Raw genomic sequence first — 114,163 nt, 5'->3', positions numbered from 1 at the left:
TTTGCTTCGCATTCCTATTTATCTGACGATTTGCACTAGCGACCTGCGACTGATGGAACCTGAACGCGCCGGAATTGGCCCCTGCTGTGCTCCGGGCGGCCGGTTTCTTCGTGCATGGGTCAGAGTTTGACAGGATGATAAGTATTACTACTCATTCAGCGGAATCGCAGTTCAATTCATGACCACATTTCAGGGGCGCGGTGCCGGGCAGGCTCGCGTCGCGGACTTTGGCGTTTGAGCGTAGTGGAACGGAAAACCTGGTTAAGCGTAAGTGTTCGCTGCAGGGCAACAGGATTCGCGCGACTGACTTGCCGCGAGCTCGGCAATTGGACAATGAAGCACGACGTTGCCGTGTACAGTGGCCGAGGAGATAGCGACTTACCGGTTCGAATGACGGTGGTCGACCCAGAGTGTGTGGAAACGCATTGATCGCCTAAACTGAATCAACGCACTGAGACCGGGTGACTCATGAAGCGATTTGTTGAAGGCGATGACCGCAAGCAGGTCGCACTACTTCCCGAATGTATCGATGACTACATCGGACAGGACGGTTCTGGTGCAAATAGGAAAGCAGGTTGAGAAGTTGCCTATAGGAAGGGTAACTTATCGAGTGGACAGGACCGTATTCCATACGGCGGGCGCAGTAGCCTCCTTGAGGCCGAGCTCCGTGAGGTCGAACTGGCCCTTGCGAATGCGATGTGTCAATTCGATACCTGAAATTGTGGTCGCGGCGCTCCTGAACCGCTTGAATCCAAGCATTACGTACGTTCTGGACTTGATGTGGCGATGGTCCTGTTCGATCACGTTGTTCAGATATTTTGAGGACCGGACCTTCGTGTCTTCAGGCACCAAACCATCGGCCTTCATCTCGCGCACCGCGCGGTGCGAGGCCGCGTAGCCATCGAGCGTGATGGTCTCAGGCGACTGGCCCTGATGCCTGATAGCCTTGCTGAAAAAGGCTTTGGCCGCAACCACGTCGCGCCTCGCCCTGAGCGTGAAGTCCACCGTCTGGCCAGCCCGATCCACCGCCCGGTACAGGTAGACCCACCTGCCGCGAATCTTCAGATAGGTCTCGTCGACACGCCACGAGCGACCCGCAGGCGTAGCAAAACGGTTCCAGCGTTTGACGAATTCGGGCGTATAACGCCTCACCCAGCGCAGGATTGTCGTGTGAGCGAGCGACAAACCCCGTTCGGCCATCATCTCGACCAGATCGCGTAGGCTGAGCTTGTAGCGCAGGTACCACCGAACACACAGAATGATGATCTCCCGATCAAAATGACGTCCATCGAACAACTCCTTCAGGCTCTTCAGTTTGGTCATCACCGGTTATCAGTTCGTTTTGCTCCAACAACTCTAACCGATTCGCCGATCCTATTTGCACCAGAACCGCATTGGGCACGGGGTGCGGCGCGTGGATCGGCGGCTTGATGCTGAGCAGTTCGCCGACGGGACAGATCGAGGGATATGGGACCGTGGGATGGGTGGCGGTCGCCGTCGCGTTGATCGGGGTGCTTTGGGTTTCCCGGGTTCGGGGGGCGCAAAGTACAGTGCCGCCACCAGGTGTATTCAGGGGCGACACAGTAGGAGAAGGTTGACGTTCACGCACGCCGACGCAGCCTGAAACACCGCGTCGGCGCGCGCTGCCTTCAAGCTTCCTCAACCCCCAACCCAACCAGCGGATGCGTTTCCCGCTTCCACGGTGAGCTCAGAAAATGGCGGACGCGTTCCGAGCGCACTTCCGCAAGCGTCGCCGGCGCCCAGCGGCTCTTGCGATCCTTGTCGATCAACTGAGCCCGCACGCCTTCGCAGAAATCGCCTTCCTCGATCACCCGTTTGACGATGCCCAGCTCCATCCGGAAGCACTCCGCCAAGGTCATCTGCCGGCCGCGCAGGAGCGCCTCGCGTGTGACAAACAGCATCGTGGGCGAGTGTCCAACCATCGCCTCATAAGCAGACTGCAGCCACTGTTTCACCTCACGCGCTGGCTCGCGCTCCAGATCGTGGCGCAATGTCGCGACGATCCGCTCGATGCTCGACCGCCGGTCGAAATGCCGCAGGATCAACTGCGTAAACGGCCCCAATGCAGCATGCGGGATGATGTTGCACGGCGGCTCGAACACGCCGCGCAATGCAGCCATCAAGTCTCCCTCGTGCGACACGCGCTGCAGGCGCTCTTCGAAGGTGCCAAGCCACTCGGCCGGCACGCACAGATCCGCCAGTTGCAGGCGCAACGCATCGGCGCCGGACAACGTTACGCCGGTGAGCCCGACGTACAACGCGACCTCCGCCGGCATCACGCTCAGAAAACGCGTCGCACCGACGTCAGGCAGGAAGCCGATGCGCGTCTCCGGCATCGCGATCTTGCTGCGCTCCGTGACGATACGCAGCCGCGCCGCCTGACCGAGCCCCATGCCGCCGCCCATCGAGATACCGTCGAGCAAGGCGACCACCGGCTTCGGAAAATTGTGCAGCGCGTAGTCGAGCCGGTATTCGTCGACGAAGAACGCAAGCCAGCGGCTGTCGCCATTCTTCGCGAGCCGGTGCACCTCGCGCACGTCGCCGCCGGCGCAAAAGCCCTTGGTGCCCGCACCTTTCAGCACGAGAGCAACGATGCCGTCGTCGGTACGGCAATGTTCGACCAGTACGGCAAGCTCGCGCACCATCGCGTGCGATAACGCATTGAGCGCGGCCGGCCGGTTCAGCGTGATGATCGCCACGCGGTTGACGACGCGAAACAGAATATCGCGCTCCGCTTCGACGCCCGTATCGACCGCGACGCTCTGCAAGGCGCTCATCGATGCGTCTCCTGCCCGGCGTTGGCGGCCGTCTCAGCCTGCGTCACCTGCCAGCGCGGAGCGCGCTTCTCGAGAAACGCATTGACGCCTTCGCGCTGATCGGCGCCGTCGAACAGATCGACAAAGCGTTCCCGCTCCACCGCGAGAGCCGCCGCACGCGGCACGCCATTGCGGCCCTGGTGAATCAGCGTCTTGCTGAAGCTGACCGCTTGCGGGCTGAGGCTCGCGACACGCGCTGCCATCGTCAACGCGGCCTCGCGCGCGGCGCCCTTTTCCACCACTTCTTCGACGAGGCCGATACGCAATGCGGTCGCTGCGTCGACGCGTTCGCCGGTCAGGATCATCCGCTTGGCCCAGCCTTCGCCGACCAGCCACGGCAGTGTCTGCGTGCCGCAGCCGCATGGCAATAGACCCACCGCCGTTTCGGGCAACGCCAGCAACGCGTGTTGCTCGGCGATGCGGATATCGCAGGCCAGCGCACATTCGAGCCCACCGCCCATCGCGTAACCGTTGATTGCTGCGATCACCACTGGCCGTGCGTTCTGCAGGGTCTCGAACGCCGCGCCAAAGCGCGTCGCCGCCGTGCGCGCGACTTCGCGATTGCCATCGGCGAACGTGTTCAGATCGGCGCCCGCGCTGAAGAACTTCGGGCCGTCGCCCGTGATCACAATGGCGCGCACGCGCGCTTCGCCGTTCAGACGCTCCACCGTCTGCTGCAATTGCAGCAAACCGTCCGGTGTGAACGCGTTCGCGGGCGGCCGCTTGAGCGTCAGCAGCGCAACGGTGCCGTCGTGTGCATAGTCGAGTTCGATCATTACGCGTCTCCGTCCTTGCTGTCCTTGCCGTCCTTGCGATAGAGCTTGATCACCGCCGAGAAGTCCAGACGTCCTGCGCCCTTCGTGCTCATCGTCTGATAAAGCTGTTGAGCCAGAGCGCCGAGATAAACCGGTTGACGAGCGAATTTTGCGGCGTCGGTGGCGAGCCCCAGGTCCTTAAGCATCAGATCGGTGCCGAAGCCGCCGGTGTAACCGCGCGTGGACGGCGCGGTTTCGATCACGCCGGGCATCGGGTTATACGTGTCCGAACTCCAGCAGCGGCCCGTCGAGGTATTGATGATGCCACCCAGCACTTTCGGGTCGATGCCGAGCGCCTCGCCCAATGACATCGCCTCGGCCACGCCCGCCATCGTGATGCCAAGCACGAGGTTGTTGCAGATCTTCGCCACCTGACCGGTGCCGGTGTCGCCGCAATGCACGATGTTCTTGCCCATCGCCGACAACACCGGCTTGACCTGCTCATACGTATCCGCGCTGCCGCCGACCATGAAGGTCAAGGTGCCCGCCGCCGCGCCCCCGGTGCCGCCCGAGACGGGCGCGTCGACGAAGGTATTACCGCGTTGCTCGGCAAGTTCGGCAAACGCCTTCACACTCGCCGGATCGATGGTGCTCGAATCGATGATCGTCACGCCTTCCGCGATGCCGGCGAAAACACCGTCATCCGCTATCAGCACGCTGCGCACGTGAGTGGCAGCGGGCAGCATCGTCACCACACATTCGACGTCTGTCACCGCGGCTTTCGGCGAACTTGCGGCTTTGGCACCCGCATCGACGAGTGTCTGCACCGCTTGCGCGTTGAGGTCGAATACATTGACCGCGTGCCCCGCCTTCAGCAGGTTGAGCGCCATCGGTGCGCCCATGTTGCCGAGTCCGATAAAGCCTATTTTCATGATGTCATTTCCCATGCAAAACAATGGACCTTAGGCCTCAGCGCAGGCTGATGGTCGTGTTGACACCGTCGTTGACGGTATCGTCGTCGAACCACCGGGCGGTAACCGTCTTGGTCTGCGTGTAGAACTGCACGACCTGTTTGCCGTACGGCCCGAGGTCGCCGAGTTTCGAGCCGCGCGAGCCGGTAAAACTGAAGAACGGCACGGGCACCGGAATCGGAATATTGATGCCGACCTGGCCGATATCGATCTCGCTCTGGAATTTGCGCGCCGCCGCGCCGCTTTGCGTGAAAAGACCCACGCCGTTGCCGAACGGATTGCTGTTGACGAGCGCGATCGCGTCATCGAGCGTGGCGGCATTCAGTACCACCAGAACCGGGCCGAAGATTTCCTGACGATAGATCTCCATCTCCGTGGTGACGTCCGCGAACACCGTCGGGCCGATGAAGTTGCCTTGCTCGTAGCCCGGCACCTTCACATCGCGGCCGTCGAGCGCCAGCGTTGCGCCCTCTTTTACGCCCGTTTCGATCAGGCCGAGAATGCGCTGCTTCGCGGCGCGTGAGACGACCGGGCCGACGTCCGTACCCGGCTCACTACCCGCGTTGACCTTCAGCGTCTTTGCCTTCGCGACCAGCTCGGGCAGCCATTGCTGCGCCGCGCCGACCAGCACGACCACCGAGGTCGCCATGCAACGCTGTCCCGCTGCGCCGAACCCTGCACCAGCGAGAGCATTCAAGGTCTGCTCGCGATTCGCATCGGGCAGCACCACCGCGTGATTCTTTGCGCCCATCATCGATTGCACGCGCTTGCCGTGTTCGCTGCCGAGGCGATAAACGTGCGTGCCCACCGCGGTCGAGCCGACGAAGGAAATCGCCTTCACCAGATCGTGCGTGCAGAGCGCGTCGACCACGTCCTTGCCGCCGTGGACGACATTCAGCACGCCCTTCGGCACACCGGCTTCGAGCGCCAGTTCAACCAGTTGCATCGTCGACAGCGGATCCTGCTCGGAAGGCTTCAGCACGAACGTATTGCCGCAGACGATCGCCATCGGGAACATCCACAATGGGATCATCGCTGGGAAATTGAACGGCGTGATACCGGCGCATACGCCGATCGGCTGACGCAACGTGTAAGTGTCCACGCCGCCCGCCACGTTCTCGGCGAATTCACCTTGCTGCAAGGTGCCGATCGAGCAGGCGTGCTCGACCACTTCGAGCCCGCGGAAGATATCGCCTTCCGCGTCGGGAATCGTCTTGCCCTGCTCGGCGCTAAGGGTCTTGGCAATGCGCGGCGAATGCTCGCGAATCAGCGCCTGGAACTTCAGCATGATGCGCATGCGCGCGCCGATCGGCGTGTCCTTCCACGTCTTGAACGCGGCGTGCGCGGAGCGGATCGCTTCGTTCACTTCATCGGCGGTGGCGAACGGTACGCGTGCGAGCACCTCTTGCGTAGCCGGGTTGACGATGTCGCGCCATTCGGTGGTTTTGGATTCGACGAACTCGCCGTTGATCAGCAGTTTGACGGTGGCGGCCTTGTTCGATGCAATTGCGCTCATGCTGGAACTCCTGTGCAGTGGCCGCGTGGCGGCCGGACAGTGATGTGGAATAAAAAGAATCAACGCAGAATCAACGCAGATCCGGGAAGTCCTCTTCCCAGTACTCGCCCGGCAGGCGCGCGGGTTCGGCTTCGCGTTCCATTTCGCGGCGCCGCAATTCGACGCGGCGGATCTTGCCGGAGATGGTTTTCGGCAGCTCGCTGAATTGCAGGCGGCGAATCCGCTTGTACGGTGCGAGTTTTTCGCGCGAGAACGCGAAGACCGCGCGCGCGAGTTCGGGGCTGGCTTCATAGCCCTGGCGCACGGTGACGAACGCTTTGGGCACCGCCAGGCGCAATGCATCGGCGCTCGGCACCACAGCGGCTTCGCCGATCGCTTCGTGTTCGATCAGCACGCTTTCGAGTTCGAAGGGGCTCAGCCGGTAATCGGACGATTTGAAAACGTCATCGGCGCGGCCGACGTAGACGTAGTAGCCGTCATCACGGCGCAACGCGACGTCGGAGGTGTGGTAGAACCCGTTGCGCATGGCTTGCGCCGTGGCGTTGGCGTTGTTCGCGTAGCCGGTCATCAAACCGAGCGGACGTTCGGCCAGAGGCAGCGATATTTCGCCTTCGGTGACGGGTTGATCGTCGGCGTCGAGGAGCTCGATTTTGTAGCCCGGCAGCGGACGGCCCATCGAACCCGGCACAACCGGTTGCCCCGGCGGGTTGCCGATCTGGCAGGTCGTTTCGGTCTGACCGAAACCGTCGCGTATCGTGATACCCCACGCATGCTTGACGCGCTCAATGATCTCCGGATTCAACGGCTCGCCCGCGCCGACGATCTCGCGCAGCTTCACCGGATAGTCGGTGAGATGCTCCTGCACGAGCATGCGCCAGACGGTCGGCGGTGCACACAGCGTGGTGACGTTGAAACGCACCAGCACGTCAAGGGTGTCTTTCGGCACGAAGCGCGGAAAGTTGAAAACGAACACGCAGGCCTGCGCATTCCACGGCGCGTAGAAGCAGCTCCACGCGTGCTTGGCCCAGCCCGGCGAGCTGATGTTCCAATGGATGTCATTCGGTTGCAGGCCGATCCAGTACATGGTCGACAGATGGCCGATCGGGTAACTCTGATGCGTATGCTCGACCAGCTTCGGCTTCGAGGTCGTGCCCGAAGTGAAGTACAGCAGCATCGGATCGGTGGCGTGCGTGACGCCGTCGGGCGTGAATTGCGGCGATGCGTCATAGGCCGCGGCCAGATCGATCCAGCCGTCGCGCGGCGTGCCGACCGAGATGCGCGTGAGCGGCACGTCGAGTGCATCGAACTTGGCGAGCTCCGCGCTGTCGACCACCACGAACTGCGCGCCGCCAATCTGCACACGGTCGCGCACGTCGTCGGCGGAAAGCTGGGTGGTGGCCGGCAGCACGATCGCGCCGAGCTTCATGGCGGCGAGCATCACGTCCCAGAGTTCGACGCGGTTCGGCAGCATCAGCAGCAAGCGGTCGCCGCGCCCCACGCCGAGGCCGCGCAGGAAGTTCGCCATGCGCGACGAGCGATCCGACATCTGCGCGTAGGAGAGGCGCAGGCCATCGCTGGCCGGATCGTCGACGATCCACAGCGCCGGGTTGTCGTTGTCTCGCGCGATCACGTCGAAGTAGTCGAGCGCCCAGTTGAACTGGCCCGGCGTCGGCCACGCGAATTCGCGGTAGGCGCGCTCGTAGTCGGTTCGATGGCGCAATAACAGGTCGCGCGCTTCGAGAAAGCCCTTCGCTGCAGTCATCGTCGTCTCCAATCCCATGCTGTTGGCGCGGTATGCGCTCTGTTTTTTACCTGTGCATTTGCCTTGCCGGCAGGCTATTTTGCGCTCAAACGCCATCTAACCTGCGTTCAAACATGTCGCGCGATAACCATCCGCTGCACTTCGCTGGTTCCTTCGTAAATCTGCGTGATGCGGGCGTCGCGATAGTGGCGTTCCACCGCGTAGTCCTCGAGATAGCCGTAGCCGCCGTGAATCTGGATCGCATTCGAACAGATCTCTTCGGCGAGTTCCGACGCAAACAGCTTGGCCTGTGACGCCTCAGACAAACACGGCTTGCCCTCCGTGCGAAGACGCGCAGCGTGATGCACGAGCAGACGCGCGGCGTTCAGGCGGGTCGCCATGTCGGCGAGCATATTGGCGATGGTCTGGTGGTCCTTCAGCGCCTTGCCGAACTGCACGCGTTCGTTCGCATAGAGGCGCGCGGCATCGAATGCAGCCCGCGCGATGCCGACCGCCTGTGCCGCAATACCGATGCGCCCGCCCTCGAGATTCGACAACGCAATGCGCAGGCCTTCGCCCGGTTCGCCGAGCAGATTGGCCTCGGGCACCGCGCAATCGTCGAACGAGATCGGGCAGGTGTCCGAGGCGCGAATGCCGAGCTTGTGCTCGGGCTTGCCGACGTTGAAGCCCGGCGTATCGGTCGGCACGATGAAGGCTGACAGGCCGCGCTTGCCGCGGTCGGGATCGGTGACGGCAAACACGATCGCGATGTCGGCGCGCGCCCCGTTGGTCACGAACTGCTTGTTGCCGTTGAGAATCCATTTGCCGTCGCGCAGCACCGCACGGGTGCGCAGATTGTTCGCCTCAGAGCCGGCTTGCGGCTCGGTCAGGCAGAACGCGCCGATGCGGCGGCCCGTGGCGAGGTCTTGCAGATAGCGGTCCTTTTGCGCGTCCGTGCCGAAGTTCAGGATCGGCCCGCAGCCGACCGAGTTATGCACGCTCATCAGCGTGGCGCAGGCGGCGCAGCCCGCCGCGATCTCCTCGAGCGCGAGCGCGTAGGCCACGTAGTCCGTATAGGAACCACCCCACTCGGACGGCACGATCATCCCGAGAAAGCCCAACTCACCCATTTGCGTCACGACTTCGGAGGGCAGTTTCGCGTCGCGATCCCACTGTCCGGCGTACGGCGCGAGACGTTCGGTGGCGAAGTCGCGGGCGGCGTCGCGGATCATCCGCTGTTCGTCGGTGTAGAAGCTATCCATGGCTCGATCCTGTTGTATGCATCGCGTCGCGGCGACGAGGCGCTGCTCGTCATTTGCGACTCATCGCGGGGGGATGACCGGCCTCCCCGTGGTGTCTCCGGGGCGAGGCGTCCCGCGATGGGTTCAGGCCAAGTGTAGGGAAGCTACTGGACAGGTTCGATGCTCAGCCCGATCATTCTGATTGAGCGCATTTGCCATACCGGTATCATGCAAACCCGATTCCAACCGCATTTTCAAAGGCTTAGCGAATCGCCCCAAGGAAAATGTTGAGCGCATTTGCCAGAGAACCATGAAAAACATGAAAAACGCCAAGGACGACAAGGGCACGATTTCCGTCAGTCTCGTCGAGGAGACCCTGACGCTCGCGCGAGCGCGCGGGTTCGAGGCGCTGCCGCTCGCCGAAGCCGCCGGCATCGCGGCAACGATGCTGGCGTCGCCGAAAAGCCGGGTCTCGTCGACGCAGTACGGCGCGCTGTGGGCCGGCATCGCCCGCGCGCTGGACGACGAGTTCTTCGGCCAGGACTCGCACCGCATGAAAAGCGGCAGCTTCATCGCAATGACCCAGACGGCGCTGAGCGCGCGTAACGGCGCGCAAGCGCTCGCGCGGGCGGTCGGTTTCATGCGGCTCGTACTCGACGATCTTGGCGCAGAGATCGAAACGGATGCGCAGCGCGTGCGCTTGCGGTTTGTCGAACGCGAAGGTGCGACGCCGCCCGCCATGTTCGCTTACGCGACCTACTTCATCGTTGTTTACGGCCTTCTGTGCTGGCTGGTCGGGCGGCGCATTCCGCTGATCGAGGCGCGCTTTCGCTGCGCCGAACCGCCTGCCGCGCATGAATACCGTCTGATGTTCTGCGACGACATGGCGTTCGATCAAACCGAGTCGTACGTCGACCTGTCGCCGGCGTTTCTCGAACTGCCGGTGATCCAGACCACGAAGTCGGTCAAGCCGTTCCTGCGCGATGCACCCGGCAGCTTCATCGTCAAATACCGCAATCCCGGCTCGCTTGCCGCGCGCGTGCGCAAGATGCTGCGCGCACTGCCGATGGCCGGCTGGCCGGCCGCCGACCAGATGGCGCTGCGCCTGCACGTCGCCGAAGCGACGATGCGGCGGCGTTTGAAACAGGAAGGCTATACCTATCAGTCGATCAAGGACGACTTGCGGCGTGACATCGCAATTGGCGAACTGCAGGACACCGATCGCACGATCGCCGACATCGCCACCGCTGTGGGTTTTGCCGAACCGAGCGCGTTTCATCGCGCGTTCCGCAAATGGACCGGGATGCGGCCGACCGACTACCGGCCGGCACGCGCGGATTTCACGCGCCGCGCGGAATCGGACTAAGCTGTAAGGAGCAGGCCAGCCTTTTTTGGGGTATCGGCCCGCGCCGGTCGATACCCGTCGGCATGGCGCGGCAGCCGTCAGCGATGAGCACGTATCCGCGCCTCCCGTTCCGGCAGTCTGGTCCGCGCTTTGCGCTTATCCGTGGCGGAGTCGTGGGCCGGTTGATGCGCGGCATGACCGCGTTCGGCGTACTGTTGGCGCTCGGGTTTGCATTGTGCGAAAACGCGCCGCGGGTTGGAGTCGCCGAAGCCGCCGGCGCGCCGAATAGCGTTGTCGTGATCCCGGTGAACGGCGCGATCAGTCCGGCCAGCGCCGACTTCATCGTGCGCAGCCTGCAGCGCGCCGCTGACGAACACGCGCAACTCGCCGTGCTGCAACTCGATACGCCCGGCGGACTGGATACGTCGATGCGGCAGATCATCAAGGCGATTCTGGGCTCGCCGGTGCCGGTCGCCACCTTTATCGCCCCGAGTGGCGCGCGAGCGGCGAGCGCCGGCACCTATATCATCTACGCCAGCCATATTGCGGCGATGGCGCCAGGCACCAATCTGGGCGCGGCGACGCCGATTCAGATGGGTATCGGCGGTGCGGAACCGCCTGCGGGCGGCGGCGGTATGCCCGGATTACCCGGCACGGGAGCCGGCGGCGGCGCGCCAAAGAACGGGCCCGGAACGCCTGCCTCGGGGGATTCGGCGAGCCCAGCGGCGCCAGCGAATTCTGCCAACTCAGCCAGCTCAGCGACCCCGGCGAGCGCCGGCAACGCCGCCAGCGCCGCCCTTCCGCTCGACACCCAATCCACCGAACTGCGCAAGCAGGTCCACGACGCGGCCGCCTACATCCGCGGCCTCGCGCAAATGCGCGGACGCAACGCCGACTGGGCCGAGCGCGCCGTGCGCGAAGCCGTCAGCCTGTCGGCCAGCGAGGCGCTCGCGCAGCACGTGGTCGATCTGAACGCGCGCGACATTCCCGACCTGCTGCGCCAGGTGGACGGCCGCACCATCAACACGAGCCAAGGCGACGTCAAACTCAGCACCGCCAACGCATCGGTAGTCACGCTCGAAGCCGACTGGCGCAGCCAGTTCCTCGCGGTGATCACCGATCCGAACGTCGCGCTGGTTCTTCTGATGATCGGCATGTACGGCCTCTTCTTCGAGTTCGCCAATCCCGGCTTCGTGCTGCCGGGCGTGGTCGGCGCCATCAGTCTGCTGATGGGTCTCTTCGCGATGCAGATGCTGCCGGTCAACTACGTCGGACTCGGCCTGATCTTTCTCGGCATCGCATTCCTGATCGGCGAGGCGTTTCTGCCGACCTTCGGCTCGCTCGGCTTCGGCGGCATAGTCGCGTTCGTGATCGGCTCGTTGATGCTGATCGATACCGACGTGCCCGGTTATGGCATTCCGCTGCCCCTGATCGCGGCCGTGACCGTGTTCAGCGTCGTGTTTGTGTTCGGCGTGTCGAGACTCGCCCTGCGGGCGCGCAGCCGGCCCGTGGTGACGGGCTCGGAAGGGCTGATCGGCAGTCTCGGCGTCGTGCTCGACGGCGGCCTGTCGCCGGACGGTGGTCCGCTGCAGGGGGACGCCACAGCAGACGCAGCAGCGGGCGGCGGCACGCTGGCCGGCTGGGCGCAGGTGCATGGTGAACGCTGGCGGGTGTCCAGCACGGCCCCGGTCGCGGCCGGTCACACGGTGCGCGTCACCGCGCGCCGCGGACTGACGCTGACCGTGGTGCCCGCGGAAGCACAACTACAAGGAGAACGCTCATGATCGGTTTCACATTCGGCTTCAGCAGCATTCTGATTCTGCTGGTGGCCGCACTGATTGCTTCATCGATACGGATTTTTCGCGAGTACGAACGCGGCGTGGTGTTCATGCTCGGGCGCTTCTGGAAGGTCAAGGGACCGGGTCTCGTACTGATCATCCCGATCGTGCAGCAGGTGGTGCGCATGGATCTGCGCACCGTCGTGTTCGACGTGCCGCCGCAAGACGTGATTACGCGCGACAACGTGTCGGTGAAGGTCAACGCGGTGGTGTATTTCCGCGTCGTCGATCCGGAAAAGGCGGTGATCCAGGTGGCGCGTTATTTCGAGGCGACCAGCCAGTTATCGCAAACCACACTGCGCGCGGTGCTCGGCAAGCACGAACTCGATGACCTGCTGGCGGCTCGCGAGCAACTGAACGCCGATATCCAGAAGGTGCTCGATGCACAAACCGACGCGTGGGGCATCAAGGTGGCGATCGTCGAGATCAAGCATGTGGACATCAACGAAACGATGATCCGCGCGATCGCCCGTCAGGCCGAAGCCGAGCGCGAACGGCGCGCCAAGGTGATTCATGCGGAAGGCGAATTGCAGGCCTCGCAGCATCTGCTGGAGGCGGCGCAGACGCTGTCGAAACAACCGCAGGCCATGCAGTTGCGTTACCTGCAAACCCTCACGACGATCGCCGCCGACAAGAATTCGACGATCGTTTTCCCACTGCCGATCGATCTGCTGAGCGCGGTGCTGGATCGCCTCAGCAAGCCATCGGCCTCCTGAACCGGGGGGCGCGCCGCTTCACTTTAGCCCGCTTTGGATCACGGGGTGAAATGGTGCATTGCCTGCAATCGACTTACTCGGAATGACCATGAAATTTAAAATTTAGGGGTCGTTTTTAACCGCTCCATAGGAGCCAATCATGAAAATCGCTTCTCTAGTTGGACTCGGCGCGCTGTTAGCCGCCATGAGTGTAAGCAGCGCGTTTGCACAGACTTCGCGACCTTACGACCCGTCGGCGCCGCTAACGCGCGCCCAGGTGAAAGCCGATCTGGCCGCCTGGCGCGCCGCCGGCTACGATCCGCTCGACTGGATCGACTATCCGGACAACGCGCAACGCGCGGGCCGCATCGTCGCCGCGCGGCGGGCGCAGCAGATGAATGGGAGCACGGCGCAGTAATCAGTCTCATCCTGGCCTTGAAGCGGCAGGCCGGACTGCTCGCGACTGCAAAGGTCGCAGGCGGCGCCGGCCTTGGATACCCTGCACGTCCACGCATGAATCGCCTGCCGCGCTCTTTTCCCCTCCTGCGCCTTCTACCTGCATTTTTACGGCTGGCTTCTGGCCGAATCGTTTCAATTCACGCCGCCCCGCCAGGCTCCGCCTGTCCCCACGCCCCCGCAAGCCCGCAAGCCCGCCGTTTCCCGCCGCAACATCGTAAATTCGCTTGCCGCGCCGCCCCGCGCGCTGGCAAGGTATCATCTCGCCCCTTCGGCACAGCCCACAGTCACGCAAACCGGTGCGCCACCGCCAATCATGACTACAATCCGCCCGTAGGCTTCGCCGCGTGGTGCATCGGTGCCGTGTCGGACGGCAGAGTCGCCCGCTTATTCGCGACGCATTGCCCGTATCAACCACAAGAAACGCTTTTGAACAACAAGAGACCCGCCTCATGGACTCCATAAAACGATACTTCGGCTTCGAAGCCGCCGGCACCAACCTGCGCACCGAAGTGCTCGCCGGGCTGACCACCTTCCTGACGATGGCCTACATCATCTTCGTCAACCCGGCGATTCTCGGCGACGCCGGCATGCCGAAGGACGCGGTGTTCGTCGCGACCTGCATCGTGGCCGCGCTGGCCTCGCTGATCATGGGTCTCTACGCCAACTACCCGATCGCGCTCGCACCCGGCATGGGTCTGAATGCGTACTTCGCGTACACCGTCGTGAAAGGCATGGGCTTCACGTGGCAAGCCGCGCTCGGCGCGGTGTTCATCTCCGGCTGCCTGTTCCTGATCGTCACGCTGTTTCGCGTGCGAGAGGTGATCGTCAACGGGATTCCGCATTCCATACGCATTGCCATCACCGGCGGTATCGGCCTCTTTCTCGCGATCATTTCGCTGAAGTCGGCCGGTGTGGTGGTCGGCAATCCGGCCACGCTCGTCACGCTCGGCGATCTGCACAACGCGCACGTGATCCTCGCGGTGATTGGCTTCTTCGCGATCGTCACACTCGACTATCTGCGGGTGCGCGGTTCGATCCTGATCGGCATTGTCGGCGTGACGGTGCTGAGCTTTTTCTTCGGCGGCAATCAGTTTCACGGCATCGTATCCGCGCCGCCGTCGATTGCACCGACGCTGTTCCAGCTCGACATTCGCGGCGCGCTCTCCGGCGGCGTGCTGAACGTGATTCTGGTGTTCTTCCTCGTCGAACTGTTCGACGCGACGGGCACGCTGATGGGCGTGGCCAATCGCGCCGGGCTGCTGGTCGAGGGCAAGATGTTCAGGCTGAACCGCGCTCTGCTCGCCGACAGCACGGCGATTCTGGCCGGCTCGATGCTGGGCACCTCGTCGACCACGGCGTATATCGAAAGCGCATCAGGCGTGCAGGCTGGCGGCCGCACGGGTGTGACGGCGATCACCGTCGCCGTGCTGTTTCTCGCAGCGCTGTTTTTTGCGCCGCTGGCGGGCGTGGTGCCCGGCTACGCGACGGCGCCGGCCCTGTTGTACGTATCGTGCCTGATGCTGCGCGAAATGCTCGATCTGCCGTGGGACGACGCCACCGAAGTCGTGCCGGCCGCCCTGACCGCACTGTTGATGCCGTTCACCTACTCGATCGCCAATGGCGTCGCGTTCGGCTTCATCTCGTATGCCGGTCTGAAACTGCTGACCGGCCAGGCGCGCAAAGTGAAACTGGTGGTGTGGATCATCGCGGCGATTTTCCTGTTCCGCTATTTCTACCTCGGCAGCGAATAAGCTGCGGCGGCAATTAACGTGAAGGCACGGGAGTGAAAGCGCAGGACAACACGTGACATGCCGTGGCATGACATTGCGAAGCGATGCGCGATGCTGCAACGCGCAACGCGCATCGCTTCGCAGCCTGACTGAAAGCACTGAGGCATCGTCGCTGCGTCCGGTCACGGTTCAGTCTGGATCAACAATCATTTGATTGAGGGTGCCCGTTCTGGTTGGGCACCCTTTATCATCTGATGATTGATAAAAAACAACCAACCGGTCACGGGAGTTCCCTGCATGTCCTACAGCCACAGCCGCACCACGGACCGTTATACGTCGCCCGCCATCTTCTTCCACTGGGCGATCTTTCTGCTGATCGCGCTCGCTTATCTGGCAATCGAAATCCGCGGACCGAAAGGCTCGGACAGCAGGGTCTTCTGGAGCAACGTGCATTTCTGCGCCGGTACCCTCGTGCTGGGACTGGCGGTCCTGCGCGTGCTATGGCGTCTGTGGGCCGGCGCGCCTGCGGAAGTCGAAGGTAATCGCCTGCTCGCCTTCCTGGCGCGCGCCGCGCATCTCGCCCTGTACATCTTTATCTTCGCGCAGCCGCTGCTGGGCATGCTGTTGGTCAATACCGGCGGGCATCCGGTCACGCTGGCCTGGATCAACTTCAGCTTCACGCTGGTCGGCGCGGATCCGCTTGCGCGGCCATTGCTCAAGACAGCACATGAGTGGCTCGGCAATGCGTTTTACTGGGTGATCGGATTACACGCGCTCGCGGCGATTGCGCATCACGTGGTGTTCAAGGATCGGACGCTGCGGCGGATGGTGTGATCGGCTTCCAGTCTCCGGCGCATGCGGCATTGGCGCGTGCGTTCGCGATATCTGGAACTTACAGCCGCGCGAGTGCAGACCTGGGCGGCGCGAACGGCCGCGGCCAGTTGTGGACCCGTTGAGGTGCGGACGCCGCGCCTGGGTTTGCGTCTCGTGTTGCTCTTGCGCGGCTGGTTCTGCTTTTCTGCTGTGCCCGCTCGTTGGGCTTACGTTTGGGCTGACTTCGTGGCCTGTTTTCGGGCTGACACCCGGCAGGCGCGGATTCGCTCAGTTGCGCCAGTTCGCTTCATAGAAGCGCACGTAGCCGCTCCTCAGCACCAGACATTGCGCCCGCGTTTCCGATAGCAGACGCCTCGTAGCCGCTTCGATGCGGGCCCGGTGCGCGTCGAATGCGCCGACCATGTCCTCCAGACGTGGCGATGCGGCGCCAAAGTGATCTTCCAGCGCCTCAGCGGTGATCATGCACTCCACCCTTTGCCCATCAACCATCGCCGGGAACGCCAAGGTAAGTTCGCGACCTGAATATTCAGGAGTTTCGTTCGGGAATAGTATCTGCATGGGTGTTCACCTTAAAGGTTGGGTGCTGCGCATGGGTCGATTGGTACTGCGCACGCTGGTTAACACTGGTCGCACCTGCAGCGCTTTTTCCTCCTTGTCGAATGCTGGTGGCGCGGGTCCGTCACCCCATAGTTTCGCGAGCGCCGTACTTCGCGCCCCGCGGAGGTGATTTGATTCACTGTAGACGAGTTCGGCCGCTGCGCAAGTTTTCCTTTTTGTTTGCTTGATTTTGGTGCCTGACGTGGTCTTTTGAGGCGCTTTTTCTCTCTCGCGCGACCCGGTTTTATTCGTGCTGCGCGGCTTTCGCCAGGGGCCGGTTTCGTCCTGTAATATCGGTGTTCGGCCGCAGACCCGTATGTTGCACTGCGGAACGCAACGGCGGGCAACGCACCCGTCGGATCCGATAACCGGAGACATGCATTGGTCCATCGTTCTGCCACGCCACCCATCATCGGTCGGCCAGATGTCATCGCGCAAGCTCATGCCCGCTCGCTCGAAGTCGGCCTGCGAGCGTCGGAAACGCCGGACTTTCATCCGCTGCACCGCCCCGCCCTGCGTGAACTCGTCGAACGCAACCAGTCGCTCTATACCCACGCGCTCCCTGTCATGGAGACGCTGCACGCGCAGATCGTCGACACGCAAAGCATGGTGCTGCTCACCGACAATCACGGCGTGATTCTCCACAGTCTCGGTGACAGCGACTTTGTCGAAAAAGCCAATCGCGTCGCGTTGTGCCCGGGCGTGTCATGGGCCGAAGCGGATCGCGGCACCAACGCGATCGGCACCGCCCTGATCGACGGGCAGCCGACCGTCGTGCATGCCGGCGAGCACTTCCTGCACGCGAACCGGATTCTCACCTGTTCGTGCGCGCCCATTGCCGATCCGTTCGGGCGCACCATCGGCGCACTCGACGTCAGTGGGGACACGCGCGGCTTCCACAAGCACACGCTTGCGCTCGTGCGGATGTCGGCGCAGATGATCGAAAATCATCTGTTCTCCAATCAATTCGTCGACGCCATTCGCATTCACTTTCACGCGCGCGCGGAATTTATCGGCACGCTGTATGAAGGGCTCGCGGCGTTCGCGCCGGACGGCACATTCCTGTCCGCGAATCGCAGCGCACTGTTTCAATTCGGGCAGCCGCTTGGCGAGCTGTTACGGCAACCGTTCGACGCACTGTTCGGGGTCACCTTTGCCAGAGTGTTGCAGCAGGTCGCCCGCGCGCCAGGCGAAAGTATCGAGCTGACGCTGCCGAGCGGCGTGCGCGTGGTCGCACGCGGCGAATTTGCTGCGCCACGTTATGTCGGTTCATCAGAAGGCTTTGCTGACGCAGCGCGTACGGCCACGTCCAACGGCGCGCGTGCTGCGGCCCAGCCCTGCGAGATGGCACCGCTCGCCACTCTCGAAACGCTCGATACCGGCGATGCAACGGTCGCGGCGATCCTGCGAAGAGTCGCCAAGCTGCGCGGACGCGATATTCCCATTCTCGTGCTCGGCAAAACCGGCACCGGCAAGGAATGGCTCGCCCGCGCCATCCATCACGATTCGCCGCGGCGGGCCGCGCCCTTCGTCGCGCTGAATTGCGCATCGTTGCCCGACACGCTGATCGAGGCGGAGTTGTTCGGCTACGAAGACGGCGCGTTCACCGGCGCAAAGAAACGCGGCAGCGTCGGCAAGATCGTGCAGGCCGATGGCGGTACGCTTTTTCTCGACGAAATCGGCGACATGCCGCTCGCCCAGCAAGTGCGCCTGATGCGCGTGTTGCAGGAGCGCACCGTCGTGCCGCTCGGCGGCACGCGGGCGATTCCGGTCGATCTGCGCATTGTCTGCGCAACTCACCGCAACCTGCGCGCGATGATCGAAGCCGGCACCTTCCGCGAAGACCTGTATTACCGGATCAACGGCCTCGTCGTCACCTTGCCGGCGCTGCGCGAGCGCAGCGATCTGGCGGCGCTCGTCGAGCGCATGCTGGCATTGCAGCCGGATGGCGAGCGGTTACCGCGTCGCGTGTCCGATGAGGTGCTGGAGCGCTTTGCGCAATGCCGCTGGCCAGGCAATCTGCGGCAATTGGCTAACGTGCTGCGCACCGCCAGCATCATGGCCGAAGGCGCGCAGCAGATCGAACTCGAGGATTTGCCGGACGATTTTCTGCAGGATTGTGGGGATGCGGCGGTCGACGAAAGCGCCCAACCTCCAGTGGCGCTTTCGAGCAACGGCGATGGCTGTGGCGAGCGCGAAAAACCGGCCGCGCCTACGAATGCGTCGCCCGCGCGGATGGAAGATTGGCAGACTACGTTGATTGCACAAACGCTCGCTCGACTCGACGGTAACGTGTCCGCAGCGGCACGCGAGTTGGGGCTTGCGCGAAATACGGTGTATCGGTATCTGCGGCGTGGGAACACGACGCATTGAAACGGCGAAGATGCTTGCGAGTTCAGTGGCGTGCTGTGAGCACTCTGTGCAGCGTGTAAAGTGTGGCGCAATCCGTCACCGATTCACACGATGTCCGACTCCACCCGCCCACCCCTCGTTCGCGTCGAGCCACTTGGCCAAAGCTTCGAAGCGCCCGATTCGCTGACGATCCTCGAGGCCGCCGGCTTTGCGAATCTGCGTCTGCCACGCTCGTGTCGCAACGGCACATGCCGCACCTGCCTATGCAAAATGACGGCGGGACGCGTGCGCTACACGATCGAATGGCCGGGTCTCAGCCGGGAAGAAAAAGCGGAAGGCTACATCCTGCCGTGTGTGGCGATCGCGGAAACCGACGTGGTGATCGAGGCTCCGGACGCGGTCGAAATATAGCAGCGCGAGGACTGCGCCTCGCGCTGCCCGCATTGCATTCAGCCTTACCGACCGTTGCCCATCGCCCGGGCGATTTTCTTGTCGGTGTTGTACTGACTCAGTGCATACACCGACCAGATCGCAGCCGGAATCCAGCCGATCAGTGTGATCTGCAGAATCAGGCAGATGATTCCGGCAAAAGGCCGGCCGATCGTGAAGAACTGAAACCACGGCAGAATGATGGCAAGCAAAAGACGCATTCAGATTTCCTGTTTGTATTGACCTGGCGGCACACGTTCTTCGAGTGCAATCGTGATGACGATAACGACTGCCTGAACGAGGCAGCCTAGTTGATCGGTGCGAAGCGCGGCACCTTGATACCTTCGACTTCGACCAGCTCGAAAAACACCGAAGCCGGACGGGTCCAGATCGTACCATTGCTGGCTTTGTAGACGATCATCGTGATCGTCGGATCGGACTCCAGCGTGGCCTCGCAAACCAGCTCGTAAATGCCGCCTTTGTAGTGTCGATAACGCACCATTCAACTACTCCTGTCCCGATCAACGGAATCTTTTATAAACGGGCCGACGTCCTCCGAAGCAGAGCACGTGGTTTTATTGCGGCTGTCATTGTAAACCTGTGCTGGACCCCGAAAGATCACTGATGCAGGCTTACGCTATCGCCAACACTTGCAGAGAAACCTTCGCCCGCGCATTTCGCCGCGTGCCCAGCCAGTGGCATGGGCATGCGCTCAATCTTTTGACGTGACACCAATGAGGACAATGATGACTCTCGCGATCGCAACCGCCACCTCGGACGCAGATTCACCCAACTATGTCGTCAAAATCGATGCGGGCACACACAGCCTGCTCGGTGATGAAGGGCCGCGCGAAGGGGGACAGGATAGCGGCCCGGCCCCCTTCGAATTCGTCCTCTCGGGTCTCGCGGCATGCACCGCAGCAACGCTCAGGATGTACATGCAGAAGAAAGCATGGCCGGGCGGCCGGATCAAGGTCGACACGCAATTGCACGTCGAGCGCGACGGCGGTCAATATATTCGGCGCACTGTATCCGTCGATGGGCCTCTCGACGATAGCCAGCGCAAGCGCCTTGGCGAAATCTGCGAGAAGACGCCGGTCACCCTGTTCATCAAACGGGGAACACGAATCGACACGACGATGCAGTGGTGAGGCGGCCCACGATCTTTTCGTTTTTTTTGAAAATGATTCAAAAGACACGCCAATTATCAAAAAACGCTCCAGCTCGCACAATGCGTCACGTCCTCAGAACAGTCCGGCGTTCAGCATCGAGTCGATGCTGTTGACCGGCGACCTGAGATGACGCACGCAACGCAAATGCAGGCTCACCCCGCAGCAAGGAGCAGAACATGTTTGTCTATCGCGGCTCGACCGCCCTGATTACCGGAGCCTCAAAAGGACTTGGCAAGGTCTTTGCGGAGACGCTGGCCGCACGCGGCATGAACCTTGTGCTGGTCGCCCGCTCTGCTGACACATTGCAGGCTCTGGCGGAAGGACTTTCCGCCAGACACGGCGTGCAAACCGTTGCGCTGAATATCGACTTGAGCCATCCCGACGCCGCCCTCCAGATCGGCGAGGAACTCGAGCGCCGCGGCATTCAGGTCGATCTGCTCGTCAACAATGCCGGGCTAGGTCTGACCGGTAGTTTCCTCTCGCACGATCCGACGAAAGAGCAGTCGCAGATTCAGGTCAACGTTCAGGCGCTCGTCGCTCTCAGTCATCGGTTTGGCAGCGGCATGGCGAAACGCGGCAGGGGCGGCATCATCAACCTCGCGTCCAACGCGAGCTTTCAGCCCCTCCCGCATATGGCCACTTACGCGGCGACCAAGGCTTTCGTCCTTTTCTTCAGCGAGGCGCTGCAATTCGAACTCGTCGGCACGGGCGTGCATGTGATGGCGGCCTGTCCGGGACCTACGGCAACGAGCTTCTTCGACGGGGTGTCGACCAATGTGTCGCCGAAAGACATGGACAGCTCGGAGTCCGTCGTTCAGGAAACGCTCAAGGCCTTCGACAAAAGAAAGGCGGTTGCGTATCCGGGGCGGACCAGTGTGCGAGCCGCGACCTTGCTGTCACGCTTGCTTCCCAGGGGGCTCGTGGTCCGTGTCGCCGCCATGGCGAGCAGCAAAATGGGACTGCATAGCTGAACGCAGTGATTCTTCCAGCGGTGCGGCCACAATCTCCCGGGCGCATCGGCACACTGATCAGCTTGATCATCGGCTCACTGCCGGGTCCGGCGCTGGGCAGCGCCAGCCCACTGCGATCTGAAGAACCGTCAGCCGCCCTCTTTCATCTGCTTCAGAATCTTATAGACGGTGGCGCGCCCCATCGTCAACACAGCGGCCACATAGTTCGCCGAACTGCGGCCGCGAAACGCGCCCTGCGCATGCAGCGCCTCGACGATTTCCCGCTTGTGTTCGCGCGTGAGTGCATTGATGCCGATTTGCCGCTCGCGCAGCCAGGTGTGCAGGAACGTGTTGATGCGGTCCTGCCAGTCATCCCGGAACAGCTCTTCCGCGGGCGCGTCTGTCAGATTGCCGCCTTTGATGAACAGATCTAGCGTGGAGCGCACATCTTCGAACACCGCGATGTTGAAGTTGACGCACAGCATGCCGGCCGGCTTGCCCTCGTCGTCGAACAGGATGTTGCTCACGCAGCGCATGCGACGGCCGTCCCAGTTGAGCTTCTCGTACGGCCCGATCGTCCGGCCGCGCGCCGCGTAGTGGACTTCATCGAGTACCGAAGGGCCACCGACTTCGAGCTTCGACAGGTTGTTCACGAGATACGCGATGGTCTGATCACGCAGGTCGTGAATCACGACTTCGGCACACGGATAGAACAAGGCCGCAATGCCGTCTGCGATGGGTGCGTAGCGGTCCAGCAGCAGGTCTTTCACAGGAGAGACGGTTGTCTTGCGCATTGAGAAATCGCAGTGTTCCAGGGAGGCGGCGCCGCTTTAGCCTGATTGAGCAAAAAGGGACGCCGAGGTTATGGCCGGCAGCCGAGGCAAGCACAACAATGCCGGACAGCCGCGCGCTGCAACTCGCCATTGTAACGACCCCAATCGCCAGCGACGACCGCGACGGCACGGCGCCCGCGCAGCGGCTTTTTTATTGCGGGGCCGCATCGCGCGCGGGGCCTTGATGGGCGCTCGACGACATGCAGCTGCCTTGTTCCGGTTGTTGCATCCGCACCCGCCGATTTTTGTTCGCTTGGCGGGCGATTTTTTTTCGTGCGATAAAAGAACCAACTATTTCACGGAGCAACAGATGGCTACGCTCGAAGCGTTTCGCGCCGTGCTCGATGACGAAGGCACGCCCGAAATCATCCGCAATCACATCATCGATTCCCTGCAATACACGCTGCGCAATCACGGGCAGATTTTTACCTCGAAGGAAGTCGAATGGCTCGCCGGCTGGGATGATGCGCGCATCCCGCTCGCCGCTTCACGCGAGCTGCAAAAGCGCGTCGCCGAAACCACCCGCTGAAGCTCGCCCGCCTTCGCCCTCAAGGCGCGACCTCACACCCGGCGCGCCGCTCATGCCTCGGGGCGCCGTTCGCGGCAGCCCTTTTTCGCCCAAAGCCCCGCCGGCTGGGCGGTTTGCCCGCGCGCGGAACTTTTTGCTATCCAATTAGCCCCATTTAGTGCATCATATTGGAACAGCTGTATTCCGCATCCGCACTATCGGGAATGCAGCGCGGGAATACAAGCGGCAGTACCAAGCACAGTATCAATCGGCGTCTCCGCACCACCCCCGACTGTTCGACCGCTGCCTGTCAGCGATCCCGTCACTCCGGCAATGCGCCGCCTGCATTCGCCGTCGCGAGTTGTGCAGCTGAGTGGTTCATTTACGCCCCCGATGTCTGCGCGACATCAGCGTGTTTCTTCTCCATCGAATCCGCGATTTTGCGCGGCCGCGCTCATGCCCTTGCCATCGGGCCTGTGCCAACCTTTTTCCATGGCGGCGCGCCCCAAGGTGCTGCGCTGCCGGGTCTGTCGTGCCGCGCGTAACACGCGTGACACGGCGGCCACGTAATACAGGACACGTGCTTCATGAATTCAGTTGTCAAGACGTACAAGGGTTACGAAATTCACCCGCTCGTCTATCCGCGCCGCCCGGCGGACGGTCAGACGGGCCGCAATCCGGACGCAGGTTACGACGCGTCGGTGCGCATCTGCCGCGTGGGCGCCAATCCGGCAGCCGACGGGCGTGTGTTCCGTCTGCAGTATCTGTTTCCGTTCGACGGCACGGGCAAGGCGCGCATTGCGTGCATGGCCCACGCCGAGCAATTGATCGACGGCCGTGTAGACGGCCAGTCCGTCGCCGATCTTTGAGCGGTACTATCAGCGAATCTGCTGGTGCCGCAGCAGTTGGCCTGAAAGCCAACTGTCAACCGTATCAGATGTTGCGCCAGGCTTAACCGCGCGGCCAACACCCACTTATCCCATCGACCAGGAGTTATGCATGGCGAAAGAAGAACTGCTTGAACTTGACGGTATCGTCGACGAAGTACTTCCGGACAGTCGTTACCGCGTGACGCTCGACAACGGCGTCGTGGTTGGCGCTTACGCGTCCGGCCGCATGCGCAAGAATCACATCCGTATTCTCGCGGGCGACCGCGTCACGCTGGAACTGTCGGTTTACGATCTGACCAAAGGCCGGATCAATTTCCGTCACAAAGACGAACGCGCCACCGGTGGCGGCGGCGCACGCAATACCCAATTCCGTCGCCGTTAAGGCTGGCGGCACGCTGACCACTTCCTGAGTTGTTTCATGACCGGTCCGGGCGTGGTCAATTGTTGCTATCTGGTTGTTCGCGAAGCCTTTCGCGCGCCTTCTCCGGCTTGATTCGTTGGCTCGAGCCTGAGCGGCGCGCCGCGGCGTCGCATGGGTTACGCGCTTTGCAGCACGCCTGGCGCCTCGACCCGTCCTGCCGCAGTCGGGTGTCTCACACCCTTGCGCAATTTCCGTTGCTTCCTTTTCATACCCCGAACACCGCACCGAGATCCTCTCCGGCGGCGCTTTTGCGCACCTGTTCGACCACCCGCTCCTCCAGCTCCGACAGATGCTCGCGCATCGCCGCCAAGGCGGCATGCAGGTCGCCCGCATCGAGCGCTTCGATGATCTGCATATGCTCGTCCGCGGAGCAGGCCGAACCCTTCGACGGGTCGAACAAGGCCTTGTATAACTCGGTCTTTGCGACGAGTTGCCCAACCAGTCCGAGCAATTCCGTCCCGCCCGCCAGTTCCGTCAACAGCACATGAAACTGGCCTGCGAGCCGCACGGATTCTTCGACTGCGCCGGCGTGTGACACCTTCTCTTCGCTGCGCACATGGGCGCGCAGGCGGCGCTTGTGAGCCGCACTCAAATTCCCGCATAAAGCCGCAACGATACCCGCCTCGACAATCTGCCGGGCGCGATACACCTGACGAATGTCTTCCTCCGATGGCGACGGCACGAACGCGCCGCGATTCGCCTCGAGCACCAGCTTGCCTTCGAAACCCAGCCGCGCGAGCACCTTGCGCAACGCACCGCGCGTACAACCGAACGCCGCGGCGAGATCGCGCTCGACCAGTTGCGCGCCCGGCCGCAGACGACCCTGTAGCAATGCCGCGGTGATCGACGCGTAAATGCGCTCTTCGACGCTGATCGAGTCGTCTTCAGGCGCGCTGCGGATGGGTGTGCCGGTGCTGACGGACGGCGTACGCGAGGAACGGGAGACCATGAGTTCAGTAATGGAGAACGGAGCGATATCGCCCGGCATTGTAGCGACGCGGGGTGGCAGGCGCCATCCGCGGGCGCTTGGGCTTATACCGGGCATCAGAAAAATGGTTAACCATCTCATGATATTATGGTCAACCAAAATAGTCGTGCACGGTCTTGTTCACCCTGTTCGCGGCTCGTCATCCGCCTTGCCGCCAGCGGTCGCGCAGCGCCCCGCAGCGTCCTCTTCCCGCTTGCAAGGTGTCGCCCACTCTCGCATTCAGGTCCATTGTGAACTCGCACTCCAGCGCCAGCCCGACCCCAGCCCATGCCAACGACGCATCCCACGCGCTCACGTGGCGCGACGCGCTATGGCTGGGCGCGATTGTCGTGATCGGCATCAATCTGCGGCCCCTGCTGACGTCGATCAGCCCCTTGATGATGACGATCCGCGACGCAACCGGGTTGAGCTTTTACGGCGCGTCCTTGCTGACCAGCCTGCCGGTCGTCGCGATGGGCATCGGCGCATTCGGCGCGGGTGCGCTAACCCGGTCGATCGGCGAAACGCGTGGCGTTGCGCTCGGTTTGCTGGCGATCGCGCTTGCCTGCGGCGCCCGCTGGTCGACCGCCGGCGGCGCTGCGCTCCTTGCGACGGCAGCGCTCGCGGGCGTCGGTGTCGCGGCGATTCAGGCGCTGCTGCCCGCCGTCCTGAAGCAGCTTTTCCCTGCACGCGTGCCGCTGGCGATGGGGGTTTTCTCGGCGTCGATCATGGGCGGCGGTGGCCTCGGGGCACGCCTGAGTCCGTGGGTAAGCGCCGCGATGGGGTCGTGGCATGCGGGGCTCGCGGTATGGGCGATTCCCGCTCTCGTGGCCTTGCTGTGCTGGCTGGGGTTGAACCGCGGACCTTCGCACGGCCCTGCGGCACAGCCCGCTCCGGCAGATGCGATCGCTTCTTCGCTCTGGCGCAAGCGACGCGCGTGGACGCTTGGCTTGTACTTCGGGATCGTTAACGGTGGGTATACGACGCTCGTCGCGTGGTTGCCGGCGTTCTATCAACAGCATGGCGCGAGTGTCGCGGAGAGCGGTTCGCTCCTTGCCGGCATGACGGTGTTTCAGGCCGCGGCGGCCTTATTGCTGCCTCTTGCTGCCGCACCGTTCCGGGATCGGCGCCCGTGGTTGATCCTCGGATTGTCGGCGCAACTGGTCGGCCTGCTTGGCTTGATCTTCTGGCCCGATGCCGCGCCGCTGGTGTGGGTTGGCATTGCCGGCGCCGGGCTTGGCGGCACATTCTCGCTGACGCTCGTTACCGCTATGGATCATTCGGCACACCACAGCGTGGCCGGAAAGCTTGTCGCGTTTACGCAAGGTGTCGGCTTCGTTGTAGCGGCTATTACGCCCGTTTTTGCCGGCATGGTCCGGGGCTGGACTGGCGGGTTCGGCGCCACCTGGTTCATGCTGGCCGTTAGCGTTGCCGCCATGATCGTCGTGAGTGTCTTCTTTTCGCCCCGTAGTTACGCGAAATGGAACTGATGCGTTGGCATGCTGCCTGGACGCGCGTCGATGGCCTTACACGGCCGGTAAATTTTCTGACCGAAAAATAGAAAGCCCTGATTGTTTATATTAATCAGGCTATTTATTCTCTTCATCAAGCTATCTATAGCGTTCAAACATAAGAACCTGACCGGCTGACTAACAGCCGCAGAAGGTCGCGTACCAGGCAGCCGTCACCAACGGTCATTAGTTAGGAATCTTAACTCGGTACAAAAAAACAACCTGTGCCGGCTGGCCAAATGACAACCTATGGCTTTGGCACCGCTGATGACCGCAGTACGACTACTTCACAAAAACAGGGGCAATCATTTCTGTATGTCGTACCGGGAATAAAACCGTGGATCAAAAGAAAGATGAGAGCGTGCGGAACGACTCTCGTAGAACAACCGCCTCCATTAGCGCGCTGCGGTCCAAAGCCGGAGCGCGCTATGCGTTGGCATGCGCTGCCTGTATTTCGCTTTCGCTGGTACTCGTAGCATGTGGCGGAAGCAACGCCAGCGACGCGACTTCCGAAGCTAAGGAGCCAGTCGCTGCTGCGGCAAACACCGCCAGCTCAAACACCGTTCCACTGCAAACAGCGCTGAAGATGAATACGACCAGCCTGTCGCCAGATGTATCCAGCGACCGCTTCCTCATCAAGTACAAAACCGGCACCGCCGAGCGCGGAGCAGCATCGGCGGTGCAATCAAAACTTAACCGGCTGGCGAATGCTTTCCCGTCGAAGGCGCGCCACATGCGCCGCATGGGCATCGGCGCTGACGTGGTGACAACGGAGCGCAAGCTGACGGCGAAGGAGGCGAAAGCATTCATGCGCGCCATCGCATCGGACCCTAACGTCGAATTTGTCGAACCGGATACGGAAATGTCGACAACCATGGTTCCGAACGATCCGGAGTATTTCAGGCAGTGGAGTTTGGCCTCGAACCTGAAGCCCGCTACCCCCTACCCGGGAATACGGGCCGAGGGCGCGTGGGATATTGCTAGCGGTTCGGGGGCCGTGATCGCGATGGTGGATAACGGCGTAACGAGTCATAGCGACCTGGATGCCAATATCCTGCCTGGGTACGATTTCACCGCGTATAACCGGGGCGGCAATGGCAGCAATCCGGGAATCACAACAGAGACGTGCTCGGTCCAGTGGCACGGCACGCATGTCGCGGGCATCATGGCCGCGCCCGCCGATAACGGCCTGGGTATCGCCGGCATTGCTTCTGCTGCAAAGGTCGTCCCGGTCCGGGTGCTGAACGGGTGCGGCAAAGGCTATACGTCCGATATCGCCGACGGCATCGTATGGGCCGCTGGCGGGAGTGTTCCGGGCGTCCCCGCCAACGCCCACCCGGCCAGGATCATCAATGTGAGCCTCGGCGGTAGCGGATTCTGCGAAACGACATTTCAGAACGCGATCGACTATGCAGTCAGTCAGGGGGCTGTGGTCGCCGCGGCGGCGGGCAACGATCAGGCCAGCGCAACAAATTTTGAGCCCGCTAACTGCCGCAACGTCATCAATGTCGGCGGTAGCAATCGCTATGGTGCGAGGTGGATCGGTTCAAACTTCGGCGCAGGGGTCGATATCGCTGCGCCGGCCGACTCGATCTGGTCCACCTACAACAGCGGAACAACTGCGCCGGGGGCCGAAGCGTATGCCTTCATGAACGGCACTTCGATGGCGACACCGATGGTAAGCGCTGTGATCGCGCTCGCCCAGTCAGCCGCTCCCTCGCCCCTAAGCGCCGCTGAAATGCGAACCCTGCTCTCGCAGAATGCACAGCCCTTTCCCACCGGTCAGCCAGATCGACCGCTCGGGCAGGGCATTCTGGATGCGAACGCAACCGTCGTTGCAGCCAGGTCCGGAAAGATTCCAGCCGCGGCGGATTTCAAATGCTCTGAGCATACAGCGGTGATGCAGGTGTCATGTACCGACCTCTCTACTGCGAGGGGTGTGCCCATCAAGTCATGGTCCTGGAATTTCGGTGCCGGCGCCCCTGATTTCACGCGTACGCAATCAGTCAATCCGACCGTGAACTATGACTATCCTGGCATTTACGAAATCACACTGACCGTGACGGATAACACCGGGGCCATTAGCCGGCTGACGCGCCCTTTCCAGGTCTTGCCACCGGCTATTACGGATATCAGCCCCAATATTCCGACGACGTTTTCGGCGAACCCTGGCGATATGCGGTATTTCGCACTGGACGTTCCAGCGGGCGTAAAGAGCCTCACTTTTAGCCTGTCACCCGGCGCCAACGGCGAAACCGGAACGCTGTATCTCAGGGCCGGCACGCCTTCCTTGCTCCGTCCTGACTGCGGGAACGCCTGGACCAAAGGTGCGAATGCAATTTGCACGCTCTCCAACCCGGCGCCCGGGACTTACTACGGCATAGTGAGTGTCCCTAACTTAACCGTCAGGGGTGCTTCCATTCTGGCAACTTATACACAATAAGCCTCTGCCAACGGAATGACACTGTCCCCCTGCTGCGGATCGCAGGGGCGACTTCCCGCGCGCGACAAACTTGCCCCAGGACCTCCTGTCGATGTTCAGAATCCCCCGTTTCAATAACGATGACCCAGACGTCGACGCGCTCATCGCACGTGCAGACGTGCATTTTTCCGCGCGACGGATGACAGAGGCGATCGTCGCTTACCGGCAGGTGCTAAGCGTGCGTCCACGCGACGCTCACGCGCTGCACCGCATGGGACTCGCTTGCGTTCATACGAACGACATGGAGCGAGCCCACGGCTACCTCGAGCAGGCACTGCACGCCGCCCCTGACCGGGCCGAACTATGGGAGCACGCGGGCCTGCTTGCAGCGTTGGCAGGCAAGCACGAATCGGCTGAAGCGTTCTATCGTCGCGCAATCATCCTGGCTGGCAGTACGGCCAGTCTCCACAGAAACCTCGGCGACTGCCTGCGGCTATCCGGCCAACTCACGGAGGCGATAACTCACTACGAGAAGTCGATTGAAATCGAACCGGGGCTGCATCACGCGATTCGCGCCCTGGCCCGCATCCATGCGCAACTCGGGCAACTTGATAGCGCGGCGCATTACTGGCGCCGCGCATGGACACTCGAACCGGCCAGCCTGAACGATGGACTCGGCCTGATCGCCGTACTCGCAAAATCCGGCCGTATGCACGAGCTTGCCAATGCGATCACGCAGATAAGAATCCGCTTTGCCGGCGATGCCAACGCTCTAAAAGCGTTGGCCTTCGTACTGAACACAAGCGATCGCTTCAATGACGCGCTCAGTGTCGCCCGACAAGGTCTCGCCATCGATCCGCACCATCCGCTCCTGCATCACAACGCGGCACGCGCACTCAGCATATGCGGAAAAATCGCCGAAAGTCGGCCGCATAGTATGGAAGCAGCACGGCTTCTGCCGGATAACCCCCACATGCAATTCCATCTTGCGGGCGTGCTGCTTGGGCTCGGGGAATTCGAAGAAGGCTGGAAGCGGTACAGATGGTTCTACGATCTGCCGGACAGGCAAAACGAACAAGTCCGGCCCATCTTCCGCGAATGGAACGGGGAACCCGTTGCGGGTTGCCGGTTCCTGCTCGTTGGTGAACAGGGGCTCGGCGACGAAATACAGTTCATCAGATTTGCCGAATGGCTGCATCGCCAGGAGGCAACGGTCGATGTGCTGGTAAGCGGGCCGATAGCGGAATTGGCGATCAGCATGACGGGCGTGCATGCCGTATTCACAACGATGCCGTCCGGACCTTACGACTACTGGTGCCACATGCTAAGGATGCCGGAGCATATGAAACTCGATATATCGATGCTCCCCGTCGCTATGCCGTATCTGACGGCGCCACCCGATAAGCCGCGCCAATGGCGGGCTCGTATCGATGCTATTTCATCGGGCAGAAGACATTCCAATAACAGACGCGTCGGCGTCGTTTGGGCAGGTAGCCCGAACCATGTTCTTGACCGTTACAGGTCAATCCGGCTCGATGCGCTAAGGCCCCTGTTTGGGCTTGCCGGGGTGACCTGGTATTCAGTGCAAAAAGGCAACCGCGAGCGTGAAAGCGAAAGCCTGGCGCATGAATACGACCTGCACACGTTGGGCCCTTCAATCAACGGTTTCACTGACACCCTGGCAATACTGCAAACGCTCGATCTTCTGATTACCGTCGACACGTCGGTCGCGCATCTTGCCGGTGCGGCCGGACTTCCCGTTTGGCTGCTGGTACCCGCCTACTCCGAGTGGCGATGGTTGACCAACAGAACCGATAGCCCATGGTATCCGTCAATGCGTCTATTCCGGCAGCAGGAACTGGGCAAGTGGGATCCCGTTGTCAATGAAGTGCGGGCCGCGTTGCAAGTGTGGCGTGACGCCCCGGCAGGCCGCCTTTGCGTTCATTAAAACAATGTTCATACCTCATGCGCCGCTTCGGTGCATGCCTTGTGCATGCACCGTACGGGTGCAGCTCCTGTGGCTTACACTGTTTGTAAGCCCATGATCGCGTTGCCTTCATCGTAATCGTCCCGCACTGGCATACACGTTGCTTTAACAGTAGCCAGCCGTCGACAAACCACACCCCATGCTGCGTGTTCTCCTCGTAACCGATACCGACAAGCCGATAGGCGATCTGCGCGATGCCCTCGCACGACTCGGCTACGAGATGCTGGCCAATACGGCGACGCCGCAGGCACTGCATCGCGTGGTCCAGAGCGAGCGGCCCGACGTCATCATCATCGATACGGAATCGCCGTCGCGCGACACGCTCGAACAACTCGCGGTCATGAACGCCACCGCGCCACGTCCGGTGCTGATGTTCAGTCACGACGCGAATCAGCAATTGATCCGCGACGCGGTCGGCGCCGGGGTCACGGCCTACCTCGTCGAAGGGCTCGCCACGGAACGACTGGCGCCGATCCTCGAAGTCGCACTTGCACGATTCGCACAGGAATCGGAGTTGCGCGAACGCCTCGCGCAAGTCGAAAACGAACTCGCCGAACGCAAGCTGATCGATCGCGCCAAACGTCTGCTGATGGATCAACTGAAGATCACGGAACACGCCGCCTACGCCAACCTGCGCAAGCGCGCAATGAACCAGGGCGTCAAACTCGCCGAAGTCGCGCGCGCCGTCGTCGCGGCGGCCGACTCGCTCAAATGAAGCGCCGCACATGAACTCTTCCAGCTCCCTCGCCCCATCGTCCGCGCCTGTGCCGCTCGAGAAAACCCATTTGCGGCTCGGGTTCGTCGCACTAGCCGATGTCGCACCGCTCGTCGCCGCAAAGCTGCTCGAATTCGGCCACGCCCACGGACTGACGCTGGAGCTGTGCCGCCAGCCGTCATGGGCCGCCGTGCGCGACAAACTACTGTCGGGCGATCTCGATGCGGCGCATGTGCTCTACGGTCTCGTGTACGGCGTGCAACTCGGGCTCGGCGGCCCGCAAACGGATATGGCCGTGCTGATGGTGCTCAATCGCAACGGCCAGGCGATCACGCTCTCGAATCGTCTCGCCGATGCATTAGCGGAACACGGCACCTTGCCCAAGGCTTTGGCGACGCTCGGACGCAAGCCGGTGTTCGCGCAGACCTTCCCCACCGGCACGCACGCAATGTGGCTGTACTACTGGCTCGCGTCGCAAGGCGTGCATCCGTTACGCGATATCGAGAGCGTCGCGATTCCGCCGCCACAAATGGTCGCCGCGCTCGCGGAAGAAAGGCTCGATGGCTTCTGTGTCGGCGAGCCGTGGAATGCGATGGCAGAAGCGGAAGGCGTCGGCAGAACGGTCTCTTACACGAGCGAAGTGTGGCCCGATCATCCTGAGAAAGTGCTGGCGTGCCGGCGCGATTTTGTCAGCGCGAATCCGAATACGGCGCGAGCGCTGGTGCAGACCATGCTCGAAGCGTGCCGCTGGCTCGACGGCGCGGGGCATCGCGAGGAGATTGCACGCTGGCTCGCGCGACCCGAATTTATCGGTATCGATCAAGCGTTGATTGCAGCGCGGCTCGGCTACGAGATCGCGGCCTCGGCGCCGCGGGGCCTGCCCATGCGGTTCTTCGACAACGGCACAGTGAACTATCCGCGAGCAACCGACGGTGCCTGGTTCCTCACGCAGTTCGAACGCTGGGGCATGATCGACCCACGCGCGGATTATGCGGAAATCGCGGCGCACATCAATCAGACGGAGTTGTTTCGTGAGGCGGCAGCACGCGTCGGCGTCGTGGTGCCGGGTGATGAGCGCTCTCAAGTGCTGATCGACGGTAAGGTGTGGGGTAGCGACACGGAATCCAAGGCTTACGCGCGAAGCTTCGCGATCCGCGCTTAGCGGTTGCGGTTGCGGTTGCGGTTGCGGTTGCGGTTGCGGTTGCCGCGTGATCGTCACGCGGACTTTAACGCCGGAAACAGCACGCTAACCACCAGCCCACCGCCGGGTGCATCGCTCAACGCAATCACCGCGCCATGCACGCGTGCGATTTCCCGCACGATCGACAACCCCAGCCCGCTGCCCTCGACCGTCTGCGTCGCTTCACTGCGATAGAACCGCTCGAACACCGCATCGCGTTCGCCGACGGCAATCCCCGGCCCGTTATCGATCACCTGCAGCAACGGTTGCTCACCTTCGCATGCAACGCGTACGGTAATCACCGCCCCATCGCCCGAATAACGAATCGCGTTGTCGATCAGATTGCCGACCAGTTCCGCCAGCAGATCGGTCTGGCCCATCACGTCGATACGCACGTCCTGTTCAAAACCGAGATCGATGCCACGCGAGCGCGCCACCGGCGACCAGTCGAGCGTCACGCTGCGCGCCACTTTATGCAACGGCACGGCGGCATGCTTGACCGTATAACCGCTGTCCGCATCGAGCCGCGAAAGCGACAGCAATTGCTGTACGATACGCACCGCCTGCTGCACCGCGCGATTCAGCCGCCGCAAATGCACGCCTTGCCGGCCATTACCGTTCGAGGGCTCATCACCACCATCGATATCACGCAACGCCAGCTCCGACTCCGCCTGAATGACCGCGAGCGGTGTCTTCAACTGATGCGCGGCGTCGTTAAAGAATCGCCTGCGCGACAATTGCATCAACCGCGTGCGGCCGATGTACTGATTGATCGAATCGACCAGCGGCGCAACTTCACTCGGCAGGCCCACCGTATCGAGCGGCGTAGGATCGTCCTCGGCACGCGCGGCGACTTTCGCCGACAGGCGGTTCAGCGGCCGCAAGCCGCGCGCCACCCCCAGCCACACGATGCCTAGCGCGAGCACCACCAGCAGGAATTCCTGTTGCAGTGAGCCGATCAGAATCTCGCGCGCCAACGCCTGGCGCTGCTCGATCGTTTCGCCGACCCGCACCAGCACCACACGCGTCTGCGCTGACGGCACGTCGTGGACCGGCAATCTCAGCATCGCGATACGCAACGGCCGTCCGCGAAACACGTCGTCATAAAACTGCACACTGTAGGGCTCGGCAAGCGCCTTCGTGCCTGACGGCAGATCCGGATAACCGGTCACTACCCGGCCGCCCTCCTCGCGGATCTGATAGTAGATGTTGCCGCCGCCGTTGGATTCGAACATCTCCAGCGCGAGATACGGCAGATCGACTTCGATCTGAGCGTCGCGCAAACGGATGCCGTCGCGTATCGAACGCAGCGAAAACTCCAGCGTGCGATCGAAGGCCGCGTGCGCCGCGTTCATTGCACGTTGATACGTGAGCCATGCATCGAAGGCAAGCAGCAGAAGCAGCGGCAGCAATAACCACAGCGCGACGCGAACGCGCAGATTCGGCCGTGTCATGCGTCTTTCGCTTCCAGCAGATAGCCAAGCCCGCGCAGCGTCACGATGCCGACCGAACTGCGCTCGAGCTTCTTGCGCAAGCGGTGCACGTAGATTTCGATGGCATCGGCATTCACCGATTCATCGAGCCCGAAGATTTTCTCGGAGAGCGTGTCTTTGTTGATCGCGCGGCCGTTGCGCAGGATCAGCACTTCGAGCACCGAACGTTCGCGTGGCGTCAATGCGAGCGGCTCGCCGTCGAGCGTGAAGCCGCGGTCGACGCTGTCGTAAAGCAGCGTGCCGCATTGCGCATGCAGCGGTTCCTGGCCGTGACTGCGGCGCAGCAGCGCCCTCGCACGCGCTTCGAGTTCGGTGAGCGCAAAGGGCTTGGCGAGGTAATCGTCGGCGCCGAGATCGAGCCCGCGCACGCGCTCTTCCACCGAACCATGCGCGGTCAGCATCAACACCGGCACCGCGTTACGCCGAGCGCGCAAACGGCGCAGCACTTCGAGGCCGTCGAGCTTCGGCAAACCGATATCGAGAATCACCAGCGCGTAGTCCTGCGTGCGCAAAACATGGTCGGCAGACTCGCCGTCATGCATGCAATCGACGGTGAGTTTCGCGCTGGTCAGCGCATCGGTTAGCGAGCGGGAAAGAATCGGATTGTCTTCGACGAGCAGCACACGCATAAACAGAATCCCAGGGAAATCCATGAGGCGAATTCGACCATTGTGACGCATTTTCCTCGAAAACTGAAAGCATTCAGAAAGCAAGCGTCTCTTACCATTCGCCTACACAAAACAAACACAATGTTTTCTGGAGGAAGACGTGCAAATCTCTTTGAACTATCTCGCCGTAGCCGTTGCATTCGCCGCAAACTCAGCATGGGCGGCCTTTCCGGCCGGTTATCCCAGCGACTATCAGGCCACCGTCGACGGGGCAAAGAAGGAAGGCAAGCTGATCGTGTATTCGGTCACGGACACCGCTCTCGTGCGCCCGCTCATCAAGGATTTTGAAAGCCTGTACGGCATCAAGGTCGAGTACAACGACATGAACAGCACCGAGCTGTACAACCGCTACATCAGCGAAAACGCGGCCAGCAGCACCAGCGCCGACGTGCTGTGGAGCTCGGCGATGGACCTGCAGGTCAAGCTCGTCAACGACGGTCTGATGGCCAGTTACGAATCGCCTGAAGCGAAGCAGTTGCCGCAATGGGCGCAGTACCAGAAGCAGGCGTATGGCACCACGTACGAGCCCCTTGCGATCGTCTACAACAAGCGCCTTCTGGCCGCCGGCGAAGTGCCGCAAACCCGCGCCGATCTGATCAAGCTGTTGCAAAGCAAGCCGGATCAGTTCAAAGGCAAGGTCACGACTTACGATATCGAAAAATCCGGCGTCGGCTTCAACTATCTGACGCAAGACGCGCGCGTCAATCCGCAAGTCACATGGGACCTCGTGAAAGCGATGGGCGCCACCGGCCCGAAACTGCAATCGAGTACCGGCGCGATGATGGAGCGTATTTCTTCGGGTGAAAACCTGATCGGCTACAACATCCTCGGTTCGTACGCCCTCACCAAAGCGAAGAAAGACCCGTCGATCGGCTACGTCTATCCCAAAGACTACACGCTGGTGGTGAGCCGCCTCGTGACGATTTCGAAGAAGGCGCAAAGCCCGAACGCCGCGAAGCTCTGGGTCGATTACCTGCTGTCGCAACGCGGTCAGACCTTGCTCGCGAACCAGGCGAGCCTGTTCTCGATTCGCGCGGACGTCGACGGTGAAACGTCGATGGCGGGACTCACGAAACAACTCGGCGACTCGCTCAAGCCGATCCCGATCGGCTCCGGCCTGCTGGTGTATCTCGACCAGTCCAAGCGGCTTGAATTCCTCAAGCAATGGCAGCAGTCGATCAAGCGCTAAGCCTCGGCTGACCTGACGGCGTCCACGCTGAAACGCGCGGACGCCACGCCTTCCTTCATTACCTGTCGATATGCGGCTTTCACGCTGCAGGGGGACACTCATGCTTTCCACTAGCGCAACCGGACACCGCGATGCCCCACCTTTCGCGGCCGACGGCGGCACGATAGGCGCACTGCCGCGCGGCGGTCTGCAGCCGTTTGCGGGGCTGCTGCGCTGGCTCGTCATCGCGGTGCTGACCGTCGCGGTGGCGCTGCCGCTCGGCTTCATTCTGTTCCAGAGCGTGCTGAACGCGCCGTTCTTCGACGCCAAACGCACGCTCGGTCTTGCCGGCTTCGAATTCATTTTCAGCGACCCCGACTTCTGGTCCGCGCTGAAGAACTCTTTCATCATCGCGGCCGGGATGCTGTTCATCTCGATCCCGCTCGGCGGCATTCTTGCGTTCCTGATGGTACGCACGGACCTGCCCGGCCGCCGCTGGCTCGAACCGCTGCTGCTCACCCCCGTATTCGTTTCGCCGATGGTGCTCGCATTCGGCTATGTCGTCGCGGCCGGTCCGGTCGGCTTCTATTCAGTCTGGTGGAAGGAACTGTTCGGCACCGCCGAGGCGCCATGGAGCGTGTACTCGATTCTCGCCATTACGGTGATCGTTGGACTCACACACGTGCCGCACGTGTACCTGTATTCGTCGGCGGCACTGCGCAATCTCGGCTCGGATGTCGAAGAAGCAGCGCGCGTCGCCGGTGCGCGACCGTTCCGTGTCGCGCTCGACGTCAGTCTGCCGATGACGCTGCCAGCATTGTTATTCGCCGGCGTGCTGGTGTTCTTCCTCGGCTTCGAAGTGTTCGGCCTGCCACTCGTACTCGGCGACCCCGAAGGACACCTCGTGCTGGCGACGTATCTGTACAAGCTCACCAACAAGCTCGGCGTGCCCTCGTATCACCTGATGGCCGCCGTCGCCGTGTGCATCGTCGCGATCACGTTCCCGCTCGTGCTGCTGCAACGACGCTTGCTGAAGAGCGCGAACCGCTTTGTCACGGTCAAGGGTAAGGCGGGGCGTCAGACCGTGCTGCCGCTCGGCGCATGGCGTTGGGTTGCGCTGGCGATCGTCGCGCTGTGGCTACTGCTCACGGTGTTCGTGCCGCTCTCCGGCATCACGCTGCGCGCGTTCGTCACCAACTGGGGCGAAGGCGTGAACCTCGCCGAAGTGCTGACGCTCGCCAACTTCACCGAACTGTTCGAACAGGACAACCTGGTCCGCGCAATTCTCAATACGCTGGGCATCGGTGTGATCGGTGGCGCGCTTGCAGTGGGCTTCTATTCGCTGGTCGCATTTGCCGGCCATCGCCGCAACGACTGGGCCACGCGCCTGCTCGACTACCTCGTGCTGCTGCCGCGCGCCGTGCCCGGCCTGCTCGCCGGTCTCGCGTTCCTGTGGATCTTCCTCTTCGTGCCCGGCCTGAAGGAACTGAAGAACTCCATGTGGAGCATCTGGATCGCGTACACGGTCGTGTGGCTCGCGTACGGCATGCGCCTGATTCAAAGCGCGCTGCTGCAAGTCGGCCCCGAACTCGAAGAAGCGGGACGCAGCGTCGGCGGCACGCGGGCACGCGTCAGTCTCGATGTGACGCTGCCGCTTGTGCGTTTCGGTTTGCTCGCGGCATGGCTCCTGATCTTCATGATCTTCGAGCGCGAATACTCGACCGCGGTCTATCTGCTCTCGCCCGGCACGGAAGTGATCGGCGCGCTACTGGTATCGCTGTGGGCGACCGGCGCGGTCGATCAGGTCGCGGCGCTTTCTGTCATCAACATCGCGATGGTCGGCGTCGGACTCGGCGTCGCCCTGCGCTTCGGAGTGAAATTGCATGGATAAGCTCTCGGTCGACAACCTGTTTCTCAGCTATGGCGACAACCCGATCCTGAAAGGCGTGTCGTTCGAACTTAACCCCGGCGAAGTGGTGTGCCTACTGGGCGCATCGGGCAGCGGCAAGACCACCCTGCTGCGCGCGGTCGCGGGGCTGGAGCAGCCCTCCTCGGGCCGTATCGAACTGGACGGCAAGGTGTTTTTCGACGGTGCTTCCAAAGTCGATCTGCCGGTCGAACAACGCTCACTTGGGCTGGTGTTTCAGTCGTACGCGCTGTGGCCGCATCGCACGGTGGCGGACAACGTCGGCTATGGATTGAAGTTGCGGCGCGTATCGAGCGCTGAGCAAAAAAAACGCGTGCAGGCTGCACTCGATCAACTCGGCCTCGGCCACCTCGCCGCGCGTTATCCGTACCAGCTTTCCGGCGGCCAGCAACAGCGTGTGGCGATTGCGCGGGCGCTGGTCTACAACCCACCCGTCATTCTGCTCGACGAACCGCTGTCGAATCTCGACGCCAAGCTGCGCGAAGAAGCGCGCGCCTGGCTGCGCGAGCTGATCGTATCGCTCGGCCTGTCCGCATTGTGCGTCACGCACGACCAGACCGAAGCGATGGCAATGTCGGACCGCATCCTGCTATTGCGCAACGGCCGCATCGAACAGGAAGGCACGCCCGCCGAACTCTATGGCGCGCCCCGCTCGCTCTATACCGCCGAATTCATGGGCAGCAATAACCGCATCGACGCGCGCGTTGCCGCGGTCGACGGCGAACGCGTGACGCTGACCGGCGACGGCTGGCAATTGCAAGCCCAGGCGCGCGAAGCGCTCACCACCGGGCAAAACGCGCAGGCCGTGATTCGCCTCGAACGCGTGCAGGTTGCCGATGGCCCAGGTGCAAACCGCCTCGAAGCGGAACTCATCACGTCGATGTATCTCGGCGACCGCTGGGAATACCTGTTCCATTGCGGCGATCTGCGCCTGCGCGCCTTCGGCCATGTGCCGCGCGCGGCCGGGCGTCACTGGATCGAATTCCCCGCCAACGACTGCTGGGCGTTCGCACAGGCGAGCTGAAGCGAGTTCAAACGTGCTGATGGACCCAGCCGCACCGTATCCCCAACCGAAGTGAATAAACCAAGCACAGGAGACTGTTGATGAAGTGGAGCATGACAAAGGCAACCCTCGGCGTGACGTGCGCCGGCCTCGCCGGATGGGCAGCAACGGCCCATGCGCAATCGAGCGTGACCTTGTACGGGATCGTCGATGCGGGCGTCGAATACGTGAATCACGCGAGCAAGGACGGCGGCGCCGCGCGCCTCGTCTCGGGCGGCAAGAACACCTCGCGCTGGGGTCTGCGTGGTGTCGAAGATCTTGGCGGTGGACTGAAAGCGGTCTTCCAGTTGGAGAGCGGCATCAACGTCGCGAACGGCCAGTTCGACGACGGCCCCGGCGCAATCTTCGACCGCCGCGCCACGATCGGCCTGAAAAATCGCTTCGGGCAAATCACGCTCGGCCGCAATTTCACGACCACCTACGACTACATGCTGCAGTTCGACCCGATGGGTTACGCGCCGAACTACTCATGGGCGACGTCATCCACCGCTACCGGTGGTCGTAAGGACGGTTTGTTCTCGCGTTCGGCCAACGCCGTGCGCTATGACGGCACGTACGCCGGGTTCAAGTTCGGCGCCATGTACGGCTTCGGCAACGTGCCGGGCAGCATGAAGTCGAGTTCCAAGTACGACTTCGGTCTCGGCTATGAGAACGGTCCGTTTGCCGTCGTCGCCACCTTCGACCGGCAGAACGGCGCGAACGACAGCGTGACGCCCGCGGATACCACCAACTACATTCAAGGCATCCACGCCGGCTTGAGCTACGACTTCGGCACGGTGAAGGCGATGGCCGGCTATCGCAACTATCGGCGCACCTTCCACACCGCCGCGCCGACCTTACGCAGCGATATGTACTGGGTCGGCGGTCAATACGATGTGACGCCGTTCTTCTCGCTGTTTGCCGCGGTCTACCATCAGGACATCAAGGACGCGAGCGACGCCGATCCGACACTGTTCTCTCTGCGGGCGCAGTACGCATTGTCGAAGCGGACAGTGCTGTATATGGCGGGCGGTTATGCGATGGCCAAGCATGACAACGCGGTCAGCCTGTCGCGTGATCTGACTGGCGCGGCGGATACGCAAGCGGGTGTCACGGCGGGGATTCAGCACCGGTTCTGACGCATCAGGATGCGGATAACGCATCCTGGCGTGCAGGCATCCAAAGCAGAGCGAGGCGCGGCGAAGGTCAATCCTTCGGCGCGCCTCGCTCGTTTGCTTTTAGATGGATTCGGGCAGTCCATTCGCCTAGAATGAATCAGGCAAATAGAGCACTAGCTGACAGGAGCCATGCCATGTCACAGGTAAGCCGTGATACCCGTAAGACGCCTCGCCACGGCCTGCTGTGGTTCGTTGCATTGTGGCTGCTTGGCGTCGGCGGAACGGCACTACTCGTGCTCCCGTTTCATCTTCTAGTCGCTGCCGCCATGCATCACTAGCATCGGCACCTTCCCCGGCGCTTATGCGTCCGTCCTCGCGCAACTCAAGATTGCTCAAGCGTTGGTGGTAACTGTCCAAGTTGCCGGAACACCGATAGCCAGTCTTCGAGATGCCACGTCTTCGCAATCAAATTTCCGCGCATCTGATGGAAAGAGTGAATTGCGAAACTGATGTGTTTGGAACTGGCCGCAATGCCCAGTAGTGTCCCGGTTTGCGTGCCCGTGATCTCTGCGCGAACGCCCACCCGGTCCCCATGAATCAACACGTCGAGAATGGTGATTTTCATATCCGGCAGTGCTGTGGCGATGTTCGCGAATATTTGAACCATCTGGTCAGGTCCCGGCGCCACCCCGACGGGCTCGGGAATATATTCCCAATCAGGGGTAACGACCTTTCGTAACAACGCGACGCTTTTCTGCTCGAAGGCGCGATAGAGCCCTTCAATCGCTTCACGGGTGATAGCTTCGTCGGTAGATACGGCCATGTCCGGTTACTCCTGAAGAATGCACCCGGTCAGGCAAGTGGTTTGCGCAAAACGCTCCCGCCATAACCGAGCACGATATTGTCGACTTCAAACGGTGACGCCTCCTGCGCCTCGAGGATGAATGCCACGTGGCCAGGGGTCAGTTTGCCGGATATCGATGCGACCAGATCGTCGTCGAACGTGTCCTTGATCGCGTGCTCGGCCAGTCCACCGCTTGCCCCTATCGTGAAGCCAAGTAGCGCCCCTGCCGGTCCGCCAAGCATCCCGATCAAACCGCCCGTCAGCGCACCGATCACTGTGCCCCAAAACGGCCGGGTTTGCTTGTCGAGCAGGATCAGCTTACCCGTGGCGTCCTTTTGAACCAGCACGCCGCTCTCGATTTTGAAACCAAGGTCTTTTTCCTCAAAATTCCTGAAATCCCGACCGGCTCTTTCGGCGACGTCCACACTGTCGAAAACCGCGACGATCAACTGTTGTGCCATTTGATAGCTCCTTGACTCGCCAACGTTGTCTATCAAAGATAGTGACTTTCGCATCGCGTGCCATTTGTTTGTTTCCGATTCATGGTATCGGTCGGACTGGGCCTTGACCTCAGCGCGCGCTCTACCGAGGATTTCCGGCGTGCAATGGTTTAGCATCGTCACAATCAGTTGTACCCGCATGGGTATCTGGCGTTGTGTCTGACTCAGGAGATTCAGTTCGAATGGCGGCACGTCGAAAGCCGGCAGGATTCGGACCAGCTTGCCCGCTGCGAGCGCATCGACGCACGCCGGCTCTTCCAGCACTCCGATGCCGGCACCCGAAAGGATCATTTCATACATGGGCCGCCAATGACTGGTCTTGATTGCGGTACGAATCGACGCGCTCTCCACAACGGTCGCCACGTGCCTGAGCGGCAACTGGTCGGTGCCGAACATGCCCTGGACCCGAATGAACGGGTGCTTGACCAGCTCAGACGGCTCGGTGATCGGACCGTGCTGGCTGAGATAGCCTGGCGCCGCAACAAGAACGCGCCCAACCTGACCCAATCGACGGGCAATGAATGCCCCTTCTCCAAGTTGCCCAAGACGAAACGAAATATCGACGCCCTCCGTCACGAGGTCGACGATCCGGTCGTTCAGGACCAGTTCCAGATCCAGCTGTGGATAGCTTGCCCGCACCAGCGTCAACGCTTCTGGCACGATCGTCTCGCCAAAGCAGTGGGGCGCCGCGATGCGAATCGTTCCCTTGAGACCCTGCTCGTCGCTCGACACTTCAGCGACCGCCTGTTCCACGGCGTGCAGAATCCTCTTGCTACAGTCGTAGAAGGTGACGCCTTCGGGCGTGCGATTGAAAGCGCGTGCACTACGGAGCAGGAGCCGGCAGCCAAGGTACTTCTCCAGCCGCTCGATGCGTTCGCTTGCGGCCGGCTGCCCGATATTGAGGTCCCGAGCCGCGCCGGAGATACTCCCACGCTCAACCACCCTGACGTAGATGCGCATGGCTTCGAACAGATTCACCGCACGCTACCTCCATTCGCAATGCGAATTATTTGGCGCCGCCTTTCTTGCTGCGAAAGACAGGCCTGAACGGATGGTAACGATATGACAGGAGAATAGAAGACCGTCAGGTCCGATATGAAGTATCGAATGAGAAGCAGAGATTTGCGACAAAACAATGTCGAACATTATCGGCACATGATCTCACCTGACGCCGCTTGACACGTTGCCGGCCGGCGAGCATGCAAAACGCAATCGGGTCGCCCGTCTGGCCTCGGGATGCCGCATTCGGACTCACCCAGATCCTTTGCACTGTTTCCATAATGTGCCTGGGCGGTATAACATCTCTGGACGCATAGTTGAACATCGACAATGTCACGTATATCTGCGCACCTCCTGATGACGAAGCAACTCTTCACGTGTGCTTGCAGCGGCTGTAACAGCACACATGCTTCAATCATCCGCACGAAAAATTTGCGCGCGCCTTAGACAGATGATCACAAAGGCGGAAAGACATTCGCTCCATTCCCGGAATCAATAACGGTTCATCAATATTCAATCCGATGCCCAAAGACACCCCAGAATCGCAAGCCGTCTGTAATGACATCACACGTAGCGCGATCTTCATCGTCGCGACCCTCGCGCCAGGCCAGGAGCCCGCTGAACAGGTGCGCGCGTGGTGCGGGGACGTTGCCGCCCTGGTACGCTCGGTCGGCAAGCGCGTCCCCTCCGGCAACCTGTCGTGCGTTGTCGGCTTTGGCTCCGACGTGTGGGACACGTTGTTCGGCGCCCCGCGCCCAGCGTGCCTGCATCAGTTCCGCGAATTCGGCGCAGGCGAACGTCGCGCCGTGAGTACGCCGGGGGATATCCTGCTGCACATCCGCGCAGATCAGATGGATCTCTGCTTCGAGCTCGCCACGCAACTGACAGGACGGCTCGGCGCGGCGGTCTCAGTCATTGACGAAGTACACGGTTTTCGCAACTTCGATCTGCGCAGCATGGTGGGCTTCGTCGACGGCACCGAGAATCCGGCGGGTCGTGAGGCCGTCGATTTCACCCGCATCGGTGACGAGGACCCGGAGTTCGAGGCCGGCAGTTATGTCATCGTGCAGAAGTACCTGCACGACATGACCGGCTGGAACGCGCTTTCCGTTGAGACCCAGGAGCGCATTATCGGCCGCACGAAACTGGCCGACATCGAACTCGACGAAGCGGTCAAACCGTCGTGTTCACACAGCTCGCTCACCACGATCACCGAGAACGGCGAGGAAGTGAAAATCCTCCGCGACAACATGCCATTCGGCCGCCCCGGCATGGGAGAGTTCGGCACCTACTTTATCGGCTATGCCCGTTCGCCCGAGCCTATCGAGCAGATGATGGAGAACATGTTCGTCGGGCGGCCGCCGGGCAACTACGACCGGCTGCTCGACTACAGCCGCGCGGTCACGGGCAGCCTCTTCTTCATCCCGTCGGCCACCTTGCTCGAGGCGCTCGCAGATCGCGATCCGCAAGCGGCTGCCGGCGCAGTCGAGCAACGACCCGAACCGTCTTCATCCGCCGAGCCGCGTCACGACGGCTCGCTGAATATTGGCTCTCTCAAGGGAATCTCTCAACATGAATAATCTGCATCGCGAGCTTGCCCCCATCTCCCGTGCCGCCTGGTCGCAGCTCGAAGACGAAGTGGCTCGCACGTTCAAGCGCAGCGTCGCCGGCCGTCGTGTGGTCGACGTCAAGGGTCCCGGCGGAACCGAACTGTCCGGCGTCGGCACGGGGCATCAGGTCGCGATCGCCGCGCCGCAGCAGGGCGTCTTGGCGAAACTGGCTGAGGTAAAGAGCCTCGTGCAGTTGACCGTGCCGTTCGAGCTGCAGCGCGAAGCGATCGACAGCGTCGTGCGCGGCGCGAAAGATGCCGACTGGCAGCCCGCGAAGGAAGCAGCCAAGCAGCTCGCCTATGCCGAAGACCGTGCGATTTTCGATGGATATAAGGCTGCGGGCATAGGTGGCCTTCGCGAAGGCTCGTCGAATCCGGCGCTCGCGCTGCCGGCCGACATCAGCGATTATCCGAACACGATCAGCAACGCGCTCGAAGAGCTGCGGCTTGCGGGCGTCGACGGACCCTATTCCGTATTGCTCGGCGCCGACGCATATACAGCGCTCGGCGAGGCGCGCGATCAGGGCTATCCGGTGATCGAGCACATCAAGCGGATCGTGAATGGCGACATCATCTGGGCGCCCGCGCTTGCCGGCGGCAGCGTGCTATCCACGCGCGGTGGCGACTTCGAGTTACATCTTGGCGAAGAGCTGTCGATCGGATACGTGAGCCATACCGACACCGTAGTGCGCCTCTATCTGTGCGAGACGCTGACATTCCTGATGCTGACCAGCGAAGCGTCGGTGTCGTTGACGCAGGCAGAGTAAGCGCCTTCCGATTCCTGCTATCGGTTGCTGGGGGTTGCCAGATCTCCCAGCCTCAGCCATCGTTGCGTGTTCAGGCCCGCAACGATGGTGTTAGAAGTGCAGACACATCATCGTCGGGAAGTACTTCAAAGCGACTCGTCACTTCGCCGCAGTCGACCTGCACCCTCTCCAGGATTTCCGACGTGCACTTTCTCAACATCGTCACCATCATCCGTACCCGTGGCGGCACCGGACGTTGCGCCTGAATCAGTACATTCAGATCGAAGGGCAGCACCTCGAATTCCGGCAGTATGCGCACGAGCCTGCCCTCTGCAAGCGCGTCGACGCATGCCGGCTCTTCCAGCACTCCGATGCCTGCACCCGAAAGGATCATTTCATACATGGGCCGCCAATGACTGGTCTTGATTGCGGTACGGATCGGCGCGCTCTCCACAACAGTCGCCATGTGCCTGAGCGGCAACTGTTCCGTGCCGAACATACCTTGGACCCGGATGAACGGATGCTTTACCAGTTCAGACGGCTCGGTGATCGGACCGTGCTGGCTCAGGTAGCCTGGCGCGGCGACGAGAACACGCCCAACCTGCCCCAGTTGACGGGCAATGAATGCCCCTTCCCCAAGTTGCCCAAGACGAAACGAAATATCGACGCCCTCCGTCACGAGGTCGACGATCCTGTCGTTCAGGACCAGTTCCAGATCCAGTTGCGGATAGGCTGCGCGCACCAGGGTCAACGCTTGCGGCACGACCGTCTCGCCAAAGCAATGAGGCGCCGCGATGCGAATCGTTCCCTTGAGATCCTGCTGGTCGTTCGACACTTCAGCGACCGCCTGCTCCACGGCGAGCAGAATCGCTTTGCTACGCTCGTAGAACGTGACGCCTTCGGGCGTGCAGTTGAAAGCGCGTGCGCTACGGAGCAGGAGCCGGCAGCCGAGGTATTTCTCCAGCCGCTCGATGCGTTCGCTTGTGGCCGGCTGCCCGATATTGAGGTCCCGTGCCGCGCCGGAAATACTCTCGCGCTCAACCACCCTGACGTAAATCCGCATGGCTTCTAGCAGATTCATAGTGCCCAACCTCCCTTTGTACCTATCTCGCGTGATTCGAACCAGTTTTTACGCATCGGAAGGCCCCTGCGGGGCGGCCTGGCAATGCGCATTCGATGGAGAACAGGTTAAGGCTGGGCTATCGGTCGCTGAGTGCACACATCGGGCCGACTCGGGTCAGTACAGTTCTGCTACGCTCCTTGCACCGGGCGGCCGCATGGCGAGGCGAGCGCGTGCCAGCCGGGGGAGAGGTCGATACAACGTGCCGCTGCGGAACGCTAAGGGAATCGTCCGATGAATCTCTACGAGAAGCTGGCAGATGACATCGAGAAGCTGATCCGGCAAGGCGTGTACGGGCATGGCGAACGCCTCCCATCGGTACGGCAGACCAGCCAGCAGCATCGGCTCAGCGTGACGACTGTCATCCGCGCCTATTTGCTGCTCGAAAGCCGCGGTTTGCTGACGGCGAGGCCTCAGTCGGGCTATTTCGTCAATTTCAGGGGCGAAGGGGGCGAACGGAAAACGCTCGAACTCAGGCCATCGAAGCCGATTCCGATCTCGTCGCCGGTCGACGTCAGCCGGCTGGTGCTGTCCACCTTGCGCTCGATCGGTGTCGACGATGCCGTGCCGCTCGGTTCGCCCTACCCCGACCCTGGCCTCTTTCCCTTCGAAAGGCTCAACCGCTACGCTTACGACGCGGGACGCGGCAAGACGCGCTGGGGCGTGACCGACGCGCTGCCACCCGGCAATGCGGCCCTTGTGCGCCAGATCGCGCGACGCTACCTCGAGAACGGCATGGCCGTCGATCCGAACGAGATCATCATCACGGTCGGCGCAACTGAGGCGATCAATCTGTGCCTGCAGACGGTCGCGAAGCCCGGCGACGTGATCGCGGTCGAGTCACCGACGTTCTACGCGATGCTCCACGCGATCGAACGGATGGGCATGAAAGCGATCGAGGTGTCGACGCATCCGGAGCACGGCATCGATATTGAAGCGCTCGCCGCCATCGTGGAGTCGCAGACCATCACGGCCTGCATGGTCATGCCGAACTTCCAGAATCCGCTGGGTTTTCTGATGCCCGACGAACGCAAGCGCGAACTCGTGGAATTCCTGACGAAGCGGGACATTCCGATCATCGAGAATGGGGTCTACAACGAGCTTCACTATGACAACACGCATCCCAGCACGTTGAAGTCCTTCGACACGAAGGGGCTGGTGCTGCACTGCGGGTCGTTCTCGAAGACCCTCACGGCAGCCTACCGGATTGGTTGGGCGCTGCCGGGCCGATATCGCGATCAGGTCGAGAAACTCAAGTTCCTGAATACGCTGACCTCTCCGTCGATTCCGCAAATGGCGATTGCGGAATTCCTCGAGCGCGATGGCTATGAGCATCACCTGCGAAGGGTTCGCAGAGCGTATGCGCAGCAGGCCAATCTGATGAAGGCGACCGTCTCGCGTTTCTTTCCTGAAGGCACCCGCATGTCCAATCCCGCGGGCGGATACGTGCTGTGGATCGAACTGCCGCCCAAGGTCGACGCCATGCGGCTGTATAACCTCGCGCTCGATCAAGGTATCACCATCGGACCGGGCTACATGTTCTCGGTCTCGGAGACGACCTATCGGAACTTCATCCGCCTCAATTACAGCAGCCCCTGGTCAAGCGAGATCGAACAGGCGGTGATTACTGTGGGCAAGCTCGTCGCGATGTGCGCCCGGTAGCGGCACGCTGATACGCTGGCCACGACCTTAGCGCGTGTGGGGCACGGGTGAACTCCGAGCGGCCCGATCTGGATCTTGAGGGGGGGAGCCTCAGCCCCCCGTGACCGGCGGAAAGAACGCGATTTCGCTGTCCTCGCGCACGACAAACGTGTCGGCGACCATCTCGTGATTGACGGCTGTGCGGAGCGGCCGGCCCGCGCGCAGTGCCTCGGCCATCCGCTCGTCTCTCGACGCGAGTCTGACCCGCAGGCAGTCAACGGGGAGTTCGGGCGCGTCAATGTGCACAATCTCCTGCGAGATGCCGAGTTGTTCACGAACGCTAGCAAAATATCTGATAGTGAGTTTCATTCGTCTGTTCCTGTTGCCAGCACGATGTGGGCGCACGTTGTGAGCGAATCGCGCATCACCCCCACCGCAGCATCGACTGTTCGTCGCGCGTCTTGGCCTCGACCCATCTGACCTCGCCGTCACGGCGGATTTCCTTCTTCCACAGCGGTGCATGGGCTTTCAGGAAGTCCATCAGGAATTCGCACGCGTCGAATGCCGCCCTGCGATGCGGCGCGGCGACCACGACGAGCACCACCGCCTCGCCAAGCGCGACGCGGCCCACCCGATGCACGATCTTCACCGCCTCCAGGTGCCATCGTGCGATAGCTTCTTCGACGATGCTGCTGAACGACTGCTCGGTCATCCCCGGATAGTGCTCGATCTCGAGTGCGACTAAGTCGTCGAAATCACCGCAATGACGCACCACGCCGAGGAAGTTCACGATGGCGCCCACGTTGGGATTGCGCGTGACCGGCATGATTTCCGACTGGATATCGATCGGCTGAAACTGGACCCGTACTTCGAAGCCCGACGCGATGGTGGCCTGCACAAGCGCTGGATCGATTGCACGCTTGCCGGCATGCGCCGCGTCAGGCTGTGTGCGATCGCTGGGCGACGGTGTTGTCATGGCAGAACTCCGGTCTCTGTCTGCTTCGCAAGGACTCGCCAGGCGTCAACCGCCGACCAGCGACATGCGGACGGTGGGATAGGCTTTCCCCGATCCTGGCCTGCGCGGTGTCGAGCGAAGCTCGGAGTAGCGATCGTCGCGCTGGATCCACCGGCTGCGGACGACCCCAGCCAGCTGCTCGACTGAAGCGGCCTCAGTGAGCCAGGGCCTGAGGTCCGTGCCATGTGTGGCGAAAAGACATGAATAAAGTTGACCATCGGCCGATACGCGAGCGCGCGAACACGACCCGCAGAACGGTTGGGACACGCTCGCGATGAAGCCGACTTCGCCTGTGCCGTCGGCATGGCGATAGTTGACCGCGGTGCCCGTCTGTTCGCGAACGACGACGGGGACGAGAGGAAACGCCGATTCGACGATGTTGCGCGTCTCGCGAGCCGTGATCACCTTCGTGTTCGACCAGCCGCCCGCGCCGCCAACGTCCATAAATTCGATGAAGCGCACCGCCACGCCGGTGCCCTTGAACAGCCGCACGAGCGGCAGGATCTGGCTGTCGTTGGCGCCTCGCTCGATCACGGCGTTGACCTTGACCGGGTCGAGTCCCACCGCACGCGCGGCCTCGATCCCGTCCAGGATTCGCGACACAGGCATGTCGACGTCACTCATCCGGCGGAATACGGCTTCGTCCACGGCATCGAGGCTCACCGTCACGCGACCGAGGCCGGCGTCGCGCAACGAACGCGCCTTTGCGGCAAGCAGGGAGCCGTTTGTCGTCAGCGCGAGCTCCAGCGGTTTACCGCTGGGTGTGGTCAGTTTCGCGAGTTGCTCGATCAGGGATTCGAGTCCACGCCGCAGGAGCGGCTCGCCGCCCGTGATGCGGATCTTCTCCACCCCGAGCAGCGCGAATGCTTTCGCGAGCTTGAGCATCTGTTCGAACGACAGGCGTTCCGAAGACGGCAGGAACCGGTAGTCTGCGCCGAAGGTCTCCCGCGGCATGCAGTACGTACAGCGGAAATTGCATTGATCGATGACGGACAGACGTAGATCCCGCAGCGGACGATCGAGCGTGTCGAGCGTGGTCGTGACAGCGCCGGCGGATACGCCATGGCGCGATGCTGTGTCGGCGAGTATGGGTTGGTGGACGATGTTCACGATCTATCCGAAGGTGGGCGGCGGGATGTGGCGTTGCCGGCAGTCGATCTGTCTGACCGGGACAGCCGCCGGTCCGTCAATGACCTGCTGGCAGGATAGTGCGTCGGCCCTGCCTGCGGGACGCACAGTCTGTGCCGAATTTCAGGAGTACAGTTCGTGCGCCGTATCGGGTACGACGGCGAGGCTGACGCGCGTCCTGCCGGGCAGGCTGACCGGATGCGTCGAAGAACGCGCTCTAAGTCAGTTGGTACGCGCGCACCGGTACCACCTCCTCGGGAAGTTCACAGCCACACAGTTCAAGAATCGATCGTTCGATGTTGCGGGTCATGGCGTCAAGCGCCAGCGCATTCGGCGCGACTGTAAAAGGCTCGGCGACTTCGCTAGCGATCGCTTCAAGCGCAATGAGCGTATAGGAAATGAAAACGCAAAGAAGCGGTGTGAAGAACTCCGTCGAATCGACCAGACCGAACGGCAGCAAAACGCAATAGGCGTAGACGGTGCGGTGCAGCAACACACTGTAGGCAAATGGAATCGGCGTGGAGGCGATCCGTTCGCAGCCCCCCACGGTTCTTCCCAATTCGTTGATCTGCGCGTCCAACATCCAGAGCTGGGTATCCGACATCAAGGCCCGACTTTGCAGATCGGCAAAGTCGCGGCGAAGCTCATTGAGCAACGCGGTCGGTTTGTAGCAGGTGTGCTGCAATGCCTCGGTTCGCGTGCGTCCGAGAAAGCGAACGAGATCCGAAGTCGGGTCGGTCCCACGCAGTTGATGCTTCAACGCGTACACACTCGCAATCAGCGTATGAGCCATTTGAACGTGGTGATCGCTCCGCGGGACATAACACAGCATCTGCGAAGTCAGCGCCCGCGCCGAGATCAGGATGCTGCCCCAGAGATGGCGCGCCTCATTGAACCGCTCGTAACTTGCGTTGTTGCGGAACGCCAGGAAGATCGCAAGGGCCAGGCCAAACAATGTGAACGGCGCCGTATTGAGCGGGATCTTTTCGCCGAAAATGCGCCCTTGCGTCATCACAGCGAGACTACTGACGGCCGCCATAAAAACCAACTGCGGAATAATCGACTGCAACACGGAACCGTTCCAGACAAACAGCAGCCGGAACCAGTTCTGCCCTGGCCTCACAATCATAATGTGCTCTTTTAATGGTCTGACTTCGCCGTCACCCTCAGTGGTAACCGGCATCCCCTTCCCGCACCTTGCCCCGGAACACGCGATACTGCATGACGTTGTAGACGAGGATGATCGGCAGTACGATCACCGTGCCGACCAGCGCGAACAGTTGGCTCGAGTGGCTCGACGAGGCTTCCCAGATCGTCAGCGACGGCGGAACGATGTTCGGCCAGATACTGATGAGCAAGCCGCTATAGCCGAGAAAGCACAGCGCGAGCGTGAGCAGGAACGGCGTCGCCTCGTGCTTCTGGCGAAGCGAACGGAAGACGCCCCACACACAGGCGACAACAAGAATCGGCACCGGCAGGAACCAGCCGAGATTGCCGCTTCCAAACCAGCGATGTGCAACCGCCGGCAAGCCGATTACCGTCCATAGACTCACGACGACCATCACCCCGAGCAGGATGCTCACGAGCGGCCGCATCACCTCGCGCATCTTGCGCTGCAATTCTCCATCGGTCTTCAGGACAAGCCAGCCGCAACCGAGCGTCGCATACGTAGTGAGCACGCCGATTCCACAGAACAGGCTGAACGGCGAGAGCCAGTCGAACGGCCCACCGGCGAAGCGGCCATCGACGATCTTGATGCCCTGCAGCAGCGACCCCAGCACGATGCCCTGGCAAAGCCCCGCGAGCGCGGAACCGCCAATGAAGGCGAGATCCCACGCGTGCTGGGTCCTGACGGCCTTGGCACGCAGTTCGAAGGCCGCCCCGCGGAAGATCAGGCCGATGACCATCAGGATCAGCGGGAGATAGTTCGCCGGCAGCAGCGTCGAATAGACCACCGGGAACGCCCCGTAAAGCCCGGCGCCGCCGAGCACGAGGAATGTCTCGTTGCCGTCCCAGACGGGCGCGATGGTATTGAGCATCACTTGCCGGTCGCCCTTCTCTTCGAAAAACGGAAACAGCAGGCCGATGCCCAGATCGAAGCCGTCCAGCATCACGTAGATGAAAACGCCGAGTCCGATGATCGCGGCCCACACAACAGGAAGATCGATTTGCATGGTGTCACTCCCCTTCCAGTGCGTCCAACGGGCGATTACGCAGGACCGGATGCCGGCGGGACTCGCGGCGCTCGACGTGCTCCTCCGGTCCGCGTTTCATCATCTTCATCATGTAGTAGAAACCCATGCCGAACACCAGGAAATACACCAGCACAAAGATCAGCAGGGAAACGCCGACTTGCTGGGAACTGACCGGCGAGACGGAGTCCGCTGTACGCAGGACACCGTAGACCGTCCAGGGTTGACGGCCGACCTCCGTCGTTATCCACCCCGCCAATAGCGCCACGATTCCAGAAGGTCCCATGCACAGGACGAAACCCTGATACCAGCGCGTCTCGTAGAGACGGCCACGCAGTCTGAGCAGTAAGCCAAGCAGCGCCGTCAACAGCATCAGCATGCCGAGACCCGCCATGACCCGGAAAGTCCAGAACACGATCGGCGAATACGGACGGTCCTCCGGCGGAAACTCTTTCAGGCCGCGAATCTCGCCATCCCAACTGTGAGTCAGGATCAGGCTGCCCAGATGCGGTATCTGGATCGTATATCGCGTCACTTCCGCATTCATGTCGGGCAGGCCGACCAGGTTGAGCGCGGTGCCCCCGTGCTCGGTTTCCCACAGGCCTTCGATTGCCGCGATTTTGGCCGGCTGATATTTGCGCGTGTTGAGTCCGTGCGCATCGCCAACGAAAATCTGTATCGGTGTCAGGAAAAGCAGGATCCACAGCGCCATCGAAAAACTACGCGTGACGGGTTTGTCGCGCCGGCCGTGCAACAGATGCCACGCACCGCACGCAGCAACAATGAAGCCCGCGACGATGAACGCGGCAATGGTCATATGCGCGAGGCGATACGGAAACGACGGATTGAAAATCACCTTCATCCAGTCGACAGGCACGATCCGACCATGCTCGATGGCGAATCCTTGCGGCGTCTGCATAAAGCTATTCGACGCGAGAATCCAGAACGTGGAAATGAGCGTGCCCACCGCAACCATTAGCGTGGCGAAGAAGTGCGCGCGTGGGCTGACGCGTTGCCAGCCAAACAGCATGACGCCGAGAAAGCCGGCCTCGAGAAAGAACGCCGTCAGCACCTCATAGGTCAGGAGCGGCCCCGTGACGTTGCCGGCCACGCTGGAAAATCCACTCCAGTTGGTGCCGAACTCGTAGGCCATCACCACGCCCGAGACCACCCCCATTCCGAAGCCGACCGCGAAGATCTTCGACCAGAACTGGAACATGTCCTTGTAGGCCACGTCGCCGGTGAGCAGCCAGCGCCATTCCAGCACGGCGAGGAAACTCGCCATGCCGATACTGATCGCGGGAAAAATAATGTGAAATGAAACGGTGAACGCAAACTGCAGCCTGGCAAGGTGGAATGCATCGAAGATTTCCATAATTGGTCAATGACTCCAGGTGATAACAGCATTTGCGTAAAACGGCGTTCACGCCCGCTATCCTGCAGGTCGATCAACCGGACGCGCACGTAAGGTTGATCGACCCGTCAAGCTTGCTTCAAGTCAGGCTTCTGCCGAACGCACGACATGAACTGGAACAGATTTGTACGACGGCGTGCCGCTCTCTTTGTCAATGAAGTCGAGTGGCACCAGCACGTTGGCTTCCGGATAGTAGGCCGCCACCGAACCCGGCGCGATGTTGTAGGCGATTGCGGTGATCTTCTTCAAGCTACGCTGCCTGCCCGCTGAAATCGTTTCAATGTCGACCAGATCGCCATGCTCGAGTCCACGTGCGGCAAGATCGTCTTCGTTCATAAACAGCACGTCACGCCGGCCGAACACACCACGGTAACGATCGTCCATGGCATAGATGGTGGTGTTGTACTGGTCGTGGCTGCGGATCGTGATGAGACGCAGCACATTTTCAGCGCCGAAAACGTCTGCATCTTCCTTCACCCCGCCGTACACCGAGAACATCGCCTTGCCTGACGGCGTGGGCCACACGCGTTCCGTCGGAGGAAGCGGCATACGGAATCCTCCGGGCACCCTGATTCGGGCATTGAATGCCTCGAATCCCGGCACGGTTTGCTCGATCAGGTCTCGAATCTTGTCGTAGTCGGCAACCAGTTCCGACCATGCCACCTTGCTGTTCGGCAACGCAGCTCGCGCAATACCGGCGACGATCGCCGGCTCGGATAGCAGGTGTTCGGAAGCAGGCTTCAGCTTGCCTGAAGAAGCGTGGACCATCGACATGGAATCCTCGACCGTAATGGATTGCCGGCCGGTCGCCTGGATATCCAGTTCCGTGCGCCCCACCACAGGCAGCACGTACGTTTCTTTTGCCACCAGCAGGTGCGAACGATTGAGCTTGGTACCGAGATGAACGCTCAAATCGAGCTTACCCATTGCCGGAAAGCACTGCTCGGAATCGGGTAACGCGACTGCGAAGTTTCCACCCAGGCAAATCAGGGCCTTGGCCGTACCGTCGATCATCGCCTGCATCGCCTGGACGGCATCGTGTCCGTGCGCGGCGGGCGGCTTGAAGCCGAATACATCTTCGATCTGCTTGAGGAAGGTGGCAGACGGTTTTTCGGTGATACCGACAGTGCGGTTCCCCTGCACGTTGGAATGCCCGCGCAAAGGACAGATGCCCGCGCCAGGTTTGCCGATGTTGCCGCGCAATAACAACAGATCCGCAATCAGACGGACATTGGCGGTGCCCTTGTTATGCTGGGTAACGCCCATGCCATACGTGACAATCGTCGCATTGGATTTTGCATAGGCAATCGCAACCTCGTCGATATCCTCACGCGTGAGTCCACTGGCCTTTTCGATATCGTCCCATGACGTCGCTTCCAGATCGGCCGCAAACGCGTCGAACCCTTGAGTATGCGTTGCAATGAACTCGTGGTCCAGGACAGTGTTGCCCTGTTCCGCGTCCATCTGCAGGAGCGCCTTCATGATGCCTTTGAGCGCGGCGGCGTCTCCGCCGGCGTCGAGCTGAAAATAGGTCGACGCGATTCGGGTCGACGCAAAGGTCGCCATTTCGAAAACGCTCTGCGGATCGGCGAAGCGCTCCAGCGCGCGCTCGCGCAGCGGATTGAACACGATGATCGGCACGTTGCGCCGCGAGCATTCGTGGAGCGTCCCCATCATGCGCGGGTGATTCGTGCCGGGGTTGTGGCCGATCGAGAGGATCAGTTCGGTCTTGTCGAAATCATCCAGCGATACCGTGCCTTTGCCGATCCCGATCGACTGGGGCAAGCCAACGCTGGTCGGCTCGTGGCACATGTTCGAACAATCCGGGAAATTGTTGGTGCCATATTCCCGCGCGAACAACTGAAAGAGGTAGGCGGCCTCGTTCGACGCTCTGCCTGAGGTATAGAACTCGGCTTCGTTGGGCGAGGACAATCCCCGCAGCACTTCACCAATGCGAGCAAATGCGTCCTCCCATTCGACCGCCCGGAATTTGTCCGTGGCGCGGTCGTAGACGAGCGGATGCGTCAGCCGGCCAAGATCCTCCAGTTCGTAATCCGTCCGTTGCAGCAGCGACGACACCGTGTTGTTCTCGAAAAACTCCGGCGTCACGCGCTTGGTCGTCGCTTCCCATGTGACCGCTTTGGCGCCGTTCTCGCAGAACTGGAACGTGGACTTGTGCTCCTTGTCAGGCCACGCGCAACCCGGACAATCGAAACCGTCGGGCTGATTGGTCCGCATCAACGTGATCGGCGCCTCGATGCTTTCCATTTGGGTTCGGACCGCTTGAGCTGTCGCCCGGAGCGCCCCCCAACCGCCAGCGGGTCCGTCATATGGTCGGATTCCAGGAACTTCTCGTCGTGTGGTCATTTGATGCTCCATGGCCTTTATTAGGATGCCTGATGGCTATCCAGATTGAGGGTACGTCGCCTCACGGCATAAAGCGTGAATACGGAATCAGTCTAGCTGGGTTGATACGCTGCGAAAGGTACAGATCGGCCCGTGGCGAGCGTGCACAGTACACACAGTACATGTGCGGTCACAGCGCCTGTATCGCCCAGACTGGGAGTGCGCACGCCGCCGGCGATGACGTAGCGGCGTCTCCCAGAGGGTTACGCACCTCATCCCTTCGAATGGGCGCCTACCGTTGCCTCGGCGCTGCTGACCTCTTTGGACGGCTTCTTCTTCACACGTCCGTTGCTACCCTTCGCGCCCGTCGCCTTAGGCGTAGGCGGCGCCTCGCTCTTGCTGAACTTCACTTCGCCGCTGTCCTTGTCGTAACTGACCTCGACGCTGTCGCCGGACTTCAAGGCGTCGCTGAGAATCTCCTTCGCAAGCCGCGTTTCCAGTTCCTGACGAATCTGGCGCTTCAACTCGCGTGCACCGAACTCCGGCCGGTAACCGGCATCGGCGAGGTGATCGACAACCGATTCGTCTATCTTGAGGGTAATGTCCTGCGCGGCGGCGGTGCGCACGACCCGTTCGAGCTGGATCTGCACGATCGAGCGGATGTTGTCGCGCGAGAGCCCGTGGAAGACGATGATCTCGTCGATCCGGTTCAGGAACTCGGGCCGGAAATGCCCCTTGAGCACCCCCATCAATTCCTCGCGGATTGCTTTCTCGGCCTGGCGATCCCCCTCGGGTTTTTCGAGGTTGTCCATGATGATCGACGCGCCGAGGTTGCTCGTCGCTATGATGATCGTGTTGCTGAAGTCCACCACACGGCCCTTGCCGTCGGTCAGCCGCCCGTCGTCGAACACCTGCAGCAGCACGTTGTACACGTCGGGATGCGCCTTCTCGATCTCGTCAAGCAGGATCACGCAGTAAGGGCGCCGCCGGACGCGCTCGGTCAGTTGCCCGCCCTCGTCGTAACCGACGTAGCCCGGAGGAGCGCCGATCAACCGTGCAACCGCGTGACGCTCCATGTACTCGGACATGTCGATACGAACAACCGCCTGCTCGTCGCCGAACACGGTTTCTGCCAGCGCCTTCGCGAGTTCGGTCTTGCCGACGCCCGTGGGTCCGAGGAACAGGAACGTCGCGATCGGCCGGTTCGTCTGGCCGAGTCCGGCACGTGACAGGCGTACAGCATCGCTCACGGCAATCACCGCGTCGTCCTGGCCTACCACGCGTTCGCGCAGCTTCTTCTCCATATCCAGCAGCTTCTGGCGCTCTTCCTGCGTGAGTTCCGTGACGGGAATGCCGGTAAGACGCGACACCACTTCGGCGATTGACTGCACGGTCACTTCGAGCGTCTCCGAACCGGTCTTGCGCTGCCATGCTTCCATCTGCTCGTCGAGCTTCGCCTGCTTTTCGCCGATAGTTGCCTCGAAAGCCTTCGCTTCATCGAATCGCTTGCGCGAGGACGCATAATCCTGCTCACGCTTCATCTGGGCGATTTCGGCTTCGAGCTCCTGGATGGCCGCGGGACGCGAGGTCGCGCCGATGCGCACGCGTGCCGCCGCCTGGTCAATCAGGTCGATGGCCTTGTCAGGCAAAAAGCGCGATGTAATGTAGCGATCCGACAGTTCGGCCGCCGCAACGAACGCATCGTCGGCGAAAGTCACCTGGTGGTGTGCCTCGAGCTTGTCGCGAAGGCCGCGCAGGATGACGATGGTCTGGTCGACCGTCGGTTCCGGCACCAACACCGGCTGGAAGCGCCGCTCAAGCGCTGCGTCCTTTTCGATGTACTTCTGATACTCGTTGAGTGTCGTTGCGCCGATCAGACTGAGCTCGCCGCGCGCAAGCGCGGGCTTGAGCACGTTCGCGATGTCGAGGCCGCCTTCTCCCCCGCCTTGTCCCGCGCCCACGATCGTGTGCAGTTCATCGATGAACAGGATCAGTTCGTCCTTCTTGGCCGTGACCTCATCGATCAACTGCTTGGCGCGCTCCTCGAATTCGCCGCGATACTTCGCGCCTGCCACCATCGAGTTGATGTTGACTTCGACGAGCCGCTTGCCGCGCAGCACTTCAGGCACGTCGCCGTTGATGATGCGTTGCGCCAGGCCCTCGACGATCGCCGTCTTGCCGACACCCGGCTCGCCGATCAGCACGGGGTTGTTCTTCTTGCGCCGCGCGAGCACCTCGATCGTGCTTTCGATTTCCTGCGCGCGGCCGAGCACCGGGTCGAGTTTGCCCTGACGTGCCATCGCCGTGAGGTCGCGCCCGAACTTGTCAAGGTTGGGCGTGCCGGTTGGCGCGTCGACGCGACCGTCCTCCGCCCCCTTACCGACGACTTTCACGACTTTCTGCCGCAACGCTTCCGGCGTCACGCCATATTTCTTCAGCAATGTGCCCGCGATACTGTCCGGCACGGCAGCAAGCCCAATGAGCAGATGTTCCGGGCCAACGTATGAATGCCCCAGATCGCGCGACGCCTGGAACGCATATTGGAACGCCTTTTTCAAACGAGGCGACACGGTCATCTTGTCGACTGGCGAGTCAGGATCGCCCTTTCCCTTCTGCGCATGCTGATCGATGTAAGCCTTGATATCCTGCGGCGAGAGCTTGAGTTCCTTCAGCAACGCCGCGCACACATCCGTGTCCGCGAGCACGTACAGCAGGTGTTCGGTGTCGAGTTCGTTACGGCCAAGTTCGTGTGCCTTTTCCGCGGCGCGCTGCAACAATTCGAGCGTCTGCTCGCTGAAAGCATCCGTGGCATCGACCGATTCACGCGGCACTTCGGCGTATCCAGCGTCATCGTCCTCGGCCCCATCCTCCATGCCGCCGAAGAAGCGCGACAGGCCGCCGCCCCCCAGCAATGAATCGAACGGATTCTGCATGCTTTGATGCCGCATTAGTTGCCGGTAGTCGTAGTCGCAGATCGATAAGGATTTCCGCTCCCCGTTTTGCACAACGGTTACACGGGCGACAGCGGGTCGGGCATTACAGATTTCGCAGAGGGCTGGCATCGGGAGTCACCTTTTCGGTTAAGGCATCCGGCTACGTAAAAGGTTATGGGGCGCGGTCATATGAGTTGCGAAGGCTTGGCGGGCTTCGCCAACAGGTCAGCTGAGTTTCTGTTCATGGTCCGTTTGTCTGGCTCAATAACCGGGGACCCGTGATAGTGATAGCTCATCGAGCGCGGTTTAAGCATCGGCGCGGAGCAGGTGTTCGTGCTCGACGAGCACTGTCTGAACAATACGGATCGGTTACAACGTCGATATCAACATGATTAGCATAACGAAACCCCAAATCCGCCCTTGGATTCTATGAGGGGTTTGTGAATAATGGAACATTGGTTTTTCCGATGATAGGCATTGGCGCAATCTGCCACCGGGGCCTCATGGAACAGGATTTCGCGGCCCGGCTTCAGGACCGCATCACGGCCATTCCCGACATCACAGCAGCGTTGGACGCCATCATTTGCCGGTCTCGCGACGGCTCTGCTCTTCAACGGTGAGGATCGCTTCCGGGGCGACTTCGAGCCGGGCTTTCGGTATCGGGTCACCACTCGCATCGGAGAGACCGTAGGTCCCCTCGTCGATCTTCTGCAGCGCCCGCTCGATGTCGTTGATGCGCTGGTCGTTCACGTCGTGCAGCGCCTGGTTGACCTCGTTCTGCGCCATGCCTTGCGCCTCGTCCTCGAACTCGTGCGCTTCGTCGCCGTGCTGCTCCTCGGCTGTTCGCTCGTTCGCGATCGTATTCTCCTCTCCACCCAACAGTTCCTGGCGTAGCGCGAGGAGGCGCTTGCGCTGCTGCGCGATGAACTCGTCACTCAACGTGCCCTGCTGCTCCGACATGGTTCTCTCCCTCGCCCTATATCAGGCGACAGCGCACTTTCAGCCAGCCTAAGGCAAGAATAGTACTAATTTGTAGAGATCAAAGTGCTATCTCGACCGTTTCGGAACGGCGTGCTCTACTCACCGATTCACCGTGGTATGGACGATCACGCACCCAGTTCCTGAAACGCATGGCCGTTCGCCTCGAGCCCATTCAGAATGTCTGGCGCCAGCTCGCTTTGCCACACGTGTCCATTGAGTTGCCAGTCACTTGTGTCGACGAGGTCGGGGAGGCCCGCTCCCGTGCGCACATAGAGGCCCAGTGTCGGCTTCTTCAGGTTGATGTAGAAATCGAATTCCTGCTGCATGGCAATACCTCATGCGAGATACCGAGAATCAACTATCGTCGACGTTGTCCGCATAGTGGTCGATAGCGACCTTGCACTCGTCCACAACGACCTGAAGGAAAGCGGGCTCATTTCTTTCGACCCATCGTTCCACATGGAGAAAGCGGGCCGTTCCCAGATCGGCGATGCGTTCCTGATCCGAGGTTGTGACATCGACCGTGACGATCCCCCGGTTACCCTGCAGCGGTGAGATCGTTGCGGCGATCTGGAACCGCCGATACGAAAGTTCATTCTGTGCCATGAAACCTCCCGTCAACCGAAAAGTGTGAGCCTCACGATTCTTTTGTACTCGAAGTCTATGAGCAAGTCATGTTCATATGAACATGGGTTTCTCCGATGCTAGATATTGGTGAAATACGCCTACCGGTTTGTCACTGAACCTCAATAATCCGCGTGTCGGACTGCTGGAGTTACGGCATGATGGCGCTAGAAGAGAGGCCCGCACGCTGCGTTGCGGGCGGATATCGATCATGACCGCTGCAAAGGAGAAAACGATGCCAACACGCACTGTTTCTTACGGCGAATACGAAATCGCCGTGCGCCCTGAGCGCAACAAGCTCGGCGCCTGGATCGCAAGTGTCAGTGTGAGTCACGGCACCCGAACAGTCGTCGATATTCGTCCCATGACCGTTCAACCCGAGTGGCTAACCGAAGAGGAGGCGGCAAGAGACGGGGTCGAATGGGGATGCCGGTTCATCGATCGCGAGTTCAACACGCCGCCGTCTCGCTCATGGGTTGCCGAGCGGTCTCATGCGGAAACCTGGTTCCGTGATGCCGAGGAATCGGGTAGCTCGGAAACCAGCGCGTAGATAACACGTCAACACAGAAACCCTGCGAGGCCACGATCCGTGGCCAGGTCGGGTTGACTGTGTGAAGGCCGATCAGTGTCGCCGCAGGTGCGCCTCAATTTGCCGGGCATTGAGCGTCGACAGATCCTCGCTGGTTTGCTCGAATATCAATCGACGGGTTTCCTCGCTGAGATCCGCTTTGACCATGCCGAGAAACTTCGGCTCGATGGCAAGTCTTAGCCGATTGTAGAGTTGATGGAGCCGCCCTGCCTCCAGATACGCGGCAACGCGCTTCGCGAATTTCTCGCGGTCCTTTTCCGTCAGCATCGTGCCGGTATATTCAGTGTTGATGAGACTTTCTTTTTCATGCAAGTCGAGCGTGAGTCCCGGCGTCTGGAAAACACGCGCACGGCCTCCGTCAGCCACAACAAGCCACGTCATTCCGATCATCATGCACCTCTAAGCAGGGATTTATCTGCGTGTACGGCATCCGTTCTGACTGCTCGCCTCCGTCCTCGCCGAAAACCGCGACCGCCAACTGCTGCGTCAATGATCATCCGTGGTCCGAACGGCGCTCACTCAAGATAGCAGTTCGGACCCGCTACGCCCACGGTCGATTTACCGATTCATAGTATAGGTCTTAAAGTTCACGCCAACGCCTCCCGCGCATATCCGCAGCGGCTCCCGGTTGGCCCGGCCGGCACGCATATCCCGTACCCGAATTGCGGCGCCCCGCTCGCTGCCTAGAAATTGAAGTTGTCGATATTGCTCGCGTCGAACGTGGTCGGCGGTCCGAGAATGATTTCGCCTTGCGGGCCGATCGTGCGCTTGCCGAGCTTGCCGGCATCAAACGATTCGCCTTCCTTGCCGGCAATCGTCCCCGAGGACAGCGCCGCTGCCGCATAAGCCGCCAGATAGCCGAACTGATTCGGATCCCACAACTGGAACGCCTTGACGGTCCCGTTCTTCACGAACGCACGCATCTGATTCGGGGTGCCCAAGCCGGTCACCTGTACCTTGCCCTTGCTCGACGAGGACGAGATATAACGTGCCGCCGCTGCAATGCCCACCGTGGTGGGCGCAACAATCGCCTTCAGATTCGGATACGCCTGCAACAAGCCCTGCGTTTCGACGAACGACTTCTGGTCGTCGTCGTTGCCATACGCGATCTTCACGAGCTTGATCTTCGAGTACTCGGGCTTTTTCAACTCCTCCTGCATCCACTTGATCCACGTATTCTGATTCGTCGCGTTAGGCGTGGCCGACAGCACGGCAAACTCACCCTCGCCGCCCATCAGTTTCGCGACCAGTTGGATCTGTCCCCGCCCGATACCCTCCGCGTTCGCCTGGTTGACGAAAAGCTGACGGCCTTCAGGCGCCGTGTCGGAGTCGAAGGTCACGACCTTGATGCCTTGCGACATCGCTTTCTTCAGATACGGCACGACCGCGTTCGCGTCGTTGGCCGCGATCACGATCGCGTCCTGCCGCTGCGTGATCAGCGTGTTGATGTATTGCACTTGCGACGAGGCGCCCGCATCCGACGGTCCCACGACCTTGCCCACCCCGCTGAACTCCTTGATCGCGGCCATGCCGCCGTCGTCCGCAATCACTTCATAGGGGTTGTTGATCTGCTTCGGCACGAAGGCAATCTTCAGGCCGCTTTTCAGGCCCGCCGCGGACGCGGCACAACTGATCGCGACTAGCGCAATGCAAAGCGCGGTCTTGCCGGTGTGACGTAGAGGATTGAACATGAGCTGTCTCCTGCTTTGTTGTTGGACGACATGCTGTCCGGGTTGTCGGTATTTGGTATTGGGTATTTCTTGTGGAGCCGGTTTTAAGAGAACGTTATAAAGAAGAAGCGGACTTCGCGATGAAACGCCGGTCACGCGCCGCACGCCAGCGCGCAACCAGATTGGGAATCAGCACCGATGCCAGCAGCAGCACGCCAGTGACGATCGTCAGCGTTTCGCTCGACACATCGTCGAGCGTCAGCGCGTTTTTCAGCACGCCGATAATCAGCAGCGAGAGCAGGACGCCGAACACCGAGCCGCGTCCGCCGAAAATACTCACGCCGCCGAACAGCACTGCCGCGATCACGGACAATTCGAAGCCTTCGCCGTTATCGCCGCGTGCACTGGTGAAGCGCAGCGTGTAGACGATGCCCGCCAGCGCGCTCATCGCGCCGGACAGCACGAATAGACGCAGCCGGATCTTCGCGACTTCGATACCGGAAAAAGCCGCCGCGGTCGGATTCGCACCGATTGCGTAGAGGCTGCGGCCAAACGCCGTAGACTGCAGCAGCACGGTAAACAGCACCGCGCCGACGATCACGATCGCAAAAGGCAATGGAATGAAAGTCGAGCCGACCGTGTCCATGCCGAACGCTGTATAAGCTGCGGGAAAATCCGCGACCGCCTGATCGCCGAGCAGCACATACGCGAGGCCGCGAAACAGCGCCAGCGTGCCGATGGTGACCGCGAGCGAAGGCAGATTGAGCTTGACGATCACGAGGCCGTTCAGCAGACCCGCCAGCGCGCCGGCAATCAATACCAGCACGATCACGACCGGCATCGGCAGGCCCATGTGCCACAGCACGCCCATCAGCGCACTGGACGCGCCCAACACCGACGCCACCGAAAGGTCGATTTCCGCGGCGACGATAATCAGCGTCATGGGCAGCGCCATCAGCGCGATCTCGGTCAGATCGGCGAGGATGTTGCTGACATTCGCACTGGTGAGAAACACCGGCGACAACAAGCGCCCGAGCACGAGCGACAGGGCCAGTACGATGACCAGCAACACTTCCCATTGCAACGGCGTTTCGCGTTTGCGCGTGAGCAGCGCGGAATCGGGTTTAGCCATGATCGCGTTTCCTCATCATGCGTTTGGCGACGGAGCGGGCCAGCAAGGTGTCGGCGGTAATGGCGGCGACGATCAGCGCGCCCTGAATCGCCTGCTCCCAGAATGGCGAGACGTGCAGCACGACGAGCACGATGCTGATCACACCCAGCACGAGCGCACCGAGCGTGGCGCCGAGGATGGTGCCCACACCACCGGTGATCGCCACGCTACCCACCACGGCGGCGGCAACGACCTGCAACTCGATGCCCTTCGCAGTGCTTGCATCGACGGTGCCGAAGCGCGCGAGCCACAATGCGCCCGCGAAACCGGCAATCGCGCCGGACAGCAGAAAACCCGCCATGACGCGACGTTCGACGTTCACGCCGGCAAGCCGCGCCGCCTCCGGATTCGAGCCGATTGCATAGTGTTCGCGTCCGCCGCGAAACTGCTTCAGATAGACAGCCAGCCCGGCCAGCACGACGATCGCGATCAACGCGAGCGTCGGTATGCCGAAGAAAGTGCCGGTAGCGAGACGGGAAAACGCGTCAGGCAAACTGGTCGCGTTGATCTGGCCGCCGTGTACCCACGCATAGTCCGCGCCGCGGAAGATGTAGAGCGTGGAGAGTGTTGCTACCAGCGATGGCACGCGCCCCACGGCAACGAGCAATGCATTGATACTGCCCGCCACCAAACCGATTGCCAGTCCGGCCAGCAACGCGACAATCACCGGCATATGCGGAAACGCAACGTACAGGCTGCCGACCGCATACGCGCTGATGCCGACCGTCGACCCCACCGACAGATCGATATGCCGCATCAGGATGACCACGGTCATGCCGGCCGTCAGCAAGCTGATGATCGACACGTTGAGCAACACGTCGCGCAGATTCTGCAGATTCAGAAACTGCGGTTTTGCGAGCCCCGTACCCACGATCAGCAGAATCAGCACGACGAAGAGCGTCGTTTCGCGGCTCTTCGCAATGCCCGCGATGAAGCCGCCCGGCGCGCTGCCGGTGCGCTTGGGGGCTGACGCCTGAACCGGCGCGGGATGGGTCGTCGAATGGCGCATCATGCCGCGTTCCCCAACGGTGGAACCGGTTGGCCGAGCGCCGCGCCCATGATGCGTTCTTCGTCGGCTTCGGCGCGCGCGATGTCCGCGCTGATACGTCCCTCGTGCATGACCAGTACGCGATCGGCCATGCCGAGTACTTCCGGCAATTCGCTCGAAATCATCAACACGGCCATGCCATCGCGCACCAGTTCCGCCAGCGCGCCATACACCTCGGCCTTGGCGCCGACGTCGATGCCGCGCGTGGGTTCGTCGATGATCAGGACCTTTGGATTCGTGGCGAGCCACTTGCCCAGCACGACCTTCTGCTGATTGCCGCCGGACAGCGTGCCGACCGGCGCATTCGGGTCACCCGCTTTGAGGCGCAAACGCGTGCCCCACTGATTGGCCAACTGCGTTTCGCTTCGCGTGGAAATCAGCCCATGTTTGACGAGACGTCCAAGCACCGTCATCGAGGCATTGCGCGCGACACTCAACTCCAGTGCCAGCCCTTGCTGACGACGGTCCTCCGGGACCAGCGCGAGGCCGGCACGCACCGCGGCGGCCGGACTGCCTGCGGTGAGACGTTTACCGCCAATCGAAATTTCACCCGAATCGAGGGGATCGATGCCGAAGATCGCGCGTGCCACTTCGCTGCGCCCCGCGCCGACGAGGCCGGCCAGCGCGACGATCTCGCCTGCGCGGACGTCGAAGGAAATATCCTTGAAGACGCCGATGCGCGTGAGTCCACGCACTGACAATCGCACTTCGCCCGGTGGCCGGTCGGCCTTGGGATAGAAGGTTTCCAGATCACGGCCCACCATCTTCGCGACGATGGATTCGGTGGTGAGATCGGCGGTGAGCCCATCGAATACCTTCGCGCCGTCGCGCATGATCGTCACGCGTTGCGTCAACGTGAACACTTCATCGAGTCGGTGCGTGATGAACAGAATCGCCACATCACGCTCACGCAGCTTGCGCACGATCGCAAAGAGCCGCTCCACTTCCGGCAGCGACAAGGCGGCGGTTGGCTCGTCCATGATCAGCACGTTCGCGTTCAACGACAACGCCTTCGCAATTTCGATCACCTGTTGATCGGCAATCGAGAGCCCACGCACCAGTTGATCCGCACGCAGATCGACCCCGAGCGAGGCCAGCAAACCATCCACTTCGCGGCGCATGGCGTCGTACTGAATGCGGCCGATCCGGTCGACCGGCTGCCGCCCCATGAAGATGTTCTCCGCGATCGAGAGATCGAAGAACAGCGTCGGCTCCTGATAGATCACCGCGAGACCCGCGTCGCGTGCTTCCGCCGGCGTTGCAAATCGGCGCGCCACGCCGTCGACCAGCAGTTCACCGGTATCCGGCTGATGCACACCCGCGAGAATCTTCACGACCGTCGATTTGCCCGCGCCATTCTCGCCGAGCAATGCATGCACTTCGCCCGGCCACAACGCGAGATCGCCGTCGGATAACGCACGGACCCGGCCGAATGATTTGCTCGCGTGCCGTAGTTCGAGCCTGGGCACAGCGGATGGGGATTGCTGCACTACGTGTCTCCTTCTTTTTTGCTTTCGGGAATGCGTCAGACGCGGCAGGTACGTCAGATACGATAAAAACGCTCCGCGTTACGGCAAAACAGCGCCTCTCTTTCAGCATCGCTCGCGCCGTCGACGATCGACGCGTACGCGTGCCACAAATCCTGGTAAGAGCCGAACAGCCGATCGACCGGAAAGTTCGACGCGAACATCGCGCGCTCGACGCCGAACGTATCGATCGTCTCAAGCACATAAGGCCGCAGGCTTTCGATGGTCCACAGATGATCGAACATGGCGAGTCCGCTGATCTTCACCGCGACATTCCTGCAACTCGCAAGCGTCCGCATACCTTCACGCCACGCGCGATAGCCGGCAACGCTGCTGCGGTCCACGAACATCCCCGCATGATTGACGATAAAAACCGTATCCCCATGCGCGCGCGCCAACCCAGCCGCCTCCTCCATCTGCGACGGATACAGTTGCAGATCGAACGACATGTCGTAACGGCGCAGCAACGCAAAATGTTCGCGCCACTGCGGCTCGCGCATGAAATGACGGCCTACGTAATCGAACAGCTTGTTCTCGTGCACATTCAGGATCTGCCTGATGCCACGGGTATTGGCGAACGACGCATGCGCTTCGAGCAGTTCGGGTGCGTTCGCCGCGGACAGATCCACGGCGGCGACAATCGCATCCGGCATGCCACGCGAGGCCGGACGATCCGCAATGGACTGCAACCAGCGGGTTTCCTCGACCGGATCGGCAGGATCGTGATTCGCCTCTACGTGCACCAGTTTCAGCACCTCGATATCGCCCGCCTCGCCGAGCAGATCATCGAGCAGATAGTCGTGCTTCAGATCGCGCGCGTCACCCACGAACGACACGCCCGGGTTTTCCAGCCACGGATAGCGATGCGTCCTCAGATCCCACAGATGGATATGCGAATCGACAACCTGCATGCGACATCCTCCGCCCTTCAGGCCAGGCACAGTCAGCTACGTTAGCTAAGCGAATTCAGATGAAAGACCGGCTCCAGCGGTTGTTGAAGCGGCGTATGGTCAGGGGCCGTCTGCATGATGTCGGCCATGTAATCCCACCATTTGCGCATCACGTCGAGTTGCGGCAGCGCGTTCATGGTGTGATTCGTGCTGCGCGTCAGAATGGCGAAAAGGTAATCCGAGTCTGCGTCGAAGAAGATCCGATAGTCGCGCACACCGGCGTTGTGCAATGCATCAACCAGTTCAGGCCAGATTTGCGCATGACGTCGTTCGTATTCCTCGCGCATGCCGGGGTTGAGCACCATCCGGAAAGCGATTGTTTCCATTGCGGCCTGTCTCCCGTCGTATCCGGGCGCTTTCCCTGAGAAGCGTAGAAGCGTCTGGTACGACTATAATTCCTGCGTCGATAGCATCTCAATCCGTTGTTGGGATTGGGCGATCCACAAACCGAATCGCACCCGGAACCATGAGCCAACACTCAGCCGCCATCGCACTCGTCAATCGGCTCAAGTTCAAGCATCTGGCGCTGCTCGTCGCGCTCGATGACGCGCGCAATCTTCACCAGGCCGCCGAGGCCATCAACGTCGCGCAACCCAGCGCGAGCCGCATGCTCGGCGATATCGAGGAAGCGTTCGGCTTCCTGCTGTTCGAGCGCAACGCGCGCGGCATGACGCCCACGCCGCTCGGCGTGGTCACGCTGGCGTATGCGCGGCGCGCGCTCGCCGAATTGACCCGTTTCGCCGAAGACCTCGACGTCAAACGCCGCGGCGGGCATGGACAGTTGACCGTCGGCGCGATCATGGGCGCCGCGCCCGATCTGCTGGCCATGGCGGTCGCCGCCCTGAAAACCGAAAGCCCTCTGCTGAACGTGCGCATTCTTGGCGAAACCAGCGACCAGGTCGTGCAATTGCTGCATCGCCGCGAAGTCGATCTGGCGCTTGGACGGCTGACCAGTCCGTTGCAACACAACGATTTCAGTTTCGAACCGCTCGCGCGCGAGACGTTGCTGCTGGTGGTGCGTTCGGTGCATCCGCTGGCGCAGCGCTCGCGCATCACGTTGCGGGAGCTGATCGACTGGCCGTGGGTGGCGCAACCGGTCACCAGTCCAGCGCGCGTGCTGTTCGAAGAGGAACTCGCGCGTGCGGGTCTTGCGACACCCGTCAACCTGACCGAGTGCGCGTCGATCTTCGCCACGCTGCAATTGCTCGAGAACTACGACGCCGTGGCCATGCTGCCCGAGTCCGTGGTGCGCGATCATGTGCGTGGCAAGCTGCTGGTTGCGCTGCCGCTCGAGATCGGCAAGAGCCTCGCCGGCTTCGGCATTCTCACGCGCAAGGAAGAAGCGCTCGCCGAACCCGCGTTGCGCTTTATCGATTTGCTGCGCGGTTTCTCGCGCAAGCTCGCACGCGACGATCCCACCGCGACCGCGACTGAGCCTGTGATCGTATCCGCACCGGCTAGTTGATGTCACCATCGTGAAGTCGCCATCGCCCGTTACTGCAAGTTGACAAACAGGCCGCCGTCCACCAGCAGCGCGGCGCCTGTTACATAACGCGCGCGGTCGGAGGCAAGGAATACCACGCAATCGGCGACGTCCTCCGGGCGGCCCAGTCTGCCCAGCGGAATACGCTTTTCGAAGTAGGCTCTTTTAGCTTCGTCGGCGAGATCTTCCGCGTTCAGGTCGGTCGCGATCGTGCCGGGCATCACCGAATTGCAGCGAATGCCGTACGGCCCCAACGCCACCGCGCATGACTGCATCAGCGAATGCACACCGGCTTTGGTCGGCGTGTAGTGGGTTTGCATGCCGCCGCCCACCAGCGCGCTGATCGAACTCGTCGCCACGATCGCACCACCCGTGCCCTGGGCTTTCATCTGCTGCGCGGCGGCTTGCGTAACGTAGAACGCCCCGTTCAGATTCACTGCCACCGTCGACTCCAATACCTCGGGCGGCATGTCGAGAAAGGCGTGAAACGGACAGATGCCGGCGTTGCTCGCGAGCACATCGACTTTGCCGAAGGCTTCGACAGTGCGGCGAACAAGTTCCTGACCGGTTTCGCGTAAGGCGACATTCCCTTCGATCGCGATCACGCGCCGCCCCAAGGCTTCAATTTCGCCGACCACTTCCGCGACGGCCGAACGTCGCCCATACGATGCGTCGTTATCGCCCCAGTAGTTGATCGCCACGTCCGCACCTTCGGTTGCGCACGCAACTGCTATCGCGCGGCCGATGCCACGCGAGCCGCCGGTAACGATCACGACCTTGTCCTTGAGCAACACGTCATTCTCCTGTTGGCTGGATCGATAAGATGTCTTGCGGGTTGAAATCTAGTCCAACCCACCTTCAATAAGCATTCAGCGTGGATAAGGCCGCACCAGCGCGCACTCCGGATTGAGCCGCACACCGAAGCCCGGCGTGTCGGGCACTTTCATCCGTCCATTCACGGGGACCGGTTCATCGAGCAGCAGCGGCGTGAACATCGGCACGACTTCATCCGCCTTCGGCGCCATCATCAGAAACTCGGCGAACGGTGAGTTGTGCCGCGTGACGACGAAGTGATAGCTATACACCGACGAACCGTGCGGCACCACCATCACATTGTGGGCATCGGCGAGCGCGGAGATCTTGATGAGTTCGGTGATGCCGCCGCACCAGCCCACATCCGGCTGAATCAGATCGCAGCACTGCATCTCCAGCAGCATGCGAAAACCCCAACGCGTCGCTTCGTGCTCGCCGGTCGACACCATCATGCCGCGCGGCACGTTGCGGCGCAGTTCGGCGTAACCCCAGTAGTCGTCCGGCGGCAGGCACTCTTCGATCCATTTCAGACCGTACTCGTGCGCGGCCTGCGCGAGCCGCGTTGCATACGGTACGTCGAGGCTCATCCAGCAGTCGTACATCAGCCAGAAGTCATCACCTACACGGCTACGCATCTCGGCGAGCTTCTCCAGATTCTTCTTGAGACCCGCCTCGCCTTCAGCAGGACCATGCTGCAACGGCAATTTGCCGCCGATGAATCCCATCTCCTTAGCCAAGTCCGGACGCGCACCAGTCGCGTAGAACACGAGTTCGTCGCGCACCGGGCCACCCAATAGTTGGTACACCGGCTCCTTGCGCACTTTCGCAAGCAAATCCCACAACGCGAGATCGACGCCCGAGATCGTATTCAGCACCACGCCTTTGCGGCCGTAGTACAGCGTCGAGAAATACATCTGATCCCAAATCTTCTCGATGTCGGTGACGAGCTGGCCTTCCAGAAAACGTGCGAGATGTTTTTCAACGATGAACGCGCCGATCTCACCACCCGTCGTCACCGCAAAACCAACCGTGCCGTCGCTCGCTTCGATCTCGACCACCAACGTGCCGAGCACATTGATGCCGAATGACTGCCGGCTCTCGCGATACTCCGGATAACGCGCCATCGGCGTGGCAATGTGGTCGTCGATCCAGTGTCCATCGGGTTGATCGTGATAGTCCGCGCCGCCACCGCGGACGATGAAGGCACGCACGTGCCGGATAGTAGGCATGGCCATGAAAAGGGCTCCGTTATGGGTGCGTCGAACGTGCAGCCAAAAAATGCGCCTAGCGGGCGCGGTGCAGTAATTGTTGGAAAGACCCGCTTGATTGGACGCCGTCACGACGTAACAGCGTGCCGATCATGAGCGCCGCCAGCAGACTCGACACGCCCAATACGATCAGCCCCGCCGAGGTCGACGAAAACGCCCGTTCCGCCGCAGTGCGCAGGCTCGGCGCAATAAATCCACCGAGGCCGCCGAGCGAATTGATCAGCGCGATTCCGCCCGCCGCTGCGGCACCCGTGAGGTAGCGCGTCGGGAATGTCCAGAACAGCGGTTGCGCCGCGATGAAGCCGCTGGCCGCACAGCACAGCGCGATCAGGCCGATCGACGGGTTATGCGCGAGCCCCGAGGCGCCGATGCCGAGACCCGCGAGCACCAGCAGCGCAACCGCCCAGCGCCGGTGTGCACCCGTACGATCCGCTCGACGCGGCACGTACCACGTGACAGCCAACGCACACAGCCATGGCAGCGCGCCGACGAGGCCAACGCGCAAACCGACCGTCGTGCCGAGCAAAGCCGCCACCTGCTGCGGCAAATAGAAGATCACGCCGTAGACGCTCATCTGAATCAGCAGATAGATCGCCGAAAGCAGCAACACACGGCGGTCCACCAGCGCAGCGAGAATATGACGCGGCCCATGCGCCGATGCGGCGAGCGCATCGTCATCAAGCGCGCGGCGCAAGGTGGTGCGCTCCTGCGCGTCGAGCCACTGGGCGTCTTCAGGACGGTTGTCGAGATACCAGAACGCCCACACGCCGACCAACGATGCCAGCGTCCCCTCGATCAGAAACAGCCACTGCCAGCCGGCCAAACCCATCGCGCCATGCAGTTCGAGCAAGGAACCCGACAACGGACTGCCGAAGATGAACGCCAGCGGCGCACCGAAATAAAACACGCCCACCGCACGCGCTCGCGCCGCTTGCGGAAACCAATGCGTCAGGTAATAGATCACGCCGGGGAAGAAACCGGCTTCGGCGACACCAAGCAGAAAACGCAGCGAGTAGAAAGCAGTCGGCGTATGCGCAAGACACATCGCCGCCGAGACGAGCCCCCAGGTCACCATGATCCGGCACATCCACGCGCGCGCACCGACCTTGTGCAGCAGAAGATTGCTCGGTACTTCGAACAATGCATAACCGACAAAGAACACGCCCGCGCCGAAGGCAAAAGCCGCATTGGACAAGCCCGTGTCGTGCTGCAACGCTTTCTGCGCGAAGCCGATATTGGCGCGATCGAGAAACGCCAGCACGTACATCAGCAAGAGAAACGGCAACAGCCGGCGCATGACCTTGCTGTTGATCGCCTCCAGTGAAGCGGGCGAATGCGGATTCATGTCGTCTCCTTCACAGAGCATGCGGGTCGCGCTCTGCGTTGTTCCACCTTTCTTTTGCACCGCCACTGCAACTGCTACGGCTTAGGCGACGCTGTGACGACTCAGTAAGTGGCGCGGCCGCCGGACAGGTCGAATACCGAGCCGGTGCTGAAAGCGCAGTCTTCGGAAGAAAGCCAGAGAATCAGCGACGCCGCTTCTTCCGGCAACAGAAAACGGTTCATCGGAATCTTCGAGAGCATGTAGTCGATATGCTGCTGCGACATCGAATCGAAGATTTCCGTTTTTGCCGCCGCGGGCGTGACCGCATTGACGAGGATGTTCTTCGTCGCAAGTTCTTTGCCGAGGGATTTGGTCAAGCCGATGAGCCCGGCTTTGGAGGCGCTGTAGTGCGAGGCGTTCGGGTTGCCCTCCTTGCCGGCCACCGACGCGATATTGACGATCCGGCCATACCCCTGCTTGAGCATCTGCGGCACGACCGCGCGACAGGTGAGATACGGGCCGATCAGATTCACGTCGATCACGCGGCGCCAGACCTCGGGGTCCAGCTCCCACGTCGTGCCGTTGCCGCCGGTGATGCCGGCGCAGTTGATCAGCACGTCGATCGCGCCATGGGCGGCGACCGTTTGCGCCACCGCCTGAACCACTGACGCTTCCTGGGTGAGTTCAACTGTGACGGCGGTGACTTTGCCGAGTTCGCTGAGTTCGCGCTCGCTGCGCGCGAGGCGCTCGGCGTCGATGTCCCATAGCGCGACCGACGCGCCCGAGTTCAGCGCCCGTTGAGCCACTGCGTAGCCGATGCCGCGCGCGCCGCCGGTAATGGCGACAACACGCCCCTCCAGATCGATTCGATTCATCGCTGTGCTCCTGTAGCAGGCCCGAGAGGCCTGCCGTTCAGTTGTTGTATTTCTGCTGTCTGTGCTTTCGTCCAGCAAATATACGAGCGGTGCGATGCGCTAACAATCCGTGTATTGGAGGGGCCGATAACAAAATCGGATCGGTTGACGTGGCGCTCGACGCTTACCGGCTAATCAGTACACGCCGGACACGCCATCGCTTCCGCTGGCACTTCCTGCTTGCTTCGTCCGAAGCTCGCGAGCGCCGCGAGTCCCAGCAGCGCCAAACCGCTGCCGAAGAGAAAGTCGGCGGAAATACCGACATGGTCGACCACCACGCCACCAATGAGCGATCCCAAAGCAATGGCAACCTGAATGATGCTGACAAACAGCGCCGAGCCCGCTTCGGGCGAATCCGGCGTGGCGCGCTGAATCCAGATGCTGAGACACAGCGGCAGTGCGCCGAACGAAACACCCCACGCGAGTACGAGCGCGGCGACCCCGATTGGCGATTGTTCCAGCAACGGCATTGCCAGCAGCGCGAACATGAGCAGAGAAACCATCACGCCCAGAGACACTTTCAGATTACGCGTCACCGTCGACGAAACGGCGAAGTTTGAGAAGAACCCAATAATGCCGAAGCCGAGCAGCAGCCACGTAATCGTCGACATCGTGAAACTCGCGTTATGCAGCAGAAACGGCGTGATGTACGTGTACGAGGAGAAATGCGCGCCGAATACGAGCGCCACCATCAGCATGCTTCTACGCGGATGCGGGCGGCGCAGCAGCGCCACCAGATCGCGCAGCCGCAAGGCGGTGGTCGACGGCAACGACGGCACGAAAACGAACTGCGCCACGAGCGCGATCGCGACAAGCACGCCGGTTGCCATAAACGAAGCACGCCACGACGCGAAGCTGGCGATGAATGTGCCGAGCGGCACACCGATCACTGTCGCGCAGGTCACGCCGGTCAGGATCGTCGCCATCGCTTTGGCTGAATCTTTCGGCTGCACGAGGCGCCCCGATGCCGCCGTTGCCAGCGTCCAGAAGCCGCCCAGCGCCGCGCCGAGCAACGCGCGTCCGACCAGCATGAACAGGAAATCGGGCGCGAAGGCGGAAATCAGATTCGACGCCAGCAGCAAGGCCGTGAGCAACAGAAAGACACGCCGGCGATCCATCCGTCCGGCCACCAGCATCAAACCGGGCGCCGAGATGGCGGCAATCACGCCCGGCACCGTGACCATCAGCCCTGCGGTGCCAGGCAGCACACCCAGATCCGCCGCTATATGCGGCAGTAGTCCGACAGGTAAAAACTCCGTGGTCACGAACGCGAACGCACCGATTGCAACGGCCACAACGGCGAGCCAGGAACGCAGGGACGACGAAGCCCCATCGTCCGGCGAGGCAATGCTCGCCGGCAGATTATCTTCCATCAACATAGTATTGTTTGCGAGTAACTAAACAACGGGTGGGATTGGAGCAGTCACCGGACTAATCAAATCGCAGACTGCAAATCATGAATAAAAAAGCAGGCGGTATTGGCCTGCTTATGATTGCGATCGGAAAAGACAGCGAGTGAAAACCCGAATGGAACACACCTTAACATCGTATTAAATCTCCCGCTGACGACTCCGTAAAATTGCACTCGGGCGTGTGGGTATTCCGATCAGGGTGCCGTGCGCGAATGGAATTGGAGGCGGTGCGTTCTGCTCCCCCACCGCCTCCTGAACTGCCGGCCTGCTATCGGCCGAAATAGATCCGGCATTGCGGCCCGGAAGCGCACGGCCGCTCCTGTCGGCCTCCCACTTCCGTAGCGCCTGCGGCCACCCCGCCATAGGAGGCGTTCTGCACCGGTTGCCCGGCCGGCATCGCGGTCCGCACAGTGTCACCAAACGACATGTCGGTGGTGTCCTGCACTGATTCGTTTGCGTTCTGCATGAGCGCCCGGCCCGACGCGGCTTCGCCCTGCTGGCTGTCCAGTGCGCCGGCTGTGCTCGGCGCCAGAAACAGAGCGGCGCTTGCCAACGCCATCAATAAACGTAGTTTCATGTCCAGACTCCTCGAATCCGGCGCAGCAGCGCTTAACCCCTTCAAAAAAAGAAGTAATCCGCGAAAAAACGTCGTGTCATCAAATCGAACTGACGAACTGACAAAGGGGCGAATGCCTATGCGGGACTGCTGCGGCGAGTCACCGAACTAAACGAGTAAATAGTTGCCAGGCCTGAAACCGATGTCGGGCGTGCACGCGCGGCTTGCCGGAAGCGGTCGCCACCAGGCTGGAAACGCAGATTGTTGCTCCGCTGTTTCGTTATAGGTCGGCCACTCAGGATTTCAATCCCGGCGGTGCAGGCGGCCTTGGCGGCACCGGCCGCCGTTCGATCGGCGACATGCAACAACAAAATCAGGCTGGCCGGCGCGTGCGTTACCCGAACAGTGCGTTATGATGCTGGCATAACGCACAAAAATCGGCCCCGCGCGAGGCACCGGCGAGAGACGGAGCGTCGACATGAGACCGACTGTTCGCAATCATTGCATTGTCATCACCGTTTTTTCCATTGCGGCCGTAGGGCTTACCCAGCCGTACCTGCCGCGCGGCGGAGCGCTTGAATATTCACTGATTGGCACAGTCAGCCTTATAGGCGGGCTTGTTGGGCATATGCTGTACCGCAATGTATGGGGCGACGTTCTTTGACGCTGCCGCTGGAATTTCCTTCGATCAATAACCTTACCGCGAGCGGACCCCATCTACGTGGGCTCAATGCTTTCGCGGCTTCCCCTTGCAATCTGTAACTGACAGAACGCCGGACGCTTTAGAAGGACGAATATCTTATGGACGAAAGGAAGCGAGATAGCATGATTGCGTATCTCCGCCACCGCATGGAAGAGTTTGGTATCAAACCAGAAGACCTCGCCGCCGTGCTGGCGGCCGAACCGAAGGGGCAAAAGGCTGAACGCTACCGCAGCGCAACGGGAGATAGCTGGGATGGCCAGGGCGAAATGCCCCAATGGCTTAAACAGGCAATTAGCGCTGGTCAATCAATCGACCACTTCGAATTATCGGCCACGCCGGCACCCGCCCCGCAGCCGAAAAAACAGGTGGATTGGCTAAACGACCCATTCGCGGGAAGTCCGCTTGCGCGCCCGAACAACCGCTAAGCCGTCTGATCGCCAAACCGCTGGAGCAAAGGCATAACCCCGTACTGGTTGACGCGCCGGGGCCGTTCACACGTTGCACCGAATGGCGGGACTCGTCGCGTCGCTCTTCGATGCACACGATGCGTCGCCGGCACGAGTCGGCGCCGCCGCGTACTGCGGCAATTCGATAAACGTGCTGGCCTGCCGGACGATTTGCCAGAACACCTTTTCGAACGAACGGACTCGCTCCGGCTCGAGCATGCCATCGGCAAGCGGATCGGCAAAGATCCAGCTACACAACGCAGGTTCTCCGGGAAAGCGCGGCGCATGATGCCCGGCGACGCACGCGTCCATGGCGATGACGAGGTCCATCCGCGGCGCCCATTCGCCGGTGAATTCCAGCCAGCTTTTCGGGCAGAGCACGCCGAGGTCCGATATACCGGGCCGCAATTGCGCGATCGCAATGGGATGAACGCGCGTGGCCGGCTCCGGCCCCGCGCTGAACGCTTCGAACCGGTGTCCAGCCAGTTCGCGCAGTAAAGCTTCGGCAATGATGCTACGTGCTGAATTCTCGCGACAGAGAAACAGCACCTTGTATTTTCTAGTCACGCTCACCCCGTGTTTTTTTATCTCTCTCTATGCGCAATTGTGCCGGCCTAGTCTTGCGTCCTCGTGACACTACGATGACGTAATTTGTTGCGCCACAAGAATTTGTACCAGGACGGTCAACCCACGGGTATCGCGCGCTGTATTGGCGACGAAGTGTAGCAGCGCAAAGTCGAATCTTTCATTATGCCGACAACTGCGCCGCAGGCATCTCCTCATACGGAAGCCCCGCTGTCGCGCTGTTCGGACACGATCCGGTTCGCGGCGTCGCTTGCGCCGTCAGACGCCGCCGGTGACGGTTCGAACAGCATCGCCGCAGGCTGCGCGCTGATCGACTTGACGCCGTTCGCAATGCCGGGCGCTGCGACGTACGGGATAAACGCCGCCATCGCAACGACAAAAATAAAAGTAACCATGGCCGTCGTGCCTCTCGGAATCTGCAACGTGGAGGTCAAGCGAAGCGGGTCTTTCGCGGGGAAATAGAGTCAGCAACAAGGAGAGGAGCAGCGGGCACACATACAACCTGTGCCCGACGTGCTGATGCGTCCGCCACCCGCATGCGTGGCAATGAAGAGCCGTCGCTTCACGCCGACGCTCGAACGACACATGTCACGGACATGTCTTTGATTCTAGAAGCGGATATCCCAACGCCGAAGGCCGCTCTCCATATCAATTCGGCCTACGTCTCGGGTCTACCGGCCAGAACTGTCTGTTCAAAACCGCAAGCCGTTCAGGAACTGGAACCAGAGTCCACCCAGTACGCCGGCCGGATGAGCATCGCTGGCACTTTCTTCGTGCTTGCCTGGGTTGGCGTGCTTACCTGGTGCGTCACGATTGGCGGCGGCGTCGTTCACCGTCGTTGCCTCCGCTTTGGCTGAAACGTCGGGGACGTCCTTCGCTTTTGCTGCCGCCTCGGCCGCGACCTCCGCCTTCTCCGCCTCGCGCCGCGCCGCCTGCAAGGCCGACACGCTGTCCGCGACCTGCGCGGCCCGCTGCGCCTCGCATCGACGTCCTAGCAACACGCCGAACAGCACGTCGCGATTGTGGCCGTCGTCGGCGAAACGCATGGCGAGCGACACCATCTCGGCGTAGGCTGCTTCGTCCGCGGCACGCGCCGCCGCCTCACGTTCGGCCTGTGCTTTTTGCTGGCGGGTGCGCTGCGCTTCCCAGCCGCGCATCTGCTCGGCATAGACCGCGTCATACACCTTGCGCTGTGCGGCGTCGGAGAGGATCGCGTACGCGTCCTTGATTTCCTGGAAGGTAGCGCGCGCAACTTCTTCGGCGCCGTTGTTGCGGTCCGGATGCCATTTCATCGCGGCCTTGCGGTAAGCCCGCTTGATTTCTTCGTCCGTGGCGTGCGCGTGCACACCAAGCGTGTCATACAGGGTTGCCATTGCTTGTTCGACCTCGCCGTGATTCGCGTTGCGGACCATCGTAGCATGCAAAAAACGGCTTTATCGTGAAGCGGCAAGCGCTGGCGCCACTGAAAGGCCAGACGAAAAAAAGGCCCCGCCAGTGGCGAGGCCGAATCCCATGTCAAGGAGATGTCATGGAGGAGACGACTCGATCATAGCCGCGTGTCATCGCGCCCCCAAACAATGGTTCGCCATATGCTTATCCGGGGCGGCCTCAACTGCATTGCACCGGGCGGCGTATGTGGATCGAAAACGGCTTCGAAGCATCCGTCAGACGACCCACTGAGCCGCCGATAACCCCGCGCGGTTATATCGTTAGAACAAAAAGTCGCTTCGCCCGGCTCGCGGCGGTCATTAAGATGACACTTCAAAGTCCGGTTCGCCCCGGTTCGTCTACGCGCAGCCCCGCGCCAGCGTCCCGTGAGCCGCTACCGAAGGAGCATTTCGTTGACCAGTTTCGACCATCACCGCCGGCCGCTCGTCATCGGCATCGGCGGCACGACACGCGCGGCGGCGTCGACCGAGCGCGCACTCGGCTTTGCGCTGCGTGGCGCGGAAGCCGCGGGCGCGAATACCCGCCTGTTCGGCGGCACCTTCCTGCATAGCCTGCCCCACTACGCTCCGGAAAACCCTCAACGCACGGCCGAACAGCTCGAGCTGATCGAAGCCGTGCGCCATGCGGACGCGCTGATCATCGCGACGCCCGGCTATCACGGCGGCGTCTCGGGCCTCGTCAAGAACGCACTCGACACGCTCGAGGAGCTGCGCGCCGATGAACGGCCGTATCTGGATGGCCGCGCGGTCGGCTGTATCGTCACCGCCTACGGCTGGCAGGCTGCCGGCTCGGTGCTGACGTCGCTGCGCTCGATCGTCCACGCGCTGCGCGGCTGGCCGACGCCGTTCGGTGCCGGGATCAACACGCTGGAAACGCGCTTCGACACCGTCGACACCTGTTCCGACGCCAAGGTCGTCGATCAGCTCGCCACGGTCGGCCAGCAGGCCGCGCAATTCGCCCTGGCGTTCAACGCGCATCGCACGCCGACGGCCGCGCCGCTCGGCAATGCAGTCAAGGAAGCGCAACCCGCCCGGTTGCTGCACGCGGTTTAGCGCCTTTGCGTACGGCGTCGAGGATCCACGCTCGCACTTGCGGGTCCTCGACGCACTCGCGTTTGCACTGAACCGGCGGCCATCCCGCTGCCTCGACGAACCATTCGACGCATGCGTGCGTTTGCCTCCTCTCCCCGCCAACCGCAGCATCCTCCAACGATACTTTCAAGGCCGACAAGCCGCGCCATGCGCGTTCGAACGCGCTCGTGTTTCCGCTCGCCCAAACCGTGCGCCACACAACAGACCGTACGCCCACAACGCCGGATAGTGTGTTCGAACGCTGCGACTATCGTCCGATCCGGCCTCCTGAAGACCGTTCCCGAACCTCGCTGATTTGCTTACGACGAAAGATTGGTTCACCCGCTGCGCGGCGCGGCCTACGCTTGATCCTGCCCGCTCACTCACCGGTTGCCTGACGCACAGGGTTGCGTCCCGCGCGCCGGCTCCTCAGCAATACACGCGGGCACACTCACTGCCACGACCATGAATTCAAATATCCGCTACAAGGGCTACGAAGTCGCACCGGCTGCGCAACTGCTGCCCAACGGCCTGTTCGCCGCCAACCTGACCATCGAGAAAACGTCTGCAAGCCAGGGCCAGGCTTATTCGTTCGACGCACTCGACTACTTCTTCGACGAAGAGCACGCGCTCGCCTATGCGTTCCGTTGGGGACGCATGTGGATCGACAGCCGCAAGTAACGCCGGCAGACTCGTCCGATAACACCCAGGCGGTCACGCCGGTCTCGCGCGCAGAACCAGAGAAGACCGTCCACCCCGCGAGCCGGCAAACGCAGGCCACCTTGCGCCACCCGGCGTCGATTCTTAAGCGGCTGTGCCAGAATAGGCGATACCTCAGTTAAAGGAGACGCCTGCGATGACATGGACCGTCGATCAACAGTTGGCCCTAACCGCAACCGAAGCGGTCGCCGCGATCCAGTCCGGGCGCATCAAGGCCGCCGACTATATGGCCACGCTGCTAGCGCGCGCGGCGTCGCTCTCGAGCCTCAATGCGCTCACCACGCTCGACCTCGACGGCGCGCTGGCCGCCGCGCAGCGCATCGATGCATTGCCGCCCGAAGCAAAAGCGCAATTGCCGCTCGCCGGTTTGCCCATCGTCGTGAAGGACAACATCAACACAGCCGGTTTGCAGACCTCGGCGGGCACGCCCGCTTTGGAAGGCTTCGTACCGAAGACGAACGCGCCTTCAGTACAACGGCTTCTCGATGCCGGCGCGATCATCCTCGGCAAAGCCAACATGCACGAACTCGCGTTCGGCATCACCAGCACGAACTTCGCCACGCACGCCGGGCCGGTGCGCAATCCGTACGACCCCACGCTGATTCCCGGCGGTTCGTCGGGCGGCACCGCTGCCGCGATCGCCGCGCGCATCGTGCCCGCCGGTCTGGGCACCGACACCGGCGGCTCGACTCGCATTCCGGCTGCGTTGACCGGCATTGCGGGGTTTCGTCCGTCGGTTGGTAACGGTGGGGCCGAACGGCGTTATCACGACCCGGATGCGGTCGTGCCGATCAGCCATACGCGCGATACGGTGGGGCCGATGGCGCGCACGGTTGCCGATATCGCTTTGCTCGACGGCGTGATCACCGGAACGGGACCGTTGCCCGCGCTCACGCTGAACGGTTTGCGCATCGGCCTGCCCGAGCCGCTCTGGGAAGGGCTCGAACACCAGGTGGAAGACGTTGCACGCGCCGCCTTGCGCCGCCTCGAAGCAGCAGGCGTCACCTTCGTGCCTGTAGCGATGAGCGAACTGGAGACCTTGAACAGCCACGTCGGCGGACCGATCGCGATCCACGAGCCGCGCGAGGACGTGCTCGCCTGGCTCGTCGCCAATAACGCGCCGGTAAAGACAGTCAGAGAAATGGCAGCCCGCATCGCGAGCCCTGACGTGCGCGCGATCTACGACGGCGTGCTCGCCGACGTACTCGGCGCTCATTACGACGCAGCGCTGAAGCAATGGCGGCCGCGCTTGCAGCAGTATGTCGCGGCGACTTTCGCGGACGAGCGTCTCGATGCGCTGCTGTTCCCCACCACGCGCCTCGCTGCGGTGCCGATCGACGACCTGCACGGCTCGTCGACGGTATCGATCGATGGCGCCGCGCCAATCGATACGATGGACGCGTTCCTGCGCAATACCGACCCGGCCAGCACGTCCGGCATTCCGGGCTTGTCGCTGGCGGCTGGGATGACTGCCGGCGGCCTGCCGGTCGGCCTGGAACTGGATGGCCCGCTCGGCGAGGACCGGCGGCTGCTGGCGATCGGCGTCGCCTTCGAACAATTGCTCGGCGTGCTGCCAGCGCCGGTGCTTTGACGGCTTTGAAAATGCCGTCGAAGGTGCCAATGAAGATGTCGCTGAACACGCCAGTAAAAACCGCCGATCCGCATGCCGATGACCGTACCCAAACCCGCCCGCATTCGCCAAACTATTCTGCGCACCGCCGCCGCATTGGCGGTCGCCTTCACCGCCGTCTCCTGCGCGCGTCTTGCTACAGTCGATTCGAACGCGCTCTGGAAAATTGTCGATATGCGCTGCGTGCCCTCGCAACAGGCCACCGGCACGCCGGGCCAATGCACGGTCGTCGATCTCGACAAACGTTATGTGATCCTGAAGGATATTGTCGGCCGCTCACAGCATCTGCTGATTCCAACCGACCGCGTCACCGGCATAGAAAGCCCATTCGTGCTTGCGCCGAATGCACAAGACTACTGGGACGACGCGTGGGTGTCGCGGCTCTACGTCGATAAGTCCGTCAAGCGATCCTTGCCCGACAATCAACTCGGCATCGAGATCAACTCGCAATTCCGCCGCACGCAAAACCAACTGCATATCCATATCGATTGCATGCTCAGCAAGGTGAGCGACGCCTTGGCGCGTCACGCGAAGGACACACCTGGCGAGTGGCGCTGGGATACGCTCGACGGCCAGCGCTACCGGATCATGCGCGTCACCTCGCTCACTCAGGCGAGTAATCCGTTTCGCATCGTCGCGCGTGATAACAGAGGCGCTGCGGCGATGGCCATGCAAACCATCCTCGTGACGGGTGCGGGGCCGTCGGCGGAGAAGGACGGCTGGCTCGTCGTGAATAGCGGCCTCGACGTCGGCAACGGCAGCGGCTCGGCGGAAGGCTTGCTCGATCACGCTTGCCGCGTGGCGGACGATAAATAAGCGTCTGTTACCGATCGCCCGGACAGTATCCGCGAGGACCTTGCACGGCGGTCGGCGCGCCGGGTGCTAGCGGCTTGGCGCTGCGCAAGGGCTGGCGATGTGCCCCCCCGCTTTTGCACATATGCGCAGATGCATTGCTGAACAAAATGGTTCTAGTCGCGTGAATTGGTCCGTAGGATCGGTCTAAACCTGCATTCCGACCGATCCAGCCGATGGCGATTTATCTCAACGACACGCAACGTAAAACACTCGCCAAACAGGCTGTAAGCTGGACATGGCGCACGCAATGGCCGACGTGGCTGCTGATCGCTACAATCTACGGTGGATGGTTCGGTGTGGCAACGCATGCGCGTGGGCTCGGCCTGCCGCTGACCACTGTGCTGCTGGCGTTGCTGGGTGCGTGGTACATGTCCCTGCAACATGAGTTGCTGCACGGCCATCCGACGCGTTGGCCGTTCGTCAACGCACTATTGGGATTCGCGCCGCTCGCGGTGTGGTTTCCGTACAGCGTCTATCGTGATTCGCATCTTCAGCATCACGACGACCCGCATCTGACGCTTCCTGAGTGCGATCCCGAAAGCTACTTCGTCAGTCAGCGCGTGTGGCAACGTGCGGGTTTGGCGATTCGCGCGCTGCTGACCTTCCGCAATACGTTTATCGGCCGCCTGCTAGTCGGGCCGGCTTTTGCCATAGCGGCAACGGGTGTCGATGAATTCCGCAGTATCAAACGTGGTGATTTGCGTTATGTGCCGATGTGGGTCGCGCATCTGGTTGCGTTAGCCGCGCTGACGGTGTGGCTTCAACGCGTCTGCGTAATTCCCGCCTGGGCGTTTATCGTCGGCGCGGGTTATGGGTCGTTGTCGTTAGGTTCAATCCGCTCGTTTCAGGAGCATCGGGTGGCACATGCTCACGAGCATCGCACCGTCATCAACGAAGCGGGATGGTTCTGGCGGCTGCTGTTCCTGAACAACAACTACCATCTCGTGCACCACGACTTGCCGCATGTTCCGTGGTTTGCACTTCGGACGGTTTATGAAACGTCCCGGCAGCAGTACATAGAACGCTCAGGAGTCTTTCTGGTACGGGGTTACAGCGAATGGCTGAAACTTTATGCGTTCGCTTCGGCTGCGCCTCCGGTTTACGGGGATCTATCCGGGTTGATTCGGAGTAGTCCGCTTGCTTCCGACAGTTACCACGAACAGCGTGCTGCGATCGATCAGCCTGCCCTTTCGGTCCTCACCTCGCGTGCGCAGCTTGCGCCTACTGCGCCCTTGTCTTAACAGGCCTACCAGCTCGCTCCGGCTTCCAGTCATTACGCATCAACTCCCGGCTGATCGTGCTGCGCGAGCGCAGCAAAGCGGGCGCAATCTCGCTTGATCTGCAGTTCTCCATCTTCATCGCAAAGATCACGCCGCGCGCTTCGGCGCTCAGACGTGCGTATATTTTTCCCATGCAACGCATCCGTCTCGCACTCGTCGACAAGTGCTCTCGCGTCGACCGCGACCCTGTTGCCCATTTCCGGCGTCCAGAGGTGATTCAACTGGCTTGTCAATATACCGAAGCGTATTGTAATAGTTTGGGTTAGGGAGTCGTTTTCTTAAGGATTGGAGTGCAAACATTAACCCGTGCCTCGTCAACTGCAAAACATTCGCGACATAACGGCTTGGCGAGTTGGCGCTGAAGTTCCGACTGAAGGCGTGGTTCCGCGTCTTGCAGGATTATCGGTAAGCAATGTATGAAGAAATCCACACGCGACGCAGCGCCAGAGGCGATTCTCAAGGAACTGGAACGAGAAAATGCTGCTCTGCGCAAAGACCGCGAGAATCTGGAGCGCTTGCTGGCCGAATGTGATGAACTCCTGAACCTGAAGAGCTTTGCGCTCAATCGCGTGTGTGAAGCCGCCTATCTGATCGATGAAAGCGGCCGCTTCGTCTATGTCAACGAGGAAGCCTGCCGAACGCTCCTCTACAGCGACACAGAACTGTTGCAGATGACGGTGCCGGATATCGATCCCGACTGGAGCGCTGAGAGGTGGGCTGAGGCATGGCGGACGCTGAGCGAGAGCGGTGGTTCGCTTTTCATCGAGACCGTGCACCGCCGCAAGGACGGTAGCCTGCTTCTTGTCCAGGTCAACGCCAGCCATTTCGAATACGGTGGCAAGGAATACAACCTGGCACTCGCACGCGATATCACCGAGCGCAAGGAGGCGGAGCGGCGGCTCTACGCGAGCGAACAGGCCTTTCGCGCCGTCGTGGAGCATTCTCCTGACTATATTGCCCGTTACGATCTCGACTATCGCCGCATATACGCTAACCCGGCCCTTCTCGAGTTGATGCGCCTGCCGGCCGCCGACCTGCTCGGCACGACACCGGCTGAACGGTCGACGTTTCTCGACGCGGATCAGTATATGAAGCAGTTGCAGCAAGTCGCGCAAACAGGTGCTGAAGTGACGGGCGAGGTGCGGCTGCGCGACGTCGATGGACGGATTCGTTGGGGCCATCTGCGGATCCTTCCCGAATTTGCGCCCGACGGTAAGGTTGCCAGCGTGCTCGCCATCAGTCGCGACGTCGACGAATTGAAGCGAAGCGAGCAACTCTTTCGCACGATGACCGAGAATTTCCCGGACTTCATTGCCAGATTCGACGGTGAATGCCGGTATCTCTACGCCAATCCCGCCGTCACCCAGGCGTACGGGCTGCCGCAAGACGCCCTGGTCGGCAAGCGGGCGAGCGAGCTTCCCACCAGCGACGCGGAGCAAACCGAGCGTATCGAGCGGGAGATCCAACGCGCGTTTCTGGAGGGGCAGCCGAACGAGGATGAAACGCGATGGCAAACCATCCATGACGTCCGCATACTCGAGGCGCGGCATTTTCCGGAGAAAGACGCCGAAGGCAAGGTCGTGAGCGTGCTGGGCATTGGGCGCGACATCACGAAACTGAGAACGACCGAACTGGCATTGCGCGACAGCGAACGGGCCTTTCGCACGCTTGCGGAGAATGCGCCGGATGCGATTGTCCGCTACGACCGGAACTGCCGCCGTACGTATGTCAATCCAGAGTTCGTGCGCGTGAGTGGCGTCGAGGCCGAGGATCTGCTAGGCGACCCCGCGAATGTCATGGGTGCAGCGGACGAAGCAACACGTCTGGTTCACGAGAAACTCAAGGAGATCATGGAAAGCGGCGTGGCGGCCAAATTCGAAGTGAACTGGAACCGGCACGGCGAGCCTCGTTGCTGGTACGCCCATGCTGTACCCGAGTACGACGCAAAGGGCGTAGTCCAGAGCGTATTGACTATCTGGCGCGATATCTCCGAGCGCAAGGAAGCCGAGCAGCGCTTGCATGAGTCTTACGAGTTGTTGCGCGAACTCACTTCGCGCCGCGAAACGGCGCGCGAAGAAGAGCGCAAGCGTATTGCCCGCGAGATGCACGACGAACTCGGCCAGCACCTGACCGCCCTTCGCATGGGTGTCTCCACCCTGCGCGTGCGATTCGGCCAGGACAATCCTGACCTCGGCGAGCAGGTTCAGAAGATATTGCTCCTGTCCGATAAGACGATGCAGGTGCTACGCAACGTCGTGACCTCGCTGCGTCCCGCGGTGCTCGACGCGGGTATCGCCGCGGCGCTCGAGTGGCTGGCTGCCGAATTTTCGCAGCAGGGTCAGACGACCTGCCGCCTGAGCGTGCCGAAAGAAATTCCGGATCTGGCCGAAGAGCGGGCCGTTGCGATGTTCCGGATCGTCCAGGAGGCACTCACCAATGTCACGCGACATGCCGACGCACAACAGGTATTCATTACGCTGGAGCAAAAGGGGGACGAGTGTCTGCTGGAAGTGCGCGATGACGGTCGCGGATTTGATCCCGTGGTGATCCGCAAGAAGTCCTTTGGGTTAGCGGGCATGAAGGAACGTGTATTGATGCTGGGTGGCGAGCTTGACGTCACCAGCTCGCCTGGCAACGGCACCGTAATCAAGGTACACGTGTCCAGTCGATCAGAGATGCTAACCTTACCTAATCCGCCTTAGGTCCGGGCCCTGGTCATGACAAACGTGACGTCAGGGTCGATGTTTTGCGGGATTTACTGGAGTCGTCGACATGAACAACGCCGCCAGTCGCACCGACTGGAAACCTGAGGTCCCGCTGAATGTGCTGCTGGCGAGAGCTGTGCAGGCTCATCCTGAGACACGGCTGCACTTTCATACCGAAGAAGGCGTCGCGAGCGTCACCACGCTAGAACTGCTCAGCGCGGCGACGCGCATCGCCAACGGGTTGCGTGCTCTCGGCCTGCGAGCCGGCGACGCTATCGCCATGCAATTGCCGACGCGACGGGAGACCGCTGTACTCTACCTGGCGGCGCTGGAAGTCGGCGCGGTACTGGTGCCGATCGTACATATCTACGGGCCTGCCGAAGTCGGTTTCATCTTGCGGGATTCGCGGGCCCGATTTCTGTGCGTGCCCGAGCGCTGGCGCGGGATCGATTTCCTGGAACGCGTCGATGCACTTGGCAGCCTGCCCGATCTGGAACGCGTCATCGTCGTTGGCAATCGCACGCCACGCAACGGCATCACGCTCGCGGCCGTTGAAGCGCTTTCGCAAGCATCGGCGATCGACCTATATTCGCCGCTTCCACAGCCACAGGATGTCTGCTTGCTGCTCTATACGTCGGGCACCACGGCGGCGCCAAAGGGTGTCCAACACACGCACCAGACCGTCGGCGCCGAATGGTCCATCCCCTTCATCGACGGCTCCGGGCCCTATTTCACCCCCTTCCCTGCCGGTCACATCGCCGGTTTCAATTTTCTGCTGCGCCCCTTCGTGACCGCTACGGAGATGGTGTTCACGGACCGCTGGAATGCATCGCTCGCAGCCGAGCTGATCGAGCGCTACCGGGTTCGCCTCTCCGGTGGCACGCCCTTCCATCTGCAAGGTCTGCTGGAGGCGGCCCGGCTCGAAGGACGCGACCTCTCGTCTCTCGCGGCCTACGGTCTGGGAGGAACCGGCGTCACCCCCGAACATATCGAACTGGCGGACCGCGCCGGCTTCGCGGGCACTCGCGCTTATGGGCTAACGGAACACTCGACGGTCAGCATCGGCTGGCGCGATAGCTCCTTCGAGGAGCGCGCTTGCACGGATGGGCGCGTTCAACCTGGCAGCCTGGTGCGCATCGTGGACGAGATGGATCGAGCGTTACCGCTCGGTAGTCAGGGGGAGATCCTGACCAAGGGTCCCGATCTGTTCGTCGGCTACACCGACCCGACGCTCAACGCAAATGCGTTAACCGCCGATGGCTGGTTTCGCACGGGCGACATCGGCAAGCTCGATTCGGCAAACTGCCTCACGATCACCGATCGCAAGAAAGACATTGTGATTCGCAGTGGCGAGAACATCTCATCGCAAGAGGTCGAGCGTGTACTTGCCACGCATCCGGCGATACGGGACGTAGCCGTCGTCGGCCAAAACGACTCACGGTACGGCGAAAAAGTGTGCGCTGTGGTTGTGCTTCAACAAGGCGCGTTTCTTGACCTCGCCTCTGTACAAAAGCATTTCTCCGAGGCTGGCGTAGCACGTCAGAAGACTCCGGAAAGTCTTTATATCGTTGCAGAGTTACCGCGCACAGCCTCCGGAAAGGTTCGAAAGCCCGACCTGCGCAGGCAGGTCAACGGGAGTTGACCGACTCTTTACAGCTGCATCAATTCATAAGCGCAAAGCGCCGCGATCTCCGTCACGCCGCCATCGACCGGAAGACACGCGCCGGTAATGAAGCGCGCTTCGTCGCTGGCGAGGAACAACGCGGCCGATGCGACGTCCCATGCGTCTCCTTCGATGCCGAGCGGCGCGATCTTCCGGCGCCGCTCCCTGCTCTCGTCGTCCAGCATGGATTCGACCATCGGCGTGAGGATATGACCCGGCGCAATCGCATTGGCGCGCATGCCGTCGCGTCCATACGCGACCGCCAATTCTCGCGTCAAAGCAATCATGCCGGCCTTTGACGACCCATAGGCGGCCGACCCATGACTCCGGATCCCCGCGGTCGAACTGACATTGACCACCGAGCCGCCTCCATCCGCGATCAGTCGCGGTGCCGCGCTGCGGCTCATCAGAAACGCACTCTTCAGATTCACGTCGATGATGCGATCCCACGAAGCCTCGTCGAGATTATCAAAGCGGCCGCCCGCGCCTGCCACGCCGACGTTGTTCACCAGCACGTGGAGCGCGCCGTAACGTTCGACCGTGGCGGCCACGATACGCGCGCAGGCATCACTGTCGGTGACATCGGCAGCACAGACAAACGCATTGCCGCCCACCTCATGAATCATCGCAAGCGTCTCGGCGGCTCGCGCCTCGTGCTGGTCGACGAGGCACACCGACGCACCTTCACGCGCGAAAACGCAGGCAATCGCCTTGCCCGTGCCGACGCCGTGACCTTGCGAACCGGCACCCGTCACGATCGCGACCTTACCCGCAAGACGCTGATGGAATGTTTTTGGATAAGGCATCTCGTTACCCAATATGAAGTAAACCGATGAACAATCAATGAGGAGGACGCAAGACTGTTACGCGACCTTCATGAGACGCCAGAATAACCTCGTCACCGGGGTGAAAGCGCATGGGGATTTCATCGAGCGGTACCTTGCCGCCATCGAGACCGCGGCTATACGTACTTTCATCGAACGTAAACGTTCCACTGCGGCCATCTTCGCCCTGCACTGCCACCTCGCGCTGCGTGATCGAGGTGATATTGCCGACGATCGGCGTGTTACCGGACGCCGCCATCACCCGGATGTCCATGGAGAGCCGGAAGCGATCCGAGTAATTCGCCACACCGGTATGCGGAGTGTTCAAATGCATGATGACCACATCACCTGGGCGATAAGTCGTGCGACGCCACGCGTTCGCGGGTACTGCGCCATCGGGGATCGGAAACAGCGGCGGCTGCGAGAGATCATGCAAATAGGGCCCTTTATGCAGCCCTTCGGCAAGTACCAGCCCGCCGACATCCGCATCAATTTCCGCGAGCGGGATCCAGCAGATGAGGAACGGTATGCCCGCGTTGTAGAAGCCGTCCTGATGAACGTAATCGAAGCGGGGACGGGAGCGATCCTGTGCCGGCGGCGTCGCGCGGTATTCCACAGTCGGAATCCAGAACGGCTCGTCGGCAAGCAGTCTGGTGAAGAAGCGATGGATGGCCGGCTCCGCAACGAATGGCTTCCATATCTTGCGTGCCGCGAGCGGTTCCATACGGAACGGAAATTCGCTGAGACTTTTGCCGCTGTAGCGAGCGATCGGGTCGCCTGGGGCAATCACGCCGAGCTGCGCGATCTCCTCCAGAAATTTGCTACGCAAGCGCTCGACCGCCTCCGTATCCAGTACACCCCGGAAGAACCAGTAGCCATCACGTTCCCAGGCAGCCTCAAGTGCCACGCGGTTGTCGAGAATATCGTTCGATACGTGCAGTTCCTGCATGGCCGGCAGCACACCAGCTTCCAGTACTGGGGTCATTTCGTCTCCTTATTGTTCGTCGCGGCTCGTTCGTGCGGTCGATATCCCGCCCGCGGCGCTCGGAGTTTGAGTCTAGTCTTAAGCTCAATTTAATGCAACTACTAGTTGCATTATCAGCGCAAACAAATGCCAGACCTGGTTCGTGACGAAGGGTCTCATCAGGTCTTCCAACCTCATCTCCCGCCGGGGATGTTGCATCGTCGCGCGTGGAGTCGACCGCTAACAACTTGGGGAAAACCACACGACAATATTCGTTGCACTTTCTGAATGTCGTGCATATATTTGCATTCAATCGCGCAGGAGTACCACATGGATCACGTCGAATCAGCAACCCGGGAAACCGGGCCATCGCCGCAATGTGACGCCACCGCGGCCTTGCCTGTGCCGCACGTCTATCGCGGGCGAACGGTAGTGGGCTATACAGTCACGCACGTATCGCGCGATCTTGGCAAAGGATTCTGCACGCCAGCGATAGATCTCGACGATCTCGTCTGGCCCCGTGCGCAGGCGGGTCCGGCATTCGATCTGCCGATTGCACAAGTCACCGATTTCCTCGTCGAGCTCGGTCCGCGGCTGCATCTGGACGTGAACCAGCTGATGCAACAGGCACTCGAATCGATGATCGAAGTGAGCCCACTCGGGCGTCGAATTCTGGAGAATTGCTACCGCGATATCCCGAACCTGTTTTCCCGCAGCGTGATCGAAGATGAAGTGCGCCTCAGCCTCGGCGAAGCCGGCTTCATTGACGGCTGGGTGCCGCGCACATTGCGTGGCCGCCCAAGCCGTCTGCGCGCATTTCCGCCCAGACTGGTTCACATACTTGCCGGTAATTCGCCGATGGTGGCGGCGATGACGGTGATGCGCGCGGCACTGACCAAAGGCGTGCATCTGCTGAAACTGCCGTCCAACGATTTGTTCACCGCGACCGCCATTCTGCGCACGATGGCCGAGATCGACCCGGCACATCCGTTGACACAGTCGTTTTCGGCAGCTTACTGGCGCGGTGGCGACGAAAACGTCGAGTCGATCCTGTATCGCCCGCAGTATTTCGACAAGCTTGTCGTGTGGGGCGGCGAAAGCGCCGTGCGCCACGCGATGCGTTACGCGGGCCCCGGTCTCGAACTGGTCGCATTCGACCCCAAGGTATCGATCTCGCTGATCGGCCGGGAAGCGTTTGCCTCTGACGAATTGCTGAAGCAGGTGGCACGTGCCGGTGCAGCCGACGTGCAATCGTTCAATCAGGATGCGTGCAACGCGAGCCGCTACCAGTTCATAGAAGGCAATGAGGAGGACGCCGACCGCTATTGCGAACATCTGGCAGCCGCGCTTGGCGAAGACTTTCGCTATGGCGACGGCCAGGGTCCTGTCGTACCGGCCGACATCCGCGAGGCAGTCGACGTATTGCGCGAAATGGAACCCCTTTATCGCGTGTTCGGGGGATACGACGGCAAGGGCCTCGTCGTCAGGTCGGACGAGCGGGTGGACTTCCATCCCATCTGCAAAACCGTGAATGTCGTGCCGGTGCAAAGCCTGCGTGATGCCACCCGCTTTGCCACCGTGGCAACGCAGACCGTGGGCATTTATCCGCCGCATCGCGTCGTCGAAGTACGCGATGCGCTTGCATGTGCCGGCGTGCAGCGCATCGTGACGCTCGGCGAATCGATTTCGGACGGCGTCGGCGGCTATCCACATGACGGCATGTTTCCCATCCACCGTTTCATGAAGTGGATATCTGAAGAAGCGGGCGACGTAGCCGAAGCCGGCCGGCCCGTGTGAAATCCGCTTTGCTTTCACTCGGGAGAGATTTTTGATGACCGCTATACCGACATCCTCCGCTATCTGGCTCATCACGGGTGTCTCGTCCGGCTTCGGCCGCGCCCTCGCCGAAGCCGTCCTGGCTCGTGGCGACCGGGTGGTCGGTACCGTACGCAACGCCTCTCAGATCGCGGCGTTCGAACAGATGTCGCCTGCCGGATTCGCACATGGCGTCGTGCTCGACGTCACCGATTCAGCAGCCGTGCCTCACGCAATCGCAAAGGCGCTTGCTCACGCAGGCACCATCGACGTGCTCGTCAACAACGCCGGATACGGTCTGTTCGGCGCACTGGAAGAGGTCTCCGACGCCGAGGCGAGACAGGTCTTCGATACGAATTTCTTCGGCACCGTGAACACCATCCGGGCCGTGCTGCCGCACTTCCGTCAGCGAGGCTCCGGACATATCGTCAACCTGTCGTCTGTCGCGGGGTTGATCGGCATCACGGGATGCAGCTTCTATTGCGCTTCCAAGCATGCGGTCGAAGGCCTGTCGGAGTCGCTTGCGCGAGAACTCAAACCGTTCGGCGTGCACGTCACACTCGTCGAACCCGGCGGATTTCGCACCAATTTTGCGGGCGACTCGCTGCGCTGGAGCGAAGCCGTCGAACCTGCGTACGCGGAATCCGTGGGCCGGATACGCGAACAGATGTCCCACTATCACGGTACGCAGTCCGGCGATCCGGCCAAGGCTGCGGCGGCGATTATTCAGGCGGTTCGCGCCGAACCGCCACCGTTGCGGTTGCCGCTCGGGCCCGATGCCGTGAGCGTGGTACGCGACAAACTTGCGTCCTTGCAGGACAACCTCGACGCGTGGCTCGAAGTCTCGAGCGCCACGGATTTCGATCAATAACGCACTGGCGCGTGGCGCAACGTTACGTCACGCCGGAGATACCATGTCGACGCTCAACCTCTTTTACGGCCTGCTTGAACAGGACGGGGACCCGTTTCGCCACCATCCCGACAATTTGCGCGCGCTTCAACTGACGGCAATGCAGGAGCGTTTCGCCCAACGCCGTGAACAGATCAGACTGCTAGGCCGTCGCGCCGCCGACACGGGCGTCGATGAAATCCGCAGCGAAGCCGACATGGTGCCGCTGCTTTTCGCGCATCAGATTTACAAGAGCTATCCCGAACAGTTCGTGGAAAGCGGTCGCTGGAAGCATCTGAATACCTGGCTGCAAACGCTGACGAGCAAACCGGTGACTGACGTCAATGTCGACGGAGTCGACAACGTCGATGCATGGATGGATCGCCTGCATAACGCAGGACACCATGTGTTCAGCTCGAGCGGCACCTCCGGTAAATGCAGTTTCATCAATCAGACGCGCGCCGACCTGGACCACGTAACAGCCTCGTGCGTAAAACTCGGCGTGTATGGAAACAAGCTGATCGCGCGGGATTTCGGCAAACGTGCGGTGTTTCTGATGATGCCGCCGAGCGGCGCGCATCGTCATATCGGGCCGGTCCTGAGCGCCGCCACGCAGCTCGGCAGCGAAAACACGCTGATGTTCGATGATCCGGCGCTCGCCTCCGCGACGATCGCGATGGGCCACATGCGCCGCGCGCTCGCGGACGGCAGCGCAAAGCCGAGCGAGATAGCGGCTTTCCAGGAGCAGGCGGCCGCGCGTCAGCGACACACCGGCGCAATGATTGACCGTTTTCTCGACAAACTACTCGCTCGCCGCGATGGGCCTGTGCTCGTGCAAGGCAACTGGTCGCTGCACTGGACGCTGGTCGACTACGCACGCCGGCGCGGCGTGGCGGATGGCATCTGTCATCCGGAAACGGTTATCACCACAGGCGGCGGCTTGAAGGGTACTCAGGCGCCGGCCGATTTCCGCAAGCAGATCATCGACTTCTATGGCATTCAACCGGAGAACGTCCAGAACAGCTATGGCATGTCCGAAATGATCGGCACCGGCCCGTGGTCCGACGTGGCACAAGGCTATGCGATCTGTCCGTGGATCGTCCCGTTCGTGCTCGACAAGTCAGGCGAAAAACTGCTGAATCCCGCCGATGGCAAGGGAGTGGTCGAAGGCCGATTTGCGTTCTTCGATCTGCTCGCCGAAGGGTACTGGGGCGGATTCATCACTGGCGACAAGGTGACAGTCGACTTCTCTCCCGAAGGCGCCACGGACGGTTTCAAGGGGCCGCTCGTCAGGCAGGTCGGCCGTTACGCGGATCTCGAGGAAGGCGAGGACAAGCTGTCCTGCGCGGGCACGATGGAATCTTATGTCCGCGGCATGATCGACGTGTGACGTAGCTGGCGCGCCGGCCTGCCCAAGGTCGGCCCCACTGGCGGACCGGCAGGGACGTGAGTACACTTTCTTCTTTTCCCTCGTGTCCCTCTGCCCATGGTCAAGCCCTCGGCACTTCGAGCTTCGCGCTCCACTACCGTTGACGGCACTGCGACAGCCGCACCGCGCTCCGCGGGGCGCCCCACGCAGGACGCCGCCGCCGAATTGCGCGAAAGGCTCCTGAACGCAGCCACGCAGACTTTTCGGGCAGAAGGGTTCGGCGGGGCCAGAGTCGAAGAAATCGCCGAGCGCGCGGGAATCAGCAAGACCACCGTTTACCGGCAGTACGGCACCAAGGAAGACCTGTTTCGCGCTGCTATCTGGCACGGCATGTCGGATCTGCGTGGCAGGATCGAACAACTGCTGAAGCCGCGCCGCGACTTCGCGAAGACATTGCTGGTCCTGGTGCGCACACTGACGGACCATATGGCGACCACGGACACGATCGAAATCACCCGCGTCAGTGTCGGGGAATCGCATCGCTTTCCGGATGTAGCGAAGGGATTCCTGCAATATGTGAATGCGATGCTGGAACCGGTAGCGGCCTTCATCGCCTCGGCCGCTCAAGGCGGGACGATAAACGTCTCCGACGCGCCACAGGCCGCCCGCGACCTGCTGACGCTCGTGGCCGGCAGCGTGGAAGTCCTGATGGGCATTCCAACCACGCCCGCGCAACGCGAGCAGCGTGCCGCACACATTCAGCAGTTGCTGCTCTCGGCGTGGCGGTATCAGTTGCCCGACCACCAGCACAACTCGCGAACTTAGGTCCCGCCCTCTTCTATGCATCCATCTGGCCCACGACCTGAAACTGGGCCGGCACGCTTTTTTGCGGCAGGAATCTAGCGTATCATTATCCGTACGCAAGTCAACTATACGCACGGAGACAGGTATGATCACAGCGCCACTCTTTACGCCACTTTCGGTCCGCGGAGTTACGCTGGCAAACCGTATCGTCATGTCGCCGATGACGCGCGGCTTCTCTCCCGACGGCATGCCCGGGCCTGATGTCGCCTCGTATTATCAGCGGCGCGCCGAAGGCGAGACGGGGCTCATCATTACTGAAGGTGTCGGCATCGATCATCCATCGGCACTCGGCGAAGCCGGTCTCGGAGAAAACTCAATCCCGACACTGGCCGGAGCGGAGTCGGTCGCAGCGTGGCGGTGTGTGACGGATGCGGTACACACGAGTGGCGGTGTGATTTTTCCGCAGTTGTGGCACATGGGTCCGATGAAGGAAGCCAATACTGGTCCCGTTCCTGCTGCAGCGCCGATGCGCCCTTCCGGACTGTGGGGTCCGGCCGGTCGCCTGACCTCGCTCGATGCCGGCTATCTGGCGCGCGTGAGTGCCCCTACCCGCGCGATGAGCGATGAAGAAATCGCAGATGTCATCGCTGCCTATCGCCGCAGCGCGTCATACGCGAAGGCCGCGGGGTTCGACGGAATTGCCATTCACGGCGGCCACGGCTACCTGATCGATTCCTTTCTTTGGAGTGAGACCAATCAACGCGCCGACGCCTGGGGCAAAGATCGGACTGCCAGGAGCCGTTTTGCCGCGGAAGTGGTCCGCGAAATACGCGCGGAGATCGGCGAAGCCATGCCCATCAGTTTCCGCTTTTCGCAGTGGAAACAGCAGGATTTCAAGGCACGTCTTGCGACCACGCCTGCTGAACTCGAACAGACGCTCGGGCAGCTCGCCGAGGCGGGCGTCGATATTTTCGAGGCCAGCACGCGGTATTTCAATCGCGCGGAGTTCGACGGCTCGGAGATGAATCTCGCCGGCTGGGTGAAAAAGGTGACGGGTAAGCTGTCGATGACCGTAGGCGGCATCGGGATCAACAAAGGTTTCTATGACTCGATGGCCGGGACGGAAACCGTTGCCCAGCCCGACCTCACGCCGTTGCTCGAACGGTTCCTGCGCAACGAGTTCGATCTGATCGGAGTGGGACGCTCGCTGCTGCATGACGCGCACTGGGCTCGACGCGCCCGTCTGGGTGAACCGTTTCTCGGATTCAGCACGGATTCCCTGACGCGTTTGACCTGAGTGGCGAGGCCCTCGTGGGATCCTGGACGTCAAGGGGATCGCGAGGGCCCGCCGACCGCTTCAGACCCTCGCCTCGTAAAGCAGCGTCCACCAGCACGTCACCCTACGGAAGACGGCGCCCCGTGCACGGCTCTATGAACGGCCAGTGACCGGAATGGCCGCACCGGTCACGGCCGAGGCAGCCTGGGACGCGAGGAAGAGAATAACCGCCGCGATGTCAGCAGGCTGCACCCAGCGCGAAAAATCCGCATCAGGCATGTCCTTGCGATTCTGCGGCGTATCGATGGTGCCTGGCAAAATCGCGTTCACTGTAATGCCGCGATCCTTCAGTTCGTCGGCGAGCGCTTCGGTAAGACGTAGCACGCCCGCTTTTGATGCCGCATAGGCACCCATCCCCGTGCCCGCGCGCAGCGCCGCCCCTGCACTGATATTGACGATGCGGCCGCCCTGCGGTTCGGCGCCAATCAGATCAAGCGCCGCCCTCGATGCCGTCGCCGCCGTGCGAACGTTCATCTGGTACATCAGATCCCAAGCATCCAGATCACTATCAGCCAGCGTTTCCCAGCGAAAGCCACCGGCCACGTTGATCAACGCAGTCAGCGATCCGAACCGCTCGACGACCGACGACATCGCCGTCCGTGCGCGGCCGAGATCGGTCAGATCGACGCCACCCAGCCGCCATTGGGTGTCCTGCCCTTCCTGCCCCTCCTGGGCCGACGCGTCAGGCGCCGATGCCCGATCCAGCAACGCGACCTTCCACCCGTCGGCGGCAAACGCATCGCCAACCGCCCGTCCGAGTGTGCCGAATCCACCTGTAATCGCGACGACTCGTTGCATGTAAAACACCTCTGTTTCGTAACGGAATGGCCCCGTCCCAACCAGGCGCAGGCTGCCTAGCGGCCCTTGAAAACCGGATCGCGCTTCTCGCGAAACGCATTCACCGCTTCCTGATGATCCTCTGTCTGATTGGACAGCGCCTCATAGGCGATAGACGCATCGAGTATCGAATGCGCCAGTTGCTTCAAACCAATGTTGATCGAGGTCTTGGTCCACTGGATGGCCAGCGAAGCACCCGATGCCAGACGCTTCGCCATCGTGGCTACGACCGCATCGAGTTCGTCGGCTGGAACGGCGTAGTTGATCAGGCCGAGACGGGCCGCCTCTTCTGCACCCAGCAGATCGCCGGTCAGCAGATATTCCTTGGCCTTCGCATAGCCGATGAGTTGCGGCCAGATGACCGCCCCGCCGTCACCCGCGACGAAACCCACCTTCACATGTGGATCGCCGATCTTCGCATGGTTTGCCGCGTAACTCAGATCGCAAAAAAGCGCGATGGTCGCCCCGAGTCCCACCGCGTGACCGTTGATCTTGGCAATGACGGGTTTCGGACAATCGAGCATCGAAAAGATGATTTTCTTTGCGCGCTGCATACCGGCAAGAAACTGCGACGGATCGTCGATCACCTGTTGCATGTGCTCGATATCGCCGCCGGCGCTAAATGCACGGCCGGCCCCCGTGAGCACGACAACCCGGGTTTCGGGATCTTCCGTAACGTCGACGAAGAGCCGCGAAAACTCGACGTCCATCTGTTCGTCGAACGCGTTCAACGTATCGGGCCGGTTGAGGGTAACGGTGAGGATGCCGCCGTCACGCTCCAGCAACAACGCCTGATAGTCCAGTAAATTCATGGCTAGCCTGTCCACAGTGACGCAAATGTGCGGGGGCGTTGCAGCTCCTCACTCGCGCTTGCGTAGTCATTTGATCAGTCAAAAAAGCTCGTGAAGCTTGCAGCCCGATGTCTCCCGTGTGGCGACACGATATCGAGCGGCTAGGCCCGGGCGGGCAGGAAGCGGCGCCCGTTGTCATACATGATTTTCCGGGTGTCCTCCTCGGACAACGGCCCGCACGCTTCGCTTGCGAAATCGATGGGTTCAGGAACGCCTTCTGCGTGCGGATAGTCGGAGCCCATCAACAGGAAGTCCGCCGAACCGGTCTGCTCGACGATCTGTGCCAGGTCGTCTTCCGGATACGCTACCACGAAGACATTTTCCTTGAAAATCTGGCTCGGCCGGCTCTTCAACTGACCACAGGGCCAGTAGCCATTCTTCGACATACCCCGGCACTTGTCCATCTTGACCAGCATGGATGGTACCCACTCCGCGCCGTTTTCCGCGCTGCACAGTTTGACGTTCGGAAAACGCTCGAAGAAATTGTAGAAGATGAAGGACGACAGCGTTTCGATCACGGGACGCTCGCCGTAACCATGCATCCACACAAAAGCGGTCTGGCGCTGGCGCGACTGCTGTACCGGTTCGCCCCATACGGCCATGTGGTCCTTCATGTAGATGGCTTCTGAAACGTGGAAAGTCACGCACACACCCGCCTCGTTCAGAATCGACCAGTACGGATCGAAATACGGGTCGCCAGGCGCGCGTCCATTGAACGGACCCATCGGCATCAGAATCACACGCACGCCATTCGCCACCAGCCATTTTGCTTCGGCGACGGCAGAGTCGAGATCGTCGAGCGTCACGATCGGCGTGCTGTAAATACGGTCCTTGTAGTTGAAGGTCCAGTCGTCGAGCATCCAGCGGTTGTACGCGTGCAGTACAGCGTTTGCCGCAACGGGTTCGTTCAGATAGGAAATGCACGCCACCATTTCGCCGACATACATCGTGCACGCCTCGACGCCGAACTCATCCATTTTCTTCAGACGCGCATCACGGTTGAACATGTCCGGAGTCGGAGGCACCCGCATTTCGACGTTGCTCTGGCCGTCCTTCATGGCTCGCAGCCATTCGTGCAGTTTCCCCGGCGGCGGCACGAGCCCTTCTGCCGACGTGTAGCCTTCGCTGATCTCCACCTTGCGATCGCCGACGTACATGCAGCGGTTTCCTTCTGCGGTAACCCGGCTGGTAAAGCCCCATTCTTTCTTGAACTTCTCGGGCAGGTACCGGCTGAACGCATCCTCCACTTCGTAGAAATGCGTGTCGGCGTCGTAGATCTTTCCTTGGTAGGTCTGCATGAAAAAGTCTCCTGTCGATATGAAGCGAGCAATCAATGCCGCGCCTGTTGGCCTGCTGATACCAGAGTATCGGCACACGCAGTCGACGTTCAAACCCCCATATCGAAACCAGAAAGACCGATACCGGATTGATATCGGCGAAAGCGACCATCACAATGCGCAGGACATACGCGAAATATTTTATGTAACTATGCGCACGGTGTTCAACTATGAGAAAATGAACAAAAGCCGACCTAAAAAGGAGACATCCAATGCACGCTGATGCACTGCCGCAATCGTCTTCGCGTCAACCGCTCGTCGAGGGTCCTCGACGCTGGTTCCTGCTTGCGCTACTGATATCGGCGGTCTCGGCGTCAGCCGGCATCACCGTGATTTACACGATGCTCGTGACGCTCTACAGGGTTTTCCCCGGATCAGCCTCGGTTGGCTGGACGGTGACCGCGTACTGGCTCGGCGCGGCGGTCTTCGCGGCAATCTGTGGACGGCTGGGGGATCTGCTCGGCTACCGGCGTGTCCTGCTCATGGTACTCGCGATCGCTACCGTGGGAGGCATCGTGTCGGCATGCGCGCCAAACCTCGCCGTGCTGATCGCCGGCTGCGTGATGCAGTCGATCGCGTCGGGCATCACACCGCTTTCCATGGGGCTCGTCCGCGAAAATCTGCCGGCCCGCGATATACCTTCGGCAGTCGGACTTGTCACCGCGGCCGGCATGGTCTCGGCCGGATTGATCTACATTTGCGCCGGTATCGTGATAGATCGCTACTCATGGCAAGGCGGGTTCTGGCTGAAAGTCGTGCTGTGCGTGATGACAATCGCGGCGGTACGTTTGTGCGTGCCGAAATCGAGCCCCAGGCCCGGCACGCAAATCGATTTCGTGCGCGGCCTCGCCTTCGCGCCGGCGTTGTGTGCGATTCTCTTTGCGGTGCAGCAAATCCACACATGGGGACTGCGGGATCCGCGAACCGCCGGCTTGCTGATCGGTGGCGCGGTGATACTGTGGTTCTGGGCGCGGCATCAGCGCAGCGTGGCGGATCCGCTTATCAACATCCGCTTACTGGCCAAACGCCAGGTGATCCTCGCGAACGCCTGCATGATGTGCATCGCGGTCGGCGCCATGCAACTCGGACAGGTGTTCTCGCTCTTTTTGCAGCAGCCGGCGTGGACACGGGCCGGGTTCGGACTGACAGCGACCGGCGCGGGCCTCCTCATGTTCACCTTTAACGTCACCGCGATGCTCGCCAGTCCGTGGAGCGGTCGCGTTGCCGCACGCCATGCCGCGCGGCCGGCGGCGCTGATCGGCATGACCATGCTGGTGGTTGCCTGGGCGTGCCTGATCCCGCTTCATCGCAGTGTGGTGCTGTTCGTTCCAGGCGCGATGCTCTGTTCGTTCGGGCTCGCCTTTGCGCAGACCGCTGTCTACAACCTGATTATCGAAGCCACACCCGCGCAACAGACAGGCGAAGCGACCGGCCTGCTCTACGTGTTTTTCTCGTGCTTCTTCGCAGTTGGCGCGCAAGCGGTTTTCACGCTGCTGCAGGGCGCCTCCGTGAGCAACGGCGGCGCCTCGTTTCCGGCGGCGCAAAGCTATGTGGTGGTGTTTGGCTATGTTGCCGGCAGTGCGCTGCTAGGGCTCTTTATCGCGTATGCGTTGCCGAAGCGTCGCGGCCCGGAACACCGTCCCAATGTTATCGAAGGCGCCGGCCTGAGCGGCCCTGCACGCATGCAATGAATCAGAGCGGCACCCTCTCACGGGCGCCGCTGTTTGGGGCCCGTGAGAGCGCCGTGAAGAAGCGTGAGGCGCCTCGCCGGGCTTACTCTTCTTCGCTCGCCTTACCCAAGGCCGAGGCCCGCTGTGCGACCGCAAGCATCTGTTCCTCGAGATGCTTGCGTTGGCGATCGAACCGCTCCAGCGGCGCACCGACTGCCATCGCCGCGATCACCTCACCGTTCGGCCCGAAAATCGGCGACGACAGACCCGCCGAGTCGGGCAGCAGTTCGCCGCGGCTGACCGACAAACCCGTCTCCACAATATGCTGCAGTTCCTCGCGCAGGACTTTCTTGTTGACTGTGGTTTGCTCCGTATGACGCTCGAGTTTGACGGTGCGCAGGTACTCGGTCACAAATTCGTCCGGCGCATAAGCCAGCAGAACGCGTCCGGCAGCAGTGCAATACAGCGGCCGGCGCATGCCGACAATCATCGAGTATCGAATGGACTGTGCGCTTTCGATGACGTCGACGTACGTAATGACCTTATGCTCCGGATCGAGGACACCGATATAGACCGTCTCGTGAGTCCGCTCCGACAGTTCGACCAGATACGGACGCAGCATCTTCGAGAAATTCCATACGGCCATCACATTCGCGGACAGCCGGAAAATGGACGGCCCCAGCCGGTAACGGCCACCGTCGTGCATCAGAAACCCTTCTGCCACAAGCGGCCGCAACAGATTCAACAAGCTACTCTTGGGCGACTCCAGTGCGACGTTCAGTTCTGCCAGCGACATCCCGTCCGACGCTTTAGCCAACACATCGAACAACCCGAGCAGACGAGTCAGCGAACGCGGTCCGGTTACATCCTTGTCAGCCGAAGCCAGGATTTCTTTCGACATATCACTCCCCTTCCATTTGATCGCACCCATTATAAATGAACCATTCACATAGTCTCACGTCGGTCGCCGGTTTAGCATACATATTCCTGGAGGATTCGGGATTACGCCAAGACCATAAAAAGGCATGCTTGCATTATAATTGAACGACGTTCACAAATGTGTTCGACACGATGCTGTCCTGCATCATGAGCCGGTTTGATCCGCATCGTGCGAGCGTTCAATAGTCGTATCGCGAAGGAGTTGATTCATGAGTGCACTCAAGGACCGGGTTGCCATCATCACTGGCGGCGGGCAAGGATTAGGACTGGGGATTGCAATTGCGCTGGCCAGCGAGGGTGCAAACCTCGTTCTGACGGGACGCACCGAAACGAAGCTGCGAAAGGCCGAAACTATGCTGAAGGAACACGGCGTTCAGGTACTCGTGGTGCCTGGCGACACGCGCAAGCGTGCCGATGCAGATAAAACGGTGGCTCTCGCCATCGAGCATTTCGGGCGTATCGACGTTCTTGTCAACAACGCACAAAGCAGCACGCCGGGCGTGCCGCTGGAAGCGGTAACCGATGAAAACTGGTGCGAAACGCTCGAGTCCGGTCTCTACGGCACGTTGTATTTCATGCAGGCCGTACTGCCTCACATGAAGCAGCAAGGTTCCGGCCGGATCGTCAATTTCGCCTCGCGCACCGGCATTGAGGGTACGCAGGGATTCGCGCCGTACGCTGCAGCCAAGGAAGGTATCCGGGCCTTGTCGCGAGTCGCCGCGCGCGAATGGGGGCCCTTCGGCATCACGGTCAACGTGGTGTGTCCCGCGGCGCTCACGCCTGCCGCCGATGCCTATCTGGAAGCGAATCCGGTAGAGCGCGCGCGTTATCTGGCCGAAATCTCGCTGGGCCGTTTCGGCGATCCGGAGAAGGATATTGGACGAGTCGTTGCATTCCTTTGCAGCGAGAGCGCGGGTTACGTGACAGGACAGACCCTCAATGTCGATGGCGGACAGACGATGCTTTAGTTACGCCGCGGGATCAAATGACCTTGCGTGCACGCAGTGCATCGATTTCCGCACTCGACATGTCCAGCAGATCGCGCAGCACGATTTCGGTATGCTGGCCGAGCATCGGCGGCGGCATGTACGCATCGATCGGAGTGCCGGACATCTTCACTGGGTTGGCGACCATGCGTACTGCATCGTTTGACAGCGGATGCGCGACCTCCACGCACATCTGCCGTGCCTGGACATGCGGATCCGCGAACACCTGCTCCAGGTTGTTGATCGGACCCGCCGGCACACCTGCGGCATCTAGTGCAACCAGCAATTCGTCACTCCGCCACTGCGCGATCAGCGGCTCGAACGCTTCACCGAGCGCCCGGCGGTTCCTAACCCGCAGCGCGATCTCGCTAAAACGCGGGTCCGTGGCGAGTTCCGGGTGATCGAGTACCTTGCATAGCCGCGCGTACTGCTCGTTGTTCCCCGCCACGATCATGATGTCGCGATCCGCGCACCGGAACATCCGGGACGGCATGCCTCCGTTCCCCTCGGTGCCGCGCCGCACCGGCACCTCGCCGGACACCAGGTACTGGCTCGCATAGTGCGAGGTGGCAGCGATCATCGAGTCCAGCAGCGAGAGGTCGATGTACTGCCCTTCGCCGCTTTGCTCGCCGCCTGCATCACGATGATAGAGGGCCGCCACGATCGCGGACGCCGCGTACTGGCCGCACAGAATATCCGCGAGGCTCGGACCGGTTTTCATGGGACCACCGCCGGGCATGTCGTCGCCGTTGCCTGTGATGCTCATCAGGCCACCCATCGCCTGGAAGATCGAATCGTAGCCCGGCCGCGGACTGTACGGCCCCGTCTGCCCGAAACCTGTGATCGAGCAGTAAACGAGGCGCGGATTGACGAGCTTGAGACTTGCATAATCGAGCCCGTAGCGCTTCAGGTCCCCCACCTTGTAGTTTTCCAGCAGCACGTCGCATTTCGCCGCGAGCGACCGGATCAACGCCTGCCCGTCCGGGGTGGCGATGTCGCAGGTAATCGACTTCTTGCCCCGGTTTGCGCTGATGAAAAAGGTCGATTCACGCGTGTCGTTGCCATCGCGATCTTTCAGGAACGGCGGACCAAACTGGCGCGAATCGTCACCCTTACCCGGGCGTTCCACCTTGATCACTTCCGCCCCCAGATCCGCCAGCATCTGCGCGCCCCATGGGCCTGCGAGAATGCGGCTCAGATCGAGCACGCGAATCCCGGACAACGCACCTTTCGTCATATCGAATCGTTTCCGTTGAATTCGTACCGGACGCTGCGTCCGGACCTGTCGTCTTCCAGCGTCGGGGGCGCTCGCCTGCGCCCCGCCTTTTATCGTGGCCGTTTGCCTTGCTTGCCGCCAGACTAGCGCCCAATGAATCTCGCGGTACGCCTTTCGACAAACGACTGCACGCCTTCCCTCGCGTCTTCCGTGTTGTAAAGAATCTGTTGGGTCGACTGGATCTTCGAATACGCGTCCAGCCATCCCGACCCAAGCGACACGCGGGCATTGGCCATGGTAGCCTGCACGGCCAGCGGAGCCTGCGCGGCAATACGCTCCGCGATTTCCAGCGCCCGCCCGAACTCCTCACCCGCCGGCACCACTTCCTGCACGAAATTCATGCGATACGCGTCCTGTGCCGTGAATTCGTCGCCAGTGAGCAGGATCTTCATTGCGTTACCCCACCCTGCGCGATCCACCATCCGGATCGTCGCACCACAGCCTGCCATGATGCCGCGCTTGACCTCCATCTGCGAAAAGCGGCAATTGTCGGCGGCCACCGCCACCTCGGACGCCAGCATCAGCTCGACAGCCACCGTAAAACTGATTCCCTTCAGCGCGATCACCACCGGCTTCTTGCGTAACGGTTCGCGCAGATTGAACGGGTCGACTTCGCCAACCGGAAGCAATGGCTTGCCTTCGCGGCGCAACGGCACGATCTTCGGCATGTCGAGGCCAGCGGTGAAGTGATCGCCCTCGGCGTAAAGCAGCCCGCAGAAAAGATCGGGACTCGCTTCGAGAAGCGTGTACGCCTTGGCCAGTTCCTCGAACATTTTAGGGGTAAAGCCGTTGCGCTTTTCCGGACGATCGATGCCGATCAACAGAATATGGCCGCGCTGCTCCGTACGTATCTGTCCGTCCTCATGGCGTGTCGTCATGCCGTGCCTCCTTGCGTCATTGTGATGGAGCGCTAGCTCGAAGCTCGATTGACAAAGCCTCATCGCGCATTCACAATTATAAACACCGTTCAAATAACGAGCAAGCCCGCACACCGCCGATCCGTCCAGATTTGTGCTGCGATGCAGCGCGCCGGAACTCGCTGCGGGTACCGATGCATGCCTCGTCGCCGGGACGGCATGCTGGCATACGTGTTCATCCGGATTCATGCGAGGAAAACTCATGGCCTATGAAACGCTCATCGTCGAAACACGCGGCAAGACCGGTCTCATCAAGCTCAATCGGCCGCAAGCGTACAACGCGCTAAACAACCAGTTGACGAATGAGTTGACTGCTGCGCTCGACGCTTTCGAAGCCGACGAAGCGATCGGTGCAATCGTACTGACCGGAAGTGAAAAAGCCTTTGCCGCCGGCGCCGACATCAAGATGATGGGCGAGTGGACCTACATGGACGTGCTCAAGAACCAGTTCATCACGTCTAACTGGGAACGCACGGCACGTTGCCGGAAACCCGTGATCGCCGCTGTGGCCGGCCTCGCGCTGGGAGGCGGTTGCGAACTGGCGATGATGTGCGACTTCATTCTCGCCGCCGACAACGCCCGCTTCGCGCTGCCTGAAATCACGCTGGCCACCATTCCCGGCGCTGGCGGCACGCAACGTCTCACACGCGTGCTCGGCAAATCGAAGGCGATGGAGATGATCCTCACCGGACGCAAGATGGATGCCGTCGAAGCCGAACGCTGCGGGCTGGTTAGCCGCGTCGTGCCCCTCGATGAGTTGCTGGACGAAGCGTTGAAGACAGCGGACGTCATCGCCGGATTCTCGCAACCTGTCGTTGCAATTGCGAAGGAATGTGTCAATCGCGCCTACGAGTCGAGTCTCGCCGAAGGAATCCTGTTCGAAAGGCGAATGGCCTATTCGACCTTCGCCACTGAAGACCGCAAGGAAGGCATGGCCGCATTCGCCGAAAAGCGCAAACCCGTGTTTCGCCATTGCTGAGCACCATGCGCACGCATGAACTTGCAGTCGCCTGAATCAGTTGAACGACACCCGCTCGACTGATCCTTTTCAACCTGTCATTCGCTATCCTGGCTTCACGACCGACCATGAGCTCTCAAAAGAATCGCATCACCGAACTGCTCGGCATCGACTACCCGATCATCCAGGGCGGCATGCGCTGGGTGGCTCGCGCGGAACTCGCGGCGGCGGTCGGTAATGCCGGCGGACTCGGCTTCATTTCCGCGCACACCCATGCGAGCGCCGACGCACTGGCGCGGGAGATCGACCAGGTGCGCGCGCTCAGCGACAAACCGTTTGGTGTGAATCTGACGCTGCTCGGCAGTAACGCCGGGCTCGACTATGACGGCTACGTGCGCACCATCATCGACCGAAGGGTACCGGTTGTCGAAACCGCCGGCAGCAATCCCGCAAAGTACATCGAAACGTTCAAGGCAAACGGCGTCAAAGTGATCCATAAATGCGTCGCCGTACGGCACGCGTTGAAGGCTGAAGTGCTCGGCGCTGACGCGGTGAGCATCGACGGATTCGAATGCGCGGGGCATCCAGGCGAAGACGATATTCCGGGGCTGATCCTGATCCCCGCCGCCGCGGACAAGCTGAAGATTCCGCTGCTCGCCTCAGGCGGCTTCGCGGATGGCCGGGGCCTGATGGCCGCGCTCGCGCTCGGTGCGGACGGTATCAATATGGGCACACGCTTCATGCTCACGCAGGAATCGCGCGTGCATCCCGCGATCAAGCAACGCCTGCTGGAAGCCACCGAACGCGACACCTTGCTGGTTGGACGCACGCTCCGCGATTCGAGCCGTGTGATCAAGAACACCGTCAGTCTCGCGGCAATCGAACTGGAGAACGCAGGCGGCGCCACCGTCGCCGACCTGTATGCGCTGACCGGTGCGACCCGCTGGATGGACGCATTCGCGAGCGGCGACGTTGAAGGCGGCGCCTTTCCGGCCGGCATGGTGACAGGCCTGATTCACGATCTGCCCACCTGCGCCGAACTGATCGCGCGAATCATGCAGCAGGCCGCCGCAATCGCGCAACGGCCCTTCGCATTCGAGGTGCCCGCCGCATGAAGCTTGCGGGTGTTCGCGTCGTCGATCTGTCGCAGTTCATGCCTGGGCCGATGCTCGCATCGAATCTTGCCGACCATGGCGCCGACGTCATCAAACTGGAACCGCTGACGGGCGAGGCGGCACGCGGGCCGCTCGAGTCGGACAGCGAGTTCTTTGTGGCGCTCAATCGCGGCAAGCGCAGCATCGCAGTGGATCTGAAACACCCCGACGGCCTCGCCATCGCGCGTAAACTGATCGACGCGGCCGACGTCGTCATCGAGTCGTCACGGCCGGGTGTGGCGGCGCGCCTGGGCATCGATTACGACACGGTGAGCCGCACCAATGCGCGCCTCGTCTACTGTTCGCTGACCGCATTCGGCCAGACCGGCCCGCTTGCGCAAATGCCCGCGCACGACCCGGTCATCCAGGCCATGGCCGGCACATTGCCGCGCGATGAGCGCGGCGTGCCCGTGACCTCAGGCGCCTCGCTTGCCGCGCTGGCCGGTTCGTTGACGGCGTTATCCGCCGTGTTGATGGCCTTGTTGCATGCGCGTGAAACGGGTGCGGGAGACTTCGTCGATATTTCACTGTACGACGCCGCGCTGTGCGCACAGCCGCATTTGACCGCTCGCGCGCTCAACCCTGCAGCAAGCGGTCCGGTCGACAGTGCATACGGTAGCAACGCGATTGCCCTACTCGCAGCGTATCAGACGCGCGATGCGCAATGGCTTTGCCTGGGTGGACGCGAACTCGACTTCGCGACCAATCTGCTGACGCCGCTAGGCCGCCCGGATCTGATTAGCGTCGCGGTCGGACCGGCCGGCGCAGCACAAGCCGGGCTAAGCGCCTTCCTGACGAGGAGGTTCCTGACACGCACACTGAGCGAATGGCTTGCGTGGTTCGAAGGCCGTCGTATCAGTGTCGCGCCTGTGATGACCCTGACCGATGCGCTAGCGCAGCCACACACGCAGGCCCGTCAGATGGTGAACATCGATGCGAACGGCCGCCGGCATCTTGGCAGCGCGATCCGGTTCCAGCGCGATCCGGCACAACCATCACTGTCGATTCCGGCCATCGGCGAGCACACAGCGGAGATTCTCGACACGCTCGGCTACGCCGACGAACACATCGCCGCGCTTGGTGCTGCCGGCGTCATTCGCACGCAGAATGCCGTCGCGAAGACATAGCGCCGAGCCATTCCGTTCGCCCTCCGTCAGCCTCATGCCCATACTCCTGCAAGCCGGCTCCATCGACTTTCGCTCCATCGTCCGCCCTGGCGACAACATCATGTGGGGTCAGGCGAACGCGGAACCAGTGCCGCTGACTCAGGCACTCATTGCGCAGCGACGGGAGATCGGCCGGTTCCGTGTGTTTCTGGGCGCGAGCACCACCGATACATGCCGGCCTGAACACGCCGACTGCATCGACTTCGTTTCCTACTGCGGCTCCGGCGCCAATCGCGCTTTGGCGCGGGCCGGCGCACTTGATGTGTTGCCGTGCCACTACTCGCAATTCCCGCAGATGATGCGCTCCGGCCCACTCAAAATCGACGTGCTGCTGCTGCAACTGGCACCTCCGGATCATGAAGGCCGCTACAGCCTGTCGATCGCGCACGAGTATCTCGTTCCGGCGCTGGACACCGCCCGCGTCATCGTCGCGGAAATCAACGAGCAGGCACCGTGGACGTATGGCGAGCGCTATCTGCGACACGCCGACCTCGACTTCATTCTGCCGACATCGCGCGCGCCGCTTGAAAATCCCCCCAGCAGAATCGGCGAAGTCGAACTGGCGATCGCGACCCATGTTGCCGGTTTGATCGAGGACGGCTCAACGCTTCAATTCGGGCTCGGTGCGATTCCCGAAGCCGTGCTTGCGCGTCTGTCCGACCGGCGCAACCTGGGGGTTCACTCGGGTGCGATCGGAGACAAGGTCGCCGATCTGATGGACGCCGGGGTGATCAACAACACGCGCAAGAATGTCGACAGGGGTTTGACAATTGCCGGCGTGATGATGGGCGGCCGCCGCATTCATGGGTTCGCACATCGCAACCCGGCCGTACAGTTTCGCTCAACGAACTACACGCACAATCCTGACGTACTGGCCCGCATCGACCGTTTTGTCGCTCTGAATTCGGCGCTCGAAGTCGACCTCAGCGGGCAGATCAACGCAGAAGTGGCCAACGGCAGCTACGTCGGCGCCGTAGGCGGCGCACTCGATTTCCTGCGCGGCGCACGGCATGCCAGAGGCGGCCTGCCCGTAGTCGCGATGCCGTCGACAGCAGGCAAGGCCGCAAGCCGCATTGTCGCGACGCTCAGCGGCCCCGTCAGCACGCCGCGCAGCGATGCCGGCATCATCGTCACCGAATACGGCGTCGCGGACCTGCGCGGACTCACCTTGAAACAGCGACGCGAGCGCCTGCTGTCGATCGCCCACCCCGACTACCGGGCCGCGCTCGAATGCTCAAACGCCGGAGCCCTCTGACGCAATCCGGTCGCCACGCAGCCGGCGACAAGATCCACACCCATTGAAGGAACGCATATGAAACGCGCAGCGATCGTCTCTCCCGTACGCACGCCGGTCGGCACTTTTGGCGGCAGCTTGCGCAGCGTGCCGGTCGAGGAACTGGGCGCACTGGTGACCCAGGAAGTCCTCAAACGCACCGGGCTCGATCCCATGCGGATCGACGACGTGGTGTTCGCGCAGTCGTACGCGAACAGCGAAACGCCTTGCGTGGGACGCTGGATCGCCTTGCAAGCCGGACTGCCGGTCGAAGTACCCGGCATGCAGCTTGACCGGCGTTGCGGCGGCGGACTCCAGGCGCTCGCGACGGCCGCCATGATGGTCCAGACCGGCGCGGCCGATGTCGTGCTGGCGGGCGGTGTCGAGAGCATGAGCAACATCGAGTACTACAGCACCGACATGCGATGGGGTGCACGCGCGGGTTCGGTACAGTTCCACGACCGGCTCGCGCGTGGCCGCGAACGCTCGCAACCGGAGGCGCGCTTCGGACACATTTCGGGAATGATAGAAACAGCTGAAAACCTCGCCAACGACTTTCACATCAGCCGTGAAGAAGCCGACGAATATGCGGTGCGCAGCCATCGCCGCGCTGCTCAAGCCTGGGCGTCAGGCCGCATGGCAGCCGAAACAGTGGCGGTCACCGTCCCGCAGAAAAAAGCCGCCCCGCTCGTCTTTGCGCAGGACGAAGGCTTTCGCGAGGACGCCAGCATGGAGAGCCTCGGCAAGCTGCGGGCACTGATCCCGGGTGGCACCGTCACCGCAGGCAATTCCAGCCAGCAAAACGATGCGGCAGCCGCGTGTCTCGTCGTCGCGGAGGACAAACTCGAAGCACTCGGTCTGGAGCCGATGGCGTATCTGAATGGCTGGGCCGCGGCGGGCTGCGAGCCGTCGCGCATGGGAATCGGCCCCGTGCCCGCCGTCCAGAAACTGATGGCACGCACCGGCTTGTCGATCGATCAGATGGATCTTGTCGAACTGAACGAAGCATTCGCCTGCCAGGTGCTGGCGGTACTCAAAGGATGGGGATGGAACGACCCGGAGCGGCTCAACGTCAACGGTTCCGGCATCTCGCTGGGTCATCCGATCGGCGCCACGGGTGTCCGCATGATGACCACGCTGCTCTTCGAACTGCAACGGCGCAAGGGTCGCTACGGTCTCGAGGCAATGTGCATAGGCGGTGGTCAGGGGCTGGCAGCAATATTCGAGCGGGCTTAAGACGCGCAACAAACCGCTTCGCACGGCAACGCTCAATGCGTTGACCCGCGGCTAATCGATTGTGATCGTGATCGTGGCGACGTTATCCGCGCAACCGTACTGCACGGCTGCAAGCATCACACTTCAATCATCACGAAGTCCGCCTTCGCCGCCCCGCATTCCGGGCAGACCCAGTCTTCGGAAATGTCCGCCCAGCGGGTGCCAGGCGGAAAGCCTTCGGCGGGAAGGCCGACGGATTCGTCGTAGAAAAATCCACAAAAGATGCATTGCCACTGTTTCATCGATGTCGTCCTGCGGGGTTTAAGTGAAGAGTCGACGCATCGCCCTTCCGTTCACAATATGCAACGATGTTCAGTTTTGTTATTATAGGCTGACGGATTTTCTACATCAACGCCTGAAACGAATGGAGACGACAGTGAGCGATATCGTGAAAGACAAGGTGGTGGTCGTAACCGGAGCGGGAGCGGGCATCGGCCGCGATTTCGCGCTGCAGTTCGCGGCGGCCGGCGCGAAAGTGGTGGTCAACGATCTGGGGCGTCATGCGGAAAGTGGCGAGTTCGCGGCACAGCGCGTCGTCGCGGAAATCCGGGAAGCAGGCGGCGAAGCCGTGGCGAGTACGGATAGCGTGGCCGAATGGGATTCGGCGCAAAAGATCGTGCAGGCAGCGCTCGACACCTTCGGGAGAGTCGATTGCGTGATCAACAATGCGGGCATCGTACGCGACCGTATGTTCTTCAACATGAGCCCGGAAGAATGGAAGGCCGTTGTCGACGTGCATCTGAACGGTTCGTTTTTTGTGGCGCGCGCCGCCGCACCGCACTTCAAGGCGCAGAACGGCGGCAGCTACGTTCACATGACTTCCACCTCCGGTCTGATCGGCAATATCGGCCAGGCCAACTACTCGGCGGCGAAGATGGGCGTCGTGGGCCTATCGAAGTCGATCGCGCTCGACATGGCGAAGTTCAATGTGCGCTCAAACTGTATCGCGCCATGGGCATGGACCGCGATGACCGCATCGATTCCGTCCGAGACGCCCGAGCAGAAGGCGCGCGTCGAGATCATGAAGAAAATGGAAGCGCGCAAGGTGGCGCCGCTTGCGGTCTATCTGGCGTCGGATCGCGCGGCGAAGGTATCGGGGCAGATCTTCGGTGCACGTGCTAACGAAATCTATTTCTTCAACCAGATCCGCATGGTGCGCTCGCTGCATCGCGATGGCGGCTGGACCCCGGAGTCGATCGCCGAACAGGTGATGCCCGCGTTCGAGTCGAGCTTCTTCCCGAACGTGCCGTCACTCACATTGACGCCTTGGGATCCGGTTTAATACGGTCCCGACACGTCACCAGCCGCGAGCGACCTTGATGGCCGGCCGCTCAGCCGCGGCTGGTTGTTCTGCCGCACAGCGACTCGATCCAGGCGCGCGGCAAAGCGGCGATCTCTATCCGACACACGATTCACTAACGCAACCGCTGTCCGGTGCGTTGCTATTCAGTGCGCCGGTCGAGCCACCTGCCATCGCCAACTGACGCCGCGCCTTGAGCAGAACCGGCAGATCCACCATCCGTCCGTCGACGGACACCGCGCCGCCGCCAGCACGCTCAAATGCTTCGACCACTTCCCGCGCCTTCGCTAGTTCATCCTCGCCCGGACTGAACGAGGCATTGACCTGAGCTACCTGCTTCGGATGGATGCACAGCTTGCCGCCGAAACCCAGGCGTCGCGCGGCCGATGCATCTGCCGCGAGTTGCGCGGTGTCATCGAGCGTTACGGTTACGCCATCCACTGGCGGCAGCAGACCTGCGACCCGCGACGCCAGAACGATCCTCGAGCGGGCATAGAGGAGCGCATCCCATGAACCTGAGCAATCCAGATCCAGTTCTAGATCGACCGAACCGAATACGAGCCGCTCCACGCCGGGCGCCCTGGCCACCTCGAGAACCTGCCACACGCCGAGTGCCGATTCGACGATCGGCAGAATCGGCTTGCCGCTCACGCGCGCAACATTAAGAAGAGCTTCCGCGCTCTCCGCTTTCGGCAATACGACGCCATCGATGCCGCGCGCCGTGAGCAACGCCAGGTCGTCATCGAACCATGGCGTACCGAAGCCGTTGATGCGCACGAGCACGCGCGTGGTCGATGCGCCGAATGCCGATGCGCCATCCGCGACATATTGACGAGCCTGCGCCTTGTCCGCTTCAGCGACCGCATCTTCGAGATCCACGATCACGGTATCGGCGCCAGAAGTGAGCGCTTTGCTAAAACGCTCAGGCCGTATCCCCGGAACAAACAGAAATGAACGCATAACGCCCCATGAAAATTAACGTCAGATGCCGGAAATAGCCGGTGTCCGCTATCGGCGACAACGCTGACAGTTACCCCAGAACGGCCTCCGCTTGCATGCGCAAGGTGCCGTCGCTACCTGCGATCCACAGTTTGAGCGTCTTGCCGTCATCGCTGTCCGGACGTCCACAAACAACGAATGGCGCCGTGTCGATCACCGGACTGACTGCGCGAAACGAAAACGCCACGACCCGCGCGCCGGGAAGAGCCGATCGCACCAGATCCAGCAGCAGCGTCGCCAGAAACGGGCCGTGCACCACAAGCCCCTGATAGCCTTCCTGCTCCATTGCATAGGGCCTGTCGTAGTGAATGCGATGACCGTTGAGCGTCAATGCGGAATAGCGGAACAACTGCACGGGATCCGGATGGATCTCCCGCGTCCATTGCGCGCCTTCGGGAGCCGGCTGGAGTGCGGGCAGCTTTTCACCCGGGACAGGATGATCGCGATAGACAATGTCCTGATGCTCCGTGATCGCCACGCCTGCCGCATCGCTGATCTGATGCAGCACCTTGACGAACACCAGGTCGCCACTTCGACCTTGCTTGTGCGCCACGTCCGCGATCGTCGACAAGCGGATGATCGCATCGCCAGCCTTCAGCTCCCGTAAAAACGTCAACTGACTGCCCGCCCACATTCGCCGCGGCAAGGCCACCGGCGGCAGGAAACCGCCGCGCTTCGGATGTCCGTCCGGACCCACCAGCGACTGCCGGTGCAACGGCAAAAAGTAGAGCCAATGCCATAACGGAGGCAATGCATTGCCGGGCGCGACCGAGGTGTCTTCTTTGTCAAGCGTGGCGGCAAGTGCGGCGATCGGCGTCGGGCCAAGCGTGTCGGAAACGCGCTCGCTTCTGCCGATCCACTGCTGTAAATGCGCGGTATCGATCGCCATAGGTCACTAGTACCGCTGCACAGAGGTTATGACAGTTTGGCTGGGTTGTAGGACAGGCAAGCAATTATGGTCAACGAGCAGTTTGATGCTGCGAGCGATGC

General features: G+C 61.4%; 107 protein-coding genes and 3 pseudogenes. 53 read left to right on the top strand and 57 right to left on the bottom strand.

The annotated features are described in order from the left end of the window. Window positions 1-603: 603 nt before the first annotated feature. A complete protein-coding gene (locus tag P3T25_RS04450) occupies window positions 604-1,323 on the bottom strand; it encodes an IS6 family transposase (RefSeq protein WP_429357589.1) in 720 nt (239 codons plus the stop codon). Between the two features lie 68 nt (window positions 1,324-1,391). Here P3T25_RS04450 and P3T25_RS04445 point away from each other — a divergent pair. Further along, window positions 1,392-1,598 (top strand): annotated as a pseudogene (locus tag P3T25_RS04445) (MFS transporter); the annotation flags it as partial. A 51-nt stretch (window positions 1,599-1,649) separates the two neighbouring features. On the opposite strand, the gene P3T25_RS04440 reads toward P3T25_RS04445, so the two are convergent. From P3T25_RS04440 to P3T25_RS04415, 6 genes are all read right to left on the bottom strand, one after another. Then, window positions 1,650-2,798, bottom strand: a complete 1,149-nt coding sequence (locus P3T25_RS04440; RefSeq protein ID WP_429357588.1) for an enoyl-CoA hydratase/isomerase family protein — start codon at window positions 2,796-2,798, stop codon at window positions 1,650-1,652. Further along, complete coding sequence (locus P3T25_RS04435) at window positions 2,795-3,613, bottom strand: enoyl-CoA hydratase (RefSeq protein ID WP_429357587.1); 819 nt, start codon at window positions 3,611-3,613, stop codon at window positions 2,795-2,797. The genes P3T25_RS04440 and P3T25_RS04435 overlap by 4 nt, the downstream gene beginning before the upstream one ends. Further along, window positions 3,613-4,524 carry a 3-hydroxyisobutyrate dehydrogenase gene (gene mmsB / locus P3T25_RS04430; protein ID WP_429357586.1) on the bottom strand — a complete coding sequence of 304 codons (912 nt, stop codon included), beginning with the start codon at window positions 4,522-4,524 and terminating at the stop codon, window positions 3,613-3,615. Before mmsB ends, P3T25_RS04435 begins: the two co-directional genes overlap by 1 nt. Before the next feature lie 37 nt (window positions 4,525-4,561). Continuing rightward, window positions 4,562-6,079 (bottom strand): CoA-acylating methylmalonate-semialdehyde dehydrogenase, encoded by a 1,518-nt coding sequence (locus tag P3T25_RS04425; protein ID WP_429357585.1) that lies wholly within the window; start codon window positions 6,077-6,079, stop codon window positions 4,562-4,564. A gap of 70 nt (window positions 6,080-6,149) precedes the next feature. Next, window positions 6,150-7,841 (bottom strand): AMP-binding protein, encoded by a 1,692-nt coding sequence (locus P3T25_RS04420; RefSeq protein WP_429357584.1) that lies wholly within the window; start codon window positions 7,839-7,841, stop codon window positions 6,150-6,152. 107 nt (window positions 7,842-7,948) lie between these two features. Further along, the gene (locus P3T25_RS04415; protein WP_171928760.1) at window positions 7,949-9,082 is read right to left on the bottom strand and encodes an acyl-CoA dehydrogenase; all 1,134 of its coding nucleotides are present in this window, start codon (window positions 9,080-9,082) and stop codon (window positions 7,949-7,951) included. 298 nt (window positions 9,083-9,380) lie between these two features. Between P3T25_RS04415 and P3T25_RS04410 the strand changes: the two genes are divergently transcribed. The 6 genes from P3T25_RS04410 to P3T25_RS04385 all read left to right on the top strand — a co-directional run bounded on the left by P3T25_RS04410 (window position 9,381) and on the right by P3T25_RS04385 (window position 15,962). After that, window positions 9,381-10,427, top strand: a complete 1,047-nt coding sequence (locus P3T25_RS04410) for an AraC family transcriptional regulator (protein WP_429357689.1) — start codon at window positions 9,381-9,383, stop codon at window positions 10,425-10,427. Window positions 10,428-10,510: 83 nt separating this feature from the next. Continuing rightward, on the top strand, window positions 10,511-12,190 hold the full coding sequence (locus P3T25_RS04405; RefSeq protein ID WP_429357583.1) for an NfeD family protein: 1,680 nt from the start codon (window positions 10,511-10,513) through the stop codon (window positions 12,188-12,190). After that, a complete protein-coding gene (locus tag P3T25_RS04400) occupies window positions 12,187-12,960 on the top strand; it encodes a slipin family protein (RefSeq protein WP_429357582.1) in 774 nt (257 codons plus the stop codon). The genes P3T25_RS04405 and P3T25_RS04400 overlap by 4 nt, the downstream gene beginning before the upstream one ends. Before the next feature lie 139 nt (window positions 12,961-13,099). After that, window positions 13,100-13,357: a DUF4148 domain-containing protein gene (locus P3T25_RS04395; RefSeq protein ID WP_154567470.1), complete on the top strand. Its 258-nt coding sequence runs from the start codon at window positions 13,100-13,102 to the stop codon at window positions 13,355-13,357. Window positions 13,358-13,847: 490 nt separating this feature from the next. Then, window positions 13,848-15,149, top strand: a complete 1,302-nt coding sequence (locus tag P3T25_RS04390; RefSeq protein ID WP_171928763.1) for an NCS2 family permease — start codon at window positions 13,848-13,850, stop codon at window positions 15,147-15,149. A gap of 276 nt (window positions 15,150-15,425) precedes the next feature. Continuing rightward, window positions 15,426-15,962: a cytochrome b gene (locus P3T25_RS04385; RefSeq protein WP_154567863.1), complete on the top strand. Its 537-nt coding sequence runs from the start codon at window positions 15,426-15,428 to the stop codon at window positions 15,960-15,962. A gap of 267 nt (window positions 15,963-16,229) precedes the next feature. Here P3T25_RS04385 and P3T25_RS04380 read toward each other — a convergent pair whose 3' ends face one another. After that, a complete protein-coding gene (locus P3T25_RS04380; protein ID WP_028194698.1) occupies window positions 16,230-16,520 on the bottom strand; it encodes a DUF1488 domain-containing protein in 291 nt (96 codons plus the stop codon). Window positions 16,521-16,940: 420 nt separating this feature from the next. On the opposite strand from P3T25_RS04380, the gene P3T25_RS04375 reads away from it, so the two are divergent. Next, on the top strand, window positions 16,941-18,932 hold the full coding sequence (locus tag P3T25_RS04375) for a sigma-54-dependent Fis family transcriptional regulator (protein ID WP_429357581.1): 1,992 nt from the start codon (window positions 16,941-16,943) through the stop codon (window positions 18,930-18,932). A 90-nt stretch (window positions 18,933-19,022) separates the two neighbouring features. Then, complete coding sequence (locus P3T25_RS04370) at window positions 19,023-19,322, top strand: 2Fe-2S iron-sulfur cluster-binding protein (RefSeq protein ID WP_171928766.1); 300 nt, start codon at window positions 19,023-19,025, stop codon at window positions 19,320-19,322. A 44-nt stretch (window positions 19,323-19,366) separates the two neighbouring features. Here the strand turns inward: P3T25_RS04370 and P3T25_RS04365 are convergent, their stop codons facing one another. Together P3T25_RS04365 and P3T25_RS04360 are read right to left on the bottom strand one after the other, a co-directional pair. Then, on the bottom strand, window positions 19,367-19,561 hold the full coding sequence (locus P3T25_RS04365; protein WP_028194701.1) for a YqaE/Pmp3 family membrane protein: 195 nt from the start codon (window positions 19,559-19,561) through the stop codon (window positions 19,367-19,369). Between the two features lie 86 nt (window positions 19,562-19,647). Next, window positions 19,648-19,842, bottom strand: a complete 195-nt coding sequence (locus tag P3T25_RS04360; RefSeq protein WP_171928767.1) for a DUF1653 domain-containing protein — start codon at window positions 19,840-19,842, stop codon at window positions 19,648-19,650. A 244-nt stretch (window positions 19,843-20,086) separates the two neighbouring features. Here P3T25_RS04360 and P3T25_RS04355 point away from each other — a divergent pair, with 244 nt between their 5' ends. Next, the gene (locus P3T25_RS04355; RefSeq protein ID WP_171928768.1) at window positions 20,087-20,491 is read left to right on the top strand and encodes an OsmC family protein; all 405 of its coding nucleotides are present in this window, start codon (window positions 20,087-20,089) and stop codon (window positions 20,489-20,491) included. 197 nt (window positions 20,492-20,688) lie between these two features. Beyond that, entirely contained in the window at window positions 20,689-21,483 is a 795-nt protein-coding gene (locus tag P3T25_RS04350) for an SDR family NAD(P)-dependent oxidoreductase (RefSeq protein ID WP_266240555.1), read from the top strand. 128 nt (window positions 21,484-21,611) lie between these two features. Here the strand turns inward: P3T25_RS04350 and P3T25_RS04345 are convergent, their stop codons facing one another. Continuing rightward, window positions 21,612-22,256 carry a helix-turn-helix transcriptional regulator gene (locus tag P3T25_RS04345; RefSeq protein ID WP_054036018.1) on the bottom strand — a complete coding sequence of 215 codons (645 nt, stop codon included), beginning with the start codon at window positions 22,254-22,256 and terminating at the stop codon, window positions 21,612-21,614. Between the two features lie 349 nt (window positions 22,257-22,605). Here P3T25_RS04345 and P3T25_RS04340 point away from each other — a divergent pair, with 349 nt between their 5' ends. The 3 genes from P3T25_RS04340 (at window position 22,606) to infA (ending at window position 24,075) form a co-directional block, all read left to right on the top strand. Beyond that, window positions 22,606-22,824 carry a hypothetical protein gene (locus tag P3T25_RS04340; RefSeq protein ID WP_028194708.1) on the top strand — a complete coding sequence of 73 codons (219 nt, stop codon included), beginning with the start codon at window positions 22,606-22,608 and terminating at the stop codon, window positions 22,822-22,824. 566 nt (window positions 22,825-23,390) lie between these two features. Continuing rightward, complete coding sequence (locus tag P3T25_RS04335; RefSeq protein ID WP_093635985.1) at window positions 23,391-23,672, top strand: hypothetical protein; 282 nt, start codon at window positions 23,391-23,393, stop codon at window positions 23,670-23,672. Between the two features lie 130 nt (window positions 23,673-23,802). Next, on the top strand, window positions 23,803-24,075 hold the full coding sequence (gene infA / locus P3T25_RS04330; RefSeq protein WP_012427521.1) for a translation initiation factor IF-1: 273 nt from the start codon (window positions 23,803-23,805) through the stop codon (window positions 24,073-24,075). 244 nt (window positions 24,076-24,319) lie between these two features. On the opposite strand, the gene P3T25_RS04325 is transcribed toward infA, so the two are convergent. Beyond that, the gene (locus P3T25_RS04325; RefSeq protein ID WP_154558443.1) at window positions 24,320-25,063 is read right to left on the bottom strand and encodes a GntR family transcriptional regulator; all 744 of its coding nucleotides are present in this window, start codon (window positions 25,061-25,063) and stop codon (window positions 24,320-24,322) included. 269 nt (window positions 25,064-25,332) lie between these two features. Here P3T25_RS04325 and P3T25_RS04320 point away from each other — a divergent pair, with 269 nt between their 5' ends. The 5 genes from P3T25_RS04320 to P3T25_RS04300 all read left to right on the top strand — a co-directional run bounded on the left by P3T25_RS04320 (window position 25,333) and on the right by P3T25_RS04300 (window position 32,878). Beyond that, complete coding sequence (locus tag P3T25_RS04320; protein WP_429357580.1) at window positions 25,333-26,571, top strand: cyanate transporter; 1,239 nt, start codon at window positions 25,333-25,335, stop codon at window positions 26,569-26,571. Between the two features lie 358 nt (window positions 26,572-26,929). Then, a complete protein-coding gene (locus tag P3T25_RS04315; protein ID WP_429357579.1) occupies window positions 26,930-29,035 on the top strand; it encodes a S8 family serine peptidase in 2,106 nt (701 codons plus the stop codon). Window positions 29,036-29,126: 91 nt separating this feature from the next. Further along, complete coding sequence (locus tag P3T25_RS04310; RefSeq protein ID WP_429357578.1) at window positions 29,127-30,962, top strand: tetratricopeptide repeat protein; 1,836 nt, start codon at window positions 29,127-29,129, stop codon at window positions 30,960-30,962. A gap of 178 nt (window positions 30,963-31,140) precedes the next feature. After that, the gene (locus P3T25_RS04305; protein ID WP_429357577.1) at window positions 31,141-31,716 is read left to right on the top strand and encodes an ANTAR domain-containing response regulator; all 576 of its coding nucleotides are present in this window, start codon (window positions 31,141-31,143) and stop codon (window positions 31,714-31,716) included. Between the two features lie 10 nt (window positions 31,717-31,726). Continuing rightward, window positions 31,727-32,878, top strand: a complete 1,152-nt coding sequence (locus tag P3T25_RS04300; protein ID WP_429357576.1) for a CmpA/NrtA family ABC transporter substrate-binding protein — start codon at window positions 31,727-31,729, stop codon at window positions 32,876-32,878. Window positions 32,879-32,931: 53 nt separating this feature from the next. On the opposite strand, the gene P3T25_RS04295 is transcribed toward P3T25_RS04300, so the two are convergent. Together P3T25_RS04295 and P3T25_RS04290 are read right to left on the bottom strand one after the other, a co-directional pair. Then, entirely contained in the window at window positions 32,932-34,350 is a 1,419-nt protein-coding gene (locus P3T25_RS04295; RefSeq protein WP_429357575.1) for a sensor histidine kinase N-terminal domain-containing protein, read from the bottom strand. Next, on the bottom strand, window positions 34,347-35,018 hold the full coding sequence (locus P3T25_RS04290) for a response regulator (RefSeq protein ID WP_120345163.1): 672 nt from the start codon (window positions 35,016-35,018) through the stop codon (window positions 34,347-34,349). Before P3T25_RS04290 ends, P3T25_RS04295 begins: the two co-directional genes overlap by 4 nt. A gap of 139 nt (window positions 35,019-35,157) precedes the next feature. On the opposite strand from P3T25_RS04290, the gene P3T25_RS04285 reads away from it, so the two are divergent. The 5 genes from P3T25_RS04285 to P3T25_RS04265 all read left to right on the top strand — a co-directional run bounded on the left by P3T25_RS04285 (window position 35,158) and on the right by P3T25_RS04265 (window position 40,650). After that, window positions 35,158-36,246 (top strand): ABC transporter substrate-binding protein, encoded by a 1,089-nt coding sequence (locus P3T25_RS04285; protein ID WP_429357574.1) that lies wholly within the window; start codon window positions 35,158-35,160, stop codon window positions 36,244-36,246. 100 nt (window positions 36,247-36,346) lie between these two features. Then, window positions 36,347-38,116, top strand: coding sequence for an ABC transporter permease (locus P3T25_RS04280; protein WP_154558436.1), 1,770 nt, complete (start codon window positions 36,347-36,349; stop codon window positions 38,114-38,116). Next, entirely contained in the window at window positions 38,109-39,176 is a 1,068-nt protein-coding gene (locus P3T25_RS04275; RefSeq protein ID WP_154558435.1) for an ABC transporter ATP-binding protein, read from the top strand. Before P3T25_RS04280 ends, P3T25_RS04275 begins: the two co-directional genes overlap by 8 nt. 80 nt (window positions 39,177-39,256) lie before the next feature. Next, window positions 39,257-40,333, top strand: coding sequence for a porin (locus P3T25_RS04270; RefSeq protein WP_171928778.1), 1,077 nt, complete (start codon window positions 39,257-39,259; stop codon window positions 40,331-40,333). Between the two features lie 173 nt (window positions 40,334-40,506). Beyond that, window positions 40,507-40,650: a hypothetical protein gene (locus tag P3T25_RS04265; RefSeq protein WP_166618143.1), complete on the top strand. Its 144-nt coding sequence runs from the start codon at window positions 40,507-40,509 to the stop codon at window positions 40,648-40,650. Between the two features lie 44 nt (window positions 40,651-40,694). Here the strand turns inward: P3T25_RS04265 and P3T25_RS04260 are convergent, their stop codons facing one another. The 3 genes and pseudogenes from P3T25_RS04260 to P3T25_RS04250 all read right to left on the bottom strand — a co-directional run. After that, complete coding sequence (locus P3T25_RS04260; protein ID WP_154558433.1) at window positions 40,695-41,135, bottom strand: ester cyclase; 441 nt, start codon at window positions 41,133-41,135, stop codon at window positions 40,695-40,697. A 29-nt stretch (window positions 41,136-41,164) separates the two neighbouring features. Continuing rightward, window positions 41,165-41,416: pseudogene (locus P3T25_RS04255) on the bottom strand (DUF1269 domain-containing protein); the annotation flags it as partial. Between the two features lie 327 nt (window positions 41,417-41,743). Next, a pseudogene (locus P3T25_RS04250) lies at window positions 41,744-42,634 on the bottom strand (LysR family transcriptional regulator); the annotation flags it as partial. A 542-nt stretch (window positions 42,635-43,176) separates the two neighbouring features. Here P3T25_RS04250 and P3T25_RS04245 point away from each other — a divergent pair. Both P3T25_RS04245 and P3T25_RS04240 read left to right on the top strand, forming a co-directional pair. Further along, a complete protein-coding gene (locus P3T25_RS04245) occupies window positions 43,177-44,235 on the top strand; it encodes a Dyp-type peroxidase (protein WP_429357573.1) in 1,059 nt (352 codons plus the stop codon). Then, entirely contained in the window at window positions 44,228-45,031 is an 804-nt protein-coding gene (locus tag P3T25_RS04240) for a family 1 encapsulin nanocompartment shell protein (RefSeq protein ID WP_154558431.1), read from the top strand. The genes P3T25_RS04245 and P3T25_RS04240 overlap by 8 nt, the downstream gene beginning before the upstream one ends. Window positions 45,032-45,101: 70 nt before the next feature. Here the strand turns inward: P3T25_RS04240 and P3T25_RS04235 are convergent, their stop codons facing one another. Next, window positions 45,102-46,091: a LysR family transcriptional regulator gene (locus P3T25_RS04235; RefSeq protein ID WP_154558430.1), complete on the bottom strand. Its 990-nt coding sequence runs from the start codon at window positions 46,089-46,091 to the stop codon at window positions 45,102-45,104. A 273-nt stretch (window positions 46,092-46,364) separates the two neighbouring features. On the opposite strand from P3T25_RS04235, the gene P3T25_RS04230 reads away from it, so the two are divergent. Then, window positions 46,365-47,792 (top strand): PLP-dependent aminotransferase family protein, encoded by a 1,428-nt coding sequence (locus P3T25_RS04230; protein WP_429357572.1) that lies wholly within the window; start codon window positions 46,365-46,367, stop codon window positions 47,790-47,792. 90 nt (window positions 47,793-47,882) lie between these two features. On the opposite strand, the gene P3T25_RS04225 is transcribed toward P3T25_RS04230, so the two are convergent. The 11 genes from P3T25_RS04225 to P3T25_RS04175 all read right to left on the bottom strand — a co-directional run bounded on the left by P3T25_RS04225 (window position 47,883) and on the right by P3T25_RS04175 (window position 60,386). Beyond that, complete coding sequence (locus tag P3T25_RS04225) at window positions 47,883-48,140, bottom strand: MoaD/ThiS family protein (protein WP_154558428.1); 258 nt, start codon at window positions 48,138-48,140, stop codon at window positions 47,883-47,885. Window positions 48,141-48,195: 55 nt separating this feature from the next. After that, on the bottom strand, window positions 48,196-48,747 hold the full coding sequence (locus P3T25_RS04220) for a molybdenum cofactor biosynthesis protein MoaE (RefSeq protein WP_408517078.1): 552 nt from the start codon (window positions 48,745-48,747) through the stop codon (window positions 48,196-48,198). A 45-nt stretch (window positions 48,748-48,792) separates the two neighbouring features. Then, entirely contained in the window at window positions 48,793-49,896 is a 1,104-nt protein-coding gene (moaA, locus tag P3T25_RS04215; RefSeq protein WP_168435555.1) for a GTP 3',8-cyclase MoaA, read from the bottom strand. A 235-nt stretch (window positions 49,897-50,131) separates the two neighbouring features. Continuing rightward, complete coding sequence (locus P3T25_RS04210) at window positions 50,132-51,043, bottom strand: bestrophin family protein (RefSeq protein ID WP_154558455.1); 912 nt, start codon at window positions 51,041-51,043, stop codon at window positions 50,132-50,134. Window positions 51,044-51,080: 37 nt separating this feature from the next. Next, entirely contained in the window at window positions 51,081-52,088 is a 1,008-nt protein-coding gene (gene cydB / locus P3T25_RS04205) for a cytochrome d ubiquinol oxidase subunit II (RefSeq protein WP_154558426.1), read from the bottom strand. Window positions 52,089-52,092: 4 nt separating this feature from the next. After that, window positions 52,093-53,481: a cytochrome ubiquinol oxidase subunit I gene (locus tag P3T25_RS04200; protein WP_429357571.1), complete on the bottom strand. Its 1,389-nt coding sequence runs from the start codon at window positions 53,479-53,481 to the stop codon at window positions 52,093-52,095. Between the two features lie 123 nt (window positions 53,482-53,604). After that, window positions 53,605-55,887 (bottom strand): FdhF/YdeP family oxidoreductase, encoded by a 2,283-nt coding sequence (locus tag P3T25_RS04195; RefSeq protein ID WP_429357570.1) that lies wholly within the window; start codon window positions 55,885-55,887, stop codon window positions 53,605-53,607. 251 nt (window positions 55,888-56,138) lie between these two features. Next, window positions 56,139-58,928 (bottom strand): AAA family ATPase, encoded by a 2,790-nt coding sequence (locus P3T25_RS04190; protein ID WP_429357569.1) that lies wholly within the window; start codon window positions 58,926-58,928, stop codon window positions 56,139-56,141. Window positions 58,929-59,378: 450 nt separating this feature from the next. Continuing rightward, window positions 59,379-59,759 (bottom strand): TraR/DksA family transcriptional regulator, encoded by a 381-nt coding sequence (locus tag P3T25_RS04185; RefSeq protein ID WP_154558422.1) that lies wholly within the window; start codon window positions 59,757-59,759, stop codon window positions 59,379-59,381. A 146-nt stretch (window positions 59,760-59,905) separates the two neighbouring features. Further along, entirely contained in the window at window positions 59,906-60,106 is a 201-nt protein-coding gene (locus P3T25_RS04180; protein ID WP_154558421.1) for a hypothetical protein, read from the bottom strand. Between the two features lie 28 nt (window positions 60,107-60,134). After that, the gene (locus P3T25_RS04175) at window positions 60,135-60,386 is read right to left on the bottom strand and encodes a hypothetical protein (RefSeq protein WP_154558420.1); all 252 of its coding nucleotides are present in this window, start codon (window positions 60,384-60,386) and stop codon (window positions 60,135-60,137) included. A 229-nt stretch (window positions 60,387-60,615) separates the two neighbouring features. Here P3T25_RS04175 and P3T25_RS04170 point away from each other — a divergent pair, with 229 nt between their 5' ends. Further along, on the top strand, window positions 60,616-60,954 hold the full coding sequence (locus P3T25_RS04170; RefSeq protein ID WP_233469066.1) for a DUF6566 family protein: 339 nt from the start codon (window positions 60,616-60,618) through the stop codon (window positions 60,952-60,954). Between the two features lie 72 nt (window positions 60,955-61,026). Here P3T25_RS04170 and P3T25_RS04165 read toward each other — a convergent pair whose 3' ends face one another. The 7 genes from P3T25_RS04165 to rhaM all read right to left on the bottom strand — a co-directional run bounded on the left by P3T25_RS04165 (window position 61,027) and on the right by rhaM (window position 67,684). Beyond that, complete coding sequence (locus P3T25_RS04165; protein WP_233464729.1) at window positions 61,027-61,386, bottom strand: host attachment protein; 360 nt, start codon at window positions 61,384-61,386, stop codon at window positions 61,027-61,029. Window positions 61,387-61,676: 290 nt separating this feature from the next. After that, window positions 61,677-62,684, bottom strand: coding sequence for a rhamnose ABC transporter substrate-binding protein (gene rhaS / locus P3T25_RS04160; protein ID WP_429357568.1), 1,008 nt, complete (start codon window positions 62,682-62,684; stop codon window positions 61,677-61,679). 94 nt (window positions 62,685-62,778) lie between these two features. Then, on the bottom strand, window positions 62,779-63,795 hold the full coding sequence (locus P3T25_RS04155; RefSeq protein ID WP_429357567.1) for an ABC transporter permease: 1,017 nt from the start codon (window positions 63,793-63,795) through the stop codon (window positions 62,779-62,781). Continuing rightward, window positions 63,788-64,846, bottom strand: a complete 1,059-nt coding sequence (locus tag P3T25_RS04150; protein ID WP_429357566.1) for an ABC transporter permease — start codon at window positions 64,844-64,846, stop codon at window positions 63,788-63,790. The genes P3T25_RS04155 and P3T25_RS04150 overlap by 8 nt, the downstream gene beginning before the upstream one ends. After that, on the bottom strand, window positions 64,843-66,372 hold the full coding sequence (locus P3T25_RS04145) for a sugar ABC transporter ATP-binding protein (protein WP_171928832.1): 1,530 nt from the start codon (window positions 66,370-66,372) through the stop codon (window positions 64,843-64,845). The genes P3T25_RS04150 and P3T25_RS04145 overlap by 4 nt, the downstream gene beginning before the upstream one ends. Before the next feature lie 53 nt (window positions 66,373-66,425). Continuing rightward, window positions 66,426-67,319, bottom strand: a complete 894-nt coding sequence (locus P3T25_RS04140; RefSeq protein WP_171928831.1) for an amidohydrolase family protein — start codon at window positions 67,317-67,319, stop codon at window positions 66,426-66,428. Window positions 67,320-67,360: 41 nt separating this feature from the next. Beyond that, a complete protein-coding gene (gene rhaM, locus P3T25_RS04135) occupies window positions 67,361-67,684 on the bottom strand; it encodes an L-rhamnose mutarotase (RefSeq protein WP_429357565.1) in 324 nt (107 codons plus the stop codon). Between the two features lie 140 nt (window positions 67,685-67,824). Here rhaM and P3T25_RS04130 point away from each other — a divergent pair, with 140 nt between their 5' ends. Then, window positions 67,825-68,823, top strand: coding sequence for a LysR family transcriptional regulator (locus tag P3T25_RS04130; protein WP_266259730.1), 999 nt, complete (start codon window positions 67,825-67,827; stop codon window positions 68,821-68,823). Window positions 68,824-68,852: 29 nt separating this feature from the next. Here P3T25_RS04130 and P3T25_RS04125 read toward each other — a convergent pair whose 3' ends face one another. From P3T25_RS04125 to P3T25_RS04100, 6 genes are all read right to left on the bottom strand, one after another. After that, the gene (locus P3T25_RS04125; protein WP_168435553.1) at window positions 68,853-69,635 is read right to left on the bottom strand and encodes an SDR family NAD(P)-dependent oxidoreductase; all 783 of its coding nucleotides are present in this window, start codon (window positions 69,633-69,635) and stop codon (window positions 68,853-68,855) included. A gap of 75 nt (window positions 69,636-69,710) precedes the next feature. Beyond that, window positions 69,711-70,889, bottom strand: a complete 1,179-nt coding sequence (gene rhmD / locus P3T25_RS04120) for an L-rhamnonate dehydratase (protein WP_171928829.1) — start codon at window positions 70,887-70,889, stop codon at window positions 69,711-69,713. Between the two features lie 49 nt (window positions 70,890-70,938). Next, window positions 70,939-72,267 (bottom strand): MFS transporter, encoded by a 1,329-nt coding sequence (locus P3T25_RS04115; protein WP_408517088.1) that lies wholly within the window; start codon window positions 72,265-72,267, stop codon window positions 70,939-70,941. A 101-nt stretch (window positions 72,268-72,368) separates the two neighbouring features. Then, window positions 72,369-73,121 carry an SDR family NAD(P)-dependent oxidoreductase gene (locus P3T25_RS04110; RefSeq protein ID WP_054035966.1) on the bottom strand — a complete coding sequence of 251 codons (753 nt, stop codon included), beginning with the start codon at window positions 73,119-73,121 and terminating at the stop codon, window positions 72,369-72,371. A 170-nt stretch (window positions 73,122-73,291) separates the two neighbouring features. Continuing rightward, the gene (locus P3T25_RS04105; protein ID WP_429357564.1) at window positions 73,292-74,539 is read right to left on the bottom strand and encodes an MFS transporter; all 1,248 of its coding nucleotides are present in this window, start codon (window positions 74,537-74,539) and stop codon (window positions 73,292-73,294) included. 301 nt (window positions 74,540-74,840) lie between these two features. Next, a complete protein-coding gene (locus P3T25_RS04100) occupies window positions 74,841-75,149 on the bottom strand; it encodes a hypothetical protein (protein WP_429357563.1) in 309 nt (102 codons plus the stop codon). A gap of 203 nt (window positions 75,150-75,352) precedes the next feature. Here P3T25_RS04100 and P3T25_RS04095 point away from each other — a divergent pair, with 203 nt between their 5' ends. From P3T25_RS04095 to P3T25_RS04085, 3 genes are all read left to right on the top strand, one after another. Then, a complete protein-coding gene (locus P3T25_RS04095; protein ID WP_154558407.1) occupies window positions 75,353-75,544 on the top strand; it encodes a hypothetical protein in 192 nt (63 codons plus the stop codon). A 62-nt stretch (window positions 75,545-75,606) separates the two neighbouring features. Next, entirely contained in the window at window positions 75,607-75,792 is a 186-nt protein-coding gene (locus tag P3T25_RS04090; protein ID WP_154558406.1) for a hypothetical protein, read from the top strand. A 137-nt stretch (window positions 75,793-75,929) separates the two neighbouring features. Next, window positions 75,930-76,256, top strand: a complete 327-nt coding sequence (locus P3T25_RS04085) for an H-NS family nucleoid-associated regulatory protein (protein WP_093636065.1) — start codon at window positions 75,930-75,932, stop codon at window positions 76,254-76,256. A 66-nt stretch (window positions 76,257-76,322) separates the two neighbouring features. On the opposite strand, the gene P3T25_RS04080 is transcribed toward P3T25_RS04085, so the two are convergent. From P3T25_RS04080 to P3T25_RS04070, 3 genes are all read right to left on the bottom strand, one after another. Next, window positions 76,323-76,844, bottom strand: a complete 522-nt coding sequence (locus P3T25_RS04080; RefSeq protein WP_429357562.1) for a low molecular weight phosphatase family protein — start codon at window positions 76,842-76,844, stop codon at window positions 76,323-76,325. Between the two features lie 212 nt (window positions 76,845-77,056). Further along, a complete protein-coding gene (locus tag P3T25_RS04075; RefSeq protein ID WP_171928825.1) occupies window positions 77,057-77,257 on the bottom strand; it encodes a hypothetical protein in 201 nt (66 codons plus the stop codon). Between the two features lie 297 nt (window positions 77,258-77,554). Beyond that, entirely contained in the window at window positions 77,555-78,235 is a 681-nt protein-coding gene (locus P3T25_RS04070) for a J domain-containing protein (RefSeq protein WP_429357561.1), read from the bottom strand. A gap of 468 nt (window positions 78,236-78,703) precedes the next feature. On the opposite strand from P3T25_RS04070, the gene P3T25_RS04065 reads away from it, so the two are divergent. The 5 genes from P3T25_RS04065 to P3T25_RS04045 all read left to right on the top strand — a co-directional run bounded on the left by P3T25_RS04065 (window position 78,704) and on the right by P3T25_RS04045 (window position 83,827). Beyond that, entirely contained in the window at window positions 78,704-79,363 is a 660-nt protein-coding gene (locus P3T25_RS04065; protein WP_429357560.1) for an NADPH-dependent FMN reductase, read from the top strand. Window positions 79,364-79,846: 483 nt separating this feature from the next. Then, complete coding sequence (locus tag P3T25_RS04060) at window positions 79,847-80,062, top strand: transcriptional regulator (protein WP_154558403.1); 216 nt, start codon at window positions 79,847-79,849, stop codon at window positions 80,060-80,062. A 175-nt stretch (window positions 80,063-80,237) separates the two neighbouring features. Further along, window positions 80,238-81,692 carry an indoleacetamide hydrolase gene (iaaH, locus tag P3T25_RS04055; RefSeq protein ID WP_266259738.1) on the top strand — a complete coding sequence of 485 codons (1,455 nt, stop codon included), beginning with the start codon at window positions 80,238-80,240 and terminating at the stop codon, window positions 81,690-81,692. 72 nt (window positions 81,693-81,764) lie between these two features. Then, complete coding sequence (locus P3T25_RS04050) at window positions 81,765-82,547, top strand: CDP-diacylglycerol diphosphatase (RefSeq protein WP_429357559.1); 783 nt, start codon at window positions 81,765-81,767, stop codon at window positions 82,545-82,547. A 212-nt stretch (window positions 82,548-82,759) separates the two neighbouring features. Next, window positions 82,760-83,827: a fatty acid desaturase gene (locus P3T25_RS04045; protein ID WP_429357558.1), complete on the top strand. Its 1,068-nt coding sequence runs from the start codon at window positions 82,760-82,762 to the stop codon at window positions 83,825-83,827. Here P3T25_RS04045 and P3T25_RS04040 read toward each other — a convergent pair. Then, a complete protein-coding gene (locus P3T25_RS04040) occupies window positions 83,808-83,939 on the bottom strand; it encodes a helix-turn-helix domain-containing protein (protein WP_233468800.1) in 132 nt (43 codons plus the stop codon). The two genes, P3T25_RS04045 and P3T25_RS04040, sit on opposite strands and share 20 nt — an antisense overlap. 343 nt (window positions 83,940-84,282) lie before the next feature. Between P3T25_RS04040 and P3T25_RS04035 the strand changes: the two genes are divergently transcribed. Beyond that, on the top strand, window positions 84,283-86,568 hold the full coding sequence (locus P3T25_RS04035; RefSeq protein ID WP_429357557.1) for a PAS domain-containing sensor histidine kinase: 2,286 nt from the start codon (window positions 84,283-84,285) through the stop codon (window positions 86,566-86,568). A gap of 70 nt (window positions 86,569-86,638) precedes the next feature. Then, on the top strand, window positions 86,639-88,213 hold the full coding sequence (locus P3T25_RS04030; RefSeq protein WP_429357556.1) for an AMP-binding protein: 1,575 nt from the start codon (window positions 86,639-86,641) through the stop codon (window positions 88,211-88,213). A gap of 8 nt (window positions 88,214-88,221) precedes the next feature. Here the strand turns inward: P3T25_RS04030 and P3T25_RS04025 are convergent, their stop codons facing one another. Together P3T25_RS04025 and P3T25_RS04020 are read right to left on the bottom strand one after the other, a co-directional pair. Further along, complete coding sequence (locus P3T25_RS04025) at window positions 88,222-89,040, bottom strand: SDR family NAD(P)-dependent oxidoreductase (protein WP_429357555.1); 819 nt, start codon at window positions 89,038-89,040, stop codon at window positions 88,222-88,224. 34 nt (window positions 89,041-89,074) lie between these two features. After that, window positions 89,075-90,019, bottom strand: coding sequence for a phytanoyl-CoA dioxygenase family protein (locus tag P3T25_RS04020; RefSeq protein WP_429357554.1), 945 nt, complete (start codon window positions 90,017-90,019; stop codon window positions 89,075-89,077). 333 nt (window positions 90,020-90,352) lie between these two features. Between P3T25_RS04020 and P3T25_RS04015 the strand changes: the two genes are divergently transcribed. From P3T25_RS04015 to P3T25_RS03995, 5 genes are all read left to right on the top strand, one after another. Continuing rightward, complete coding sequence (locus tag P3T25_RS04015) at window positions 90,353-91,819, top strand: acyl-CoA reductase (protein ID WP_429357553.1); 1,467 nt, start codon at window positions 90,353-90,355, stop codon at window positions 91,817-91,819. Window positions 91,820-91,853: 34 nt separating this feature from the next. Beyond that, the gene (locus P3T25_RS04010; protein ID WP_429357552.1) at window positions 91,854-92,708 is read left to right on the top strand and encodes an oxidoreductase; all 855 of its coding nucleotides are present in this window, start codon (window positions 91,854-91,856) and stop codon (window positions 92,706-92,708) included. A 43-nt stretch (window positions 92,709-92,751) separates the two neighbouring features. Beyond that, on the top strand, window positions 92,752-94,116 hold the full coding sequence (locus tag P3T25_RS04005; protein WP_429357551.1) for a hypothetical protein: 1,365 nt from the start codon (window positions 92,752-92,754) through the stop codon (window positions 94,114-94,116). 96 nt (window positions 94,117-94,212) lie between these two features. Beyond that, complete coding sequence (locus P3T25_RS04000) at window positions 94,213-94,920, top strand: TetR/AcrR family transcriptional regulator (protein ID WP_429357550.1); 708 nt, start codon at window positions 94,213-94,215, stop codon at window positions 94,918-94,920. Between the two features lie 124 nt (window positions 94,921-95,044). Beyond that, window positions 95,045-96,196 (top strand): NADH:flavin oxidoreductase, encoded by a 1,152-nt coding sequence (locus P3T25_RS03995; RefSeq protein WP_429357549.1) that lies wholly within the window; start codon window positions 95,045-95,047, stop codon window positions 96,194-96,196. Between the two features lie 132 nt (window positions 96,197-96,328). Here P3T25_RS03995 and P3T25_RS03990 read toward each other — a convergent pair whose 3' ends face one another. From P3T25_RS03990 to P3T25_RS03980, 3 genes are all read right to left on the bottom strand, one after another. Further along, window positions 96,329-97,033 carry an SDR family NAD(P)-dependent oxidoreductase gene (locus P3T25_RS03990; protein WP_429357548.1) on the bottom strand — a complete coding sequence of 235 codons (705 nt, stop codon included), beginning with the start codon at window positions 97,031-97,033 and terminating at the stop codon, window positions 96,329-96,331. Window positions 97,034-97,089: 56 nt separating this feature from the next. Beyond that, a complete protein-coding gene (locus P3T25_RS03985; RefSeq protein WP_408270924.1) occupies window positions 97,090-97,884 on the bottom strand; it encodes an enoyl-CoA hydratase/isomerase family protein in 795 nt (264 codons plus the stop codon). 140 nt (window positions 97,885-98,024) lie between these two features. Beyond that, window positions 98,025-99,221, bottom strand: a complete 1,197-nt coding sequence (locus tag P3T25_RS03980; RefSeq protein ID WP_154558390.1) for an amidohydrolase family protein — start codon at window positions 99,219-99,221, stop codon at window positions 98,025-98,027. On the opposite strand from P3T25_RS03980, the gene P3T25_RS03975 reads away from it, so the two are divergent. Together P3T25_RS03975 and P3T25_RS03970 are read left to right on the top strand one after the other, a co-directional pair. Next, a complete protein-coding gene (locus P3T25_RS03975) occupies window positions 99,220-99,483 on the top strand; it encodes a hypothetical protein (protein WP_171926228.1) in 264 nt (87 codons plus the stop codon). The genes P3T25_RS03980 and P3T25_RS03975 overlap by 2 nt on opposite strands. Next, window positions 99,473-100,951, top strand: coding sequence for an MFS transporter (locus tag P3T25_RS03970; RefSeq protein ID WP_429357547.1), 1,479 nt, complete (start codon window positions 99,473-99,475; stop codon window positions 100,949-100,951). The genes P3T25_RS03975 and P3T25_RS03970 overlap by 11 nt, the downstream gene beginning before the upstream one ends. Before the next feature lie 82 nt (window positions 100,952-101,033). Here the strand turns inward: P3T25_RS03970 and P3T25_RS03965 are convergent, their stop codons facing one another. Then, complete coding sequence (locus P3T25_RS03965) at window positions 101,034-101,831, bottom strand: IclR family transcriptional regulator (RefSeq protein WP_211700682.1); 798 nt, start codon at window positions 101,829-101,831, stop codon at window positions 101,034-101,036. A gap of 247 nt (window positions 101,832-102,078) precedes the next feature. Between P3T25_RS03965 and P3T25_RS03960 the strand changes: the two genes are divergently transcribed. Continuing rightward, the gene (locus tag P3T25_RS03960; protein WP_211700681.1) at window positions 102,079-102,837 is read left to right on the top strand and encodes an SDR family NAD(P)-dependent oxidoreductase; all 759 of its coding nucleotides are present in this window, start codon (window positions 102,079-102,081) and stop codon (window positions 102,835-102,837) included. A gap of 13 nt (window positions 102,838-102,850) precedes the next feature. On the opposite strand, the gene P3T25_RS03955 is transcribed toward P3T25_RS03960, so the two are convergent. Then, window positions 102,851-104,092 carry a CaiB/BaiF CoA transferase family protein gene (locus P3T25_RS03955; RefSeq protein ID WP_429357546.1) on the bottom strand — a complete coding sequence of 414 codons (1,242 nt, stop codon included), beginning with the start codon at window positions 104,090-104,092 and terminating at the stop codon, window positions 102,851-102,853. 122 nt (window positions 104,093-104,214) lie between these two features. Beyond that, window positions 104,215-105,009: a crotonase/enoyl-CoA hydratase family protein gene (locus P3T25_RS03950; protein ID WP_408270941.1), complete on the bottom strand. Its 795-nt coding sequence runs from the start codon at window positions 105,007-105,009 to the stop codon at window positions 104,215-104,217. A gap of 241 nt (window positions 105,010-105,250) precedes the next feature. Between P3T25_RS03950 and P3T25_RS03945 the strand changes: the two genes are divergently transcribed. The 5 genes from P3T25_RS03945 to P3T25_RS03925 all read left to right on the top strand — a co-directional run bounded on the left by P3T25_RS03945 (window position 105,251) and on the right by P3T25_RS03925 (window position 110,835). Next, on the top strand, window positions 105,251-106,027 hold the full coding sequence (locus P3T25_RS03945; protein WP_429357545.1) for an enoyl-CoA hydratase: 777 nt from the start codon (window positions 105,251-105,253) through the stop codon (window positions 106,025-106,027). A 107-nt stretch (window positions 106,028-106,134) separates the two neighbouring features. Beyond that, window positions 106,135-107,121: an NAD(P)H-dependent flavin oxidoreductase gene (locus P3T25_RS03940; protein ID WP_429357544.1), complete on the top strand. Its 987-nt coding sequence runs from the start codon at window positions 106,135-106,137 to the stop codon at window positions 107,119-107,121. Further along, on the top strand, window positions 107,118-108,287 hold the full coding sequence (locus P3T25_RS03935; protein WP_429357543.1) for a CaiB/BaiF CoA transferase family protein: 1,170 nt from the start codon (window positions 107,118-107,120) through the stop codon (window positions 108,285-108,287). The genes P3T25_RS03940 and P3T25_RS03935 overlap by 4 nt, the downstream gene beginning before the upstream one ends. 34 nt (window positions 108,288-108,321) lie before the next feature. Further along, entirely contained in the window at window positions 108,322-109,581 is a 1,260-nt protein-coding gene (locus P3T25_RS03930) for an acetyl-CoA hydrolase/transferase family protein (RefSeq protein WP_429357542.1), read from the top strand. A 57-nt stretch (window positions 109,582-109,638) separates the two neighbouring features. Next, window positions 109,639-110,835 (top strand): acetyl-CoA C-acetyltransferase, encoded by a 1,197-nt coding sequence (locus tag P3T25_RS03925; protein ID WP_429357541.1) that lies wholly within the window; start codon window positions 109,639-109,641, stop codon window positions 110,833-110,835. Window positions 110,836-110,951: 116 nt separating this feature from the next. Here P3T25_RS03925 and P3T25_RS03920 read toward each other — a convergent pair whose 3' ends face one another. Continuing rightward, complete coding sequence (locus P3T25_RS03920) at window positions 110,952-111,116, bottom strand: rubredoxin (protein ID WP_154558379.1); 165 nt, start codon at window positions 111,114-111,116, stop codon at window positions 110,952-110,954. 134 nt (window positions 111,117-111,250) lie between these two features. Here P3T25_RS03920 and P3T25_RS03915 point away from each other — a divergent pair, with 134 nt between their 5' ends. Next, window positions 111,251-112,156, top strand: coding sequence for an SDR family NAD(P)-dependent oxidoreductase (locus tag P3T25_RS03915; RefSeq protein ID WP_429357540.1), 906 nt, complete (start codon window positions 111,251-111,253; stop codon window positions 112,154-112,156). A gap of 114 nt (window positions 112,157-112,270) precedes the next feature. Here P3T25_RS03915 and P3T25_RS03910 read toward each other — a convergent pair whose 3' ends face one another. Further along, the gene (locus P3T25_RS03910) at window positions 112,271-113,134 is read right to left on the bottom strand and encodes an HpcH/HpaI aldolase/citrate lyase family protein (protein ID WP_429357539.1); all 864 of its coding nucleotides are present in this window, start codon (window positions 113,132-113,134) and stop codon (window positions 112,271-112,273) included. A gap of 70 nt (window positions 113,135-113,204) precedes the next feature. Then, window positions 113,205-114,062: an FAS1-like dehydratase domain-containing protein gene (locus P3T25_RS03905; RefSeq protein WP_429357538.1), complete on the bottom strand. Its 858-nt coding sequence runs from the start codon at window positions 114,060-114,062 to the stop codon at window positions 113,205-113,207. Window positions 114,063-114,163: the final 101 nt, after the last annotated feature.

This window comes from Paraburkholderia sp. GAS32, assembly GCF_050434225.1.
Taxonomy (GTDB): domain Bacteria; phylum Pseudomonadota; class Gammaproteobacteria; order Burkholderiales; family Burkholderiaceae; genus Paraburkholderia; species Paraburkholderia madseniana.
Note: the sequence above shows the minus strand (reverse complement) of the source record. Positions and strands in the feature narration are given on the sequence as shown.

Bases quoted from the DNA above. Each gene is read 5' to 3' on its own strand.
- P3T25_RS04100 (WP_429357563.1), bottom strand. From the start codon at position 75,149: ATGAAACTACGTTTATTGATGGCGTTGGCAAGCGCCGCTCTGTTTCTG.
- P3T25_RS03945 (WP_429357545.1), top strand. From the start codon at position 105,251: ATGGCCTATGAAACGCTCATCGTCGAAACACGCGGCAAGACCGGTCTC.
- rhaM (WP_429357565.1), bottom strand. From the start codon at position 67,684: ATGGAAACAATCGCTTTCCGGATGGTGCTCAACCCCGGCATGCGCGAG.
- mmsB (WP_429357586.1), bottom strand. From the start codon at position 4,524: ATGAAAATAGGCTTTATCGGACTCGGCAACATGGGCGCACCGATGGCG.
- P3T25_RS04335 (WP_093635985.1), top strand. From the start codon at position 23,391: ATGAATTCAGTTGTCAAGACGTACAAGGGTTACGAAATTCACCCGCTC.
- P3T25_RS04360 (WP_171928767.1), bottom strand. From the start codon at position 19,842: ATGGTGCGTTATCGACACTACAAAGGCGGCATTTACGAGCTGGTTTGC.
- P3T25_RS04045 (WP_429357558.1), top strand. From the start codon at position 82,760: ATGGCGATTTATCTCAACGACACGCAACGTAAAACACTCGCCAAACAG.
- P3T25_RS03980 (WP_154558390.1), bottom strand. From the start codon at position 99,221: ATGCAGACCTACCAAGGAAAGATCTACGACGCCGACACGCATTTCTAC.
- P3T25_RS03935 (WP_429357543.1), top strand. From the start codon at position 107,118: ATGAAGCTTGCGGGTGTTCGCGTCGTCGATCTGTCGCAGTTCATGCCT.
- P3T25_RS04290 (WP_120345163.1), bottom strand. From the start codon at position 35,018: ATGCGTGTGCTGCTCGTCGAAGACAATCCGATTCTTTCCCGCTCGCTA.
- P3T25_RS03960 (WP_211700681.1), top strand. From the start codon at position 102,079: ATGAGTGCACTCAAGGACCGGGTTGCCATCATCACTGGCGGCGGGCAA.
- P3T25_RS04000 (WP_429357550.1), top strand. From the start codon at position 94,213: ATGGTCAAGCCCTCGGCACTTCGAGCTTCGCGCTCCACTACCGTTGAC.
- P3T25_RS04175 (WP_154558420.1), bottom strand. From the start codon at position 60,386: ATGGCACAGAATGAACTTTCGTATCGGCGGTTCCAGATCGCCGCAACG.
- P3T25_RS04365 (WP_028194701.1), bottom strand. From the start codon at position 19,561: ATGCGTCTTTTGCTTGCCATCATTCTGCCGTGGTTTCAGTTCTTCACG.
- P3T25_RS03925 (WP_429357541.1), top strand. From the start codon at position 109,639: ATGAAACGCGCAGCGATCGTCTCTCCCGTACGCACGCCGGTCGGCACT.
- P3T25_RS04185 (WP_154558422.1), bottom strand. From the start codon at position 59,759: ATGTCGGAGCAGCAGGGCACGTTGAGTGACGAGTTCATCGCGCAGCAG.
- P3T25_RS04385 (WP_154567863.1), top strand. From the start codon at position 15,426: ATGTCCTACAGCCACAGCCGCACCACGGACCGTTATACGTCGCCCGCC.
- P3T25_RS04345 (WP_054036018.1), bottom strand. From the start codon at position 22,256: ATGCGCAAGACAACCGTCTCTCCTGTGAAAGACCTGCTGCTGGACCGC.
- P3T25_RS04155 (WP_429357567.1), bottom strand. From the start codon at position 63,795: ATGGCTAAACCCGATTCCGCGCTGCTCACGCGCAAACGCGAAACGCCG.
- P3T25_RS04280 (WP_154558436.1), top strand. From the start codon at position 36,347: ATGCTTTCCACTAGCGCAACCGGACACCGCGATGCCCCACCTTTCGCG.
- P3T25_RS04035 (WP_429357557.1), top strand. From the start codon at position 84,283: ATGAAGAAATCCACACGCGACGCAGCGCCAGAGGCGATTCTCAAGGAA.
- P3T25_RS04380 (WP_028194698.1), bottom strand. From the start codon at position 16,520: ATGCAGATACTATTCCCGAACGAAACTCCTGAATATTCAGGTCGCGAA.
- P3T25_RS04235 (WP_154558430.1), bottom strand. From the start codon at position 46,091: ATGAATCTGCTAGAAGCCATGCGGATTTACGTCAGGGTGGTTGAGCGC.
- P3T25_RS04190 (WP_429357569.1), bottom strand. From the start codon at position 58,928: ATGCCAGCCCTCTGCGAAATCTGTAATGCCCGACCCGCTGTCGCCCGT.
- cydB (WP_154558426.1), bottom strand. From the start codon at position 52,088: ATGCAAATCGATCTTCCTGTTGTGTGGGCCGCGATCATCGGACTCGGC.
- P3T25_RS04410 (WP_429357689.1), top strand. From the start codon at position 9,381: ATGAAAAACGCCAAGGACGACAAGGGCACGATTTCCGTCAGTCTCGTC.
- P3T25_RS04005 (WP_429357551.1), top strand. From the start codon at position 92,752: ATGTCGACGCTCAACCTCTTTTACGGCCTGCTTGAACAGGACGGGGAC.
- P3T25_RS04440 (WP_429357588.1), bottom strand. From the start codon at position 2,798: ATGAGCGCCTTGCAGAGCGTCGCGGTCGATACGGGCGTCGAAGCGGAG.
- P3T25_RS04030 (WP_429357556.1), top strand. From the start codon at position 86,639: ATGAACAACGCCGCCAGTCGCACCGACTGGAAACCTGAGGTCCCGCTG.
- P3T25_RS03930 (WP_429357542.1), top strand. From the start codon at position 108,322: ATGCCCATACTCCTGCAAGCCGGCTCCATCGACTTTCGCTCCATCGTC.
- P3T25_RS04060 (WP_154558403.1), top strand. From the start codon at position 79,847: ATGAATTCAAATATCCGCTACAAGGGCTACGAAGTCGCACCGGCTGCG.
- P3T25_RS04230 (WP_429357572.1), top strand. From the start codon at position 46,365: ATGAATCTCTACGAGAAGCTGGCAGATGACATCGAGAAGCTGATCCGG.
- P3T25_RS04150 (WP_429357566.1), bottom strand. From the start codon at position 64,846: ATGATGCGCCATTCGACGACCCATCCCGCGCCGGTTCAGGCGTCAGCC.
- iaaH (WP_266259738.1), top strand. From the start codon at position 80,238: ATGACATGGACCGTCGATCAACAGTTGGCCCTAACCGCAACCGAAGCG.
- P3T25_RS03970 (WP_429357547.1), top strand. From the start codon at position 99,473: ATGCACGCTGATGCACTGCCGCAATCGTCTTCGCGTCAACCGCTCGTC.
- P3T25_RS04405 (WP_429357583.1), top strand. From the start codon at position 10,511: ATGAGCACGTATCCGCGCCTCCCGTTCCGGCAGTCTGGTCCGCGCTTT.
- P3T25_RS04165 (WP_233464729.1), bottom strand. From the start codon at position 61,386: ATGATGATCGGAATGACGTGGCTTGTTGTGGCTGACGGAGGCCGTGCG.
- P3T25_RS04090 (WP_154558406.1), top strand. From the start codon at position 75,607: ATGAGACCGACTGTTCGCAATCATTGCATTGTCATCACCGTTTTTTCC.
- P3T25_RS04350 (WP_266240555.1), top strand. From the start codon at position 20,689: ATGTTTGTCTATCGCGGCTCGACCGCCCTGATTACCGGAGCCTCAAAA.
- P3T25_RS04220 (WP_408517078.1), bottom strand. From the start codon at position 48,747: ATGACAACACCGTCGCCCAGCGATCGCACACAGCCTGACGCGGCGCAT.
- P3T25_RS04195 (WP_429357570.1), bottom strand. From the start codon at position 55,887: ATGACCACACGACGAGAAGTTCCTGGAATCCGACCATATGACGGACCC.
- P3T25_RS03965 (WP_211700682.1), bottom strand. From the start codon at position 101,831: ATGTCGAAAGAAATCCTGGCTTCGGCTGACAAGGATGTAACCGGACCG.
- P3T25_RS04025 (WP_429357555.1), bottom strand. From the start codon at position 89,040: ATGCCTTATCCAAAAACATTCCATCAGCGTCTTGCGGGTAAGGTCGCG.
- P3T25_RS04240 (WP_154558431.1), top strand. From the start codon at position 44,228: ATGAATAATCTGCATCGCGAGCTTGCCCCCATCTCCCGTGCCGCCTGG.
- P3T25_RS03940 (WP_429357544.1), top strand. From the start codon at position 106,135: ATGAGCTCTCAAAAGAATCGCATCACCGAACTGCTCGGCATCGACTAC.
- P3T25_RS04300 (WP_429357576.1), top strand. From the start codon at position 31,727: ATGAACTCTTCCAGCTCCCTCGCCCCATCGTCCGCGCCTGTGCCGCTC.
- P3T25_RS04415 (WP_171928760.1), bottom strand. From the start codon at position 9,082: ATGGATAGCTTCTACACCGACGAACAGCGGATGATCCGCGACGCCGCC.
- P3T25_RS04130 (WP_266259730.1), top strand. From the start codon at position 67,825: ATGAGCCAACACTCAGCCGCCATCGCACTCGTCAATCGGCTCAAGTTC.
- P3T25_RS04015 (WP_429357553.1), top strand. From the start codon at position 90,353: ATGGATCACGTCGAATCAGCAACCCGGGAAACCGGGCCATCGCCGCAA.
- P3T25_RS04400 (WP_429357582.1), top strand. From the start codon at position 12,187: ATGATCGGTTTCACATTCGGCTTCAGCAGCATTCTGATTCTGCTGGTG.
- P3T25_RS03950 (WP_408270941.1), bottom strand. From the start codon at position 105,009: ATGACGACACGCCATGAGGACGGACAGATACGTACGGAGCAGCGCGGC.
- P3T25_RS04200 (WP_429357571.1), bottom strand. From the start codon at position 53,481: ATGGAAATCTTCGATGCATTCCACCTTGCCAGGCTGCAGTTTGCGTTC.
- P3T25_RS04270 (WP_171928778.1), top strand. From the start codon at position 39,257: ATGAAGTGGAGCATGACAAAGGCAACCCTCGGCGTGACGTGCGCCGGC.
- rhmD (WP_171928829.1), bottom strand. From the start codon at position 70,889: ATGGCCATGCCTACTATCCGGCACGTGCGTGCCTTCATCGTCCGCGGT.
- P3T25_RS04325 (WP_154558443.1), bottom strand. From the start codon at position 25,063: ATGGTCTCCCGTTCCTCGCGTACGCCGTCCGTCAGCACCGGCACACCC.
- P3T25_RS03990 (WP_429357548.1), bottom strand. From the start codon at position 97,033: ATGCAACGAGTCGTCGCGATTACAGGTGGATTCGGCACACTCGGACGG.
- P3T25_RS04075 (WP_171928825.1), bottom strand. From the start codon at position 77,257: ATGGTTACTTTTATTTTTGTCGTTGCGATGGCGGCGTTTATCCCGTAC.
- P3T25_RS03955 (WP_429357546.1), bottom strand. From the start codon at position 104,092: ATGACGAAAGGTGCGTTGTCCGGGATTCGCGTGCTCGATCTGAGCCGC.
- P3T25_RS04310 (WP_429357578.1), top strand. From the start codon at position 29,127: ATGTTCAGAATCCCCCGTTTCAATAACGATGACCCAGACGTCGACGCG.
- P3T25_RS04110 (WP_054035966.1), bottom strand. From the start codon at position 73,121: ATGAATCGAATCGATCTGGAGGGGCGTGTTGTCGCCATTACCGGCGGC.
- P3T25_RS04115 (WP_408517088.1), bottom strand. From the start codon at position 72,267: ATGAATCCGCATTCGCCCGCTTCACTGGAGGCGATCAACAGCAAGGTC.
- P3T25_RS04050 (WP_429357559.1), top strand. From the start codon at position 81,765: ATGCCGATGACCGTACCCAAACCCGCCCGCATTCGCCAAACTATTCTG.
- rhaS (WP_429357568.1), bottom strand. From the start codon at position 62,684: ATGTTCAATCCTCTACGTCACACCGGCAAGACCGCGCTTTGCATTGCG.
- P3T25_RS03920 (WP_154558379.1), bottom strand. From the start codon at position 111,116: ATGAAACAGTGGCAATGCATCTTTTGTGGATTTTTCTACGACGAATCC.
- P3T25_RS04180 (WP_154558421.1), bottom strand. From the start codon at position 60,106: ATGCAGCAGGAATTCGATTTCTACATCAACCTGAAGAAGCCGACACTG.
- P3T25_RS04105 (WP_429357564.1), bottom strand. From the start codon at position 74,539: ATGTTGATGGAAGATAATCTGCCGGCGAGCATTGCCTCGCCGGACGAT.
- P3T25_RS04010 (WP_429357552.1), top strand. From the start codon at position 91,854: ATGACCGCTATACCGACATCCTCCGCTATCTGGCTCATCACGGGTGTC.
- P3T25_RS04275 (WP_154558435.1), top strand. From the start codon at position 38,109: ATGGATAAGCTCTCGGTCGACAACCTGTTTCTCAGCTATGGCGACAAC.
- P3T25_RS04450 (WP_429357589.1), bottom strand. From the start codon at position 1,323: ATGACCAAACTGAAGAGCCTGAAGGAGTTGTTCGATGGACGTCATTTT.
- P3T25_RS04355 (WP_171928768.1), top strand. From the start codon at position 20,087: ATGACTCTCGCGATCGCAACCGCCACCTCGGACGCAGATTCACCCAAC.
- P3T25_RS03975 (WP_171926228.1), top strand. From the start codon at position 99,220: ATGAAAAAGTCTCCTGTCGATATGAAGCGAGCAATCAATGCCGCGCCT.
- P3T25_RS03905 (WP_429357538.1), bottom strand. From the start codon at position 114,062: ATGGCGATCGATACCGCGCATTTACAGCAGTGGATCGGCAGAAGCGAG.
- P3T25_RS04245 (WP_429357573.1), top strand. From the start codon at position 43,177: ATGCCCAAAGACACCCCAGAATCGCAAGCCGTCTGTAATGACATCACA.
- P3T25_RS03985 (WP_408270924.1), bottom strand. From the start codon at position 97,884: ATGAATTTACTGGACTATCAGGCGTTGTTGCTGGAGCGTGACGGCGGC.
- P3T25_RS04340 (WP_028194708.1), top strand. From the start codon at position 22,606: ATGGCTACGCTCGAAGCGTTTCGCGCCGTGCTCGATGACGAAGGCACG.
- P3T25_RS04170 (WP_233469066.1), top strand. From the start codon at position 60,616: ATGACCGCTGCAAAGGAGAAAACGATGCCAACACGCACTGTTTCTTAC.
- P3T25_RS04295 (WP_429357575.1), bottom strand. From the start codon at position 34,350: ATGACACGGCCGAATCTGCGCGTTCGCGTCGCGCTGTGGTTATTGCTG.
- P3T25_RS03995 (WP_429357549.1), top strand. From the start codon at position 95,045: ATGATCACAGCGCCACTCTTTACGCCACTTTCGGTCCGCGGAGTTACG.
- P3T25_RS04425 (WP_429357585.1), bottom strand. From the start codon at position 6,079: ATGAGCGCAATTGCATCGAACAAGGCCGCCACCGTCAAACTGCTGATC.
- P3T25_RS04265 (WP_166618143.1), top strand. From the start codon at position 40,507: ATGTCACAGGTAAGCCGTGATACCCGTAAGACGCCTCGCCACGGCCTG.
- P3T25_RS04260 (WP_154558433.1), bottom strand. From the start codon at position 41,135: ATGGCCGTATCTACCGACGAAGCTATCACCCGTGAAGCGATTGAAGGG.
- P3T25_RS04395 (WP_154567470.1), top strand. From the start codon at position 13,100: ATGAAAATCGCTTCTCTAGTTGGACTCGGCGCGCTGTTAGCCGCCATG.
- P3T25_RS04140 (WP_171928831.1), bottom strand. From the start codon at position 67,319: ATGCAGGTTGTCGATTCGCATATCCATCTGTGGGATCTGAGGACGCAT.
- P3T25_RS04225 (WP_154558428.1), bottom strand. From the start codon at position 48,140: ATGAAACTCACTATCAGATATTTTGCTAGCGTTCGTGAACAACTCGGC.
- P3T25_RS04390 (WP_171928763.1), top strand. From the start codon at position 13,848: ATGGACTCCATAAAACGATACTTCGGCTTCGAAGCCGCCGGCACCAAC.
- P3T25_RS04040 (WP_233468800.1), bottom strand. From the start codon at position 83,939: ATGGAGAACTGCAGATCAAGCGAGATTGCGCCCGCTTTGCTGCGCTCG.
- P3T25_RS04085 (WP_093636065.1), top strand. From the start codon at position 75,930: ATGGACGAAAGGAAGCGAGATAGCATGATTGCGTATCTCCGCCACCGC.
- P3T25_RS04370 (WP_171928766.1), top strand. From the start codon at position 19,023: ATGTCCGACTCCACCCGCCCACCCCTCGTTCGCGTCGAGCCACTTGGC.
- P3T25_RS04420 (WP_429357584.1), bottom strand. From the start codon at position 7,841: ATGACTGCAGCGAAGGGCTTTCTCGAAGCGCGCGACCTGTTATTGCGC.
- P3T25_RS03910 (WP_429357539.1), bottom strand. From the start codon at position 113,134: ATGCGTTCATTTCTGTTTGTTCCGGGGATACGGCCTGAGCGTTTTAGC.
- P3T25_RS04210 (WP_154558455.1), bottom strand. From the start codon at position 51,043: ATGATTGTGAGGCCAGGGCAGAACTGGTTCCGGCTGCTGTTTGTCTGG.
- infA (WP_012427521.1), top strand. From the start codon at position 23,803: ATGGCGAAAGAAGAACTGCTTGAACTTGACGGTATCGTCGACGAAGTA.
- P3T25_RS04070 (WP_429357561.1), bottom strand. From the start codon at position 78,235: ATGGCAACCCTGTATGACACGCTTGGTGTGCACGCGCACGCCACGGAC.
- P3T25_RS04435 (WP_429357587.1), bottom strand. From the start codon at position 3,613: ATGATCGAACTCGACTATGCACACGACGGCACCGTTGCGCTGCTGACG.
- P3T25_RS04305 (WP_429357577.1), top strand. From the start codon at position 31,141: ATGCTGCGTGTTCTCCTCGTAACCGATACCGACAAGCCGATAGGCGAT.